The 115,343-nt window shown below is 63.0% G+C and carries 100 protein-coding genes and 1 pseudogene (1 of these 101 running past the window's edge); 44 read left to right on the forward strand and 57 right to left on the reverse strand.

All coding sequences use genetic code 11. The features are described from left to right. From AB7F49_RS04455 to tcuA, 8 genes are all read right to left on the reverse strand, one after another. Nucleotides 1–567 (reverse strand): ABC transporter substrate-binding protein (locus tag AB7F49_RS04455; RefSeq protein ID WP_428520618.1); only part of this gene is annotated, 567 nt, incomplete at its 3' end. A 23-nt stretch (nucleotides 568–590) separates the two neighbouring features. Beyond that, nucleotides 591–2,411, reverse strand: a complete 1,821-nt coding sequence (locus AB7F49_RS04460) for a hydantoinase B/oxoprolinase family protein (RefSeq protein ID WP_428520619.1) — start codon at nucleotides 2,409–2,411, stop codon at nucleotides 591–593. Next, entirely contained in the window at nucleotides 2,408–4,486 is a 2,079-nt protein-coding gene (locus AB7F49_RS04465) for a hydantoinase/oxoprolinase family protein (protein ID WP_428520620.1), read from the reverse strand. The genes AB7F49_RS04460 and AB7F49_RS04465 overlap by 4 nt, the downstream gene beginning before the upstream one ends. Nucleotides 4,487–4,597: 111 nt before the next feature. Beyond that, nucleotides 4,598–5,572 (reverse strand): branched-chain amino acid ABC transporter permease, encoded by a 975-nt coding sequence (locus tag AB7F49_RS04470; RefSeq protein ID WP_428520621.1) that lies wholly within the window; start codon nucleotides 5,570–5,572, stop codon nucleotides 4,598–4,600. Then, complete coding sequence (locus tag AB7F49_RS04475) at nucleotides 5,569–6,456, reverse strand: branched-chain amino acid ABC transporter permease (protein ID WP_428520622.1); 888 nt, start codon at nucleotides 6,454–6,456, stop codon at nucleotides 5,569–5,571. The genes AB7F49_RS04470 and AB7F49_RS04475 overlap by 4 nt, the downstream gene beginning before the upstream one ends. 46 nt (nucleotides 6,457–6,502) lie before the next feature. Further along, the gene (locus AB7F49_RS04480) at nucleotides 6,503–7,228 is read right to left on the reverse strand and encodes an ABC transporter ATP-binding protein (RefSeq protein WP_428520727.1); all 726 of its coding nucleotides are present in this window, start codon (nucleotides 7,226–7,228) and stop codon (nucleotides 6,503–6,505) included. A gap of 16 nt (nucleotides 7,229–7,244) precedes the next feature. Beyond that, nucleotides 7,245–8,000 carry an ABC transporter ATP-binding protein gene (locus AB7F49_RS04485; protein WP_428520623.1) on the reverse strand — a complete coding sequence of 252 codons (756 nt, stop codon included), beginning with the start codon at nucleotides 7,998–8,000 and terminating at the stop codon, nucleotides 7,245–7,247. Further along, on the reverse strand, nucleotides 7,997–9,526 hold the full coding sequence (tcuA, locus tag AB7F49_RS04490) for an FAD-dependent tricarballylate dehydrogenase TcuA (RefSeq protein WP_428520624.1): 1,530 nt from the start codon (nucleotides 9,524–9,526) through the stop codon (nucleotides 7,997–7,999). Before tcuA ends, AB7F49_RS04485 begins: the two co-directional genes overlap by 4 nt. A 188-nt stretch (nucleotides 9,527–9,714) precedes the next feature. On the opposite strand from tcuA, the gene AB7F49_RS04495 reads away from it, so the two are divergent. Further along, on the forward strand, nucleotides 9,715–10,515 hold the full coding sequence (locus AB7F49_RS04495; RefSeq protein WP_428520625.1) for an IclR family transcriptional regulator domain-containing protein: 801 nt from the start codon (nucleotides 9,715–9,717) through the stop codon (nucleotides 10,513–10,515). Nucleotides 10,516–10,714: 199 nt separating this feature from the next. Then, nucleotides 10,715–12,145, forward strand: coding sequence for an NAD-dependent succinate-semialdehyde dehydrogenase (locus AB7F49_RS04500; RefSeq protein WP_428520626.1), 1,431 nt, complete (start codon nucleotides 10,715–10,717; stop codon nucleotides 12,143–12,145). 211 nt (nucleotides 12,146–12,356) lie between these two features. On the opposite strand, the gene AB7F49_RS04505 is transcribed toward AB7F49_RS04500, so the two are convergent. The 7 genes from AB7F49_RS04505 to AB7F49_RS04535 all read right to left on the reverse strand — a co-directional run bounded on the left by AB7F49_RS04505 (nucleotide 12,357) and on the right by AB7F49_RS04535 (nucleotide 18,333). After that, nucleotides 12,357–13,139 (reverse strand): ABC transporter permease, encoded by a 783-nt coding sequence (locus tag AB7F49_RS04505; protein WP_428520627.1) that lies wholly within the window; start codon nucleotides 13,137–13,139, stop codon nucleotides 12,357–12,359. Beyond that, nucleotides 13,136–13,912, reverse strand: a complete 777-nt coding sequence (locus tag AB7F49_RS04510) for an ABC transporter permease (RefSeq protein WP_428520628.1) — start codon at nucleotides 13,910–13,912, stop codon at nucleotides 13,136–13,138. The genes AB7F49_RS04505 and AB7F49_RS04510 overlap by 4 nt, the downstream gene beginning before the upstream one ends. After that, nucleotides 13,909–14,724 (reverse strand): ABC transporter ATP-binding protein, encoded by an 816-nt coding sequence (locus AB7F49_RS04515; RefSeq protein WP_428520629.1) that lies wholly within the window; start codon nucleotides 14,722–14,724, stop codon nucleotides 13,909–13,911. Before AB7F49_RS04515 ends, AB7F49_RS04510 begins: the two co-directional genes overlap by 4 nt. After that, a complete protein-coding gene (locus tag AB7F49_RS04520; protein ID WP_428520630.1) occupies nucleotides 14,696–15,748 on the reverse strand; it encodes a hypothetical protein in 1,053 nt (350 codons plus the stop codon). The genes AB7F49_RS04515 and AB7F49_RS04520 overlap by 29 nt, the downstream gene beginning before the upstream one ends. 23 nt (nucleotides 15,749–15,771) lie before the next feature. After that, nucleotides 15,772–16,581 (reverse strand): glutathione S-transferase family protein, encoded by an 810-nt coding sequence (locus AB7F49_RS04525; RefSeq protein WP_428520631.1) that lies wholly within the window; start codon nucleotides 16,579–16,581, stop codon nucleotides 15,772–15,774. Nucleotides 16,582–16,687: 106 nt separating this feature from the next. Beyond that, nucleotides 16,688–17,617 (reverse strand): ABC transporter substrate-binding protein, encoded by a 930-nt coding sequence (locus AB7F49_RS04530; protein ID WP_428520632.1) that lies wholly within the window; start codon nucleotides 17,615–17,617, stop codon nucleotides 16,688–16,690. 71 nt (nucleotides 17,618–17,688) lie between these two features. Continuing rightward, the gene (locus tag AB7F49_RS04535; RefSeq protein ID WP_428520633.1) at nucleotides 17,689–18,333 is read right to left on the reverse strand and encodes a TetR/AcrR family transcriptional regulator; all 645 of its coding nucleotides are present in this window, start codon (nucleotides 18,331–18,333) and stop codon (nucleotides 17,689–17,691) included. Nucleotides 18,334–18,503: 170 nt separating this feature from the next. Here AB7F49_RS04535 and AB7F49_RS04540 point away from each other — a divergent pair, with 170 nt between their 5' ends. The 3 genes from AB7F49_RS04540 to AB7F49_RS04550 are packed head-to-tail and all read left to right on the forward strand — an operon-like array spanning nucleotide 18,504 to nucleotide 24,543. Beyond that, on the forward strand, nucleotides 18,504–20,594 hold the full coding sequence (locus tag AB7F49_RS04540) for a hydantoinase/oxoprolinase family protein (RefSeq protein WP_428520634.1): 2,091 nt from the start codon (nucleotides 18,504–18,506) through the stop codon (nucleotides 20,592–20,594). After that, on the forward strand, nucleotides 20,591–22,726 hold the full coding sequence (locus AB7F49_RS04545) for a hydantoinase B/oxoprolinase family protein (RefSeq protein ID WP_428520635.1): 2,136 nt from the start codon (nucleotides 20,591–20,593) through the stop codon (nucleotides 22,724–22,726). Before AB7F49_RS04540 ends, AB7F49_RS04545 begins: the two co-directional genes overlap by 4 nt. Further along, entirely contained in the window at nucleotides 22,723–24,543 is a 1,821-nt protein-coding gene (locus AB7F49_RS04550; RefSeq protein ID WP_428520636.1) for a CocE/NonD family hydrolase, read from the forward strand. The genes AB7F49_RS04545 and AB7F49_RS04550 overlap by 4 nt, the downstream gene beginning before the upstream one ends. 89 nt (nucleotides 24,544–24,632) lie before the next feature. Here AB7F49_RS04550 and AB7F49_RS04555 read toward each other — a convergent pair whose 3' ends face one another. Genes AB7F49_RS04555 through AB7F49_RS04605 form a run of 11 tightly spaced genes read right to left on the reverse strand, consistent with a single transcriptional unit; the run spans nucleotide 24,633 to nucleotide 35,135 of the window. Further along, nucleotides 24,633–25,349: an ABC transporter ATP-binding protein gene (locus tag AB7F49_RS04555; protein ID WP_428520637.1), complete on the reverse strand. Its 717-nt coding sequence runs from the start codon at nucleotides 25,347–25,349 to the stop codon at nucleotides 24,633–24,635. Then, on the reverse strand, nucleotides 25,346–26,074 hold the full coding sequence (locus tag AB7F49_RS04560) for an ABC transporter ATP-binding protein (RefSeq protein WP_428520638.1): 729 nt from the start codon (nucleotides 26,072–26,074) through the stop codon (nucleotides 25,346–25,348). The genes AB7F49_RS04555 and AB7F49_RS04560 overlap by 4 nt, the downstream gene beginning before the upstream one ends. Then, entirely contained in the window at nucleotides 26,071–26,967 is an 897-nt protein-coding gene (locus tag AB7F49_RS04565) for a branched-chain amino acid ABC transporter permease (protein WP_428520639.1), read from the reverse strand. The genes AB7F49_RS04560 and AB7F49_RS04565 overlap by 4 nt, the downstream gene beginning before the upstream one ends. A 2-nt stretch (nucleotides 26,968–26,969) precedes the next feature. Next, complete coding sequence (locus AB7F49_RS04570) at nucleotides 26,970–27,872, reverse strand: branched-chain amino acid ABC transporter permease (RefSeq protein WP_428520640.1); 903 nt, start codon at nucleotides 27,870–27,872, stop codon at nucleotides 26,970–26,972. Nucleotides 27,873–27,904: 32 nt separating this feature from the next. Next, nucleotides 27,905–29,101 (reverse strand): amino acid ABC transporter substrate-binding protein, encoded by a 1,197-nt coding sequence (locus tag AB7F49_RS04575; protein ID WP_428520641.1) that lies wholly within the window; start codon nucleotides 29,099–29,101, stop codon nucleotides 27,905–27,907. Nucleotides 29,102–29,121: 20 nt separating this feature from the next. Beyond that, nucleotides 29,122–29,958: an alpha/beta hydrolase gene (locus AB7F49_RS04580; RefSeq protein ID WP_428520642.1), complete on the reverse strand. Its 837-nt coding sequence runs from the start codon at nucleotides 29,956–29,958 to the stop codon at nucleotides 29,122–29,124. Continuing rightward, nucleotides 29,948–32,269, reverse strand: coding sequence for a xanthine dehydrogenase family protein molybdopterin-binding subunit (locus AB7F49_RS04585; RefSeq protein WP_428520643.1), 2,322 nt, complete (start codon nucleotides 32,267–32,269; stop codon nucleotides 29,948–29,950). Before AB7F49_RS04585 ends, AB7F49_RS04580 begins: the two co-directional genes overlap by 11 nt. Next, the gene (locus AB7F49_RS04590; RefSeq protein ID WP_428520644.1) at nucleotides 32,266–32,736 is read right to left on the reverse strand and encodes a (2Fe-2S)-binding protein; all 471 of its coding nucleotides are present in this window, start codon (nucleotides 32,734–32,736) and stop codon (nucleotides 32,266–32,268) included. The genes AB7F49_RS04585 and AB7F49_RS04590 overlap by 4 nt, the downstream gene beginning before the upstream one ends. Next, nucleotides 32,733–33,581, reverse strand: coding sequence for an FAD binding domain-containing protein (locus AB7F49_RS04595; RefSeq protein ID WP_428520645.1), 849 nt, complete (start codon nucleotides 33,579–33,581; stop codon nucleotides 32,733–32,735). The genes AB7F49_RS04590 and AB7F49_RS04595 overlap by 4 nt, the downstream gene beginning before the upstream one ends. Next, complete coding sequence (locus AB7F49_RS04600) at nucleotides 33,578–34,036, reverse strand: CoxG family protein (RefSeq protein WP_428520646.1); 459 nt, start codon at nucleotides 34,034–34,036, stop codon at nucleotides 33,578–33,580. The genes AB7F49_RS04595 and AB7F49_RS04600 overlap by 4 nt, the downstream gene beginning before the upstream one ends. Before the next feature lie 13 nt (nucleotides 34,037–34,049). Next, entirely contained in the window at nucleotides 34,050–35,135 is a 1,086-nt protein-coding gene (locus AB7F49_RS04605; protein WP_428520647.1) for a leucyl aminopeptidase, read from the reverse strand. Between the two features lie 134 nt (nucleotides 35,136–35,269). Here AB7F49_RS04605 and AB7F49_RS04610 point away from each other — a divergent pair, with 134 nt between their 5' ends. The 7 genes from AB7F49_RS04610 to AB7F49_RS04640 all read left to right on the forward strand — a co-directional run bounded on the left by AB7F49_RS04610 (nucleotide 35,270) and on the right by AB7F49_RS04640 (nucleotide 43,690). Further along, nucleotides 35,270–35,935, forward strand: a complete 666-nt coding sequence (locus AB7F49_RS04610) for a TetR/AcrR family transcriptional regulator (protein WP_428520648.1) — start codon at nucleotides 35,270–35,272, stop codon at nucleotides 35,933–35,935. Between the two features lie 54 nt (nucleotides 35,936–35,989). After that, the gene (locus AB7F49_RS04615) at nucleotides 35,990–36,961 is read left to right on the forward strand and encodes a Bug family tripartite tricarboxylate transporter substrate binding protein (protein WP_428520649.1); all 972 of its coding nucleotides are present in this window, start codon (nucleotides 35,990–35,992) and stop codon (nucleotides 36,959–36,961) included. A 135-nt stretch (nucleotides 36,962–37,096) separates the two neighbouring features. After that, complete coding sequence (locus tag AB7F49_RS04620) at nucleotides 37,097–38,623, forward strand: UbiD family decarboxylase (RefSeq protein WP_428520650.1); 1,527 nt, start codon at nucleotides 37,097–37,099, stop codon at nucleotides 38,621–38,623. A 235-nt stretch (nucleotides 38,624–38,858) separates the two neighbouring features. Continuing rightward, nucleotides 38,859–39,902, forward strand: a complete 1,044-nt coding sequence (locus AB7F49_RS04625) for a TRAP transporter substrate-binding protein (protein ID WP_428520651.1) — start codon at nucleotides 38,859–38,861, stop codon at nucleotides 39,900–39,902. A gap of 51 nt (nucleotides 39,903–39,953) precedes the next feature. After that, a complete protein-coding gene (locus AB7F49_RS04630; RefSeq protein ID WP_428520652.1) occupies nucleotides 39,954–40,496 on the forward strand; it encodes a TRAP transporter small permease in 543 nt (180 codons plus the stop codon). Then, nucleotides 40,493–41,797, forward strand: a complete 1,305-nt coding sequence (locus tag AB7F49_RS04635) for a TRAP transporter large permease (RefSeq protein WP_428520653.1) — start codon at nucleotides 40,493–40,495, stop codon at nucleotides 41,795–41,797. Before AB7F49_RS04630 ends, AB7F49_RS04635 begins: the two co-directional genes overlap by 4 nt. Nucleotides 41,798–41,848: 51 nt before the next feature. Next, the gene (locus AB7F49_RS04640) at nucleotides 41,849–43,690 is read left to right on the forward strand and encodes a LysR family transcriptional regulator (protein ID WP_428520654.1); all 1,842 of its coding nucleotides are present in this window, start codon (nucleotides 41,849–41,851) and stop codon (nucleotides 43,688–43,690) included. Between the two features lie 5 nt (nucleotides 43,691–43,695). Here the strand turns inward: AB7F49_RS04640 and AB7F49_RS04645 are convergent, their stop codons facing one another. From AB7F49_RS04645 to AB7F49_RS04670, 6 genes and pseudogenes are all read right to left on the reverse strand, one after another. Continuing rightward, a complete protein-coding gene (locus tag AB7F49_RS04645; protein WP_428520655.1) occupies nucleotides 43,696–45,060 on the reverse strand; it encodes a UbiD family decarboxylase in 1,365 nt (454 codons plus the stop codon). A 14-nt stretch (nucleotides 45,061–45,074) separates the two neighbouring features. Beyond that, a pseudogene (locus AB7F49_RS04650) lies at nucleotides 45,075–46,724 on the reverse strand (urocanate hydratase). Next, nucleotides 46,721–47,863, reverse strand: coding sequence for a DUF917 domain-containing protein (locus AB7F49_RS04655; protein WP_428520656.1), 1,143 nt, complete (start codon nucleotides 47,861–47,863; stop codon nucleotides 46,721–46,723). Before AB7F49_RS04655 ends, AB7F49_RS04650 begins: the two are co-directional and overlap by 4 nt. 11 nt (nucleotides 47,864–47,874) lie before the next feature. After that, entirely contained in the window at nucleotides 47,875–49,143 is a 1,269-nt protein-coding gene (locus tag AB7F49_RS04660) for a Zn-dependent hydrolase (protein WP_428520657.1), read from the reverse strand. Continuing rightward, a complete protein-coding gene (locus AB7F49_RS04665; RefSeq protein ID WP_428520658.1) occupies nucleotides 49,143–50,507 on the reverse strand; it encodes a dihydroorotase in 1,365 nt (454 codons plus the stop codon). The genes AB7F49_RS04660 and AB7F49_RS04665 overlap by 1 nt, the downstream gene beginning before the upstream one ends. An 87-nt stretch (nucleotides 50,508–50,594) precedes the next feature. Beyond that, nucleotides 50,595–52,040 carry a UbiD family decarboxylase gene (locus AB7F49_RS04670; RefSeq protein ID WP_428520659.1) on the reverse strand — a complete coding sequence of 482 codons (1,446 nt, stop codon included), beginning with the start codon at nucleotides 52,038–52,040 and terminating at the stop codon, nucleotides 50,595–50,597. Between the two features lie 259 nt (nucleotides 52,041–52,299). On the opposite strand from AB7F49_RS04670, the gene AB7F49_RS04675 reads away from it, so the two are divergent. The 12 genes from AB7F49_RS04675 (at nucleotide 52,300) to AB7F49_RS04730 (ending at nucleotide 65,483) form a co-directional block, all read left to right on the forward strand. Then, nucleotides 52,300–53,160: a helix-turn-helix transcriptional regulator gene (locus AB7F49_RS04675; protein ID WP_428520660.1), complete on the forward strand. Its 861-nt coding sequence runs from the start codon at nucleotides 52,300–52,302 to the stop codon at nucleotides 53,158–53,160. 107 nt (nucleotides 53,161–53,267) lie between these two features. Next, nucleotides 53,268–56,237 (forward strand): xanthine dehydrogenase family protein molybdopterin-binding subunit, encoded by a 2,970-nt coding sequence (locus AB7F49_RS04680; protein ID WP_428520661.1) that lies wholly within the window; start codon nucleotides 53,268–53,270, stop codon nucleotides 56,235–56,237. Further along, the gene (locus AB7F49_RS04685; protein WP_428520662.1) at nucleotides 56,234–57,061 is read left to right on the forward strand and encodes an FAD binding domain-containing protein; all 828 of its coding nucleotides are present in this window, start codon (nucleotides 56,234–56,236) and stop codon (nucleotides 57,059–57,061) included. Before AB7F49_RS04680 ends, AB7F49_RS04685 begins: the two co-directional genes overlap by 4 nt. Then, on the forward strand, nucleotides 57,049–57,558 hold the full coding sequence (locus AB7F49_RS04690; protein ID WP_428520663.1) for a (2Fe-2S)-binding protein: 510 nt from the start codon (nucleotides 57,049–57,051) through the stop codon (nucleotides 57,556–57,558). Before AB7F49_RS04685 ends, AB7F49_RS04690 begins: the two co-directional genes overlap by 13 nt. Continuing rightward, entirely contained in the window at nucleotides 57,551–59,101 is a 1,551-nt protein-coding gene (locus AB7F49_RS04695; RefSeq protein WP_428520664.1) for an AMP-binding protein, read from the forward strand. The genes AB7F49_RS04690 and AB7F49_RS04695 overlap by 8 nt, the downstream gene beginning before the upstream one ends. Continuing rightward, on the forward strand, nucleotides 59,098–59,901 hold the full coding sequence (locus tag AB7F49_RS04700) for an enoyl-CoA hydratase/isomerase family protein (RefSeq protein WP_428520665.1): 804 nt from the start codon (nucleotides 59,098–59,100) through the stop codon (nucleotides 59,899–59,901). The genes AB7F49_RS04695 and AB7F49_RS04700 overlap by 4 nt, the downstream gene beginning before the upstream one ends. 32 nt (nucleotides 59,902–59,933) lie before the next feature. Further along, nucleotides 59,934–61,106 carry an ABC transporter substrate-binding protein gene (locus AB7F49_RS04705; protein WP_428520666.1) on the forward strand — a complete coding sequence of 391 codons (1,173 nt, stop codon included), beginning with the start codon at nucleotides 59,934–59,936 and terminating at the stop codon, nucleotides 61,104–61,106. A gap of 33 nt (nucleotides 61,107–61,139) precedes the next feature. Then, entirely contained in the window at nucleotides 61,140–62,033 is an 894-nt protein-coding gene (locus AB7F49_RS04710; RefSeq protein WP_428520667.1) for a branched-chain amino acid ABC transporter permease, read from the forward strand. Continuing rightward, nucleotides 62,026–63,015 carry a branched-chain amino acid ABC transporter permease gene (locus AB7F49_RS04715; RefSeq protein WP_428520668.1) on the forward strand — a complete coding sequence of 330 codons (990 nt, stop codon included), beginning with the start codon at nucleotides 62,026–62,028 and terminating at the stop codon, nucleotides 63,013–63,015. The genes AB7F49_RS04710 and AB7F49_RS04715 overlap by 8 nt, the downstream gene beginning before the upstream one ends. Next, the gene (locus AB7F49_RS04720; protein WP_428520669.1) at nucleotides 63,012–63,755 is read left to right on the forward strand and encodes an ABC transporter ATP-binding protein; all 744 of its coding nucleotides are present in this window, start codon (nucleotides 63,012–63,014) and stop codon (nucleotides 63,753–63,755) included. The genes AB7F49_RS04715 and AB7F49_RS04720 overlap by 4 nt, the downstream gene beginning before the upstream one ends. A gap of 2 nt (nucleotides 63,756–63,757) precedes the next feature. Continuing rightward, complete coding sequence (locus AB7F49_RS04725; RefSeq protein WP_428520670.1) at nucleotides 63,758–64,465, forward strand: ABC transporter ATP-binding protein; 708 nt, start codon at nucleotides 63,758–63,760, stop codon at nucleotides 64,463–64,465. A 37-nt stretch (nucleotides 64,466–64,502) separates the two neighbouring features. Continuing rightward, a complete protein-coding gene (locus tag AB7F49_RS04730) occupies nucleotides 64,503–65,483 on the forward strand; it encodes a Bug family tripartite tricarboxylate transporter substrate binding protein (protein ID WP_428520671.1) in 981 nt (326 codons plus the stop codon). Nucleotides 65,484–65,608: 125 nt separating this feature from the next. Here the strand turns inward: AB7F49_RS04730 and AB7F49_RS04735 are convergent, their stop codons facing one another. Then, on the reverse strand, nucleotides 65,609–66,631 hold the full coding sequence (locus AB7F49_RS04735) for a YeiH family protein (RefSeq protein WP_428520672.1): 1,023 nt from the start codon (nucleotides 66,629–66,631) through the stop codon (nucleotides 65,609–65,611). A 115-nt stretch (nucleotides 66,632–66,746) separates the two neighbouring features. Here AB7F49_RS04735 and AB7F49_RS04740 point away from each other — a divergent pair, with 115 nt between their 5' ends. Next, nucleotides 66,747–67,625 (forward strand): LysR substrate-binding domain-containing protein, encoded by an 879-nt coding sequence (locus tag AB7F49_RS04740; RefSeq protein WP_428520673.1) that lies wholly within the window; start codon nucleotides 66,747–66,749, stop codon nucleotides 67,623–67,625. A gap of 34 nt (nucleotides 67,626–67,659) precedes the next feature. Here AB7F49_RS04740 and AB7F49_RS04745 read toward each other — a convergent pair whose 3' ends face one another. The 6 genes from AB7F49_RS04745 to AB7F49_RS04770 all read right to left on the reverse strand — a co-directional run bounded on the left by AB7F49_RS04745 (nucleotide 67,660) and on the right by AB7F49_RS04770 (nucleotide 72,809). After that, a complete protein-coding gene (locus tag AB7F49_RS04745; RefSeq protein ID WP_428520674.1) occupies nucleotides 67,660–69,123 on the reverse strand; it encodes an AMP-binding protein in 1,464 nt (487 codons plus the stop codon). Next, nucleotides 69,120–69,449 (reverse strand): YciI family protein, encoded by a 330-nt coding sequence (locus AB7F49_RS04750; protein ID WP_428520675.1) that lies wholly within the window; start codon nucleotides 69,447–69,449, stop codon nucleotides 69,120–69,122. The genes AB7F49_RS04745 and AB7F49_RS04750 overlap by 4 nt, the downstream gene beginning before the upstream one ends. A gap of 74 nt (nucleotides 69,450–69,523) precedes the next feature. Beyond that, a complete protein-coding gene (locus AB7F49_RS04755) occupies nucleotides 69,524–70,210 on the reverse strand; it encodes a DJ-1/PfpI family protein (RefSeq protein ID WP_428520676.1) in 687 nt (228 codons plus the stop codon). Beyond that, a complete protein-coding gene (locus tag AB7F49_RS04760) occupies nucleotides 70,200–71,024 on the reverse strand; it encodes an ABC transporter ATP-binding protein (protein WP_428520677.1) in 825 nt (274 codons plus the stop codon). Before AB7F49_RS04760 ends, AB7F49_RS04755 begins: the two co-directional genes overlap by 11 nt. Further along, complete coding sequence (locus AB7F49_RS04765; RefSeq protein ID WP_428520678.1) at nucleotides 71,012–71,836, reverse strand: ABC transporter permease; 825 nt, start codon at nucleotides 71,834–71,836, stop codon at nucleotides 71,012–71,014. The genes AB7F49_RS04760 and AB7F49_RS04765 overlap by 13 nt, the downstream gene beginning before the upstream one ends. Beyond that, the gene (locus tag AB7F49_RS04770; protein ID WP_428520679.1) at nucleotides 71,805–72,809 is read right to left on the reverse strand and encodes an ABC transporter substrate-binding protein; all 1,005 of its coding nucleotides are present in this window, start codon (nucleotides 72,807–72,809) and stop codon (nucleotides 71,805–71,807) included. The genes AB7F49_RS04765 and AB7F49_RS04770 overlap by 32 nt, the downstream gene beginning before the upstream one ends. A 123-nt stretch (nucleotides 72,810–72,932) precedes the next feature. Between AB7F49_RS04770 and AB7F49_RS04775 the strand changes: the two genes are divergently transcribed. Further along, on the forward strand, nucleotides 72,933–73,901 hold the full coding sequence (locus AB7F49_RS04775) for a LysR substrate-binding domain-containing protein (protein ID WP_428520680.1): 969 nt from the start codon (nucleotides 72,933–72,935) through the stop codon (nucleotides 73,899–73,901). A 1-nt stretch (nucleotide 73,902) separates the two neighbouring features. On the opposite strand, the gene AB7F49_RS04780 is transcribed toward AB7F49_RS04775, so the two are convergent. The 3 genes from AB7F49_RS04780 to AB7F49_RS04790 all read right to left on the reverse strand — a co-directional run bounded on the left by AB7F49_RS04780 (nucleotide 73,903) and on the right by AB7F49_RS04790 (nucleotide 76,101). Next, complete coding sequence (locus tag AB7F49_RS04780) at nucleotides 73,903–74,091, reverse strand: hypothetical protein (RefSeq protein WP_428520681.1); 189 nt, start codon at nucleotides 74,089–74,091, stop codon at nucleotides 73,903–73,905. 98 nt (nucleotides 74,092–74,189) lie between these two features. Continuing rightward, the gene (locus AB7F49_RS04785) at nucleotides 74,190–75,419 is read right to left on the reverse strand and encodes a CaiB/BaiF CoA transferase family protein (RefSeq protein ID WP_428520682.1); all 1,230 of its coding nucleotides are present in this window, start codon (nucleotides 75,417–75,419) and stop codon (nucleotides 74,190–74,192) included. Beyond that, nucleotides 75,412–76,101, reverse strand: coding sequence for a glutathione S-transferase family protein (locus AB7F49_RS04790; protein ID WP_428520683.1), 690 nt, complete (start codon nucleotides 76,099–76,101; stop codon nucleotides 75,412–75,414). Before AB7F49_RS04790 ends, AB7F49_RS04785 begins: the two co-directional genes overlap by 8 nt. 302 nt (nucleotides 76,102–76,403) lie before the next feature. Between AB7F49_RS04790 and AB7F49_RS04795 the strand changes: the two genes are divergently transcribed. Next, nucleotides 76,404–77,456: a tripartite tricarboxylate transporter substrate binding protein gene (locus tag AB7F49_RS04795; protein ID WP_428520684.1), complete on the forward strand. Its 1,053-nt coding sequence runs from the start codon at nucleotides 76,404–76,406 to the stop codon at nucleotides 77,454–77,456. Between the two features lie 35 nt (nucleotides 77,457–77,491). Here the strand turns inward: AB7F49_RS04795 and AB7F49_RS04800 are convergent, their stop codons facing one another. Both AB7F49_RS04800 and AB7F49_RS04805 read right to left on the reverse strand, forming a co-directional pair. Then, nucleotides 77,492–78,007 carry a (2Fe-2S)-binding protein gene (locus AB7F49_RS04800; protein WP_428520728.1) on the reverse strand — a complete coding sequence of 172 codons (516 nt, stop codon included), beginning with the start codon at nucleotides 78,005–78,007 and terminating at the stop codon, nucleotides 77,492–77,494. A gap of 5 nt (nucleotides 78,008–78,012) precedes the next feature. Then, entirely contained in the window at nucleotides 78,013–80,856 is a 2,844-nt protein-coding gene (locus AB7F49_RS04805; protein ID WP_428520685.1) for a xanthine dehydrogenase family protein molybdopterin-binding subunit, read from the reverse strand. 455 nt (nucleotides 80,857–81,311) lie between these two features. Between AB7F49_RS04805 and dctP the strand changes: the two genes are divergently transcribed. The 13 genes from dctP (at nucleotide 81,312) to AB7F49_RS04870 (ending at nucleotide 95,906) form a co-directional block, all read left to right on the forward strand. Next, the gene (dctP, locus tag AB7F49_RS04810; RefSeq protein WP_428520686.1) at nucleotides 81,312–82,334 is read left to right on the forward strand and encodes a TRAP transporter substrate-binding protein DctP; all 1,023 of its coding nucleotides are present in this window, start codon (nucleotides 81,312–81,314) and stop codon (nucleotides 82,332–82,334) included. 15 nt (nucleotides 82,335–82,349) lie between these two features. Continuing rightward, nucleotides 82,350–82,892, forward strand: coding sequence for a TRAP transporter small permease (locus AB7F49_RS04815; protein ID WP_428520687.1), 543 nt, complete (start codon nucleotides 82,350–82,352; stop codon nucleotides 82,890–82,892). Further along, nucleotides 82,892–84,250, forward strand: a complete 1,359-nt coding sequence (locus AB7F49_RS04820; protein ID WP_428520688.1) for a TRAP transporter large permease — start codon at nucleotides 82,892–82,894, stop codon at nucleotides 84,248–84,250. The genes AB7F49_RS04815 and AB7F49_RS04820 overlap by 1 nt, the downstream gene beginning before the upstream one ends. A gap of 33 nt (nucleotides 84,251–84,283) precedes the next feature. After that, complete coding sequence (locus tag AB7F49_RS04825; RefSeq protein ID WP_428520689.1) at nucleotides 84,284–85,921, forward strand: alkaline phosphatase family protein; 1,638 nt, start codon at nucleotides 84,284–84,286, stop codon at nucleotides 85,919–85,921. Nucleotides 85,922–86,166: 245 nt separating this feature from the next. Next, complete coding sequence (locus AB7F49_RS04830) at nucleotides 86,167–87,405, forward strand: ABC transporter substrate-binding protein (RefSeq protein WP_428520690.1); 1,239 nt, start codon at nucleotides 86,167–86,169, stop codon at nucleotides 87,403–87,405. Between the two features lie 40 nt (nucleotides 87,406–87,445). Further along, complete coding sequence (locus AB7F49_RS04835; protein WP_428520691.1) at nucleotides 87,446–88,318, forward strand: branched-chain amino acid ABC transporter permease; 873 nt, start codon at nucleotides 87,446–87,448, stop codon at nucleotides 88,316–88,318. After that, nucleotides 88,315–89,277 carry a branched-chain amino acid ABC transporter permease gene (locus AB7F49_RS04840; RefSeq protein WP_428520692.1) on the forward strand — a complete coding sequence of 321 codons (963 nt, stop codon included), beginning with the start codon at nucleotides 88,315–88,317 and terminating at the stop codon, nucleotides 89,275–89,277. The genes AB7F49_RS04835 and AB7F49_RS04840 overlap by 4 nt, the downstream gene beginning before the upstream one ends. Next, nucleotides 89,270–90,022: an ABC transporter ATP-binding protein gene (locus tag AB7F49_RS04845; protein WP_428520693.1), complete on the forward strand. Its 753-nt coding sequence runs from the start codon at nucleotides 89,270–89,272 to the stop codon at nucleotides 90,020–90,022. Before AB7F49_RS04840 ends, AB7F49_RS04845 begins: the two co-directional genes overlap by 8 nt. Continuing rightward, nucleotides 90,012–90,716: an ABC transporter ATP-binding protein gene (locus AB7F49_RS04850; RefSeq protein ID WP_428520694.1), complete on the forward strand. Its 705-nt coding sequence runs from the start codon at nucleotides 90,012–90,014 to the stop codon at nucleotides 90,714–90,716. The genes AB7F49_RS04845 and AB7F49_RS04850 overlap by 11 nt, the downstream gene beginning before the upstream one ends. 4 nt (nucleotides 90,717–90,720) lie before the next feature. Further along, nucleotides 90,721–91,575 carry an isocitrate lyase/PEP mutase family protein gene (locus AB7F49_RS04855; RefSeq protein WP_428520729.1) on the forward strand — a complete coding sequence of 285 codons (855 nt, stop codon included), beginning with the start codon at nucleotides 90,721–90,723 and terminating at the stop codon, nucleotides 91,573–91,575. Then, nucleotides 91,568–93,253, forward strand: coding sequence for a hydantoinase B/oxoprolinase family protein (locus AB7F49_RS04860; protein ID WP_428520695.1), 1,686 nt, complete (start codon nucleotides 91,568–91,570; stop codon nucleotides 93,251–93,253). The genes AB7F49_RS04855 and AB7F49_RS04860 overlap by 8 nt, the downstream gene beginning before the upstream one ends. Next, nucleotides 93,250–95,298 (forward strand): hydantoinase/oxoprolinase family protein, encoded by a 2,049-nt coding sequence (locus AB7F49_RS04865; RefSeq protein ID WP_428520696.1) that lies wholly within the window; start codon nucleotides 93,250–93,252, stop codon nucleotides 95,296–95,298. Before AB7F49_RS04860 ends, AB7F49_RS04865 begins: the two co-directional genes overlap by 4 nt. Next, a complete protein-coding gene (locus AB7F49_RS04870) occupies nucleotides 95,295–95,906 on the forward strand; it encodes a cysteine hydrolase family protein (protein WP_428520697.1) in 612 nt (203 codons plus the stop codon). Before AB7F49_RS04865 ends, AB7F49_RS04870 begins: the two co-directional genes overlap by 4 nt. Here the strand turns inward: AB7F49_RS04870 and AB7F49_RS04875 are convergent, their stop codons facing one another. The 11 genes from AB7F49_RS04875 to AB7F49_RS04925 all read right to left on the reverse strand — a co-directional run bounded on the left by AB7F49_RS04875 (nucleotide 95,907) and on the right by AB7F49_RS04925 (nucleotide 107,135). Further along, nucleotides 95,907–96,395, reverse strand: coding sequence for a 3-isopropylmalate dehydratase small subunit (locus AB7F49_RS04875; protein WP_428520698.1), 489 nt, complete (start codon nucleotides 96,393–96,395; stop codon nucleotides 95,907–95,909). Further along, complete coding sequence (locus tag AB7F49_RS04880; RefSeq protein WP_428520699.1) at nucleotides 96,392–97,663, reverse strand: 3-isopropylmalate dehydratase large subunit; 1,272 nt, start codon at nucleotides 97,661–97,663, stop codon at nucleotides 96,392–96,394. The genes AB7F49_RS04875 and AB7F49_RS04880 overlap by 4 nt, the downstream gene beginning before the upstream one ends. A gap of 160 nt (nucleotides 97,664–97,823) precedes the next feature. Continuing rightward, nucleotides 97,824–99,020: an amidohydrolase family protein gene (locus AB7F49_RS04885; protein ID WP_428520700.1), complete on the reverse strand. Its 1,197-nt coding sequence runs from the start codon at nucleotides 99,018–99,020 to the stop codon at nucleotides 97,824–97,826. Between the two features lie 5 nt (nucleotides 99,021–99,025). After that, nucleotides 99,026–100,504, reverse strand: a complete 1,479-nt coding sequence (locus AB7F49_RS04890; RefSeq protein ID WP_428520701.1) for a 4-hydroxyphenylacetate 3-hydroxylase family protein — start codon at nucleotides 100,502–100,504, stop codon at nucleotides 99,026–99,028. Between the two features lie 28 nt (nucleotides 100,505–100,532). After that, complete coding sequence (locus AB7F49_RS04895; RefSeq protein ID WP_428520702.1) at nucleotides 100,533–101,105, reverse strand: amino acid synthesis family protein; 573 nt, start codon at nucleotides 101,103–101,105, stop codon at nucleotides 100,533–100,535. Nucleotides 101,106–101,217: 112 nt separating this feature from the next. Continuing rightward, entirely contained in the window at nucleotides 101,218–102,459 is a 1,242-nt protein-coding gene (locus AB7F49_RS04900) for an ABC transporter substrate-binding protein (RefSeq protein ID WP_428520703.1), read from the reverse strand. 54 nt (nucleotides 102,460–102,513) lie between these two features. Further along, entirely contained in the window at nucleotides 102,514–103,563 is a 1,050-nt protein-coding gene (locus tag AB7F49_RS04905) for a Rieske 2Fe-2S domain-containing protein (RefSeq protein ID WP_428520704.1), read from the reverse strand. Nucleotides 103,564–103,773: 210 nt separating this feature from the next. Next, nucleotides 103,774–104,793 (reverse strand): branched-chain amino acid ABC transporter permease, encoded by a 1,020-nt coding sequence (locus AB7F49_RS04910; RefSeq protein ID WP_428520705.1) that lies wholly within the window; start codon nucleotides 104,791–104,793, stop codon nucleotides 103,774–103,776. Nucleotides 104,794–104,795: 2 nt separating this feature from the next. Beyond that, the gene (locus AB7F49_RS04915) at nucleotides 104,796–105,662 is read right to left on the reverse strand and encodes a branched-chain amino acid ABC transporter permease (RefSeq protein ID WP_428520706.1); all 867 of its coding nucleotides are present in this window, start codon (nucleotides 105,660–105,662) and stop codon (nucleotides 104,796–104,798) included. A gap of 1 nt (nucleotide 105,663) precedes the next feature. After that, nucleotides 105,664–106,380 carry an ABC transporter ATP-binding protein gene (locus AB7F49_RS04920; protein ID WP_428520707.1) on the reverse strand — a complete coding sequence of 239 codons (717 nt, stop codon included), beginning with the start codon at nucleotides 106,378–106,380 and terminating at the stop codon, nucleotides 105,664–105,666. Then, entirely contained in the window at nucleotides 106,377–107,135 is a 759-nt protein-coding gene (locus tag AB7F49_RS04925; RefSeq protein WP_428520708.1) for an ABC transporter ATP-binding protein, read from the reverse strand. The genes AB7F49_RS04920 and AB7F49_RS04925 overlap by 4 nt, the downstream gene beginning before the upstream one ends. Nucleotides 107,136–107,432: 297 nt before the next feature. On the opposite strand from AB7F49_RS04925, the gene AB7F49_RS04930 reads away from it, so the two are divergent. Then, nucleotides 107,433–108,095, forward strand: a complete 663-nt coding sequence (locus AB7F49_RS04930) for a MarR family winged helix-turn-helix transcriptional regulator (RefSeq protein WP_428520709.1) — start codon at nucleotides 107,433–107,435, stop codon at nucleotides 108,093–108,095. 236 nt (nucleotides 108,096–108,331) lie between these two features. On the opposite strand, the gene AB7F49_RS04935 is transcribed toward AB7F49_RS04930, so the two are convergent. Both AB7F49_RS04935 and AB7F49_RS04940 read right to left on the reverse strand, forming a co-directional pair. Further along, nucleotides 108,332–110,254, reverse strand: coding sequence for a hydantoinase B/oxoprolinase family protein (locus tag AB7F49_RS04935; protein WP_428520710.1), 1,923 nt, complete (start codon nucleotides 110,252–110,254; stop codon nucleotides 108,332–108,334). Further along, nucleotides 110,251–112,350, reverse strand: coding sequence for a hydantoinase/oxoprolinase family protein (locus AB7F49_RS04940; protein WP_428520711.1), 2,100 nt, complete (start codon nucleotides 112,348–112,350; stop codon nucleotides 110,251–110,253). The genes AB7F49_RS04935 and AB7F49_RS04940 overlap by 4 nt, the downstream gene beginning before the upstream one ends. A gap of 119 nt (nucleotides 112,351–112,469) precedes the next feature. Here AB7F49_RS04940 and AB7F49_RS04945 point away from each other — a divergent pair, with 119 nt between their 5' ends. The 3 genes from AB7F49_RS04945 to AB7F49_RS04955 all read left to right on the forward strand — a co-directional run. Beyond that, on the forward strand, nucleotides 112,470–113,234 hold the full coding sequence (locus AB7F49_RS04945; RefSeq protein WP_428520712.1) for an IclR family transcriptional regulator: 765 nt from the start codon (nucleotides 112,470–112,472) through the stop codon (nucleotides 113,232–113,234). Nucleotides 113,235–113,359: 125 nt separating this feature from the next. After that, on the forward strand, nucleotides 113,360–114,439 hold the full coding sequence (locus AB7F49_RS04950) for a TRAP transporter substrate-binding protein (RefSeq protein ID WP_428520713.1): 1,080 nt from the start codon (nucleotides 113,360–113,362) through the stop codon (nucleotides 114,437–114,439). A 21-nt stretch (nucleotides 114,440–114,460) separates the two neighbouring features. Next, nucleotides 114,461–115,343 carry the 5' portion of a TRAP transporter large permease subunit gene (locus tag AB7F49_RS04955; protein ID WP_428520714.1) on the forward strand. It continues 1,067 nt past the right edge of the window, so 883 of the gene's 1,950 nt are visible here — the first part of the coding sequence; the start codon lies at nucleotides 114,461–114,463; the stop codon falls past the right edge of the window.

A 115,343-nucleotide genomic window follows, 5' to 3' on the forward strand; every position in this document is an offset into this window, starting at 1 on the left:
GGTCTGCTCGACCACCTTGCGCGCGTCGGATTCGAGCGCATGACCGAACGCATAATCCGCCGTCACGAAATACCAGGTATCGCCACCCGACTTGGTCAGCGCGCGCGCGATGCTGTTGGCGAGATTGTAGGTGTTGTGCACCCAGTGAAAGCCATTGGGCGAACACTGCTTTCCTGTGATGCTCGAGGCGCTTGCGGCAATCGGAATGCTGATCTTGTCCTTTTCCCGGGCAAGCTGCTGAACCGCGAGCGCGACGGCGGAATTGCCGAGCCCCATGATCACGTCGACATCTTCCACGTCGAACCAGCGGCGCGCCACCAGTGTTCCGACGTCGGTCTTGTTCTGATGGTCGGCAAAGACAACTTCGATGTCCTGGCCAAGCACCTGCTTGCCAAAATCCTCCAGCGCGAGCCGCACGGCAACGACGTCGCCCGGCCCCTGGTTCTGGCTGTAGGGTCCGGATGCGTCGTGAAGAATTCCGATCTTGACGCGTCCGTTCTTGGCGTCCGCCGGAGCGGCCCAGGCCATCGCAGCTATCGTCAAGACGGCAATTGCCAATCGCTTCATTGTGTTCCTCCCGAGGGTTATCGTTACGACTCTGCCGTTTCTGGTTCCGCCATCGCTCTTTGCCTGGTCGATGGCGGGATATTCGTCGCCGGCTGCGACGCCACGCGCGAAGCGCGCAGCTTGCGGGTGCCGGCCTCATCGCATTGCCAGGCCGCGCCCGATCCGACCGCCGCGACGCCGTAGATGCGCGACGCCATGTCCTGACTGATCAGCCCGAGCGAAAGATCGCGGATCACCGCGGCCGGATCGCGTTGCCAGGGCTCGCCCCAGCCGCCGCCGCCGGGCGTCTCGATGCTGACGCTGTCACCGGCCAGCATCGCGACGCCCTCGTCCTTCGTGACATGTTGTGGCCGATACGCCTGCCCGCCCAGAGTGTAGCGAACCTCCGCCAGCGCGCCGGCCCCGCCACCCTGCACACCGAAGGGGGGATAAATGCCGCGATCGCCGATCACGCTCGACACCGCCTCGCCGCGCAGCAGACTGATTTCGAAACTGACGCCAAAGCCACCGCGAAACTGCCCTGCCCCGCCGGAGCCTTCGCGCAGCCGGTAATGGTTGAAAGCGATCGGATAAAGCGCCTCGAGAACTTCGATCGGCGAAGTCCGAGCGGCCGAGATCGGCGCGGACCCGTTCGACAACCCGTCGATGCCGGGCTGGCCGCCATAGCCGCCGCCGCTGAACCGGAACATGATGTAGGATTTGCGGCTCTCCGGATCATAGCCACTGATGGTGAAATTCTCGACCGAACCAAAACAGGCCGCCGGCACCTGCTCCGGAATCGCCTGCGAAAGCGCGCCAAACACCGCATCCACGACACGCAGAGACACCTCGGCCGACGAACCGGACACCGCCTTGGGGAATTGCGCGTTCAGAAACGTCGTCTCCGGCGCATTCACGCGCACCGGACGAAAAGCCCCGGCATTGATCGGCACCTCGGGGAAAATATGCTTCAGCGCGACATAGACCGACGACACGGTGGCCGAAAGGCTGCCATTCATCGCGCCTTTCACCGGCGCACTGGAGCGAGAGAAGTCGAGTTCGATATCGCTGCCTCGCACCTTGAGATCAAGCGCGACGGTGATCGGTTCCAGAATGAGCCCGTCGGAATCGACATTGGTCTCGAAGGAATAGTCGCCATCCGGAATCTTCGCGACATAGGCACGCATCAGCTGCTCGGCACGTTCGGTCAGTTCGCGCATATAGCGGCGGACTTCCGCGGCGCCGTATTTGTCGAGCAAAGCCGTCAGCCGGCCATGCCCGACATTGATGGCGGCGATCTGCGCCTTCAGGTCGCCGAGCCGCTCTTCCGGCACGCGGGTATTGGCAAACAGCAGCTTGAGCAGGTCTTCCTGGATCACGCCGTTGCGCATCAGCATGACGGGCGGGATGCGCACGCCTTCCTGGTAGATTTCGGTCGCCCGCACTCCGAAGCCGCCGGGTACGGCGCCGCCGATATCGGTCCAGTGCCCGCAATTGGCCAACACCGCGAAGCGCTCGCCCCGATAGAAGAAGGGACGGACCAGCTTGACGTCCATCAGATGGGTGCCGCCACGATAGGGATCGTTCAGCATCACCACGTCGTCGGGACCGAGATCGGGGTAATCGGCGAGTGCGGATTGCACGGCAAACTGCATGACGCCGACGAAAATCGGCATGCCGGTGTCGCCCTGCGTGATCACCTCTCCGGTCAATGCGTCGTAGAGTCCATTGGCGCGATCGCGCGCTTCCGACATGATCGGCGTGAACGCCGCCCTTTCCAGGGCCAGGTCCATCTCGTTGACGATCTGCCGCAGCGCGTTTTGCATCACGGCGAGCGTCGCGGGATCGATGCGGCCGGAGGTCATGCGTTCACCTGAACCATCAGATTGCCGACGTCGTCCACGGTCACGCGGTCGCCGGGTTCGATGACAGTCGTCGAATCCATCTGATTGATGATCGCGGGACCGGCAATCTCGGCACCGATCGGAATCCACTCGCGCTGATAGACCTCGGTCGTCACGAAACCATCTCCGAACCAGACGTCGCGGCGACCGATGCGTGCGTCGGCTGCGGTCTTTCGCGGCCGGTGCGTCGCCGCAACCACGCGCCGCAGATCGATCAGGGGGCGCACGCCGATCACTGCGGTGCGCAGATTGGCGATCTTTGGACGAAAGTTCGAGAGATCGATCCCGAAGGCGTCGAAACAGGCATCCTTGAGCTGCTCGCGCAGCGAATCGACGCTCAGCTGGTCCATGTCGACCCGCACCCGGAGCGTGTAACGCTGCCCCTCATAATGCATGTCGGCTTCATGCCAGACGGTTATGGATTCCACCGGGACATTGTCGTGGCGCAGCAAACCGAGGCCGCTTTCGCGCTGACGCAACAGCACATCGCGAAGCTCGCTTTCGCGCACCTCCGACAGCGGCCTGCCGATGGTCTGCACGAAGTCATGCCGCGCGTCGGCGACGATGCAGCCGAGGGCACAGGTCAGCCCCGGAACATAGGGCACGATCACGGCCGGCACCTGCAGGTCGCGTGCGAGCGCGGCCCCATGCAGGGGACCGGCGCCGCCGAACACGAACAGCGCAAACTCGCGCGGATCGCGTCCCCGCTGCAGCGTCACGAAACGGATCGCGCCGGCCATCGTGTCATTGACGATGCGCAGCACGCTGGCAGCCGTCTGCTCGGCGCCGAGACCAAGCGGCTTGCCGAGCGAACCGAAGGCTTCGCGAATGGCGGGAAGATCGATCGTGGCCTTGACCGCGAGCAACTGTTCCGCCGACAGCCGCCCCAGCAGCACATTGGCATCGGTCACCGTAGGCTCGCGGCCGCCGCGTCCATAGGCGATCGGACCGGGCGAGGCGCCGGCGCTGCGCGGCCCGACTTCGATCATCCCGGCTTCGGTCACGCGTGCGATGCTGCCGCCGCCGGCGCCGATAGTGTGGATATCGATGATCGGAATGCGCATCGGCAGGTTAAAGTCGAGGTCGCGATCACTCGTGGTGAGGGGAACGCCGTCCACGATGATGCCGGCATCGAAGCTTGTGCCGCCCATGTCGCAGGTTACCACCTGCCGGTGGCCGGACTGACGGGTGATGAACCCGGCCGCGATGACGCCGGCCGCGGGGCCCGACAGCACCGTATTCACGGATTTCTCGCAGGCGGTCTGCGCGGACATGATGCCGCCATTGGCCTGCATGATCGCAAGCTCGTTCGCAACGCCGCCGCGTTTCAGCTCCGCGGCAAGCCCGCTCACATAACGGTCGATCAGCGGACGGATATAGGCATTCACCGCCGCCGTGCCGAACCGCTCGACCTCGCGGAATTCGGCGAGAATGTCGACGCTCTTGGTGATGTGGCGGGTCGGCCAGATTTTGGCGGCAATGCTCGCCGCCTCCTCCTCATGAGCCGGATTGGCGTAGGAATTCAGAAAGCAGATCAGGAGCGAGGTGACGTCGCGCGCCTTGAGTGCCTCTATGGCGGCGACGAGTTCATCTGCATCGAGCGGCTTGACGACATTGCCCTTGGCATCGATGCGCTCGGTCACTTCCAGCCGGAGGTCGCGGGGAACGATCGGACGGTATTGTCCGGACAGGCCGAACAGCTGCGGCCGTTCGCGCCGGCCGAGTTCGAGGACGTCACGAAAGCCGCGGGTCGTGATCAAACCGCAGCGCGCGCCGTTGCGCTCCAGTGTTGCATTGGTGCCGACCGTGGTGCCATGCACGAGCCAGACGATGCCCGGCAGATCGATACCCGCGCCCGCCAGGCCATCGAGGAAGCCGCGCGACTGGTCGGCGGGCGTGGTCGGCACCTTGCTCATCAGCACGGCGCCATCGGGACGGATCGCAATCGTGTCGGTGAACGTACCGCCGATGTCGACGCCGACCTGAAGCCCCTCGGGCCCCTTTTCGCGCACCATTTCAGCGATACCCGAATTCATCGGCTTCCTTCAGTTTTTTCGCTCTGCGTACATTCTTCCGCAATGCGGAAATTCTAGGTTGGTTTGGCGGGGTGTCAAGCGAAAGCCTCTCGTTCGCGCTTCCCGCCTGCGTCAGAGATCGCGTCGCAGCATCCGCGACACCACGCCGACGACGCCCTCACGGAACAGCATCACGACGAGGATGAAGATGACGCCCTGAATGACCACGATCCAGGCTCCGAGATGCGCCAGATAGCTCTGCATCAGCACCATGATCAGGGCGCCCGCAATCGGACCGAAGATCGTGCCCATGCCGCCGACCAGCGTCATCAGCACCACCTCGCCGGACATCGACCAATGCACGTCGGTGAGCGAAGCAAGCTGAAGCACGATCACCTTGGTCGCACCGGCGAGTCCGGCAAGACCGGCCGAGATCACAAAGACCAAGAGCTTGTAGCGGTCCGTGTCATAGCCGAGCGAGATCGCACGTGCTTCGTTCTCGCGGATGGATTTCAGAACCTGTCCGAACGGCGAATGCACCACGCGATAGAAGAACAGCAGCCCGCACATGAAGATGACGACGACCATGCAATAAAGGGTGATATCGGACCGCAGGTCGATGACACCGAACAGCCAGCCTCGCGGCACCGCCTGTATGCCATCCTCGGCACCGGTAAAGGGCGACTGCAACGCGACGAAATAGACCATCTGCGCGAGCGCCAGTGTAATCATCGCAAAGTAGATGCCCTGCCGCCGAATCGCGATCCAGCCGAATACGCCGCCGAGGAGCGTCGCCGTTACGGTTCCGAGCAGGATCGCCACTTCCGGCGTGAGGCCCCATATCTTGGCGCTGTGGGCACAGACGTAGCCGGCAGCTCCGAAAAAGGCCGCATGCCCGAACGACAGCAATCCGCCGAAGCCGAGCAGCAGATTGAAGGCGAGCGCGAACAGGGCGAAGCAGAGAAATTTAAGAATGAAGATCGGGTAGAAGAACAGTGGCGCGATCACCAGCAGCACCGCAAGCCCGGCCATGATCCAGCCGTGCAGCCTGCGGTCCGATCTGCCGCCGCCACGCGTCGATGTCGCGAGAGATGCAAGGGACATCATGCACTCCTGCCGAACAGTCCGGCGGGCCGCACCAGCAATACGATCGCCATTACAACGAAGATGACGGTTGAGGACGCTTCCGGATAGAACACCTTGGTCAGCCCCTCGATCAGGCCGAGCGAGAAGCCCGTGATGACCGAGCCGATGATCGAGCCCATGCCGCCGATCACGACGACCGCGAACACCACGATCATCAGGTCGATGCCCATGTTCGGATTGACCGCATACATGGGTGCGGCCAGCACGCCTGCAAAGGCCGCGAGCCAGACGCCGAAGCCGTAGGTGAATGTGATCAGCCTCGGCACGTTGATGCCGAAGGCCTCCACCAGCGCCGGATTTTCCGTGGTCGCACGCAGATAAGCGCCGAGCTTGGTCTTCTCGATCAGCGCCCAGGTGGCGAGGCAGACCACGAGCGAAATACAGATGACCCAGACCCGGTAACTCGGCAGGAACATGATTCCGAGATCGGTTCCGCCCGAAAGCGCCGACGGCACCGGATAGGGCAATCCGGCCGACCCGTAATAATTGCGGAACAATCCGGTTATGACGAGGCCGATGCCGAAAGTCAGCAGCAGACCATACAGGTGATCGAGGTGATACAACCGCGAAATCAGTACCCGCTCGAGTGCGACGCCGATCAGCGCCACGATCACAGGCCCGATCGCCAGCGCCCACCAGTAATTCAGACCGAGATAGTTCAGCAACATCCATGCGGCGAAGGCGCCCATCATGTACTGGGCGCCATGCGTGAAGTTGATGATGTTCAGAAGTCCGAAGATGATCGCCAGGCCAAGACTCAGAATCGCATAAAAAGAGCCGTTGATCAGCCCGATCAGCAACTGGCCAAACAATGCATAGGCAGAAATGCCGAGCCATTCAAACATATGGGACGATCCGAATTTCGCCGCGGTGATCCAAGGGGTGCCTCGCTCAGGCGCTCAGATAGGCTTGCAGTTTTTCGGTCTTCGACTCGACCTCGCTTCTGGTGATCATGTCGACGATGCGTCCCTGATCCATCACGTAATGCCGGTCGGCGAAATTCCGCGCAAACACGAAGTTTTGCTCGACGAGCAGCATGGTGAAGCCCTGTTCCTTCAATCGCGAGATCAGATTGCCGATCTGGTCCACAATCACCGGCGCGAGACCTTCGGTCGGCTCGTCCAGCAGAAGAAACCGCGCGCCGGTGCGCAGAATGCGCGCCACCGCGAGCATTTGCTGCTCACCGCCCGAGAGCTTGGTGCCCTGGCTGCCCCGCCTCGCGTGAAGATTGGGAAACAGTTCGTAGATCTGATCGACCGTCATGCCGCCGGGCTGGACCGCCGGCGGCAGCATCAGGTTTTCCTCCACACTGAGGCTCGCGAAGATGCCGCGCTCCTCCGGCACGTAGCCGACGCCTTTCCAGGCGATGGCGCGCGAAGGCAATTCGATCAGTTCCTCGCCCTGCAGGCGGATCGAACCGCTGCGGGCCCGGACGATGCCGATGATGGATTTCAGCGTGGTGGTCTTGCCTGCGCCGTTGCGCCCGAGCAGGGTGACGACTTCGCCCTTGCGAACATCGAAATCGATGCCGTGCAAGATATGCGACTCGCCGTACCAGGCATTGAGCTGCTCGACCCGCAGCAGCGTATCGCCGTCCGCCGCTCGCGGCGGCTTCATGTCCTGGACGGTCCGGCTAGTCACGTTTCGCCCCGATATAGGCCGCGATCACCTGCGGATTTTTCGCAATCGACTCGTAGTCGCCCTCGGCCAATACCGAGCCCGCAGACAGGACGGTGACAACATTGGCAAGGGCGGACACGACGCCGAGATTGTGCTCCACCATGACGATCGTCCGTCGCTCCGATACGCGACGAATGAGCGCTACCATGCGCTCGATATCGGCACTGGCCATTCCCGCGGTCGGCTCGTCGAGAAGCATCAAGCGCGGATCGAGAGCAAGCGTGGTGGCAAGCTCCAGCGCACGCTTTTGTCCGTAAGGCAATTGTGCAGCCATGATCTCGGCACGGTCGGCAAGTCCGACGGCATCCAGCAAGGCACGGGCTTCGCCATCGAGACGATCGAGAACCCGGTCCGAGCGCCAGAAATCGAATGAGTCTCCGCTCTTCCGCTGCAAGGCGACGCGGACATTTTCAAGCGCGGTCAAGTGCGGGAAAACGGCGGAGATTTGGAAGGACCGGACGACGCCACGCCGCGAAATTTCGGCCGGGCGCAGGCCGGTGATGTTGTCGCCGTTGTAGAAGATCGAGCCAGAGGTCGGCACCAGAAACTTGGTAAGCAAATTGAAGAAGGTGGTCTTGCCGGCGCCGTTCGGACCGATCAGGGCATGGATCGTCCCTTCCCGCACCTGCAGGCTCACATCCTTGACCGCCACAAAGCCCTTGAATTCCTTCGTCAGACCTTGCGTGCTCAGCAGGTATCGTGCGGTCATCGACTGATCGCCGAAACCCGGTGCGGCTTCGCCTTGCCGCGACCCTGTGCAAATTCTGCGGCCGCCGCGCCTGCAATCTTGCCCATCACCGACCCGGATGTCAGCCCGGTACCGCTCGGGTAGTTGAAGTAGAACATTCCGCCGACCAGTTCTCCCGCAGCAAACAGACCGGGAATCGGAGCCAGGTCGGTATCGATCACCTGAGCGGTCTCGTGCGACGTGCGCAGCCCGCCGAAAGTGAAGGTGATCCCGCACCCGACCTGATAGGCCTCGTATGGCGGCTCGTCGATCGTGTTTGCCCAGTTCGATTTCGGCAGCGCCAGGCCCTCGGTGCACCTGCCATCCTTCACCGTGGTCTGGAACGGAATATCGGTCCGGACCGCAGCGTTAAATTTCTTCACCTCGTCCAGGAAATTCGCCTTGTTGACGCCCTCGAGCTTGTCCGCGAGTTCCTCGAGCGTGTTCGCGGACACCTTGCTTACGCGCTTGATGCGATATTCATCGCGAAGCAGATGCAGAACTTTCGAATCGAACACCTGCCAGGCGAACTGGTCCGGCTGGTTGAGAATCACGCGACCATATTTCGCGTAAGTGTAGTTGCGGATATCGGCGCCCTCGTCGACGAACCGCCGGCCGTCGGCATTGATCATGATGCTGAAGGGATACGAATGCTTCTGGAAGCTGTCGCCGACGGTAAGGTCGCCGAATTCCGGCGCGTTGAAGTCCCAGCCCACCGCGTGACAGCCCGACCAGTTGCCATGGGGCGAGGCTCCGATATCAAGCGCCATGCGGATTCCGTCGCCGGTATTGAACCGCGTGCCACGAACCTTGGCCAGTTCCCAGCCCGGTCCCAGATAGCGTGTGCGCCATTCCGCATTCGACTCGAAGCCGCCGCAGGCCAGGATTACCGCATGTGCGCGCAATTCCTCGATGGTATCGCCCATTTTGACGCGCACGCCGGTGACGGAATGCCCATCATAAAGCAGTTCGACGACGCGCGCGTTGTAACGGATATCGATCCCGAGCTTGCGGGCGATCGCAGTTTCCTGATCGACCAGCCCCGGGCCGCCGCCCCAGGATTCGACCGTGACACCCCCCCAGAATTTCATCTTGTCGCCGACCTTGAACGATTGCCGGCCGTAGATCGGGACGAAGCGGACGCCCTTCGCCTGCATCCACAGCGCAGTCTCCAGCGATTTCGTCACGAGCTGCTCGCAAAGTCCGGGATCGGTGCGGTAGCGCGTCACCCGGAACATGTCGTCGAAAAACTGGTCTGCCGTGTAGGCACCGAAATCGGTCGAGTTGATTTCGGACTCGGTCAGGTCCGGCATGAGATTCTTCAGGTCATCGACGCCGTTGTAGACAATCCGCATCCCGCCTGCGGTGAAGCGCGAATTGCCGCCGTTTTCCTCCAGCGGAGCGCGTTCGAGGACGACGACGTCGGCTCCGGCTTCCGCCGCGGCCATTGCGGCGCAGAACGCCGCATTCCCTGCGCCAACGACAACGACGTCCGTTTGGCCCGCCATGAAAACAACCTCCCGATCCCAGGCTTCCGCCGGCCGCCCTTTTTTGCACAGCGAAGTTTTTTTTGCATATCGAATATTTCTTGTTTATGGATGGGCGTCAAGATGGCGGGCGCTTTACGTTGTCGCATCGCGCCCTCGCGTGCCGGATGATCACCCCACGGGTATTCATTGCTGTTGTCGAGGACCACATGAAAGAGGATCGGGAATTTGTCACGTCGCTGGCACGCGGCCTCTCGGTCATTCAGGCCTTCGATCGCGACAACGCCGAACTGACTCTCACCGAAATCGCAAACCGCACGCGGCTTAGCCCGGCCACCGCGCGTCGGTTTCTGTGGACGCTCCAGAAGCTCGGCTATGTGGGCGCAAACGGCCGCGTCTTCTTCCTTCAGCCGAAGGTCGTCTCGCTCGGCTCCGCCTTTCTGGCGTCTGCGCGCGTTGACGAAATCATTCAGCCGATCCTGCGCGAGATCGTCGAACACGCCGGCACCAGCGCCTCGCTTGCGGTGGCGGACGGTGACAATGTTCTGATCGTGGCGAACTTCTCGCTGAAGCGGATGACGCGGCTTACCGCTGGCGCCGGCACCCGCTATCCGATCCACATATCGTCCATGGGGCGTGTGATACTGGCCGACCTGCCCGACCAGCAGCTCGACAAGATCGTCAGGCAAACGACTTTCAAGGCATTCACCAAGTGGACGGTGACCGACGCCGATGAACTCTGGAAGCGGCTCAGGGAGGTTCGTCGCGACGGATTTTGCGTAACGCAGGATGAACTGGAGGAAGGCCTCGATGCGGTTGCGGTGCCCGTGCGCATCGGCGGTGGCCGTGCGATCGCAGCCTTGAACTGCACCGCCTATTCGCGCCAGCAGGACAAACGCAAGCTGGTCAAGTCCGGATTGCAGCCGCTGCTGAACGCTGCCGAAAAGGTCAAGGAGGCTGTGCAGCAATTTCCGACACTGGCACACATCTTCGCGCAGCCGACGCCCTAGTGGAGCGGATCTTACATTCGCTGCGCACCAAACCGCGGGTTCGCAAAGCGAATGTCAAATCCAAAGCTCCCAGCGTCACCGCGGGGGTACTGCGGCGCGAAGCGGCGCTTTGCACTTGAACCGGGGGCGCAGTCCGATTTAGATATTTCGTATAGCGATCTATTTTTCGCACAGCGAAGTTACTGTCTGGGAGGTCGCCGTGGATTATCCGAGCATTCGCCTGTTCATCGACGGCAAGTGGATCGAGCAGGCCGGCGATCCGGTCGTGGACCCGGCGACCGAAGAGGTCATCGGCGAGGTGCCGCGCGCGACCTTGCCACAGCTCGATGAAGCAGTTGCGGCCGCCGAACGCGGCTTCAGGATCTGGCGCACAATGTCTCCCGCGAAACGCGGCGATATCATCCGCAATGCGGCCAACCTGCTGCGCCAGCGCGCCAGGGAGATCGCGCAGGTCATCACGCTGGAACAGGGCAAGCCGCTCGCCGACGCCGAGAACGAAGTATTGCGCGGGTCCGAACTCATCGCCTGGGATGCCGAAGAAGGCCGCCGCACCTTCGGCCGGGTGATCCCGAGCGAGCCGGCGTTTCATCAAATGGTGGTGCGTGAGCCGATCGGCCCCGTCGCCGCCTTCACTCCCTGGAGCGCGCCGACCAGTTCCGCCGGCCGCAAGCTCGGCGGAGCACTCGCGGCCGGTTGCTCGGTGGTGTTGAAGGCATCCGAGGAAACGCCGGCCGGGGCCTGCGCGCTGGTGAAGTGCTTCGAAGATGCGGGTCTGCCGGCCGGCGTCGTCAATCTGGTGTTCGGAAATCCGGACGAAATCTCGCGCCATCTGATCGCCGCACCTGCGATACGGCTTCTGACCTTTACCGGCTCGGTGCCGGTCGGCATCCACCTTGCAAAGCTCGCCGCCGCGGTCATGAAGCCGACGGTCATGGAACTCGGAGGACATTCGCCTGCCATCGTGTGCAAGGATGCCGACCCCAAGGCCGCCGCCAAGCTCTCCGCCAGCGCAAAATTCCGCAACGCAGGCCAGGTCTGTATTTCCCCAACACGCTTTCTGGTGCACGATTCGCTGTTCGATGACTTTGCCGACGAATTCGTGGCGCGCACATCGGCGATCAAGGTCGGAAACGGTTTCGACCCCGCAACGCAGATGGGACCGCTGGCCAATGGCCGCCGGCTCGCCGCGATGGAGGAATTTGTCGGCGATGCGGTCCGAAATGGTGGCAAGGTCCGCGTCGGCGGCGAGAGGATCGGCAATCGCGGATATTTCTTCCAGCCGACGGTGCTGACCGATGTTCCGAAGCATTGCTCGGTCATGAACGTCGAGCCGTTCGGGCCGCTCGCCTTGCTGATGCGCTTCCACGATCTGCCTGAGGCCGTCGAGGAAGCCAACCGCCTCTCCTACGGCCTTGCGGCCTATGCGCTGACCAACGATTCAAGTGCGGCGGCGCAATTGTCCTCGCAGATCGGGGTCGGCCATTTCGCCGTCAACCATTTCGGCGGCGGCATTCCCGAAAGCCCCTTCGGCGGTGTCAAGCAGAGCGGGCTTGGCCGTGAGGGCGGCAGCGAGGGTCTGGAGGGCTACCAAACCGTGAAATACATCAGTCAGCATATCGCCCGTCCGTAATTTTCATCCGGTTTCGCCGCCTGCGACGTGCGGCACAGGTGCCGTCCCGGATCTATCGCTTCCTCATTTTGGCCGCCGCCTGATGGGGCGTTGCAGACGCGAGAAAAATCAAGGGCGCATCCGACCGAAGACGAAACGGCGCGCCGCCCGTTGCGGCACCAGCAAGACAAGCGGTCGCAAGCGCCATGAAGTGGAAGTCGGACAGTCAGCCTTAAGGACGGGGCTGGTCCCGCCATTTCAAGAGTCGTGATTCAGCCGCGGAGAGCAACTGATTGCTGACGTAGCCAATCAGGCCCAGCAGAACGACCCCGGCGTATAGATCCGCGGACTGGAATGACCGCGCCGCGAGCAGGATCGCCTGGCCGAGACCCGGCCGGCTTGCCAGCATTTCTCCAACCACAGCAAGGATCAGCGCAATCGTCAGTCCTACCCGCATGCCGGCGAGGATATCAGGCATCGCGCTCGGCAGAGCGATTTTCCAGATCACGTCGCGGCGCGGCAGCCCGAGCGCACGGCTGACCTGATAGAGACGCGGCTCGACCGCCGCGAATCCATGCACAGTCGCCAGCAGCATCGGCCACAGCGCTCCGAAGGCGATCACGGCAAGCACCATTGCATTGGTCAGGCCGAACAGCGCGATCGCAACCGGCATCATGGCAGACGCCGGCAAGGGACGCAGAAATTCGAGCGTCGGCTCCACATAGACGCGCGCCGCCTGCGACACGCCGACCGCGGCGCCGAGCACGATCCCGACCAGGGACGCCAGCAGCCAGCCATAGATCATGCGTTCGATGGTGGCGGCGGTCTTCGCCAGCAGATCGCCCTCTGTCAGCCCGTAGACCAGCGCGTCCCAGGTGCGTTCCGGTCCGGGAAGAAACACGGGTGATACGAGGCGCGCGCGCGCGACAACATACCAGAGCAGAATAAACAGCAGACTGACTCCGAAGCTCGCCAGCAGCCAGCCGATACGGTTGAGTTGCGGCAGTGCGGTCATGCCTCGATCCGCACCATCGCCGCCGGGCCGAACAGGCGCCGCTGCGACCACCCCCGCACATGATTCATCGCCCAGCCCCCGATCCCGAGCCAGACCAGCAAGGCGAGCATCAGTTCGGGACGAAGCGTCTGCTGCGCCAGCATCATGTTGTAGCCGAGGCCGAGCGGATTGGCGGCGATCTCGACCGTCACGGCAACGATCAGCGCGATCCCGGCGGCGAGCCGGAAGGCCACGAATATGCGCGGCAACGCCGCCGGCAATATGATTTTTCCGACGCGTGCCGGCAGGCCGAAGCCGAGCGCCCGCGCAACCTGGATCAGACGGGGCTCAACCCCGGCCACGGCTGCCCGCGTCAGAATCAGCACCGGCCAGAATGCCGCGAAGGCGACGATCGCGATCTCCATGCGATATCCGAAACCGAAAATCAGAAGTGCGATCGGAATCAAGGCCACCGCCGGAACCGGGCGAAGCGCCTCGATGGACAATTCCAGGAGCCGGTCCGCGGTTCGTACGAGCCCGAGCAGGATGCCGGCCAGCAACCCGAGAGCGCCGCCGATGCCAAGCCCCGAAAGCGACGTCGCGAGCGTCTGGTATGTTGCGGTCACGAGCGTGCCGTCGGTCAGCGCGGTCCAGAACGCCGCAGCGATCACCGAAGGCGCAGCCAGCATCGAGCTTTCCCATCCCGTCGCACGCACTGCGACCTCGGCGGCAACGACAAGCCCGATGGGGATGACGAGCCCCCGCCAGTCGAAGCGCGGTGCGTTTCCGCTCAATGCTCGACCTCCCTGATGACGTCGAACAGTTCGCGCCTCAGCTTGAGAAAGTCCGGACGCTCCCGCGTCGTGAGCTGATCGCGCGGCCGCGGCAAATCGACTGCGAAGGACACCTCGAAGCGACCCGGATTTGGCCGCATCGCGATCACCCGGTCGCCGAGATAGATCGCCTCTTCCAGATCATGCGTGATGAAAAGCACCGTCGCGCCGGTGCGCGCCACGATCGCGAGCACCTCATCCTGCAGCGCCTGACGAGTCATGGCATCGAGCGCACCGAATGGTTCGTCCATCAGGAGAACCTTGGGATCCTGCGCAAGACAGCGAGCGATCTGCAAACGCTGCTGCATGCCGCCGGAGAGCTGGTTTGGAAATTTCTCCGCATGAGCCGACAGCCCGATCAGATCGAGCAATTCGGCGATCCGGGTTTCCCGCATATCTCTCGTGTAGTTGATCGCTTCGAGCGCAAGCGAGATATTGCCCGCTGCGGTGCGCCACGGCAGCAGCGCCTTGCCATAATCCTGGAAGACGATCGCTATGTCCTGACGCGGTCCGGTAACCGGCTTGCCGGCATAGCTCACACGACCCGCGCTCGGCATCAGCAAACCGGCGGCAAGATTGAGCAGCGAGGTCTTCCCGCAGCCGGACGGTCCGACCACCGAAAGAAACTCACCCTCGCGCACGGCGACATCGATGCCGGTCAGAATCAGCCTGCCGCCGAGCGACAGGTCGACGTTTTCGAACGCGATCAGCGCGTCGGCAGGCTGCGCGTCCTGCACGAAATCCTCACGATGGGTTGCAAGAGGCGCCGGCATAGGTCTCCAGAATCCGCTGGACAAGATCGGGCTTGCGGGAGCGTGCAATGCCGCATTCGGTAGCGATACCGAATTTCGGGACAAATTCACGCGCTATCTCGATCCGTGCAATCACGCCATCGACGCCCGCGGAAACGTGCACGACGCCGAGATAGATTTCCGTCCGCGGGTCGACCTTCAGCTTCGCGAACGGGGCGAAATAATCCCGATCGGTCCGGTCCACCGGCACGGGAAAGTGCATGTAATTGATGAGACGATCGACCGCCTTTGCCATGTCGTTTGCGACATCGACCATGCGGCTTGCGTCTTTCGGTTCGATGAAATGCTTGGCGCCGAAATCGCCATAGCAGAAATGGATGCCGAGTTCGACATCCGCCGGTACCGGCGCGCAGATGCGCTGCATGCGCGCCATGATTTCGGGCTGCGATGCGCCGGCGGCCGGGAACCAGTCCTGCGGCTGACCGTCGAGGGCAATCATCTCGTGGCAGAAATCCCACTGAATGCAGAGATGCTCGTGCGGGATCGCATCGCACAGCCGCCTCACCTCCTCGATCATGGCCTTCTCGTAGGCGGCCTCGACCGCAAGCACATCCCGCGGCGCGGCGAAGGCATAAACGATACCGAATGGCGTCGGCATGCAGACCTGCAGACGGACATGTTCCGGGAAATCGCCGCGTTTCTTCGCGGCCTGCAGATCGAGATAGGAAGCGCGCGCCTCCCGCGCATAGCCCAGTTCACCGAAGGTAATCTCCTTCGGATCGACGCCCTCGGCGAGTGCGAGCAGCGGAAATTTCGATGTCGCACGCACCGCACCCGACGGGTCGGGGCGCAGGAACGGGCTTGAACGCAAGAGCGGATACTGAAAGCTCGCCCACAGCCGCCGCGGTCCGACCTCGCCATCGGGCACGCGCTTGAGCCGCTGACCGATCGCTTTTCCGACCGTGCGGAAAATCTCGTCGACCGAGTCGAGACCGATGCTGCCGACCAGATAGGCATTGTCGGGACGATAGACAGTTGAGACCATGGACGGCTCCTCAAAACCAGTTTCTAGTTCGGCAGGCGACACCCGGAAAAATACGCCACATCGAAGGATGGACGGGCCTTGCAGCGCGCGTACCAATTCGCAACGTTCGGCAAGTCGTGCCACAATCCATCGATCTTCAGATCTTCCATGCGCACGACGGTCGGCAGCAGCAGAATGTCCGCCATACTGAACGCGCCGATGAGATACGGCGACCCGTCAAGCGCACGTTCGGCGCGCTCCAGCGTCGAACGCAAGCTGTCAAGCGACGCCTCGACCATCGCCGCGCGAAATCCGTCCGGACCCATCTCGCGATAGAAGTGTTTTCGCAACGGCATCTTGCCGGTGCGCTCGGCGAAAGCGTCGCCGCCGGGCCGCGCATCCGAAAAAAGGCGACCATTCGACAGCAGTTTGTTGAGCGATGGAGCGCGAATCGCAACGGTTGGAACTTCTTCCAGGTAGCGCATCCACGCGCGCATCCGCGCACGTTCGATTGACGACGCAGGGCCAAGCGGCGGATTCGGAAATACGTCATCGAGATATTCACAGATCACCGATGAATCGACAACGACATGGCCATCGTGAACCAGTGTCGGGACGACGCCATTCGGATTCACCGCGAGATAGGCTTCGCTGGTTTGCTCCCCCGCGAGCAGGTCAACGATGCGGCTTTCGTAACCGAGTTTCTTTTCGGCAAGCGCCAGACGCACCTTCTGCGAGCAGGTCGAAATCGGAAAATGGTAGAGAATGATATCACGGTCGGGCCGGTCGAGCTGTTCGCTCCGCGAACCGTCCTGTGGACCGGTTCGCGGAGCTTGGGTGTCTTGCTTGCTCATCTGAGTCCCTTCCCCGCTTGTCAACCGGGCGCAAGGTCCCGTGGCGATGGCCGGACATCCTGAATGACGCCCGGCACCTGACGCAGCGCAATTGCCCGGCAACAAGTCACGGGACGATGATATTCTTGACGCTGAGATCGCCCCGCAGCATTCCCTGCGACTTCATTATCTTCACCCATGACGCGAGATTGTTCTCGGTGAGCTTGGTATTAAATTTCGGAATGCTGACCGCAGCGACGGCGGGTGGAGGCAGCTTCAGAAACTTCGCAACAGTGGCGCGCGCTTCGTCGGGATGGGCATGCGCATAGGCCGCTCCCTCCTCGAAGGCCGCACGATAGGCCTTGATCACATCCTGATTCTTGTCGGCCCAGGCCTTTTTGCTCGCAAATACCGTAATGCTCATCCCCTCCGGCATGTCTCGGATGAAGTTCGACAGGAGTTCGCCGGTCTTGCTTCCGATGATGCGCGCCATGAAGGGCTGGATTGCGATCACGGCATCGACGGATCCCGCTTTCAGGATGCCCTCCATCTGGGGGAATACCGTCTCGACGAACTCGACCTTCTTCCAGTCGACGCCCTTCATCGTGAGCCATTCACGGAACATCACATGCAGGAAGGCGTTCAGGCCGGGCACACCGACTTTCTTGCCGACAAAGTCGGCGGGAGCCTTGATGCCGGAATCCGGCCGCACGACGATTCCAAAATTGCTGTCGGTCTTGATCGTCTCGCTGTATCCGGCCACCGCCACGATATCGAGCCCCCCATTCACCGCCTGCAGCAGGACCGATGCCGTCGGCATGGCGATGTCAACTTCGCCGCTTTCAAGTGCGGCCGGGTTCTGCGAATTGATCGGGATCGGCTTCAACACCACTTCCAGTCCGTGCTTGGCAAAGAAGCCCTTTTCCTGCGCGAGCAGGACAGGCGCGAGGTCGAATACCTGCTGATGGCCGAAGGTGATTTTCTTTTGTGCATGGACAGGTCCGGCGGCGAAAGACGCCAGCAATCCGGCCATGGCGAGTACGGCATATCTCTTCATGCGATCCTCCTGTTTGGTGTTGGTGCGGGTTTGCTTCCCGCATCCGGCTTGTCGTTCCTAAGTCCGTTACCTCATGCGACCACCTGACCGCGATCCGCATCGCGGGCGCAAGACGTCGCCAGCGCCTCAAAGGCGCCGGCCAGAAAGGGAAGTGCAAAATCGTAGGCGCGTTCCAGATCGCGGCTGGAATAGGCGCGCCGCGAAATCACGCCGAGCAGGTCGTTGGCGGCAAAGATGCCGAACATCACCGAGACCATGTGCACATAGCCGCGCGCCACTGCCTCTTTCGATAGACGTGGTTCGGCGCTCTCCAGCGCTCCCAGGATCAGGTCCTGGGTCTCCTTGAAATGCCGTGTGATCAGCCGCGTCCAGCGCTGCTGCTGACCGGTCTGCGCGAGAAGGCGGCCGTAAGCGCGCCAGCCCGGCCCGCCTTGCAGCATCAATTCAAGATAGGGCCGCAGGAACACATCGATGACCTGCCGGACGTCGGGACGCCCCGTCAGACCTGCAAAAGCCGTGCGCCGCCGCGCGTTCAGTTCATCCGACCGACGCGCGATGATGGCCTCGAACAGCTTTTCCTTGCTTTCGAAATGGTAGTTGATCAACCCGAGCGGCACCCGCGCCTTCGCAGCGACGTCGCGCATGCTCACAATATCGAAGCTTGCAGCCGCGAACAGATTTTCCGCCGCGTCGAGTATGGCTGTGCTGGTGTTCACGCTGTTTCGCAAGATGCTGATCCTGTCGACCCGTTGACAAACGATTTGTACAGTTGTTCAACTCGAATGCAAGAGTGATCATGGTCGCAGATGCGGTTTGCAGCCGGGCCGTGATCGCAAGACCAAAACAGTTCGGCACCGCAGCAAAAATGCGGGTTAGGGAGCAGACATTGGGTTTCTTCATCGGAACGGACGTTGGAGGCACCTTCACCGATCTTTGGATATCGGCCGACGACGGCGAGACCCGGGTGTTCAAATCGCCGACGACGAACGACATTCTGGGTGGCGTCATCGACGCGATCGGGCTTGCCGCCGAGGCATATGGACTGAGCTTCGAGCAATTCTGCGCGAAGATCGAACGGTTCGGCCACGGCACCACCGTCGGGCTGAATGCGCTTCTCACCGGAAATGCAGCCCGAACGGCGATCGTGACCACACGGGGCTTCGGCGACACGCTGGTGATCGGCCGCCTCAAGCGCCAGACCTCCGGCATGAACGAGTTGGAGCGCACCGACGCCTATCTGCGCAACCGCGTACCGCCGCTGGTCCCTCGCGATCTCGTATTCGAGATCGACGAACGCATCGATGTGAAAGGCAATGTGATCAAGCCACTCGACGAGGCGCAGGCGCGCACCGAGATCCGCAAGCTGAAGGATCGTGGCATCGAGGCGGTCGCGATCTGCACATTGTGGGCAACCCACAATCCGGTGCATGAGAAGCGGCTGCGCGAGATGGTCGTCGAGGAATTGCCAGGCGTGTTCATCAGCGTGTCGCACGAGATTTCGCCCGGCGTGGGCGAATATGCGCGCATGTCGACAACGGCCGGCAATGCCGCACTTGGTCCCCTTGCCGGACGCTATCTGTCGAGTCTGGAAGCGAAATTGCACGACGCCGGCATGAAGGTGCCCGTGCTGATGATGACCTGTGCCGGCGGCGTGCTGCCAACTGCGGTGCTGAACGACCGCCCGGCCTTCGCGCTGTTTTCCGGTCCGGCCGGCGGCGTGATGGGCTCGCGCGCGACCGGCGCACAGGCCGGCTTCGACAATATCGTCACCATGGATATCGGCGGTACCAGCTTCGATGTCGGCGTGATCGTGTCGGGCAAACCGATCATGCGCTCGGAAATCTCGGTCGCCGGCGCCGACATCCGCGTGCATTCGATCGATGTGGAATCGATCGGCGCCGGCGGCGGCTCGATCGCCTATGTCGAGTTCGGCGAGTTGCGGGTCGGGCCGCGCAGCGCCGGCGCAAATCCCGGCCCCGCTTGTTATGGCCGCGGCGGCACGCGGCCGACCGCGACGGACGCCGATCTCGTGCTCGGCGTCCTCGATCCGGACAATTTCATCGGCGGCCGCATGACGCTCGATGTCGATGCCGCGAGGCGCGCCATCGAGGAGCATGTCGCAAAGCCGCTCGGCATAAGCGTGACGGAAGCGGCGTGGGCGATCCGCCAGATACTCGACAGCCGCATGGCCGATCTCCTGCGCCGCATGACCATCGAGCGCGGCTACGATCCGCGCGACTTCACCTTGCTCGCCAATGGCGGCGCGGGACCCTCGCACGCGTGGGTTCTGGGCGAGGAACTCGGGCTCGAGGGCTTTATCGTCCCGGCTGCGGCGACCGCCGAATCGGCCTATGGCACAGGCAATTCCGATCTCGGCTTCACCGCCGAGCGTCCGTCCTACGCGCGCATTTCGCCGGGAGCCGTGCCGGTCGACGCGCAGCTTGCGCATGTGACCGCGGCACTGAATTCGGCCGTCGACGAGGTGAGGACCAATCTCGCGCTGGCAGGACCGAAAGGCGACATCGGCATCGAGACCTTCATCGCGATCAAGTTCCGCGGGCAAACGAATCATCTCGACATACCGTTCACCGGTGAGAGGTTCACCATGGAAACCTTCTATGGCGTCACCGCCACCTTCGAGAAGCAATACGAGGCGCTGTTCGGCCGCGGCGCCGCGTTCTCGAATGCCGGCTACGAGTTGATCTCCGTGCGCGCGATGGGCACCGGGTCCCTGCCCCCGCCCGCGCTCGCCACCAAAGGCGAACGCTTCGAGCCGCGCGGCACGCGCCCTGTCGTCTTCCGTGACGCCAAGCAAGCGGTCGATACCGCGATCTATCGCACCTCGTTCCCGAACGAGGGAGAGAGCGCCGAAGGACCCGCCATCATCGAATTTCCCGGCCAGAGCGTGGTGGTGCCGCCCGGCGCCACCGCCCGGGCCGACCGCTTCGGCAACATCCATGTGAGGCTCGCATCATGAGCGAGATGAACGCCGTCACCTTCGAGGTGATCCGCAACCGGCTGGTCGCAATTTCCGACGAAATGCGGATCGCGCTGCAGGCTGTCTCGGGCTCGCCGACCGTGACTGAAGCATCCGATTTCTTCACCGGCATCTTCCTTCCCGACGGCGCCGTAGTATCGATGGGCTTCCAGGTCTCCTTCCAGGCGCCGGTTTGCGGCCAGGTGATCCGCCACATCATTGGCAGACCGCGGCTCAAGGTGGCAGACGGCGACATCTTCATCGGCAACGACCCCTATATCGGTGCGCTGCACCAGAACGACGTGCAGATGATCGGCCCGATCTATGCCGGCGACGAGATCATCGCCTGGGCCGGCGTCGAGGCGCACGAGACCGATGTCGGCGGCATGGATTTCGCGAGCTGGTGTCCGAAGGCCAAAGAAGTCTGGCAGGAGGGCATCCGCATTCCCTGCGTGAAGCTCGTCGACCGGGGCGAGATGCGCGAGGACGTGCTGGAGATGATCGTCACCGCGTCGCGCCTGCCCGATCAGCTCGGGCTCGACATCCGTGCCTTCATCGCGACCGTGAATGTCGCGAACCGCCGCGTCAGCGAACTGGTCGAGCGCTACGGCGCGAAGACCGTAACCGAAGTGATGCGCCGGATGATCGCCTCGTCTGAATCGCGGCTGCGTGCCCGGTTGCGCGAATTGCCGGACGGCGTCGTGCATGCGGCCGACTTCATCGAGCATGACGGTCATCAGAACGTTCTCTACAAGATCGACTGCAAGGCGACCAAGAACGGCGACAGGCTGACGCTCGATTTTTCGGGCTCCAGCAAGCAGGCGCCGGGCTTCATCAACGCGACCCGCTCGGGGCTGGTCGGCGGCTGCGCCGGCGGCGTTCTCACCACGCTGGGCTTCGATATCCAGTGGAACCAGGGCCTGCTCGATCCGGTGGAAATCGTTGCGCCGGACGGGCTGATCTGCACCGCTCAGTTTCCGGCTCCCGTGGGTTCAGCCACGGTTGAAACCATCTGGTCGGTCAGCAATGCGGTGATGGCCGCGCTCAACAAGCTGCTCGCGACCTCGCCGAAATATCGCCATCGCGCGCAATGCATCAGCGATGGCTGCATGGCGACCTTCAATCTCGGCGGCGTCAATCAATACGGCGAGCCGTTCGGGCTGCATCTGATGGATCCGCTGGCGGCGGGCTCCGGCGCCTTCGCCACGAAGGACGGCGTCGAGGCCGGCGGGCCGATCACTTCGCCGGTCTCCTGCATCGCCGATGTGGAGCGCAACGAGCAGGCGGTGCCGCTGTTCTACCTGCATCGGCGGCTGGTGTCGGATACCGGGGGCGCAGGCAAGCACAGAGGTGGATTGAGCGCGGAAGTGGCGCTGACGCTCGGCGGGATCGAGAAGGCGATGGCGCTGGTGATGACGCATGGCGCGGAGTCGCCGAATACCGCGGGCCTTGCCGGCGGCTGGCCGGGATCGACCGTGGTGCAGTCGATGGGCTGGGGCGCGATCGACGGCGGCCTGCCGAACGACAGCGGCAAATGGGAGCGCTTCGGACCGAAACCCGGCCTGATGCCGGTGACCAATCGCGACGTGTTTTCGGTGATCTGGCAGGGCGGCGGCGGCTGGGGCGATCCGCTGGAGCGCGAGGCCGAGGCAGTCGCACGCGACGTGATCTCCGGGGCGGTTTCGGCAGACACGGCTCGGGAAATCTATGGCGTTGTCGTGAGCGACGGCATTGTCGATAACGGAGCGACCGAACGCCAGCGTGAATCCATACGCAAAAGCCGCGTCGGTCATTTCGACACCGACCCCGCAAAGAAAAGCGCGGCCAAGCCGATCGCATCGCTGAGCGAAAATCTTTTCGTCGTTCAGGACGAGCGCGGCGCCCATGTCACGAGCCGCGCGGGCTATATCCTGGCGACCGACAGCACCGCCTGGCGCGAGGGCGCAACGTCGGTCACCTTCGACACGCTGCCGGAGCGCTACCGCATCGACCTGCACGAAGACCTGTGCTGCACCGTGCATTATTGTCCGGCGAGCGGCGCACAGCTCGCCGTCGACTTCCATCGCAAGGGCGAAAAGCCGGTCGACGACCTGCTGCTCGACCTCGCCTCGTTGCCGAGGCTTGCGGCATGAGCAAGGTGGCGAACCCGTTCCTGACCGCGGCCGGCGACGAATTGCCGACGCAATACGACCGGCCGCCGCAATTCGAGGGGTTCGTCGAGGAGCGCGACATCAAGGTGAAGATGCGCGACGGCGTGCATCTGTCAATCGATGTCTACCGTCCCGACACCAAGGAGAAGCTGCCCGCCCTGCTCGCCTTCGCGATCTACAACAAGGATCTGCAGGGGCCGGACATCGCCGATGCGCTGACGCCGCAACCGTCATGGTCGGCGCTGTGGACCGGCTGGCTCGAGGCCGGCGACACGCGTTTCCTCACCTCGCGCGGCTATGTCCATGTCATCGGTGCGCCGCGCGGCATCGGCAAGTCGGAAGGCGGGGGATCGCGCGAATTCGACAGCTACGACCTGATCGAATGGATCGCGAAGCAGCCGTGGTGTGACGGCAATGTCGGCATGATCGGCATTTCCGGTTTCGGCGCCGAACAATTCAATGTCGCCAAGCAGCAGCCGCCGGCGCTGAAGGCGATCTTTCCGTTCGACCCGCGCGGCGCCTATGGCACGCTTGGCAGCTTCCGCGAGGAATATCACGGCGGCGTCTTGCATCTCTTCCGCTACCTGCTGTCGATCAATCTGGTCGCACATCAGAACAAGGGCCAGCCCGGCGATCTGCCGCCGGAGCGCGAGGCGCTGTGGCGCGAGGCCATGGCCAATCCGGATTTCAAGATTTATCCGCATGTCTACAACATCCTGACCCAGAAGGGTCAGCATTTGCCGGCGATCTTCGACTTCCTGATCCATCCCTACGACAAGGAGGAGATCGTCGAGAAGGCCGAGGCGGATTTCAAGAAGATCAACATCCCCGCCTATACCGGTTCCGGCTGGTACGCCTATGGCTACAAGACGCATCTCAACGGCGCGCAGAACTGGTTCCGAAATATCGACGTGCCGAAGAAGATCGCGTTCGGCGGGCCTTCGCATCTCGAGCGGCCCTTCCGGTCCCTCCATCAGGAAATTCTTCGGTGGTACGACCACTGGCTGAAGGGCATCGACACCGGCATCATGGACGAGCCGCCGGTCAAATACTGGGTGATGGGCGAGAATGCCTGGCGCTCAGGCCAGGATTGGCCGCTCCCGGAAACGCAATGGACCAAACTTTATCTGTCGAGCTGGGGACGGCTGCGGCCGGAACCCTTCCTGCCGTCGAGCAGTGACGGACGCTCGGCACCCGACGCCTTCGTGCAGATGCCGATCACGCAGACGAACGAGGTGCAACGCCTGCGCTACATGAGCGAGCCGCTGCCGCAGGACACGCTGATTGCCGGGCCGATCGTGCTGAACCTGTTCGCTGCAATCGATCAGGACGACACCAACTGGATCGTCGTGCTAAGCGATGTCGGGCCGGATGTCTCGGTGCGAACCGCCCGCGAGGGTGAGCGCGGCATCCCGCGAGACCTGCCGGAGCGGGAAATCACGCGTGGCTGGCTGAAGGCATCGATGCGCGAACTCGATCCGAAGCGTTCCAAGCCCTGGAAGCCCTGGCACAAGCTGACGCGCGCGGCGAAAAAGCCTGTCGTCCCAGGCGAAGTAACGGAATATGCGATCGAATTGATGGCGACCGCCAACCTGTTCAAGGCAGGCCATCGCATCTGTCTCGATATCACGAGCCTCGACGTACCGACCGGCGTCGGCGGAGCCACCAATGTCGAATATATCCCCTACCACATCTGTTCGAGCCGCACCGTACTGCACAAAATTCATCACGACGAGGCGCGCCCATCGCACCTCATCCTGCCTGTGATCACCACGGACGGGCATCCGCGGACGCCGTGACTCCATCGCAACGGTGGAAGCGGCGCTGGCCGAAGAGAGCTCGTCTTCAGCGGCCATTGAGAACCGGCGACGACGCCCGCCTCGTTGCGTCAGGAGATACCCAGATACGCCTCGCGCACGCGCGGATCGTCCAGCAGTTCCGCACCTGTGCCGTCAAACGCGACTCTGCCGTTCTCGATCACATACGCGGCCTCAGCGAGCGCGAGCGTGCGCGCCGTATCCTGCTCGGCGATCAGAATGGTCACGCCCGCCTCCTGCAGCTTCGCAATCGACGCGAACAGGGTTTCCGCCATCATGGGAGCAAGCCCAAGCGTCGGCTCATCGAGCAGCAGCAGATCCGGCATCGACATCAATCCGCGGCCGAGCGCCAGCATCTGCTGTTCCCCGCCGGACAGAGTACCGCCGTTCTGCGTGCGCCGTTCCCGCAGGCGCGGAAACAGGCCGTAAATGTCCTCGCGCCGCTGCTGGCTGCGGTGCCGCGCCCGGGGAACGATGGCGCCGATCCGCAGATTTTCCTCGACGGTCATGTGCGAGAAAATCATCCGCCCTTCGGGCACCAGTGCAAGTCCACGATCCACACGATCATGCGGCGCCAGATCGCTGATGTCCTGCGACTTGAAGGTCACGGTCCCGGCATTTTGCCTGAGACTGCCGGCCAGCGCCTTCATGATGGTGGTCTTGCCGGCACCGTTTCCGCCGATCAGCGCGGTCACCGATCCCTTTTCGACGCGAAAGGATACGTCGTGCACCACCTGAACGGCGCCATAGCCGGCCTGCAGATGCGACACTTCCAGAATTGCGCTCATGACTGCGAACCCAGATAGCAGTCGAGGACGCGCTGGTCCTTGGCGATCTCCGCGGGGACATTCAACGCGATCCGCTCTCCATGGTGCAGGACGAGAATGCGATCCGAAATGCGCATCAGAGCCCGCATGACATGCTCGATGATCAGCACCGTCAGGGCATTCTCCTGCTTCAGGGTCTGCACCACGTCCAGCATCTGAGAGACCTCGGCCGGCGTCAGTCCGGCCATCACCTCATCCAACAGAAGCAGCCGCGCGCCGGTCGCAACCGCCCGCGCCACTTCCAGACGCTTCTGACCGGACAGCGTCAGATCGCCGGCCAGCTGGTCGCCTCGCGCACCAAGCCCGACAATCTCGAGGAGTTGCGAAGCGCGCTGCGATGCGGCCCGGGCTTCGAGCCGCCGGGTGCCGAAACGTGCGGCGGTGATGACGTTCTCGCTGACCGTCAAATCGGAAAACGGCCGCGCGGTCTGGAAGGTGCGGCCAACGCCGCGGCGGCATATCCTGTCAGGCGAAAGACCGACAATGGAGCTGCCATCGAGCCGGATTTCGCCGGCGCTCGGCTGCAGGTTGCCGGCAATCAACGCGAACAAGGTGGTCTTGCCGGCACCATTCGCACCCATGATACCGACCACTTCGCCGGGACTGACGATGAGGTCGACGTCATGCAACGCCCGCACCCCGCCGAAATTCCGTCCGAGATTGGAGACCTCCAGAAGTCCGCTCATGGCTGCACGGTCCTTCTCCGGAACAGACCGTAGATGCCGTTCGGCAGGATCACGACGAAGGTGACCAGCAGCAGCCCGAGCAGGATGAGATAAAGCTGCGGTGCCTTGGCCCATAGCAACTCGGACAGCAGCGTCAGGAAGGCGGCGCCGAGAATCGGTCCGCGGGCATTGTCGCTGCCGCCGATGATGCACATGGTCAGGATGGTGAAGGAAACAACCGGGTCGAAGACCTGCTGCGGCTCGAAATAGCTGGTCCGCAACGCCATCAGACCGCCGATCGCACCGGGAATGGCGGCGGACAGCCCATAGGCCAGCGTCTTGTAGCGCGTTACCGGTATCCCGATCGCCTGCGCGGCCTCTTCGTCCTCGCGAATGGCGATCAATCCCTGCCCGAAGCGGCTGTCGCGAATGAAAAACGTCAGCAGCGTCGCGGTCGCGGCCAGAAACAGCGTCAGCCAGTAGAGGCTCGTGAGATCCGGGACCCCGAGCAGCAGCCGTCCGAACTGGCCGAGATGAGCCTCGACCGCCATCACGACATATTTGACAAACTCCGCAAGGCCGAAGGTCAGGATCACGAAATACGGACCGCGCACACGCAAGACCGGGACACTGATGACAACCGCGAAGGAGAAGGTGATCAGGCTCGCCAGCGGCAGCGACAGCCAGATCGGCAGCGTCTCCCAGGTCAGGACGACGAAATAACCGCCGATGCCGAAGAACACCACATGGCCAAGCGAGATGTAGCCGGCGAACCCCGACAGGATGGTCCAGCTCTGCGTGAGCGCAATCCAGGTCAGCAGGGTAAAGCCGATCCCGATCAGATAGTCCTGCCCCGTCATCGGCACCAAACCGAAACCGATCAGTCCAAGGACAAATAGGAATGGCGTTGTCATGTTCAGCGCGCCGCCTGCCGCGCAGTGAGAATCCCTTCCGGCCGCACGATCAGCGCCAGCAGGAAGACGCCATACAGCAGGATTGATGACCAGGAAGCGGAGGTCAATGCGACGCCGTAGGTCTCGATGAAGCCCAGCAGCAGCCCGGCAAAAATGCCCCCGGTAAGATTGCCAAGCCCGCCCATGATGATGACGATGAAAGCCGCGATGGTGAACGGAAAGCCCATGAACGGGGTGATCTGATCGGTCATGCTGACCAGCGCGCCGACGATGCCTGCGGTCGCAAAGCCGGCGCATAGACTGAAAAATTCCAGTCGCGTCACGTTGACCCCGACAATCGCCGCAGCTTCCTTTCGCTGGATCAGCGCCTTGACCGCGAGGCCGGCGATCGAGAGGCGCAGAAACACCAGCGTTGCGATGCAGATTGCGACGCAGAAAACGAATGCACCGAGCCGGTTCGCACTGATCGAGATATTGCCGAAGCTCAGGACACCGCTGAGATATTGGTAGCCGCGGGGCGTCCCGGTGAAAGCGAGTGCCGCAACATTCTGCAGGATCACGGAAACTCCGACAAAGATCAGCAATGAGTTCGGCTCAATCCGCTTGCGCATGCGCGGGTTCTGCAGACACCATCTCAGCAGAACGAAATACAAGGCGACCGCCATCAGCGCCGTCAATATTCCCGCGACGATCGCGGACAGGAACGGCGAGATGCCCCATAGCGTGAAAGCCCAGAACGCGACATAGGCACCAAGCATGAGGAATTCACCATGCGCCACGTTGAGCAGACGCATGGTGCCGTAAACGAGATTCAAGCCAAGTCCGACCGTCGCATAGATGGTTCCCGTGATCAGAGCGGCCAGAAGAAGCTGCCCGGACGTCAGGACTTCGAGAAAGCTCGCCATGATGCGTCAGCCGATCCAGTAGCGCATGTTATCTACCAGCCCGTCTTGGGCTCGATCTTCGCCGTTGCGATCGAAGCCGGCCACACGATCTGGAATTTCTGATCCTGGATCTGCAGAAACGCGACCGGCGTGGTCGTGTTTTCGACGCCGTTGAATTTCACCGGACCGTTGATGGTGTCAAAGGTCTTGCTGTTGACGACGTCGCGCAATTTTGTCTTGTCGAGACCCGCTTCGGCCACGGCCTGTTCGAGCACTTCGACGCTCATATAGGCGAGCACGGTGTCGAGATAGTCCGGCTCCTCCTTGAAGCGAGCCACATAGGCATCATAGAACGGCTTGGCACGCGGCCACTTCGCCTGCGCGGGCGACCAATGCCCCATGCTCAGGATGCCATTCGCGGACGAGCCAAAGATCTTGCGATAGGCCGGGATGGTCGGGCCGATTGCAAGCCACTGAAACGGAGCCGCGATTCCCATCTCCTTTGCCTGCCTGGTGTAGAGAATCGAATCGGAGGGATACGACAGCACAAATACGCCTTCCGGCTTGGCCGCCTTGACGCGGCTGAGCAGGGCCGTCATGTCCTTGATGTCCGGCGGATATTCCTCGCTCACCACGATCTTGATGCCAGCCGCTTCGAGCGCCGGCACGAGGAACCGTTTGATCTCCTTGCCCTGCGGCAGGATGCTGCCGATGATCGCGGCATTCTTTACATTCTGGCTTTTCGCCATCTCGGTGAGCTGCAACGCAAGCTTGTCGTGGACCGATGGCGACACGAACCACATATTCTTGACCTTGAGTTCGCGAATATGCACCGACGACGCCGTGCTCCCGATCACCGGAAAGCCATAGCGCTCCAGCACCGGTACGATCGCGAAATGGCTCGGTGTGCCCCACGGCGACAGCAGCAGATCAACCTTGTCGTCGGTAATCAGCTTCTCGTAGATCTTGACCGAGTTCGCGGTATTGGACTGGTCGTCGTATTCGACGAACTCGATCTTGCGCTTGACGCCTCCGACATTCAGGCCGCCCTTCTCGTTCACCTGATCGCGCCAGAAGTGATAGGCGTTGAGCTGTGCCGGCGTCGCCGCCGCGAACAGGCCGGTTTTCGCGATCGCAAAGCCGATCCGCACAGGCGGCGGCTCCTGCGCGACGGCGCCGCCTCCCGCGATCGACAGGGCGCCCGTGATTCCCATAGCCAAGGCCAGCGTCACTCTTCGTCTGTGCAACATGAATCCCTCCTGCTACCCAACTACGATCGTGTCGAAAAACGTGTGATGAACCGCAGCGCGTCGCGCACCCAGGGTCCGTCCGCTTCACCGCCAGCGAGGCTTGCCGTGAAGTGATCCCGCTCCGGCATCAGAATGGTCTCGACTTCGCCGCCGGCCGCGGCGAGCGCGGCCGCCATCTCTTGCGCCTGAACCCGCAGATGCGGAAAATCCTTGTCGCCATAAGCGATCAGAAAGGGCGGGGTGCGCCGGATGTGCAGGATCGGGCTAGCGGCCTGATCGGTCCCCGAACCTTCATTGCCGAGAAACCGCGGACGCGCCGAGAGGCCCGAGCCCTCTCCGAAACGGTAGACTCCCGAAATCGGAAGGCAGCCCTTGATGACGTCGACCGGCAATCCGCGTGCGCCCTGCCAGTCATCGCGCACCGCGAGCAAAGCTGCATAATGTCCGCCGGCGGAATGTCCGCCGGCAAAAATACGGTCCCTGTCGTAGCCGAATTCGTCGGCCGCGTCGGACAGAAACTTCAGCGCATCGGCACAATCCTCGACGCCGGCGGGGAAGAGGAATTGCGGCGCAAGCCGGTACCCAAGGCTAGCAAAGGTGATCCCGGCCTTGCAGAATTCCGGCGCCATGAACGCCATCGTCTCCTTGTAGCCGGCGGTCCAGCCGCCGCCATGCACGAAGGCGAAAAGCGGACCGCCCTTTTTCGCGGCGGGATAGATTGCAATGCTCTGATGGGGATCGGGACCGAAGCTCCGTTCCACAAAGGGCACGCCGAACGAGCGCTCGATGCAGGCGCTGCGATAGGCGGCCGCGGCGGGTGCGCTCGGCTCCTGGGGTGGGTAGTCTTCAAATCGCATGGGCGGACTCCGCTGGCAGCGTCGCGCGCAGCACACGCTCGGGCGTCAATGGCAGCTGGCTGATGCGGCAACCGGTCGCTGCGGCGACGGCGTTTGCGATGGCGGCGGCGACGCCATTCATTCCGATCTCGCCGGCCCCCTTTGCGCCAAAGGGCCCGCCGGGCTCCTCGGCCTCGACGATCAAGGCGTGGATATCGAAGGGTGTGTCGGCACTGGTCGGCACCTTGTAATCCATCATCGATGGATTGCTCACGCGGCCACCGTCCCAGACCACCTCTTCCACCAGCGCGAAGCCCATGCCCTGAACGAAGGCCCCCTCGATCTGGCCTTCACACGCGGCAGGGTTGATCGCGCGTCCGACATCGACCGCCGACCAGGCACGCAGGACCTCGATTTTGCCGGAGGCTTCATCGACTTCGACATCGACCGCGATCGCGCCGAAGCTGAACACACCGGATCGTGCGGCGTTGCCGGTCGCGATGGCGCGCTTGGGATCGACGGTCACCTGATTGAACACCCAGCTATGGCTGCCGATGATCGGCCCGCCCGTTCCCCAATGGGAGCGCAGTCCGATCTGCCGGAACGTGACTTCCATGCCCGGCGCGCCCTTCACCCCGATACGGCCGCCCTTGCGCAGTTCGAGATCGTCGATCGCGCATTCCAGTATCTGGCTGGCATGTTCCTTGGCTTGCCGGATCACTTCATCGGCCGCACCGACCACGGATCGTCCGGTCGTGTAGGTCACCCGGCTCGCCGTGGTGCCCCAGTTGTAGGGCGAGCCATCGGTATCCGGCGACGCCACGACGATATTCTGCGGATCAACCTTCAGCGCCTCCGCGCAAATCTGCGCAAGCACGGTGTCCGATCCCTGCCCGATATCGGTCGCACCGGTGTTGAGCACGATCGATCCATCTTCCAGCATGCGCACAATTGCTCCGGTCGAGAGCAGCGCCGAGATATGGGCGGACGCGGCAAGCCCGAGACCGCGCCGCTTGCCAGGACGGGCCTTGAGACCGGCACGCTCCCGCCAGCCGCTGGCTTCCTCGACCCTCGCGAAACATTCGGACAAGCCGTTCGAGGCGACTTCCTGACCGCCGAACCAGCATTCCCCCGGCTGGAGTGCGTTTCGTCTGCGGAACTCCAAAGGATCAATCCCGAGCCGGCCCGCAATCTCGTCGATTTGCTGCTCCCCGCCGAACTGCATCTGCGGCTGTCCAAATCCACGAAACGCACCGGAGCGGAGCTTGTTGGTGTACGCGACCACGCCGGACGCCCTGGCTGCGAGGTAGCGATAGGGGCCGGTCGAGGTGCGCAAGCTGAAGGCCAGGACACCCGGACTGTCGTCGGCGAAGGCGCCGCCATCGAGCGTGGCTTCGACCTCGCGGGCAATCAGTTGCCCGTCGCGGCTCGCACCGGTCTTCATGCGAAATGAGAAGGGATGGCCGACCCGCACCATCTCGAAGTCTTCGGCACGCGTCAGAATCAGGCGTACCGGCCGCCTCGCCTTCTGCGCGAGCATCACCACGATCGGCTGAATATGCGCTTCCATCTTGTTGCCGAAGCCACCACCGACGCGTGGCGTCAGGCAGCGCAGTTTCGACATCGGCAACAGCAAGCTTTCGCAGACATTCGCCTGCACGCGAAACACGGACTGATTGGCCGACCAGAGTGTAATTCGCCCCGAGGGATCAATGTCGGCGAGCGCGCCGCACGGCTCGATCGAGAGATGCGCTTGCGCCTGGGTCTGAAATGTCTCCTCGACGATCACGTCGCATAGCGACCAGGCTGCCTCGACATCGCCTTCCTGATAGGAACTGCGGGAGCAAACATTGCCATGGCTTCCGGCATCGAAAACCTTGACATATGCCGCGACGTTCTCGTGGACCAGTGGCGCTCCCGGTGCAAGCGCCTCCTCAGGGCTCAGCACCGCCGGCAGTTCGTCGTATTCGACGTCGATGAGAAGCGCGGCTGCACGCGCCTGCTCCTCCGTATCGGCCGCCACCGCGGCGACCGGCTCTCCGACATAGCGGACCTTGGCCTTTGCGATGGCGTGCTCATCCTTGATGAGCGCCCCCATCAGCCCGTCGGGACAATCATCACCGGTTACGATGGCGTGCACGCCGGGCGCCGAAAGCGCCGCGGTCACATCGTAGCGGCGCACAATCGCGTGTGCATGCGGACTTTGCAGGACGGCTGCATGCAGCATGCCCGGCACCGAGATGTCGGCGATGTAATGGGCGCGACCGGCGGCCTTCTCCATCGCCTCGAACCGCGGCAGCCTGCGTCCGACCGACCACGCCTGCGCGTTCATGACGCAAGCTCCGCACCGGCCCTTGCAATGGCCTCGATGATCTTGCGATAGCCCGAGCAGCGGCAGATATTGCCCGACATGGCCCTGCGGATATCGTCGATGCCCGCATGCGGATCCCGCTTCAGCACCGCACGCGCGCTGATCAGGGTTCCAGGAATGCAGAAGCCGCACTGGATCGCGCCAGCTTCGACAAAGGCGCTCTGCAAGGCTTGTCCGATCCTGTCCTGCGACAGCCCCTCGATCGTCGTCACCGCCTGTCCCGCACAATTTGCCGCGAGCAGCAGGCACGACCGCATCGGCTGCTCATCGACCAGAACGGTGCAGGCGCCGCAGACCCCCTGATTGCAGCCGCGCTTTGCACCGGTCAGGTTGAGCCGATCGCGCAGCACCGAAAGCACCGTGTCGGCGAGTTCGACGGTCAACCGGTGAGTTGAATCATTGACGCGCAGCTCGCAGGTCGCGCTCATTGCAGCGCCTCCCGCCCCGACCGCAATTCGCGCATGGCCTGGACAAGAAGGCGCGGAATTACCATGCGCCGGTATTCCGCGGTCGCTCGCATGTCATCGACCGGATCAGCGAGCTCCGCGAGGCGTTCTCCCGCGGCGGCTACCGCACCGTCGTGCGCAAAGCCGCCGGACAGGGCGGCATCGACATCCTCGCTGAACACCGGTCCCGGCCCGGCGCCGCCGATCGCAACCGATACGGCGCCCGCCTCGCTGATGCAGACCGCAACCGACACGATCGCGAAATCTCCGGAAACGCGGGCCAGCTTGCGATAAAGCCCTGCGCCGGCATGCGGCGCCGGCAGCAATATGCCGGTGACAAGCTCATCCGGTTCACGGGCGGTCGCATACCAGTCGGTGAAGAATGCGCGGGCAGGAACGGTGCGAGTCCGTCCGACACGGCGCAGTTCGATTTCCGCCCGCAGCGCGGCCAACGCCGCGGGATAATCCGCGCCCGGATCGGAGAGCGAAACCGAGCCACCGATCGTGCCCATGTTACGCACCGGCATGTTGCCGATGGAGCCGGCGGCGTCGCGCAGGCACGCTCTCGTGCCGCCGAGATGTTCGGACTCCGCGCTCTGATAATGCCGCGTCATCGCACCGATGCGCAGTCCGCCATCGGCCAGCACCTGGAACCCCGCCTCCGGAATCGCTTTCAGGCTGATCAGCGCCGGGGCGCTGACGAGGCCAGCATTCATCATCGCGACCAGCGACGCTCCGCCGGCGATCGGCATCGCCTCGGGCTCCGCTGCCAGCAACGCCAGCGCCTCCTCGATGCGCTGCGGATGATGGATGACGCCCCCCCTCACGATGCCTCCGCCGTCTGCAGGGAGTCCGCAAACCGCTTGCTGAAATCGTTTGCCAGCTGATCGGCTTTCTTCCGGAACACCCCCAGTCCGAACTTTCCGAAGCGGCCGGTCAGCGAGACATTCGATGTGTAGTGCACTTCGGTCCGGGCATTGCCGGCCTCTTGCAGCGTCACGACACTGACCGCGCTGAGCATGCTGGCACGGCCACCTTCCGCGCCTCGCGTCCGCATGGAAATCTTTTCCGGCGGCGTTTCGTCCATGATATCGATGGCGAGATCGAAGGTTGCGGAGATGGGCCCGAGAGAGACCGCAATCGTCGCGCGATAGGCGTTCGGCGAAACCACCTCGACACCGCTGCAGCCGGGCACGCAGGCCGCGACGATCGCGGGATCGCGCAGCGATCTCCAGACTCTTTCGCGGGGCGCGGCCACGGCGAAGGTGCCATCGAGCGTCATCGCGTGCTCCGGCTCATCGCTTTTCCCGGGCGACCTGCATTTTCCTGTCGATGATCTTGCCGCGATCGATGACCATTTCATTGTCCAGGTAGACGCTGCATTTTCGCATCGGGACATCGTAGTGCCCCTTGGTGCGGCGATTGCCTCCACCCTCACTGTTCGGGCCGGTCGAGAACAAGAAGTTCCCCGGGAAGACGCGCGTCGCCGCCCGCGAGCGCTCCGGCGTATCCCCGTTCAGCGCCGTCCAGTACCAGCGCGCCTGCGGATTCAGTCCCCAGCCCAGATGCGATATCGCAAACGGATCACGGTCGTCGTCTCCGTCCTTGCAGTCTTCGAGCCAGTCGCGCATCAGCGCGGCATCCAGACCGCCGTCAATCCGGGTGATGAAGCCGTCTCGTATCTCCAGATGGACCGGGTCCACCACGTAACGGCAATAGGGCAGGATGACGATGTCGCCCGGCTGGATCACGACCTTGCCGTTCGCCGTGCCTTCGTTCGGAAAGGTGTGGACGTGGCCGCCACCCCAATGATCGAACCGGCCTGGCTCATCGGCATAGCCGTATTGACTCATGACGGGGTATTCCCCGCAGCTATAGGTGAAATCGGTGCCGGCCTCCGACGTCACGCGCACCTCGCGCGTCTTGGCCAGAATTTCGTCGGCATGCAGAACCGCCTCCTTCAGACCTGCCGGGGCCTGAAGCTGTTCCAGGTCATCGGGACCATCGAGCACCATGAGAATGCGGGTTCCGGCGGCGCGCACGGTCTTGACCCAGGCCGAAAATACCGGCGGGTGGAATATCATCACCAGATCGGCCGCCTTGAGGGCCTCCAGCGAGCCTTTTCCCTGCCCGATCGAAGGAATGCCCACCTTCGTGTAGGTCGGCAGATGGTTGACGCGAATTTCGTAAATGTCGGCACCCAGTGCCTGCGCCGCAGCGAAGGCGGACCGCGCATACAATTCGCGCGTACCGAGATCGGTTACCAGTACCACCGTCTCTCCGCGCTTGACCTTGCACAGCTCGAGTTGCGAGCGAAACAGCTCCGTCACCCGGCCAGGATTTATCTGTAGCGGTCGATAGACGGCCTGCATCTCGTCCACGGATCACTCTCCCGAAACCGCACGCCAAATTTTCGGCTTGCATAAAGGAACATCGTTTCGGATTGTGTGGCTGACATCGGGCAATGTCAATACGGTACAGCGTTCTGGATTGGGGATGACCCAAAGGCACTCGGATGGCTCAGATCAAGAAGGACGACCGCCGCGCAGCAATCCTGAGCGCGTCCTACCAGCTGTTCATGAAGCACGGCTATCACCGCACGACGCTGCGGCAGATCGCTGAAACGGCGGGCGTTTCACTGGCGAATGTCTATATCTATTTCCCGTCGAAATATCAGATCGTGTTCGAACTCTACGATCCCTGGATGGCGGCGCGCCTTGAGCAGCTCATGTCCGAGGCGTCGGCAATTTCCGACAAGCGCCAGCGACTGCGACACATTGTCCTGACATTGTGGCGCGACATTCCCGCCGCGCAGAATGGTTTCGCGCGCAACATCATGCAGGCGCTGTCCACGCAATCCGTCGATGACGGCTACGACCCGACGATGATTGCCTGGATCGAGAAGCAGATTACGGATCTGATCGCAGGCTGCCTGCCGTCGAGGCGCAGGCCGCTCCTGGAAGACGGGCGAATTGGCCACGTGATGATGATGGCGTTCGACGGCTTCGTCATCAATCAGGGCCTGAATCCCAACGCCGCCTGCACGGAGGATATCGCGGACTCGCTTTGCGCGTTCTTGCTCGGCCGCCCGGCCGATCAACGACCGGGGATCAAAGTGCGTACCATCAAGACTGCAGGCCGCTCACAGATTGCAAAGGTCAACCTACCGCGCAGGCCTTGACACCTGCAGACCGACATCACGGCCGGACCGAAGACGCAACAGAGGACGACGCTCATGATGAAAACGACCGCCGCGTTGCTGATCGCCGCGACAGCATCGTTCACGATGCCTGTCGCAGCGCAGGATATTTCGAGCTATCCCTCACGGACCGTCACGGTCGTCGTCCCCTTTCCCGCAGGAGGAGCGGCCGACCTGCTGGCGCGAATGGCGGGCGACGAGATAAAGGCATCGCTTGGACAATCCGTCGTGGTGGAGAACCGTTCGGGCGCCTCGGGCATGACCGGCACAGAATATGTCTCGCGAGCGGAACCTGACGGCTATACGCTGATCAGCGCGCCGATGTTCAACCTCTCGATCAGCGATCTGATCGTGCGAAACTCCAAATTCGATCCACGCAGAATGGAACCGGTCAGCGTGCTGGCGGTCTACCCAACCGTATTGTACGCGCGCGCAAATCTCCCGGTAAACACGCTGCCGGAGCTGATCGCCTATGCGAAAGCCAATCCGAACAAGCTCACCTATGCGTCGCAAGGTCTCGGCCAGATCGGACACCTGACGGTCGAGGAGCTGAAGGTGAGCGCCGATATCCAGATGGTGCATGTGCCGTATCGCGGAAGCGCACCCGCGATAACCGATCTGCTGGCGGGACAAGTCGACATTCTCGCGGACTCGGTTTCTGCCGGCCTTCAGCATGTGAAGAGCGGAAAGTTCAAGGTGCTGGCGGTCGGCAGCAAGGAACCGTTGAGCACGTTCCCGGGGGTCGCCACCATCGGTGAAACCATTCCCGGTGCGTATTCAGAGACCTGGATGGCCGTCGCTGCGCCTCCCGGCACCCCGAAGGCGATCACTGCAAAGCTTTCTTCGGCGATAACGAAGGGGTTCGCAAAGCCGGAAGTGAGAGCACGGGTCGAAGCACTGCAGCTCAATATTCAGGGCAGCACGCCGGAGCAGATGGCCGGTCTCGTCAGCACGACGCGCCAGCGCTGGCAACCGGTCATTGCGAAAGCAAAAATCGTCATCGAATAAGGTGCGGGGACGCCCCGAACGCCGGTGCGAAGGCATCGGGCTCGTCAGCCGAGCTTCGGTGCAGCGCATGACACCGGGGCGAGTCCTGCCAGGACACGCAACAAGGAGACGCTTGTGGACGCCGAAACACGTTCCATGTCCAGGTCCGGACCCGAGCAGGATGTCAGCCGCCGCGATCCCGTCGGCTGGAGAGACCTGCGGCAATGGCTTGGCGAGGTCGAGGCGGTCGGCGAACTGAAGCGAATTGCGGCACCCGTCGACCCGATTGAGGAGATCGGGGCAATCACGCTGCTTGCAAGCCGGGACGAAGACTCGCCGGCACTCCTCTTCGAGAACATGCAGGGCGATGCGACGGGCTCGCGCATTCTCACCAACATGCTGGGCTCGAGCAAGGAGCGTTACGCCCTCGCAGTGGGTCTCGATCCGTCTCTCTCGATGCGCGAGATGATCGAGGCCACACGCTCGATCATGGCCGATCCGATCAAACCGGTAACAATCGCAAAGGAAGCGGCACCGGTGAACGAGGTCGTGCTCACCGGAGACGCTATCGATGTCACGCGGTTTCCAGTGCCGCAATTCTGGCCGGGAGACGGGGGACGGTTCATCGGCACGGGCGACATCACTTTCACGGCCTCCCCCGATACGGGCCGCATCAATGTCGGCTGTTACCGCCAGATGCTGCACGGTCCGAACCGCATCGGCCTATATTGTTCGCCCGGCAAACACGGTCTGCTCGATCGCGAGGCATGGTGGGCGCGCGGTGAGCCGTGCGAGGTGGTCGCCGCCTACGGCATTGACCCTGTCCAGTTCATGCTGGCGGCGCAGACATTCGGCATCGACCAGTCGGAACTTGACGTCGCGGGCGGCATTATGGGCCGGCCGATCGAACTCACGACCGGGGAATTCGTAAAGCTGCCGATCCCGGCTCACGCGGAATTCGTGGTCGAGGGCATCCTGCACAAGGGCGACGTCCTGCCGGAAGGTCCACTCGGCGAATTTACCGGCTATTACGGGCGTGAGCGATCGCCGCAGCCGGTGATGGAAATCAAGGCGATCCATCATCGGAAATCGCCGATCTTTACCCACGCCTTGATGGCGCGGTATCCATCCTGCGAGATCGGGGCTTATTACGCGATCATGCGCTCGGCGCGCATCCTCGATGACCTTGAGCGCATCGGCGTACCGGGGGTGGTGGGCGCCTATTCGCATCCCGCGGCGGCGTCCGGCTGGGGCATGGTCGTGGTGTCCCTGCAGCAGAAATATGCCGGTCACTCGGCCCAGGTGCTGGCGCTCGCGGCGCAATGCCCGGCGGCAGCCTATTACACGAAATGGGTGATTGTGGTGGACGATGACGTCGATCCAACCGATCTCAACGATGTGCTCTGGGCCTTGTCGACGCGCTGCCACCCGTCGGAGGATATCGATATCCTTCGAAACACCTGGTCTACCGGGCTCGATCCCAGCCAGTTTCCGCCGGAAGCCCGTCCCTACGGTTCCAAGGTGCTGATCAATGCCTGCAAGCCGCATCGTCATCTGGCGCAATTCCCGCAATCGACGATGTTGCGGAAATCGGTGCATGATCGGGTGGTGACACGCTGGAACGAGCTTGGGTTTTCCGGATCGCCGCGCAGGATGACTGCATTCCATCCCGAATCGGAATGATCCGTCGACCGGCGTATTGGAGAGAGCCGTCGGTCAGGCTCCCCGATCAGGAGTGACACCGGCTCTCCGGATGGCCGGCCGCCTGTTCCCGCCACGGCTTGCTCGAAGCGGTCGGTTAACGAGCGTCCGAACCAGACCCAAATCCTGAGAGACGCATATTCGATACTTTCTATCCCGTGCTTCAGCTAAATTTATTTTAGGGCACCCCGCGCAACACGGAAGATGTAAGCTGTCTGTGCCGGAACAGAAGGAGCAGATCGCCGTGACCCGCATGTTCGCACTGTTGCTTGGATTATTCCTCATTCTGTCCCCGAACCAGCTGCTGGCGCAAGGCGCCCCGGTGGTCCTGAAACTAGGCAGTTTCGTCTCGCCGAAAAGCATCACCAATGCCGTATCGGTGCCTGCCTTCATCAAGGAAGTAGAGGCGGCATCCGAGGGTACGCTCAAGATCGAACACTACCCCGGCGGCACGCTCGGTTCCAATCCTGCGACGCAACTGAAGCTCGTCGAAGACGGCGTGCTCGACATTGCCGAAGTCGTCGCGTCGTACACGCCCGGCCGCTTCAAGGAACTCGACATGTTCGAGCTTCCCTTCCTCTTCAACAGCACGGAAGAGGCAGCGCTGACCGCCTGGGCCTTGTATCAGAAAAAGCTCCTGAGCGGCTTCGACAATCTGGTCCTGATCGGAATCGCCGAGGTGGGACCCTATACCCTCCATTCGCGCAAGGATGTGCCGACCCTTGCCAGCGTCAGCGGGCTCAAAATCCGCGCGGGCGGCCCTATCTTCGGCGAAACCATCAAGGCCATGGGTGCTGTGCCGATCGGCGGCATGCCCGCGCCGGCGATCGCCGAAAACATCACGCGCGGTGTGCTCGACGCCACGCTGATGGACGGCGGCAACCTGTTCAATTTCCGGATTGCCGATGCCGCACATTCGCATGTCACCAATGTGCAGCTGGGCAACATCGCGGTCATGTTCCCAATGAACAAGGCCAAGTACGACTCGCTGCCTCCGAAGGCCAAGGCCGCACTCGACAAGTTCGGCGGCGTCTGGTTCACCAAGGTTCTGAGCAGCAATCTCGACAAGCAGGTGCGCGGCACGTTTGAGAAGCTTGCCTCGGACCCGAAGCACAAACTCATCAAGTGGAGCGACGCCGATATCGCCACGCTCAAGCAAAAGACGGCAGCAATCAAGGACCCCTGGGACAAGACCGTCAACGGCGTGAACCTGTATCAGGAGCTTGTCCAGGCGCTGGCCAGTGTGCGCAAGGGTTCCTGAACCAGCAGCCGGGGCGTCGCCTTTCGCGACAGCCCCGGTACCGCGTCCGAGATGAGCACTCGACTGACGCAGCTGAGCGCGATGATCGCCGCCATCGGCCTATTTGCGCTGACGGCGCTCGCGATCGTGACGATGCTCGATATTGCCGGTCGGGAAATATTCGGCGCACCGATCAGCGGCTTCAGCGACATCGCGGACATGATCGTGGTGTTCGCAGCGGCCTCATGCTTCCCGATCTCGCTGGTCGAGCGCCATCACGTCTCCGTTCGATTTCTCGGCAAGCTGAACTGGCGGCTGCGGGAATCGCTCGATCTTCTCGGCCACAGCCTGATGCTCGCCGTATTCGCAGTGATGTGCTGGCAGGTCGCGCTTTACGCACTCGATGTATACCGTAGCGGTCAGACGACCTGGCTGATCCGCATTCCGGTCTGGCCGCTTTGGTTCGCGACCACATTCATGATTGCGGCATGCGTGCCCGTGCAAGCGCTGATCGTCGCGGAACAATGCAGGCGCGCATTTTCGGCGACACCATTGCGTGATCCGCAATCCGCAGAAACGGCGCTGCCGGATGCAGAAGCTGAGGGGCGGCCGTGAGTCCCATCGACGCCGGCCTGATCGGCTTTGCCTGCCTCATCATCGTGATCTTCCTTCAGGTGCCGATTGCCATCGCGATGGCCGTCACCGGAGCGGCCGGCTATCTGATCCTCACCGGCAACCTGAAGGGCATGGTCTCGCTGTTCGGCACCGAAACGGTGAACGTCCTGATCAACAAGGACTTCGCCGTCATCATGTTCTTTCTTCTCATGGGTGGATTCGCGGGTGCGGCCAACCTTTCCGCGGACATCTACCGCTTTGCCAATGCCTGGATGGGCCATATGCGCGGCGGGCTCGCGATGGCCACGATTATCGGTTGCGGTGGCTTTGGCGCGATCAGCGGGTCCTCCATTGCCACTACTGCGACAATGGCGCGCATCGCGATGCCGGAGATGGAGCGGCGCGGCTATAGCCTCGCGCTCTGCACCGGCACGCTTGCCGCCGGCGGCACGCTCGGTTCGCTGGTGCCTCCGTCGGTCATCATGGTGATCTATGCCGTGCAGGTGGAGCAGTTCATCATCGATCTGTTTATCGGCGCGATCCTTCCGAGCATCCTGTCGATTGTTCTGTTTCTGGTTGCCATACGTGTTCAGCTCTACTTCAATCCGACAATGGCCCCTCCGTCGCCGCGCGTGGCCATGAGCGAACGGCTTGCGGCCACTCGGCAGGCCTGGGGTGCGATTTCCGTCATCGTCATTGTCATGGGCGGCATCTATAGCGGCGTGTTCACCGTAAACGAAGGCGCCGTGGTCGGCCTGGTGCTGACCCTTGCCTTTGCGCTCAGCCGCAGGCTGCTTGCGGGAGAGACGTTCTGGAAAACCCTGCGCGAGCAAGCGAGTTCGATCGCACTTCTCTATCTCATACTCATCGGCGCCAATATCTTCGGCTATTTCATCACGCTTTCGCATATGCCCGAAGCGACCGTCGCCTGGATCAAGGAACTCGGCATACCGCCGATTACGGTCATTTTCGTTCTGATCCTGATGTATATCGCGCTCGGATGCGTGTTCGACGCGCTCTCCGGCATGGTGCTTACATTGCCTTTCGTCGCTCCACTGGTCGCGGGACTTGGCTACGATCTGGTCTGGTGGGGCATCGTCAATGTGATGCTGATCGAAATCGGCATGATCACCCCGCCGGTCGGGATCAACGTGTTTGTCATGCACGGACTTCGGAAAGACATCCCGCTCGTCACCATTTTCCGCGGCATCACACCATTTCTCATTGCAAATATCGTGGCGCTCGCTTTGGTGGTTGCGATTCCTGATCTCGTAACCTGGCTCCCGAAAGCGCTGAAATGAGCGATCTCTTGCGCCCTTGAGACGGCGGCGCTCCGCACCCTATAACGAGGCATGGAAACCCGACAAATCGCCTATTTCCTTGCCGCCTGCCAACAGCAGAACCACGCTCTTGCCGCCAAGGAACCTGGGATTGCACCATCGACACTCTCGCAGAATATTGCCGACCTTGAGCAGGAGCTTGGTCTTGAACTGTTTCGCCTGGGTCACGCCGGGTTCTATCCGACACTGGAAGCACGCGCGCTTTATCAGGATTTCGAGCACGCGCTCCGAGCCGCCGAGAGCGCGGTGGCTTACGCCAGATCGCCGCGTGAAGGCGGGCTGAAGGAGATCCGGGTCTCTTCGACACTGAAATTTGCGCTCGGTCGGGTCTCGAAGTCTGCGGGTCTCGCCGCACGCGCGCTCATCAGGAAATTCCCCGACACTGTCTTCGACATCGCGTTTGCCCTGCATGATCCAAGCCCGGCCATTCAACAGACGCGGCAAGGCGCCAAGCGAACCGACGACATCGTCATCGAATATGCCGGATCGCCTGAAAGCAAGAAGAGCATTCGGATCGCCACCGATTCCTGGTTTGCCGTCACCGGGCTGGCTGTGCCCAAATTCGCGAAGCCCGAGGATGCACTCGATATTCTGCGCCGCCTGCCACTGGCGCTGCCGCAATTGCCGGACCGGGTCGTTGCCGCAGCCACGTCATTCTGCCGAGATCATGGCCTGCCCGCACCGCATCACCTGAATGAAGACATCGGCGGATTGCCAAGGCTTGCGCGCAACGGCGATCCCTTCTGCCTGCTTGTGCCCCAGAGCATCCTGTCGTCACGGCTGAAACAATTACGGATTTCGGTCATACCGCTGCCCAAGGCCCTTTCGAGCCCCATCACCGCCCGCATCTATACTTCGCATCCCGCTGCACGTGAATTCGTGGATCACATGCGTGCCGCGCTGACCCGTGTGGAGGCCAACAACATCTATCGGCCGGTCATGTCGCTGAAACAGATTCGCTATTTTCAGTCCTTGCACGAGCATCGCAACATGACGCGCGCGGCAAAAGCTTTGAGCGTCGCGCAACCGGCTTTATCCTTCCTGCTGAAGAAGCTCGAAACAACTGTTGGCGCCCGACTTTTTGAGCGGCACCGAGACGGCCTTACCAGCAGCGCTGCCGCCAATCGGCTCGCCACGGTGCTGCACAGGGTCCACGGCCGGATTGACCTCGCGATCCGAAAGGCGAGCGGATTGACTGCCAGTCAGCGTCATCGTGTCACGCTCGGCATCGTGCCGCTCGCAGAGCGGCGCGGCGTTCTGGTCGAGTCGCTCACCGCCGCAGTATCCGAGTGGCAGGCCACGCACGAGGGGATCGATCTGCGGATACGGGAGGCCCCCACCGAAGCGCTGCACAAACTGATCAATTCGGGCGTCATAAACCTCGCCTTGGTTGAAACGGTCATGCCGCATTCTTCCAGGATCGACCTGCGCAGCCGCGACCCCCTCGGCCTTGTCACTTCCAGCGAAGCGCCGTTTCTGCCGAGCGGCGATGTTGCGTTCGCCAGCATTGCGGAAATTCCGTTGCTGCTGCCATCCCGCGAGTTTGGCATTCGCCGGCTGCTCGACGAGGCAGCCGGCAAGGCGGGCGTGCGACTGAGAATCCAAGCCGAAGTCAATTCGCTGATGATGGCACTGGCCATGATCGGCGATGGCCGTTGCGCGACAGTGATGCCATACGCCACGGTGAGAAAGGCCGTCTCGGAAGGTGAGATGCAGTTCCGCAAGCTCGTGGAACCCGAGGTCTGGCGCAAGCTTTCGGTGATCTACTCCGCTGAGCGGTCGCTGACGGAGATCGAGCGCAGTCTGGTACGCCTGTTCCGACGACACCTCACGCTTCATGCACAGGAGCGTTGACAGCTTCAATATTCTCCGAGGGCGCTGCGGACCTTTGCCATCACCGCCTCCGGCGGCAACGCGAATTCCGAGCGCGACCCAAACCCGCCATCGCCGGGCCGAGTGGCGGCGACCATGCCGATTTTTGTCACCAGCAGGTCCTCATGCACCGGGTCGCAGCGGTCAGCTTTCATTCCCGGGAGCACGACGAGATCGTCATGTCCGCGGAACCGCGCGGCAAGCGACCACTCGACCGCGCGCGGGTCTTCGATGTCGATATCATCCTCGACCACGAGCACCAGCTTGAAAAGGTTGACTTGTCCCATTGCCAGCAGGATGGCCCGCTTTCCCTCGCCGGGTCGCGGACGGTGCATGGAAATGATCGCGTGCAGGCGGCCCATGCCGCCGTCGGTGACGAGGACACGGCGGACGGCGGGGATCACGCGCTGCAGAGCATCGCAGACCACCGCCTCGATCGCGACCGCGCCGAGCAGGCAATGCTCCGGCGTAAATGCCGGCAATATCGACTGAAACACCGGATCGCGGCGATGGGTGACGCAACCGATCGTGCCGCCGATCCCCGGCCCGTAATCCACGTAGAAGCCGTGAAACTCGGATACCGGACCCTCCGGAACAAGATCGTCGGCGCGAAGCTCGCCCTCGAGCACGATCTCCGCTTCGGCCGGCACCTCCAGATCGACGCTCCGGCACCTGACAAGCCGCAGCGGCTCGCCCAGCAGGCCGCCAGCCACATCATATTCATCGTCGCCCAGCCCGAGATACATTTGCGACCCGAGCAATACCTGCGCGCAATTGCCGATCGCGACCGCGATCGGCAGCGAACGTCCCATCGCGCTCGCCTTTTCGGCAAGGACATTGAGGTGATGGTTTTTCGCGATCCCGGCCATGATCTTGCCGCCGCCGTCGAGCCGCAGCCGCGCGATCGAGATGTTGCGGCGACCGGTTTCGGGGTCCTTCGCGACAATGACACCGGCGGTGATATACGGCCCGCTCTCGCGCTCGAACCAGGTCGGCACCGGCAGGAGCCTGGCGAGGTCGATCGAGCCGTCATGGACGACGTCCTGAACCGGCGCCGCGCCCTCCTGCATGACCGGCGCGATCGGCCTGCGCACGGCATCCAGAATGAAGGAATGCAGCGCGGCCCGCTCCACGCCAAGCGCCCGCGCCAGCCGGTCGCGCGAATTGAAGACATTGCCGACCACTGGCATTGTGTGTTCGCTGACCGCCTCGAAAAACTGCGCAGCGCCGGCCATGCGCTCCATCAGCACCGCGGCGATTTCGAAGCGCGGATCGACTTTGCGGCGGACCCGGTGCAGACCGCCTTCCGCTTCGAGGGTGTCGAGAAAATCGCGAAGAGCCTGTGACGCCATGGCGCGATGTCCGGTCAGACCGGCATCAGGCGGAAATGCCGGACATGCTTTGCCGCGGCCTCTTCATAAGACTCGTCGTAGCCGGCATCGGCATAGCGCATGATCCCGAGTGAGGTGTCGTTGTCGAGCGAAAGCTTCAGCCGTTCGGCGGCGGCGCTGCTCCCGTCCGCGATCAGAGTCACGCCGGCACTCGTCATGTAGCCGGAATAGCCCCCGCCGCCCGAATGGATCGCGACCAGATCGGCTTTGGACGCGCAATGCGCCATCGCGTTGAGCAGCGGCCAGTCGGCGATGGCGTCGGAACCGTCCTTCAGATTCTCGGTCATGATATTGGGATGCGCCATGGCGCCCGCATCGAGATGATCGCGCGTGAAGGCCACGGGGCCGTCGAGCACGCCTTCCCGCACCATGGTATTGACGGCGAGCGCGAGCGCGGTGCGATCGCCATGCCCGAGCCAGGCGATGCGTGCCGGCAGCCCCTCGAACGGCACATACTGGCTGGCGAGCCTGATCCAGTTCGTCACGATCCTGTTGTCGGCGAAGCGCTCCACCGCGAATTCGTCGATCTTCGCGATGTCCGATGTCGAGTTGGACAGTGCGATCCAGCGGAACGGCCCGATCGCGCGCGCGAATAGCGGCCGCAGAAACGCCTCCGTGAAAATCGGGATGTCGAAGGCGTTGGCGATCCCGCCATTCTTCGCCTGGGTGCGAATGAGATTGCCGTTGTCGAACACCACCGATCCGGCCTTCTGGAAGCCCAGCATGGCTGTGACATGCTTTGCGATCGAACGCGTCGATTCCTGCATCAGCCGCTTCGGGTCGGTCTTGCGCAATTCGCGCGCCTCCTCCAGCGTCATGCTGTCGGGGACGTAGCCGTAGACGAGGTCGTGCGCGGAGGTCTGGTCCGTCACGATGTCGGGCACGATGCCGCGCGCCAGAATCTCCGGGTAGAGCGTCGCGGCGTTGCCGAGGAGCCCGACCGAGATCGGCTTTTTCTCGCGCCGCGCCTCGTCGATCATCGCCATCGCTTCGTCAAGCGAGCTGGCACGCTTGTCGAGATATCCGATCTCCAGACGCCGCGCGATCCGCTTCTCGTCCACATCGATGCACAGGATCGCGGCCTCGGCCATGCGGCCGGCAAGCGGCTGCGCACCGCCCATGCCGCCGAGGCCCGCCGTCAGGATGAAACGTCCTTTCAGATCGCCGTCGAAATGGCGCTCGGCGATCCGCATGAAGATTTCATAGGTGCCCTGAATCACTCCCTGCGAGCCGATTTATTGCCAGTCGCCGGCGGTGAGCCCGCCCCAGCAGATCAGCCCCTTCTTCTCCAGTTCGTAGAAGTTCTCCGCCTTCGCCCATTGCCCGACCATGTTGCAATTGGCCATGATCACGATCGGCGCGTCGGCGTGCGTGCGGATCAGCCCGATCGGCTTGCCGGACTGCACGATCAGGGTGTCTTCCTCGTCCATCGTACGCAGCGTTTCGACGATCTTGTCGTGCGAAGGCCAGTCGCGTGCGGCGCGGCCCAGTGCTGCATAGACGATGAGGTTTCCGGGGTCTTCACCGACCGCGAGCACGTTCTCCAGCAGGCGCAGCAGGCCCTCCTGCCGCCATCCCTTGCAACGCAGATTGCTGCCGGCGGTGACGGTGAATTCGCGCTTCATTTCCTGCCTTTTTTCGTCTTCTGTTTCTTGCCCGGTTTCTTGCGCCGCCTGTTGCCAAGCGCATAGTCCGCGATCGAGATTCCGAGTGCCTTCTCGCAGATCGGATAGACGCTCGGATCGGTCACGCTGGATGACAGCGGGATATGCTCCCTCGCCACGCGCAGGATCACCAGTTCCTGCCCTTCATGGATTTCGCCGACGCTCATCGGCACGCCGTCCGGATTGAAGGTGGTGATGACATCCGGATAGGTGGCGAGCCGCTTTCCGCCGGAATCCTCGACCGCCATGTATTCGTTCATGACATGCAGCGTGCAGGCCGATGCGCCCTTCCCGAGTGTCAGGGTGCCGACGTCGATGGATTCCTTTGTGTAAACCACCGCCTTCTTGGTCACGCGGCCGCTGCCGATGATCTCACCGGGGTTCTGCCGGCAGACCGCGTCGATGACGGCTTTGCCGCCCTTGGATTCGGCCTTGATGATCGCGGCGCCAAGGTCGAGCGCCATGGTGATGCCGCCGAGCGCGGCATGCTTCCTGACATAGGACGCCGGCACCGGGTTCCGGCAGGAGGCGATGAAGCCGCCCGACATGTCGGCGGCGGTGCGCAGGATCGGCGAAATCTTCGCCGTGGCGCCTCGCACCACAAGCTCGATATACGCGTTGTTGGCACGGTTGCCGCCGACCGCCGACTGGATCATCGGCATCGGCGAATTGGCGAGCCCGATCGAGCCCATGTCGCCGGTCGGATGCGCGCGCAGGTCGCCGACCGCATCCACCACCTTGGTGCCCAGCATCGCCGACGGCAGCCAGGCATTGAGCGTCGATGACTTGCCGTTCTGCCCGATGATGAGACCGGCAATCGGTGCGCCAAGCTCGGCTTCCACCAGACGTACGGCATTGACATAGTCCACGCCCAGCATCTGCCAGGGCGTGGTCGAGGCCGGCGCGCCGATGGCGGCCGCGGTCGCGACGAAATCGTCGGGATCGAGTTCGTCGATCGAAACAAGCTCCGGCTGGCCGGCATTGACCGCAGCGGTGCCGAGCATGCGGCCATGATCGGCCCATCCGCCACCGCCGCAGGCAAAGACCGCGCCGCCCCTGATTGCCGCCTCGATGTCCTTCTCGACCAGAATACGTCCCATAGGAAGTCCCCTTACGCCGGCGGCGCCGCCGGCTTGCGGTCGAAGCGCAGCACCGCGTCCGCAATCACCGCCGTGCCAGCGGCCAGCGCCTCCGGCTCCGCCCATTCTTCCGGTGCGTGGCTCTTCCCGTCCCGGCAGGGGATGAACAGCATGGCAGCCGGCGCAATCCGGGCGACGAAAGCCGCATCGTGGCCGGCGCCCGAGGCGATATCCGTGCTGCTGAAGCCGAGCGCGTTGGCGCTGTCGCGCAGCAATTCACGCAGAACGGGATCGCAGGCGGTCGGATTGGTGTCGGACAGGCGCGCGAAGACCGCGCGCTCGGTCCGGCTCTGCTCGGCGAATTTCGCGGTCTCGGCATCCAGTGCCGCAAGAAACTCGTCCATCAGGACGCGGTTCTCCGAACGCGCATCGATCACGATGCGGGATTCCTGCGGCACCACATTGGATGCGCCCGGCGATACCGACACGATCCCGATGGTGGCAACGAACAGCCCCTGCCTGCGCGCGACCAGTTCGCGCGCAAGGCGATCGACGAACATTGCGGTCTTGGCGGCGGGCGTGAAAGCGTCGCGGCGCAGATGCATGGGGGTCGTGCCGGCATGGTCGGCGGAGCCCCTGAAGACGACTTCGACACGAGTGATGCCCACGATCGCGGTCACGATTCCGACGTCGATCCTGCCTTCCTGGAGGACAAGGCCCTGTTCGATATGCAGTTCGAAAAAGGCGGCAATATCGCTGCGCCGCGCGCTCGCGAGAGCGGACACGTTCCCGCCGACGCGGTCGATGGCATGGGAGAGCACTTCACCCGACGGATCGGTATAGCCCAGCATCTTCTGGTCGAGCACGCCGGCCATGCCGCGACTGCCAATGCAGGACAATCCGAACTCGCTCGGCTCCTCGGCGAGGAAATCGACCACCTCGATGGCGTGCCGAAGCGCAACACCCGATTCCGCAATCGATCGCACGATCTCAAGCGCCGCGATCACCCCGCCGGCACCATCGAAGCGCCCGCCGGACGGGACGGTGTCGGAATGCGACCCGATCAGGATGGTGCCGAGCGCCGGATCGGAGCCGGCGCGGCGGCCGATAAGGTTTCCGGCTGTGTCCATGCTGGTGTCCAGCCCGGCATCCGCGAACCGGTTTCGCAGCCAGACCCGGCCCTTGTCGAACAGCGGCGAGAACGACCGGCGTGTATACGGCCTTGCGGGATCGGTGATCTCGGCAAGCCGCATCAGATCGTCCCAGAGCCGGCGACCGTCGATCGGCAAATTGCCGGCCATCACGCCTTGCCCGCGGGTGCGGGCCGCACGAATTGCCCGGCGCCCGGCGCGCCGGCATCCTTGCCGTCGAACACCATGATGCCGCGCAGAAAGGTCGCCACCGGCCGATAGGTCAGGTCCATGCCCTGATACGGGCTCCACTGCACGATGTTGTGTCCGCTCTGCGCCGCATCGTAGCGGCCCGGCCTGTGTGCCATTACCACAATGTCGGCATCCCGGCCCAGTTCCAGCGCGCCCTTGCGATGCCCGAGCCGGAACAGCCGCGCGGGATTGGCCGCCAGCAGCCGCGCCGCGAAGCTCGGACTGAGGTCGCGATCCAGCAACCCCTTCAGCAGCAACGCATAGAGCACTTCGAGGCCCGGCACGCCGGACGCATTCTTCAGCATGTCCGGGTCGGTCTTGCGCTCCTCCGACCAGCTCACATGGTCGGTCGAGACCACGGTGATGTTGCCGGCTGCGAGATGGTGCCAAAGCCTGTCGCGCTCGGCGCGGCCACGTACCGGCGGGTTGATTTTCGCCTTGCCGCCCAGCCTCCCGACGTCGTCCTCTTCGCTGAGGATCAGATAATGGATGCAGGCCTCGATCGTGGTGTCGAAACCCTGCGCCCGGTATGCCGCGCACATGTCGTAGCCACGTCCGATCGAGCAATGCACGATATGGCCGGAGCAGCCGGTGGCTGCCGCGAGTTCGTAGACCTCCGCGGTCGCCAGCGCTTCGGTGTAGGCGGGGCGCGACAGACCATGCGCGCGATAATCCGTGCGGCCCGATGCCTGCACCGCCGCGATCGCCGCGCGGACCGTTTCGTCATTCTCGTTATGAACGCCGGCGATCAGGCCTTCGCGCGCCACCGCGGCGAAGCAGTCATGCAGCAACGGCGTCGGAATCCGCGGAAATCGGTCCGGATGGGTTTCGAAGGTGGAGAACTTGAATCCGGCCGCGCCGGCGACCGCAAGCGACGGGATTGCCGATGCGCCGACCTTGGGATCGACGGTCGCGTAAAGCGCGAAATCGACGCGCGCCTGCTGCGATGCTTCGGCGGCTTTTTGCGCAAGCCGCTCCGGCGTGCAGATCAGCACCCCGTCGTCATAGGGCATGTCGACGATGGTGGTGACGCCGCCCGCAGCCGCAGCCCGGGTCGACCAGACGAAATCCTCCTGCCCCTTCTGCGAGCGCGAATGCACCTGCGCGTCGATGGCGCCGGGCATGACGTATGCCTGTCCGAAGTCATGCCGTTCGGCAGCCGCCGGCGGTTCGCCCGCGCCGATGCGCTCGATCAGACCATTGCGGATGGCGACATAACCTGCGTCGATCACAGCATCCGTAAGTACCACCCGCCCGGTCAGGACGAGGTCGAAATCCGCCATCACGTGAACTCCCGCGCGGAAGCTTCGGGACAGAAGCGCAAAACCAGAAATGCATTTTGCAGAATGGATTTATCGTATTTTTCGAATTTATGGCGCGCCGGTTCGAAGTATCCCGCGCCAGTCCTCCCCTGGCACCAGAACCTTGCCCAGATCGACCGCGTCCTCGCCGGGCACGCGAATACGCTTGAACTTCATGTCCGGCGCATCGAGCGGCTTGGTGGCATCCAGCCCCATCTTCGCACCGACGCCGTTGCGGGCCGAAGGATCGAGTCTCGAGCCCTGGCTTTCGGAGACCACCATCAGGTCGCGATCGGCCTGGAAGCGTGTCGCCACCGCCCACTCGACCTCGGCCGGATTGTGGATGTCGACATCTTCGTCCACCACGATCACCTGCTTGATATCGTAATGACCGGCAAACGCGCCCATCATGATATTCTTCGCCTCGCCTTCCTGGCGCTTGGCGATCTGCACATGGAGATGGTAGCGGCAGACGCCGCCGAGGGCGAGATGAACGTCGCGCACATTGGGGAAGCTGCGCAGCAGATGCGACAGCAAGGTCGCCTCGCGCGGAATCCCGCCCAGCAGCAGATGTTCGAGCCCGCCTCCGACGATGGTGTGAAACAGCGGATTCGTCCGGTGCGTCACGGCCGCAATCTCGATCACATGGCGCCTGGCCCGCTCGCCGTAATATTGCGGGAATTCGCCGAACGGACCTTCCGGTTCGCGCAGATGCGGCAGCAGGCGGCCTTCCAGCACGATTTCCGCATCGGCCGGCACGCGCAGCTCGCTGGTGACGCATTTCACCACGGCGAGCGGCGCTCCGTGCAACGCGCCCGCGATCGTCAGCTCGTCGAAATCGATCGGGGCGATGGCCTGCGAGGACAAGAGCGTGAGCGGATCGACGCCGACAACGATCGCGACATCGAGCGGCTGGCCGGCGGCCTCCGCGACCTCGAAGAACGTGTTGGTGTGACGCGGCAACAGCAGGGCGCCCAAGCGGTCCGGCCCGCTCACCTGCAGGCGATGGATCGAGACATTCTGGACGCCGGTCGCAGGATTGCGGGCGATCAGCAGGCCCGCGGTGATATAGGCGCCGTTGTCGTGCTCGTTGTGGACCGGGACCGGCAATTGCCGGGTCAGGTCGACGTCGCGATGCACCACCTCCTGCGCGGCCGCGTTCCCGACTTCCCTGCACGGCAGCGGATGGAGCACGGCCTCCTGAAACCGCGCCAGCACCTCATGGGGTTCCACGCCCATCGCCTCGGCGATCCATTGCCGGTCGGAGACCAGCCCGGAAACCACCGCGATCGGATGGCCGCCGGGGCGCGGAAACAAGGTCGCCTTGCGCCCGTCCAGGCGCTTGGCGACGGCAGCAATCTCAAACGACAAGGCCAGGTCCGGCCGCGCGACGGCGAGGCGTCCGCTGGCCGCGAGGTGATCGAGCCAGCCGCGCAATGTCGTGACCGGCTTTGGACGATTGCTGCCGCCGGCCTCGAACGATTGTGCATCCCGGCGATCGGTTGCTTCGGCCATCCCATCCAGTCCCATGCTTGCGGCGCCATTCGAACGTGCGCCGTTATGGGACGTTTCGCGGCACCCCGCGCGACCGCGCGTTACCGGGTCGTCTCATTTTTTCATCTTGCAGCGCAACATCAGGGTTCCGGCGCTTGCAGCGATACGGAAATTTGCGATATCCGCCGGCCTTGCACGATGCGACAATTCGGCAAGAATGGGAAAACGCGTTCGCCGTGCTAAGACGGCGCTGAAATCAAGACTGAGCATCAGGCGAGGAATGTCGAACGCGTTGCGCATCGCTCATGGTGAGTTCGGCCGGGTCGCTCTTCTCGACATGGACCGGTCGCTGGTGCGCCATGCGCACCCGCATTGCCATGTTCTGATCAAGGCCAGCGGCGCCGACACGCAATTCGCGGTCGGCGACAATCTGGTTCCCCTCACCGACACGCAGGCGGTGCTGATCAATACCTGGGAGCCGCATGCCTATGTGCATTATCAGGAGCGGCCCCGCACCATCATTCTCGCGCTTTACATCGAGCCAGACTGGCTGAAGACCTTTCGTCCGAACTGGGCGGCGAGTGGCGCTCATGGCTTTTTCGAGAAGCCCGCGGGCGAAGTGTCGCCGCGGATTCGACATCTGTCGATGGATCTGGCCGACTCGATGCTTGCCGATCCGGGCGCCGGCGTGACGCAGGAGCAATTGCTGTCCGACCTGATGATCTCGATCATCGAGCGGTTCACCCCCTGGCGTACATTGTCGCACGCTGCCCCCGACTTCCGCGCCCATCGCAATCCGATCGACTGGCGCATCCGGCGTGCCATCAACCTGATCCGGGCGAACCCGAAAGCGGTGCAGGACGTCGATTCGATGGCGAAGGAAGTGGGCCTGTCGCGCGCCCATTTCTACCGCCTGTTCGAACGCTCCACCCGCATGACACCGCATCTCTACGTCAACCTGCTGCGCATGGAGCTTGCGGTCAAAACCGTGGTCCATAGCGACGACAGCCTGGCCGTGGTCAGCGACTCCCTCGGCTTTGCCGCGCCCAGCCACTTCACGCGGTTTTTCCGCGACCATGCCGGCGTCAATCCCAGCGAATTTCGTCAGGTCGCCCGCATGGGATCGGCCCTGGGCGCCTGACCGATCCGGCAAATCTCCGAAATGAGACTTCTCGGTAAGTGATGAGACGGAACGGCATGGCCGACCGTTGAACCCTCATGACAGCGTGCCCCCGAATGCGCCGGCAAATGAGCGCGTCGGGGAACGTCGAAGCGATGGCAGGTCAGGCCACCACATGGTGCGGGCAGTCGGTCGAGCGTGTGGAAGACGCCGCGCTGCTGACCGGGCGCGGGCGCTTTATCGACGACCTCGGAGTGAGGCCCGGCACCCTGCATGCCGCCATCCTGCGTTCCCCGCATGCGCACGCCCGCATCAGGGCGATCCACACCGATGCTGCGCGGCGCGCGGAAGGCGTTGCCGCCATCCTCACCGGTGCGGAGATCACCGCCAATTCGGCGAGTCTTGTCGTCGGCGTGAAGGCCCCGATCGACTGCTGGCCGATCGCGGTCGATCGGGTGCGCTATGTCGGCGAGCCGGTTGCGGTCGCGATCGCTGAAAGCCGCTATCTCGCCGAGGACGCGCTCGATCTCGTCGAGGTCGATTACGACCCGCTGCCATGCGTGGTCGATCCGGTCGCAGCACTCGATCCGGCGCAACCGGTGCTTCATGAGGCCTTGCATACCAACCTCGTCAGCGAGCGCCGCTTCCGCTACGGCGATCCCGAGCAAGCCTTTGCGGACGCCGCGAACAAGGTTTCCGTCACCATCCGCTACCCGCGGAATTCGTGCACGCCGATCGAAACCTACGGCGTCGTCGCCGAATACGATCCCGGCGAGGACGCGTATGACGTGACCGCCAATTTCATGGGCCCGTTCAGCCTGCACGCGGTGATGGCGCGCGCGCTGAAAGTCCCGGGCAACCGCTTCCGCCTGCGCACGCCGCCGGATTCCGGCGGCAGCTTCGGCGTCAAGCAGGGCGTGTTTCCCTATGTGGTCCTCATGGCGGTCGCGGCACGGCTCTGCGCACAACCGGTGAAGTGGGTCGAAGACCGGCTGGAGCACCTCACCGCATCGGTTTCTGCGACCAACCGCGTCACGACGCTGGACGCCGCGGTCGATGCCGACGGCCGGATCCGCGCGCTGGCATTCGATCAGATCGAGGATGTCGGGGCGCATATCCGGGCGCCAGAGCCTGCCACGCTTTACCGCATGCACGGCAACCTCACCGGTGCCTACGACATCCGCCACGTGTCGGTCCGCAATCGCGTGGTCGTGACCAACAAGACACCGACCGGGCTCAATCGCGGGTTCGGCGGCCCGCAGGTCTATTTCGCGCTCGAGCGGCTGATGCAGCGCATTGCGATCGAGCTTGGCCTCGACCCCATTGACGTGATCCGCAGAAATCTGATCCCGTCGGGCGCCTTTCCCTATCGCACCGCCAGCGGCGCCCTGCTCGATTCCGGCGATTATGTGCGGGCTTTCGAACAGGCTCTCGCCGAAGGCGGCTTCGCAGACTTGCGCCAGCGTCAGAAGGAGATGCGTGCGCAGGGCCGCATCTATGGCATCGGGCTGACGGCCGCTGTGGAGCCCAGCGTCTCCAACATGGGCTACATCACCACGGTCCTGACGCCCGAGGAGCGCCGCAAGGCCGGTCCCAAGAACGGTGCGCAAGCGACCGCGACGGTCTCGCTCGATCCACTCGGCGGCGTTTCGGTCCATGTCGCATCTGTGCCCCAAGGCCAGGGGCACCGGACCGTATTGTCGCAGATCGTCGCCGATTCGCTCGGTCTCAAGCCGTCCGATGTCCGCGTGGTCACCGACTTCGACAGTGCGCGGGATGCATGGTCGATCGCATCCGGCAACTACGCGAGCCGCTTCGCCGCGGCGGTCGGCGGCGCCACGCATCTTGCGGCGGAACAGATCAAGGTCAAGCTCGCACGAAGCGCCGCCGCCCAGTTGAACGTGCCGGCCGGCGAGATCGAGTTCGCGCTGGGACGTGCACGCGCGCGCGGCAACCCGGATAACGCAATCGCCTTTTCGCGCCTCGCCGCAGCAAGTCACTGGTCACCCGGTCTGATCCCGGAGGCTGACCAGGCGTTACGCGAAACCGCGTTCTGGACTCCGCCGGAACTGACCCCGCCGAACGAGGCCGACGAAATCAACTCGTCGCTGTGCCACGGCTTCATCTTTGATTTCTGTGGTGTCGAGATCGATCCGGTCACCGGCGCGGTGCGGATCGACAAATACGTCACGATGCACGACTGCGGACGCATTCTTCATCCGGGGATGGTCGCAGGCCAGGTGACGGGGGGCTTCGCGCATGCGGTCGGCGCGGCGCTCTACGAGGAATTTTCCTACGGACCGGACGGCGCCTTCCTGACCGGCACCTTCGCCGACTACCTCGTGCCGACCGCGATGGAAGTGCCGGCGCCCGTCATTCTGCATGTGGAGACGCCCTCCCCGTTCACGCCGCTCGGTACCAAGGGCGTCGGCGAAGGCAATTGCATGAGTACGCCGGTCTGCCTTGCCAATGCGGTGGCTGACGCCCTCCGGGTCGCACAGATCGACCTGCCGATGACACCAGTGAAGATCGCGGGCTATCTTCATGGTGCCGAAACGTCCACGCGGCGCGCGCGCCCCCGCGACAACGCGCCCGCGGGCGCAGGCCGTGCGCTGCATGGTTCGGGCGAAGCAAGGATCGCCGTCGCACCCGAGGCCGCCTGGGACATGTTGCTCGACCCAAATACGCTCGCCACAATCATTCCCGGCTGTCACGGCGTCGAGCGGCTTTCCGACACGCATTTCCGTGCCGATGTGACGCTGGGCGTCGGCCCCGTCACCGGCCGCTACAAGGCCGATATCCGGCTCAGCGATCTGGTGCGTCCGCAATCGGTGACGCTCTCCGGTATCGTCGTTGGTGCACTCGGCGATGCGCGCGGAACCGGCCGCATCCGTCTCGCGCCGACGCCGGATGACGGCACGATGCTGACCTACGATTATGACGCGGAAATCGGCGGCAAGGTCGCGTCCATAGGGGGCCGCCTGCTCGATGGCGCTGCGAGGATCGTGATCCAGAAATTCTTCGCAGCACTCGCCCGCAAATGCGGCGGCGGCGAAAAGCGCAGCCTGCTCGCACGCCTGTTCGGAGGCCGCGCATGAAGCCGGCCCGCTTCGACTATCTGCGCGCGCAGTCGCTGTCCGAAGTGCATGCGGCGCTGGCGCAAGACGGCAACGATGCGCGCGTCATGGCCGGCGGTCAGACTCTCCTGCCGATGCTGTCGATGCGACTGGCCAGACCGAAAGTGCTGATCGACATCATGCATCTGCCCGAATTGCGGCAGGTTGCGGACCACGGCGATGCCATCCGGGTCGGAGCGGCGGTGCGTCAGGCCGAACTGCTTGAACGGCCGGACCTCGCACGCACGGCGCCGCTGCTCGCAGCCGCGCTCCCCTTCGTCGGGCACGCCCAGACCCGCAGCCGCGGAACCGTCTGCGGATCGGTCGCGCATGCCGATCCGAGCGCCGAAATTCCGCTGATCCTCGTCGCGCTGGACGGAAGCATCGAACTCTCCACGCGCCGCAAGCGGCGCCATGTGAAGGCTGCGGATTTCTTTACCGGCATGATGTCGACCGGGCGCGACGACGACGAACTGATTGAAGCCGTATCGTTTCCGAAAGCGCAGGGCAGCCACGGCTACGCTTTCGGCGAATTCGGGCGCCGTCATGGTGACTTTGCCATCGTCGCCTGTGCCACGGTCGCCTCCGCCAGCGGGACCCGGCTTGCCGTCGGCGGCGTCGCCGATCGCCCGACCGCGCGGGATTTCGGCACGCTCGAGGGTGGCGCACTCGACGATGCGCTGGACGACTTCGCCTTTGATCTTGACGCGCGAGACGATCTGCACGGGACCGCGCGCTATCGCCGCGAACTGGTGCGACGCATGGGACGCCAATCCATCGAGGAGGCTCGCCGATGCCTCGCCTGAGCGCCGACAGGCGCCATCGCATTCGCCTCCGCGTCAATGGACGCCCGCGCGAGGCCGAGGCAGAGCCGCGAATGCTGCTGACCGATCTGTTGCGTCACGAACTCGGCCTTACCGGCACCCATGTCGGTTGCGAGCATGGCGTCTGCGGCGCCTGCACCATCCAGATCGACGGTGTACCGGCGCGCGCCTGCCTGACCCTCGCGGTGCAGGCCGACGGCGCAGACATCCGCACCGTGGAATCGCTCGAGCCCGCGCCCGGCCGCCTGTCCGTGCTGCAGGACGCATTCCGCCGGCACCACGCGTTGCAATGCGGCTTCTGTACTGCGGGCATCCTGATGTCGCTTGACCACCTGTTGCGCCGTGATCCCGATCCGTCGGAAGACGACCTGCGCGAATTTCTTGGCGGCCATCTCTGTCGCTGCACCGGCTATGTCCCGATCATTGCCGCTGCATTGGATGCGGCAAAGGGACTGCGGGAGGAACAACCCGATGCTTGACCTCGGAACCAGCTTTCTCGCGAGCGTCGAACGCAAGCCCGATGCGCTTGCGCTGGTCGATGGCCCGGTCCGCCTGACCTACGCGCAGACCTACGAGCGGATATCGGCGATCGTGGACGGCTTCGACGAACTCGGCCTGATGCCGGGCGATCATCTCGTGACCGTGCTGCAGAACCGGGTCGAGGCGGCACTGATCCATTGGGCCTGCCAGTTCGCGGGCATCGTCATCACGCCGCTGAACTGGCGCGCGAAGGCCGACGAGATCGATTACGGGGTCGAGAATTCCGAGGCCAAGGCCATCGTTTTCGAGGATGTTTCGGCGGCCGAAACCCGTTCGTCGCACCAGGCACAGTTGCGCCGGCGGATCGCGATCGACACGGCGCGGCAGGGCGAGGTCGCCTTCGACTCGCTTGCGAACCGCAAGGCCAAGGCCGCCGATCCCCGGGTGTCGGCGGATGCCTGGTCGGTCATGCTCTATACGTCGGGCACCACCGCGCGACCGAAAGGCGTGCCCCGCCGTCAGCGCGCCGAACGAGCCGCCGCCATCGCCCATGTCGCTCAGAATCTTTACGCCTCCGGAGAATGCACGCTCGGCGTGATGCCGCTCTATCACACCATGGGGGTTCGCTCCCTGCTCGCCATGTCGATGATCAACGGCGCATTCGTGTGCCTGCCGAGATTTGACGTTGCACAGGCCTTGCGGCTGATCGAGGCCGAGAAGGTGACCAATCTCTATCTGGTTCCGACGCTCTATCATGATCTCATCCACAATGAGGGATTTGCCCGCGCCGACGTTTCCTCGGTGCGCAAGCTTGGTTTTGCCGGCGCACCGATGACCGATGGCCTCCTGAAGGAACTGAGTGCGGCGTTCAAGCCTGACCTGTTCGTCAACCATTACGGATCGTCGGAGGTCTACACCTTCACCATCGATCAGAATGCGCCGGCCAAGCCGGGCTCCGCCGGGCGCGCCGGCATCAACCAGCGCATCCGCGTCGTGAAGCTCGGTGCCGGCTCGCCCGAACATCTCGCCGAGCCCCATGAGGAAGGCGAGATCATCGCGCATCTGCTGGGCGATGAATCGTTCGAGGGTTATTGGCGGCGGCCGGACGCGGACATCAAGGCGCTGCGAAAGGGCTGGTATTTCACCGGCGACACCGGGTTTTTCGATCACGAGGGCGACCTGTTCGTCACCGGCCGCGTCGACGACATGATCATCACCGGTGGCGAGAATGTCTCGCCGGTCGAGATCGAGAGCTGCCTGTCGCTGCACCCGGCGGTATCCGAAGTCGCGGTCGCGGGCCTTCCCGACGAACGCTGGGGGCAGATCGTCGCGGCCTTCATCAAGCGCCGCTCCGCCGTGCAGGACGCAGAACTCGATCAGCTCTGCCGGACCTCCGGACTTGCCAATTTCAAGCGCCCGCGCCGCTACATCTTCGTCAACGAGATTCCAAAATCGCCGGTCGGAAAGCTCCTGCGCCGCAAGCTGATCGCGGGCGAGTTCGAGACCGAAGGCGGAACTCCGGCAAAAGGCAATGCAGCATGACGGTCCTGACGTTTTCCGACCCGCGTCTTTCGGCGCTGAACGGCTTCCGGGTTGAATTGACGCCCGAGAAGCAGCGCGCCGACGTGATCCTGCACCGGCCGCCGCTCAACGTCATCGAAATGCCGCAGCGCGACCAGTTGCGGCTGGTTTTCGAGGCGCTCGATGAGGACGAGCGGGTGCGGGTGATCGTGCTGCGCGCGATCGGCGAACACTTTTCCAGCGGCGGCAACATCAAGGGCTTCATGGAAGCCTCACCCGAGCATGTCTCGAAGCTCGCCTGGAATATCGCCGCGCCCGCGCGCTGCTCGAAACCGGTGATCGTGGCCAATCGCGGCTATTGCTTCGGGGTCGGGTTCGAAATCTCGCTGGCCTGCGATTTCCGCCTGGTGTCGGAGACCTGTCTCTACGCGCTCCCGGAACAGAAGCTCGGTCAGATTCCCGGCTCCGGCGGCTCGGCACGGCTGCAGAAGATCGTCGGCATCACGCGCACCAAGGACATCGTGATGCGTTCGAAGCGCATCCCCGGCCGTCAGGCACTCGACTGGGGAATCGCAACCGAATGCGTGCCGGACGACAGGCTCGAAGCGGCCACGGACGCGCTGGTCGACGAACTTCTTTCGTTCTCGCCGATCGCCCAGCGGACGGCCAAGAAACTGCTCAACGATACCGAAGACTCGACGCTGTCCATCGCGATCGAGCTGGAAGGCCATTGCTACAGCCGCCTGCGGCAATCCGACGACTTCAAGGAGGGCGTCGAGGCGTTTCACGGCAAGCGCGCTGCGCAATTCAGGGGAAACTGACGCGGGCAAACCGCCAACCAAGGAGGAATGAAATGACCAGATTAATGACGCTGAGCATCGCGGCCCTGTTGTCCACCACCGCGCTATGTGCCGCGCAGGGCAAGGACCCGATCAAGATCGGGGTGGTAACGCCGCTGAGCGGCACCTATGCCGGCATCGGTCAGCAGGTGAAATGGGGTCTCGAGCTTGCAACCCAGGAGGTCAACGCCGGCGGCGGCATCATGGGCCGGCCGATCGAACTGATCTTCGAGGACGAGGAGGCCAACCCGGCCGTCGCGGTCCAGAAGGCGGACAAGCTGTTCCAGGTCAACAAGGTCGACTTTCTCACCGGCACCGTGAATTCCGGCTCGACGCTGGCGGTCGGCCAGGTTGCCGAACGCGCCGGCAAGCTGATGGCCACCACCGTCTCCTTCGCCGACTCGATCACCGGTGATCGCTGCTCACCCAACGTCTATCGCGTCAACGCCCGCGCCGGTCAGCAATCGGCAGCGCTCGCGGTGTGGCTGTCGAAGGACAAGCCGAAGGCGAAGGTGTTCTATCTCGGACCCGACTACGAGATGGGCCGCTCAACCGTCGCAGCCTTCAAGTCCAGCGCGGAGAAGGTCGGCGCCGAGACCGGCGGCGAGGTATTCGCGCCGCTCGACTCCAAGGACTACACCCAGTATTTCGGCCAGCTCCGGGCCGCCCGCCCGCAGGTGCTCTATACCTCGGTCGCAGGCAACGACACCGTTCGCCTGTTCACCCAGCTCGCCGAATTCGGCCTGCTCAACAACCTGACCGTGGTCGGCGCGTCCGGGACGGTCACGGCACAGAATATCGGCGCGATCGGAAAGGCCGCCGAAGGCTTCGTCACCGGCGTCGGCTACTCGGCCGAGATCGACACTCCGGAAAACAAGAAATTCGTGGCCGCGTTCCGTGCCGCCAACAAGACCGACCCCGACCTCTACGGTGCCGATTCCTACGGGCTGATCTATGCCTACAAGGCCGCGGTCGAGAAAGCCAAGTCCACCGACACCGACAAGGTGCGCGCGGCCTTCAGCGACCTGAAATGGTCGACGCCGCAAGGCGAGAAGACCTTGCGCGCCGGCGATCATCAGGCGGTGCAGACGATGTATGTCGTGCGCGTCACGAACGGCAAATTCCAGATCACCGGTCAGGTGAAGGGTGAAGATGCCGTCGGCCCCGACAATTGCAAGCGCTTCTGAACGATACAGGACACGCACGCGCGAGGACCGGTGATGGCTGGGGTGATGGACTATTTTCAGTTCGTTCTGGCTCCCCAGATCGTCATCGGCCTCGTGCTCGGCGTCGCCGTGATCCTGGTTGCGCTCGGCCTGACGATTATTTTCGGGCTGCTCGATGTGATCAACATGTCGCACGGCGAGTTCTATGCGCTCGGTGCGTTTATCGGTGTTTCGCTGGCATCGCTCGGGGTGCCGTTCTGGCTGCTCCTGATTCTGGTGCCGGCCCTGATGCTGCCCATCGGCTATCTGGTCGAACGTGTGCTGATACAGCGCGTGTTTCACAGTCCGGACCGCCATGTCGCGACGTTGCTCCTGACGTTCGGCTTTGCGCTGGTGCTCGAAGACGTATTCCGGCTGATCTGGGGTCCCAATCCGCTGCGTCCCGAAACGCCGATCCGCGGCGCGATCGAACTGGGCGGAATTTTTCTGCCGCTCTATCGCGTATTCATGATCGTGGTCGGCGCCTTGATCATCATCGGTACGGCGCTCGTGGTCTATCGTACGCGCATCGGTGCGATGGTGCGGGCGGCGGCCTTCGATCGCGACATGGCGGCTTCGCTCGGGGTGCCGGTGCAGTGGGTCTATGCCGGCGCCTTCGCGTTCGGCGTTTCGCTCGCAGCCCTCGCCGGTGTGCTGCTGGCGCCGATCTATTCGGTCTTCCCGACCATGGGGCGCGATTTCATTCTCATGGCCTTCACCGTGGTGATCGTCGGAGGCATGGGCTCGATCGCCGGCGCGGTCGTCGCCGGCCTGTTCCTGACACAGGTCCAGGCCATCGCCTCGCTCTATATCTCGCCGGTCTGGACCGATCCGATCGTGTTCGGGATCATGGTCATCATGCTGATGGTGCGGCCGCAGGGTCTGTTTGGGCGGCTCGGGCATGCGTGATGCGCTCACCACCTCGATGCGCGCGAGCCACCTGCTCGCGTTCGCGCTGGTTGTCTTCGCACTGGTCGCCGCCGCGATCGGGGTTGCGATGGACGACACGTTCTATCTGCGCCTTGGCACCGAAGCGCTGATCTTTGCCGGCCTCGCGCTCTCCGTCGACATCCTGCTCGGCTATACGGGACTTCTCTCGCTGGGGCAGGCACTCTATTTCGGCCTTGGCGCGTATATCTCGGCGCTGGTCCTGATGCAGATGCCCTCGTTCTGGGCCGCGATCGGTGTCGCGATCACGGCCGGCGCGTTTCTCGGCCTGCTAGGCGGCCTTATCGCCATTCGCGTGCGCGGCGTCTATTTCGCGCTCATCACCTTTGGCATGGCTCAGGTCATTGCCAAGGTGATCTACAATACCCGCGCCATCGGGGCCTCCGACGGCATGACCGGCGTGCCGGTGATCGAGATCAATCTCGGCATCGCCTCGGTTTCGAGTGCCTCGCCCGCCGGCTTTTTCCTGGTCGTGCTCACGGTCACGATGCTGCTCTATGCCGCCGCGGCCTATCTGCTCGATACGCCGTTCGGCCGCCTGCTGATCGCCATCAAGACCAATGACCGCCGCGTACCGTTCCTCGGCTTTCGGACCGCTTCGCTGCGGCTCAGCTCGTATGTGCTCGCCGCTACGATCGCGACCGTATCCGGGGCGCTGTATCCGATGCTGCGCGGCTTCGTGTCCCCGGAATTGCTGTTCTTTTCGACCTCGGGCAATGCCGTCATCACCGTCATCCTTGGCGGCGTCGGCACCCTGGTCGGCGCGCTCTATGGCAGCGTTCTGCTGACCGTGCTGAAATCCGTGATCGGAAGCTGGACCGAGCACCACCTGATCGTGATCGGCATCCTGTTCATGTGTGCGGTGATCTTCCTGCCGCAGGGCCTGATGGGGGTAATTCGGCCCTTCATCGCGAAGCGGCTCGGACGCGGCGGCCCGCCATGACGACGCCGATCCTCGAGACACGAAACCTGTCGATCGCGTTTGGTGGACTGCGCGCGGTCGACGACGTGAGCTTTTCGGTCGAGCGCAACCGGATCACCACGATCATCGGACCCAACGGCGCCGGCAAGTCAACGCTGTTCAACCTGATATCGGGCGCGTTGCGGCCGCGCTCGGGACATGTGCTGATCGAAGGCGTGGACCATACGGCGGAGCCGCCCTACCGGATGCAGGCCGCCGGCCTCGCGCGCTCGTTCCAGATCACCAACCTGTTTTTCGACCTTCCGGTCGCAGAAAACCTGCGGCTCGCGGCGCAGGTGCTGGAGCCGTGGTCGCTCGCCCTTCGTCCGGTTTCGGCCAGCCGGAAGGCATTGCAGCGGGTGGATGAATTGCTGGAGCGCTTTGCACTCGCGGAAAAGGCCGACTACAAGGCCGGCGCTCTGTCACATGGCGAGCAGCGCCGTCTTGAAGTCGCGGTCGCGCTCGCCTGCAAACCCAAGGTGCTGCTGCTGGACGAGCCGACCCAGGGCATGAGCCACGGCGACACCCAGGATACCGCCGCGCTGATCAAGTCCCTGACCCGCGACGCGACCGTGCTGCTGATCGAGCACGATATCGGACTGGTGATGAATCTGTCGGACCACGTCATCGTCCTGCATCAGGGCCAGAAGCTCGCGGAGGGGCCGCCCGCTGAAATCCGCAACAATCCGGCCGTGCAGGCCGCCTATCTCGGGCATGTCTGACCATGCTCGCGATCCGCAACCTGCATACGCATTACGGGCCCAGCCACATTATCCAGGGCATCGACCTATCGGTGCGGGCCGGCGAGGTCCTCGGCATATTCGGACGCAATGGCGTCGGCAAGACCACCCTGCTCAAGACCATCGCCGGCTGGATCAAGCCGACACAGGGCGAGATCGAGTTTGACGGCGCCCGCATCGACGGCGTCAGCGCCGACCGCATCGCCCATCGCGGCGTCGGATTCGTGCCGGAAGACCGGCGCATCTTTCCGGGGCTGACGGTGGAGGAAAATCTGACGCTTGGCTTCCTGCAGGTGCCGGGCCGGTCCAGGGCCGACAACGCTGCCGCGCTTGACCGCATCTATCAGCGCTTTCCCCGGCTGCTGGAGCGTCGCTACCAGCACGGCACGACGTTGTCCGGCGGAGAACAGCAAATGCTGGCAATGGCGCGCGTGATGGTCGGCAAGCCGCGCCTTCTGCTGGTCGATGAGCCGAGCGAAGGACTGGCGCCAATGATCGTCGCGGAACTGTATGCGATCATTGGCGAGATGAAAGCGGCGGGATGCGCCGTGCTGCTGGTCGAACAAAACGTGCATCAGGCACTCACCCTGTCCGATCGCTTTATCGCCATAGAGCGCGGACAGGTCACCTTCAGCGGCGATGCTGCAAGCAAGACCGATTGCGAGCGGCTGCTGGAGGTCATCGCGGTCTAAGATCGGTCAACGACAAGGAAGCAGGAGGAAATACGGAATGCCCGGAATTTTCAAGAAGGTCGTGCTGGCATTGCTGGCCGGCGCCATGACAGGCGCACCGGCGGCGGCACAAACCGATAACTATCCGAACCGCCCGATTCAGGTTATCATTCCGTTTGCCGGTGGCAGCGCGAGCGACGTGATCAGCCGCATCATGCTCAACCGCATGAGCGAGACTCTGGGCCAGCAATTCATCGTCGAGAACCGGCCCGGCGCCGGCGGCAATACCGGCACGGCGGCAGCCGCGAAACTCACGCCGGACGGCTACAATCTCGTCATCACGGCATCCGGGCCGCTGGCTGCGAACCGGACGCTGTTCAAATCGCTTGGCTACGATCCGGAGAAGGATTTCGATCCGATCTCGCTGTTCGCCGTTCTTCCGAACGTGATCGTGGTGAATTCCAAATTGCCCCCGAAGACACTCAAGGAATTCATCGCCTATGCCAAGGAGCGGCCCAAGCAGCTGAACTACGGCACCGTCGGCGTCGGCTCGTCACAGCATATCGCAGGCGCCTTTTTCGACCAGGTAGCCGGCGTTGAACTCGTGCATGTGCCGTACCGCAATATCGCGCAATATCCGCCGGATTTCATCGCCGGGCAGGTGCCGGTCGGCTTCCAGCTGCTGCCGAACATTCTGGCGCTGGTGCAGAAGGGCGACGCGCGGCCGCTCGCGGTGACGGCCGAAAAGCGGATGGCGGCGCTGCCGGACGTTCCCACCACCGCAGAGGCCGGCATGCCGGGATATGTCACCGGTGCCTGGTTTGCGATGCTGGCGCCGGCGGGTACGCCCAAGCCTGCGATCGACAAGCTCTACGCGGCGCTTGCGGAAGCGATCAAGGACCCGAAAGTGCGGCAACGCTTCACCGAGCAGGGCGCCGAGCCGGTCGCACCCGGCCCTGAGGAACTGCGCAAGTTCATCGGCTCTGAAACCAGGAAGATCGGAGACATCATTCGCAAGGCCGGCGTTCAGCCGATGTAGCGCTTTCGCCCGGCGCCGGAAGGGAGATCGCGGCTCTTCGCGAGAGCAGCTTCGCCTGATCTGGCGCCGGGCCTGTCAGCAGAACCGGTCGGTCAGATCAGCCTCCAGTCAGGGCCAGCCTCCAGTCACGCCAGCCAATGCGCGAGGCGGATCAGGCCAAGGCTGAGACCGACGATCAGAATTGTCGAGACGGCTCCCAGCGCCAGCGGCCGCAATCCCTTCGCGGTGAGCTTTCGGAAGCTCGTCTGCAAGCCGAGCGCAGCCAGCGCCACCGACATCAGGAATGAGGTCACCACCATCAGGTTCGCCCGCATGTCGGCCGGCAACGGCATCAAGCTGTTCAGGACAACCGCGCCAACAAATCCGAGGACAAAAATCGGGAATGCCGGCGGCGTCGTGCCGTCCGCCGCGGCGCGCCTTCGACGCAACCACAGGCCGCAGATCGCGATCAACGGCGCGAGCATGAGAACGCGCGTCAGCTTGACGACGACCGCGCTCTCCCCGGCTTCGGGACTGAACTGAAAGGCAGCGCCCGTCACCTGCGCGATCTCGTGGATCGACGCGCCGGCCCAGACGCCAAAATCCAGGGCGCCAAGCCCAAGCCCATACGCCAGCACCGGCAGCAGAAACATCAGCAGGGTTCCGAACAGCGTCACCGAACCGACCGCATAGATCACATCCTCCTCCGTGCTCTCGGTCACGCTGTTCATCGCGACCACCGCCGAGGCCCCGCAGACAGAGGTTCCCGCGGCAATCAACTGGGAGAGCTTGGCGTCCACGCCGAGAAGCGATCCGAGCCAGCCGGTGGCGATGAAGACGATCGCAACCACCGCGATGACAATGATGGCCCCGTCCATGCCGAAGGCTGCGATCTGCGTGGCGCTAAGCTGGAAACCAAGCAGCACGATCGCAAATCGCAGCACATGGCGCGCTGCAAAACCGACACCCGGGTTCATCCGGGCCGGCAAGACCAGACCGTTGCCGATGGCCATTCCGATCAGCACGGCGACGGACAGCGGGGTGAGGACCGACAGGCTGGGGAGCTGACGCACCGAGAATGCCGCGATCGCGATCACGACCGCGAGCGAAACGCCGGGCCACAATTGCCGCAAGCCATCCCGGATCGCGAGTCCCTGCGCTGCAGCCATGGCTTGCATTCCCGTCCTTCATCGGGAAATAGCGACTGGTCTTCGAACGGTCCAACCGATAAATATGCTAATAATGATCTGTTTTATCGATCAAAAACGATTGGAGCGAAAAGGCATGACGCTGGACCAGTTGCGCATCTTCGTGAGCGTTGCCGAATGCGAGCACATGACCCGGGCAGCCGCCTCGCTCCGCCTGACACAGTCCGCGGTCAGCGGCGCCATCCGTTCTCTTGAGACCCGGCACGGCGTCATGCTGTTCCACAGGGTCGGCCGCCAGATCGAGCTTACGCATGACGGCCGATCGTTCCTGGAAGACGCGCGCGCCGTGCTGCTTTCGGCCGCATCGGCAGCCCAGGCCCTGCGCGAATTGCAGGGCGTGAGGCGCGGCATCATCCACATCCATGCGAGCCAGACCACGGCGAGCTACTGGCTGCCGGAGCGGCTCGCGCGCTTCAAGGCGAAATATCCGGCCATCGCGCTCCATGTGACGATCGGAAACACCACGCAGGTCGCCTCGGCCGTCGTCAGCGGCGAAGCCGAGATCGGTTTCGTCGAGGACACGGTCATGGAGCCGAAGCTCAACGCCCAGCTCATCCACACCGACCATCTGACCGTCGTGGTTCATCCCAAACACCCCTTTGCAAGGCTGCGGCGCCTGACGCCACAGCACATCGGCGAGGCACAATGGGTCTTGCGCGAGCGAGGTTCAGGAACCCGTGCGGTATTCGAACAGGCAATCCGCCGGCATCGCATCCGGCCCGAGCAGCTTTCCGTGTGCCTCGAGCTTCCTTCAAACGAGGCCGTGCGGGCCGCGGTCGAAGCCGGCGCCGGGGCCACTGCCATTTCGCATGCGGTCGTCAAATCGGCGCTGACGTCGAAACAGTTGCGAGCCGTGCCGTTCGAAAGGATGGAACGCCCCTTCCTGGCGCTCACGCACAGCGAGCGCCGTCCGAACCGGGCTTTGAAGGCATTCATCGAGGAGTTCGATCAGTAATGCGATCCGGACGCATTTCCCGCGTCCAGGTGCGTCACCGGCTCGCAACGTGATCTGTTGCTGTCACGGAAAACCGGTCGCGAAGCAGCTGCTTGCTGACCTTTCCGGTGCCGGTACGCGGCAATTGGTCCAGAAACCGAACGCATTGCGGCAGCTTTTTCGCATCGAGTTGCGCCGCCAGAGCGCCCAGAATCTCCTGCTCGGTGATGGTCTGGCCCGGCCTTCTGACCACGATCGCCAGAACCGCGGCGCTGGTCTGCGATTTTCGCACATTGATCACCGCGGCCTCGAGAACCCCCGGATGGTTGTCGATCACCCGCTCGATCTCGCGCGGATCGACCAGTTCGCCGCCGCAGACCACGAGATCGCCCGCGCGCGCGACGATTTCGAGATAGCCATCTTCATGCAGCCGGCCGATGTCGCCAGTGATGAAATAACCATCGGAGCGAAACACGCGAGCGGTTGCGGTGTCGTCATCCAGATAGCCGGCAAACACATTCGGGCCCCTGATCTCGACCGAACCCAGGCGGCCGCGCGGCAATGCCTCGCCGGAAGCGGGATCGACGATGCGCAGATCGATACCGGGCAGCGCAAGCCCGACCGTCCCCGCGCGACGCTCGCCATGCAGCGGATTGGAGACCGATACGCTCGCCTCGGTCATGCCGTGCCGTTCGAGTATGTCGTGTCCGTAACGCCGCTTGAACTCCTGCAGCAAGGTCAGGCCAAGCGGCGAGCCGCCGGAAATGAAAAGTCGGACGCCGGCGGCCATGTGCCGCGTCAGCAGATCTGACCCGGCGAGGTCTGCATAAAGCCTCGGCGTACCCATGATCACCGTGGATTTTGCAATCCCCTCGATCACGGGTGTGGCCGCGTCTGTCGTCAGAAAGCGGATCGCCGAACCTGCGGCAAGCGCGGCATTCGTCGAAATCGCGAGGCCATGGGTGTGATAGATCGGAAGCGCGTGGAATACCACGTCGCGCTCCGTCATGCCCCATGCTCCGGCAAGAGCTTGCGCATTGCTCACGAGGTTGCCGTGCGTGAGGATGCAGGCCTTGGGCTTGCCGGTGGTGCCGGAGGTCAGCAAGACGACGGCGGTGTCGCCGGGACCGCGTATGCAATCGTCAAAATTTCCATCCTGCCGCGTGGCAAGTTCGGCAAGCGATGCAACATTCCGCGCGTCCAGGATGCGTATCGCTCCGCAGCTTCGCGCCAGCGCAATAAGCTCGGTCTCGGCGAGCGCCGGGCTCGCCGGAACGAGGACCATGCCGGACCGAATGCATGCAAAATGCAGCGCAAGGTTGAGCGGGGACTTCGAAAAACGCGCGAGCAAGCGATCGCCCGCGCCCATGCCTTGTACCTTGAGCGCCTGCGCGAGCCTTCCGGTCAGTTCGATGAATTCTGCGTAGGTTACGGTCCGTCGATCATCCAGCAGCAGGAACGGGGTGTTCCGGTTGCGATGGGGAGCGAGCAGCACGTCCGCAAAGTGATTTCCGGTCATGTCGTATCGGTCGCAAATGCAAGAAGCTCCCGCAAATGCTCGCCATAGCGCTCGCGTGCCAGTTTCCACTCCAGAATGCGGCAGGACCGATGGCCGCTCTGGAAGTAAGGATCCTGCCCGATCAGCGTTTCCACCGCTTCCCTGCTGTCCGCTTCCACGATCCAGAGTGCGGCACTTGGCTGGGATTCATCTTCTCCCAACAATGCGCCGGCCAAGAGGATCATCTCGCGGTGCCGGTCGAGAAAGGCATGATGATCGGCGCGCCGTTCCCGCCGCGCAGCGAGCATTTTTTCGGTATCGTGGAACAGGCAAGCCCAGACCGCCATGGCGCTATCCTGCATCCTGACGTCCGGTGCCGGCGAACAAAGTCGACGCCGGCACGATGCGCTGCCGCAATCCGCTACATCGCGGCATGCGCGACCGTCAGCGCAGGGCGGACTTCCACGTCTTGTTTGTAGGCCGCGTAGCCTTTCTCGTATTCCATGACGTAGGCCACCTCCTCGATCTCCTCGTCGCTGAAGCCCGCCTTGCCAAGCAAATAGAAACCAAGCTCCATGCCCGACGCGATACCGCCAGCGGTAATGAAGCGTCCGCTGTCGACGATGCGCGCTCTGCTGATCCGGCACGTCGGCGCGATCTCCGCCAGGCGATCAATCGGGAGCTTTCCAATTCCCCGCTTTTCCAGCCGGTCGGGATTCTTGCGATTGGTGGCGGCTTCGCCGTCGAGCAGGCCCATCTGGCCGTAGACCCAGGAGCCGGTGCAGACGCTGGTCAAGTAGCATTCCGTGGGCAATTCGCGGATGAAGCGATGCAGCCGCTTGTTGTGCTGCTCGGGACGCAGTCCGGGCCCACCGGGAATCAGGAACGCGTCGAGTTCGGGTTCATCGGCAAAAGCCGCATTGGGCAGCACGGTGAATCCGGACATGGTCTGCACCGGCCGCATGGTCTCGGCGACCAGAATTACGTCGATCTCCGGATTGAGGCGGCGCGCGACCGAGAAGACGCCGTAAGGGGATGCAAAATCGACCACCTCGGCCTCCTTGCAGACATACACTCCCAGCCTGAATCCCTGCTTGTTAATTGTCACTGCTGACATCCTTTCGCTTGGTGTTCGTACCGTCCTTGAAGAAGCGATGCAGTTCGGCCTCCAGAGAGGCATCGGCCGCCTCGGAAGCCTGCACGCGACGCTGGCGCGGATGCGCCGTGTCGATCCGGATCTGCCTGACGATGCTGGCGGGCTGTCCGCCGAGCAACAAGATGCGGTCGGCGAGATAGGTGGCCTCGTCCATGTCATGGGTGACGAAGACGATAGCGGTCCTGGACTTGGCCTTGATCGCCAGCAATTCGTCCTGCAACCCGTGACGGGTAGCCGGGTCGAGCGCCGAAAACGGCTCGTCCATCAAGAGCAGTGCCGGATGCAGCGCCAGCGCCCGGGCGAGTCCGATCCGTTGCTTCTGCCCGCCCGACAACTGATAGGGCCAATTACGGGCCTTGTCCCGAAGCCCGACCAGTTCAAGCGCCTGCATGGCGCGTTCGCGCCGCTCGGCCTTCGAGCGGAGCAACCCTTCGAGGCCGTATTCGACATTGGCGACGACGCGCCGCCAGGGCAGCAAGCGCGGATCCTGGAACACGAAGCCGAAATCGCGCGCGCCGTCCTGCGGAAATGTCTCCAGCACGACATTGCCGCGATCCGGTCTGGCGAGACCGGCAATGGCCCGCAAGGCCGTGGATTTCCCGACGCCGGACGGGCCGACGAGGCACAACAGTTCGCCGGGATAAACATCGAAGCTGACGCCATCGAGCACGAGCGTACTGATGCCTTCGCGGCGGAAGCTGAAACTCAGATCCTCGACACGCAGGATCGCCCGCGGCCGTGTGTTGACCCGCTTTACTCCTGCCATTGCAGGACACTTTTGCTGATGAATGTGATGGTGATATCGCAAAGCGAGTAGAGCGCGGCAATGGTCACCATATACAGCACGACCACATCGGTCGCGAGCAAGCCTCCCGCTTCCATCATGCGCTGACCGATGCCGGGGATACCGAAAAGCTCGGCGGCCAGCACAGTGACCCAGCCCATTCCGAGGCCGGCGCGAAGGCCCGAAAAGATGCCGGGTGCCGCGCCCGGAAGGATGATCTTGGTGAGGCGGTTGAAGAATCCGCCCTGCGAGAACGCGTTGGCCAGTTCGATATAGGATTTGTCGACGCCTTTGACCGCGGTATACGAAGCGAAATAGTTGAACCAGAAGACGCCGATGCCGATGATGAAGGCGGCCGCCGCCTCGGTAACGCCAAACCAGATGATCGCGAACGGAATCCAGGCGATCGGGGGAATCGGACGCAGCAGCCGCGCGACGCCCTCCTGCGACTTCTGAACGATCGGCCAAAATCCGCTCGCGACGCCAAGCGATATGCCGAGCACGCTGCCGATCATGACGCCCAGCGCATAATGCCGCAGACTCGCGATGACATTCTGCGACCACATTCCGTGCGACTGCTCGCGCAGGAAGGTCGGAACAACGCTGCTTGGCGGCGGCACGAGGACCTGAGGGAGCAGCCCGGTGCGGACCGCTGCCTCCCAGATGCCGAGAAATACGATCAGCGAAATCAGGGAGCCGAACTGACCGACATTCAAGCCCGTGAACAGCCCGCGCAGCCGCTCGCCGGCAGGCCGTCCGACATTACTTGACGAAGCGGAAATCGAATAGCTCATCTGCCGAAACCTTTCGTGCCTGCACTCCAAGCTTGAGCTGGAAGTCCTGCATCGCATCCGTTCCCTTCACCAGAATGCGAGGGTCCGAATTCACCGGGTTGTAGGGAGACGACAATGCTGCAACCATGAGATTCTGATCGAGCAGTCCGCGCCCGATATAGTTCAGCACACTCTTTGAGGCGCGCGTCGCATCCTTCTTGATCAGATCGGTCGCGCGAACATTCATCTCGACGATTTTTCGGACCGCCTCCGGGTTCTTCGCAATGAACTTCTCGCGCACCGCAATCACGAATCCGGGGTGGCCAGGCATGAGGGTCGCGCCGGAGGCCAGCACCTTGGTGCCGCTGATTTTCGTCTTGATGATTTCCATCAACGGCTCGGCGAGCGACACGGCATCAACCGCACCCGCCAGCATCGATTGCAGAACCTGCTCGTCGCCCTGGCTCAGGATCTGGAAATGCTCGGGCGCCACCTTGTGATGCGCGAGATAGAAGCGGATCGCGGTGTCCGGCAGCGTACCCTTGGGGAGAGCTGCGATCTTGACCGGACGTCCATTGTCCTTGACGAACTGCGCGAAGGCCGCAGCAGGCGTCCCCGCCTTCGCATAGGCGCCCGCCAGTTGTGGCGTCCCGATAAAGGCATGCGAATCGATGTCGTGCATCGCCGCGACTACCTTGAGATCGATACCGGCCGCGCGCGCGACGATCACCGGCGACATCGCCATGATGGCAATGTCGAACTTCCCGGACGCAAGGGCCTGGACGATCGCAGTCCCGGAATTGAAGCGGGTCATCTTGAAATCGAGACCGGCATCCTTTGCCCAGCCTTCGCTTTCCATCACGAAGACCTGCGACGATCCGAGCAGCGGGAGATAGGCAAGTTCGACGGTGACGGGCTGGGCGTGCGATTCAACCGATGAAGCAAGCACCGAGAACGCAATCGCCGCTCCGCCGAGCAAGGCACGGAAACGCATCTGATGTCCCTCTCTGCGTTAGCGCAACTATCGCTTTTTGGCCCGGCCTGTGAATAAGGCCCTGTAAATCCTCATTTCGCTAGTGCAATATTCTTTTCCTGAGGGTTAGAGGAACTGGCTCTGATGTGGAACCGTCGCAACACGCCGCTGGACTCGCTCCCGGTGTTCGAGGCTGCCATGCGCCACATGAGCTTCGCGGCCGCAGCCAATGAGCTGAATGTCACGGCATCCGCCGTCAGCCAGAGGATCAAGTCGCTCGAGGACATGCTCGGGGTCATGCTGTTCGAGCGCCTGCCGCATGGGCTTCGGTCGACGGAAGCGGCACGGCTCTATCTTCTGGAGATCCGGCCTGCCCTGGAGCGGCTGCATGCGGCATCGGCACGCATCTCAGCGCAAACCGCGCGTCGGCCGGACGGCCGCGGCCGACGGTTGTCGGTCGACATGCTGCCGGCTCTGGCCTCCACCCGCTTCGCTCCGATTTTCCGGCGGTTTCGCAATCAGTTTCCGGACGTCGATCTGCAGCTCACGACATCCCCTGCGGTCGCCGATCCCGGTCGGGACGGGTTCGATTGCTGTATCCGGTACGGACCCGGCGGCTGGAACGGCGTGCAGTCGACTAGGCTGGCAGGCGAACATGTCTTTCCGGTCGCCTCCCCGAGCTTTGCCGCGGATGCCGCTTCCATCACCGAATTGGCGCATCTGCTGGATGTTCCATTGATCGACGATCTGATGCCGCTCGGCTGGGTCGAATGGCTCTCGGCTTTCGGCGTCGAACTCAATCGCCTGAAGTCCGAGCTTGTCTTTTCCGACTCTTCGCTGGCGCAACAGGCTGCGGCTCAGGGTCTGGGCGTCTATCTCGGCCGATCGGTGCTGGTTTCAAACGATCTTCACAACGGGCGGCTGGTAAGAATTCTCGACAAGGAATTGCTGTCTCCGTTTTCCTATTGGCTGGTACGTCCCCTGGGGAAGCACGACGCACTGGTCGACCTGTTCGCCGAGTGGCTGGTCGAGGAAGCCTTGACCCAGATCGATCTCGGCGCCAGCACCGGCAAGATTTCCAGACTGCCGACGGTGCGAGGTTCTCTCGGCTGAATCAGCTCGTACCAACCGCGGTGAAACCGTGCGCTGCGAGGCCGAACGTCGCAAGGATCAGATAGGCGAAGCCGATGATGGCGCCGCCGACGAGGTAACCGGCAAGAATGAAAGCCCCCAGGGCACGCCAGGTCGCAAGATACGGAAACTCGCAGAGATCGTCGAAGCACTTCCGCAGATAGGATTGCATCGGTCGTTCGCCTCATCAAGCCGGCAGGGAGCACCGTTCGGACAAAAGCAAGAACCACTCCAGAACCGCGCGGCGCGCGAGAATGCCTGGATACAAGGCTAAATCACCTCGCGATCACTCAGCTCGCGAAGCTCGGCCGGCGAAAGCCCGAGGCGTCCGCACAAGATTTCCTCATTGTGTGCACCGAGATTGGGCCCAAGCGTATCCACGTGACCGGGCGTATCGCTCAGCCTGATCACAACGTTCGGCACGGTGACCGGCCCGAGCCGGTCGTCATCAACCCGCGCCAGCGTACCGCGTGCAGCATATTGCGGGTCCTCAAAAATCTCATCGATCCCGAAGATCGGCCCGCACGGTACGTCAGCCTTCACGCATGCCGCGAGCACCTCGTCGCGGGTGTGACGGGCGACCCATTCCGATACGATCTGTTCCAGGGTTTCCCTCCTGTCCAGTCGCGTGGCATACGTCGCATATCCAGGATCGCGGGCGAGGTCGGCTCGGTCCATCGCCTGCGCAAACCGGGTCCAGAGCTTGTCGCTTGTGCATGCGACGCCGATCCAGCGGTCGTCTTTCGTACGGTAATGATTGTGCGGAATGGCATGCGGCGCAGCCGCACCGTGCCGCATGCGCACCTTTCCGGTCTGCTCATAGACCGCTGCCATTTCATCGGTAAGCCGGAATATGGTCTCGTACATTCCGATATCGACCACCTGCCCGCGGCCGGTCGCCTCGCGCGCGCGCAGTGCGAACATGATGCCGAGCGCCGCATTGATGCCGGAGGTGTAGTCGGCGAGCATGGGCGAACCCGGATTTGCCGGGCTCCGGTCGGGTTCGCCGGTCAGAAAACTGATGCCGCCGAAGCCGTTGGCGATACGGCCGATGCTGGCGCGGTGGCGATACGGTCCGTCCTGCCCGAAGCCGGATATCCGCGCCAGGATGGCCCTCGGATTCCTGCGCTGGATTGCGTCCCAGCCGACTCCCCATTTTTCCAGGGTGCCAACCTGAAAATTCTCGATCACGACATCCGCCTGCTCGACCAGAGCGAGAAACAGCGCGGCCCCTTTTGGCTTGCGCAGATCGAGGGTGACGGACTTCTTGTTGCGCTGCTCGCTGAGAAAGGCGAACGAGACCCCCAGGCTGGAAAGGTGGCCGACACGCCGGAACGGATCGCCGGTTTTCGGCAGCTCGATCTTGATGACATCGGCACCCTGCTCCGCCAGCAGCGAGCCGCAAAACGGCCCCGCAACGAATGTCGACACTTCCACGACGGTAATTCCGTCAAGGGCACGCGCGGGCCGGGAGCTTTTGGTGCCGGATGTGTCAGCCATGTGCGCGTCTTTGCGACAATTCGGCGAGCGGAGTAGCGGCCGGCCCCGCCTTGATCTGCGCGGCCGGCAGGGTCCGCTTCAGCGTGTCGTAGCGGGTCGCAGCCATGGACGGACGCTTCTCGAAATCGGCATGCCAGGCTGCAAGACGCGGATGGTTCTTGCGCCAGGGGTCCTCGGGAAAGGCGATCAGCGACCACCCGAGCGCGCACCCGATGGCAACCTGCCCGATCGTGAGCGGGGCCAGCCCGATTTCCGTGATCCTCGCATCGAGCCAGGCATAGCCTGCGTCCACGCCGCGCCTCCGATGCTCGACAAGATCTTGCCTCTGCTCCGCTGTCGGACGTGCGAGTTCGTCGCGCCGCGCGATGTTGGTATCGACGATGCCGTCGCCAAGCGCCTGCAGCCGTAACGCGAACCAGCGCTCGACGCCGGTCGGCGGAAACAGCTTCGGGCCCGAATGGAGACTGTCGAGATATTCGCAAATAACCGGCGAATCGAACAACACGTCGCCGTCATCCAGCACCAGCGTTGGAATGCGGCAGAGCGGATTGTCTTCACGCAGATACTCGTCGATGTGTGGATTGGTCGCGATGCGCTCGATGCGCCCGCTCAGTCCGGTCTCGTGCGCGACAACCCACACCTTGCGTGCGAAAGCCGACGTTATCGTCGAATGCAGCTTCATGTTTCAGCGCGCATCCGCTCCATCAAACTTCCTGCCAGATTTACGCGTGCTGCGCATCGGACAGATCATGCGTCAAACGGTCTGCGCCGCCAGTGTTTTGTAATTAGCCTGAGACACAGCGCGCCTTGCCCTTGTCGACGCCTGCCCACTTCAGCAGCAGCGCGTCAGAGTTCTCAACCACCAAGCAGAAAATCTCATTCTCAGGAAAAGAATTAGTCGTGCTGTCCAGCGACCGGCCCGAGCCGTGCGGCATATCGCTTGCATTTTCGGCTGTGACACGTGGCATCTTGTGGAGAACGATAATGCGACCCTCCGATGAAATTCCCTGTGAAAAAGCGGTACCGGCATTCGCGACGCCGATCAAACCCGGTGTGAATGTCGAAGCAAGGCAGTATCGCGCATCGTCACTCACTTCGCTGTTCGCTGCGCTTGCAATCGCGGCTGCATCGATTCCGGTCGGGGCAGAGCCCGCCAAGCCGATCCGAATCATCGTGCCGCAGGCGCCGGGCGGAGCCGCGGATACGGTGGCGCGGCTGTTCGGCGATCAGTTGAGCGCAAGCCAGAAATGGTCGGTCGTCGTCGAGAACCGCACCGGCGCCGGTGGCATGATAGCGACCGAGGCGGTGGCGCGGGGAGAAGCCGACAGCAACCTGCTCCTGATCAACGCGCCGGATATGCTGGTCAGTTCGCACGCGCGAAAGGCAAGCTTCGATGCCATCGCGGGCCTGGAACCGGTCTGCTATCTGGTCAGTTCCCCGGGTATCCTCGTGGTGAACAGCGCCTCGCCTTATAAGACGCTGAGCGATCTGCTCAATGACGCGCGCGCCAATCCCGGTCGCGTGACAGTCGGAGGCGCAGGCGCCGCAACCGCCAAGCATGTCGGCGTCGAAATGCTGGCGCAGGCTTCCGATGCAAAATTGACTTATGTGCCCTTCAATGGCGGTGCGCCGGCGCTCAATTCCCTGCTCGGCTCGCACATCTCGTCAGTCTATACAGAATTTGCGGCAGTCGCCGGGCATCTGAAGCAGGGAACGCTCCGCGCGCTCGCCACCACATCCAGATCGCGCATCGCCCAGGCCCCGGATGTACCCACGGCGGCGGAAGCGGGACTTCCCAATTTCGAAGTCGATCTCTGGTGGGGAGCCTTCATGCCGATCAAATCCCCGAAACCGCTGGTGGCCGAAGTCGGGACGTCATTCATCGCTGCGATGCAAACGCCGGCTCTCAAGGATAAGCTTGCCGCTCTCGGCTTTTCTCCCGTGGGATTGTGTGGCTCGAAATTCGGCACACTCCTGCAGGAGCAGCACGGCAATTACGGCCGCATCGTGCGAGACACCAAGATTGGCGCCAAATAGCTTGATTTCGCGGCGGATGCGACGTCGGAGATCGCCTAGGCTTTCGTCAAGCGGGTGTCCGCGAGGATCAGATCACGCAAGGCCGCGTAATAGCGCACATAGCCGGTGCAGCGGCAGAGGTGTCCGTCGAGCGCGCTTGCCACCGCCGCCTCGACGCCGGATCGTGCGACCGGCGCCCTCGCCAGCGTTTCCAGCAGCACCTGCGCTGCGGCAACGAAGCCAGGCGTGCAGTAACCGCACTGAAACGCGAAGGCATCGAGAAACGCCGACTGCAGCTTTGTCGGAACGCCATTTTGCGCGTGACCCTCGATGGTGCGCACCGACTGGCCGTCGAACGACTGCGCGGCGTTGATGCAGGTATGCGCGGTCACGGACGTGCCATCCGCCCTGTCATGGATGATCACGCAGGCGCTGCACAGGCCGATGCCACAGCCGAACTTGGTGCCCGTGAGATTGAGATATTCACGCAGAAAATCGTTCATCGACAGACCAGCGGGGATTTTGTGCGGTCCTGTCGGCTTGCCGTTCACCGTAACCGATATCGTGGTCATCTGCATCAGAGCGCTGCCTTGATCGTATCGGCGGTCACTGGAAGTGTCGCGAAGCGCTTGCCGGTCGCATCGCTGATCGCGTTGAGGATCGCGGCCGGCACCGGACACATCACCAGTTCGGCGATCCCCTTGGGCGCATCGGCCGGTGCAAGCGGCGGCAGCACCTCCGTCGTGTAGGACCACACCGGCAGATCCGAGGCGCGGGCGATGGTGTATTGATCGAGATTCCACTGGCCGTTGCCGGGGCCGTCCTCGTAGAGCGGGAGATTTTCAAGAAGCGCGTAGCCGACGCCCATCGCGAAGCCGCCCTCCGCCTGCCCCTCCACGAGTTCGGGGACGATGGCCCGGCCGCATTCCAGAACGGTGACGCCGTCGAGGATGGTGACGGCCCCGCTCGCCTTATCGATCTCGAGCGCGACGATGGTGCCCGCGGCGCCGGCATAGCCGACATCGATCCGCTCCAGCGCGACCGGCGGGAAGCTGACCGACGTCCGGTCGAGACGGTGGAAGCCGTCCGTTGACATCAGCGCCTTGCGGTCGGCGCCGGCACCTTTCCCGTATTTCACCGCGAGCGCGTCGATAGCGCCCTCGTAGCGCCCGCCCGGCAGATCGAATACGGCCGTCGCCCAGGACCACCGATTGTAGCTGTGAACCATGGCCGCGGTGACAAGCCCCAGTTCATGCGCTTTCGCCGCGAGGTCGGGCAGCGCGAGCGGCGCGCGGCCGGGCGCAACGAGCTTTCCATCGGCAAAGCGGATATCCTCCAAGCGCACGTCGACACTGCTTGCCCCGGCGCCGCGCGCCGACCACAGCGCCAAAGCAGCCGGAAACAGTCCGTAGCGCAGAATGATATTCGCGGCTTCGGACGCAGCTTCGGTGTGAACATGCGCGCCGTTACAGGCGGTTGTGTCCTGTCCGACATCGAGCACCCAGCGTGGATTCTTCGCACCCTCCTCCTGGTGTTCGGCGGTGATCGAGAACGGATCGTCGGGCGCAACCAGGCCCAGCACATCCCAGCGATCGAGATCGCCGAGCTTGACACTGTCGGCTGCCCTGCCGAGCTTGTCGGCGACGCGGACCGCGAGCGCTGTGGCGATGCCGTTGCCGATCTCCACCGCCTGCGAGGCGAGGCTGATCCGGCCCGACGCGTCCAGTTCGACCAGCGCATAGGCGGGGTCGGAGCCGCTGCCATATTCCATCATCAGGCAGGACAGGCCGACGCCATAGAGTTTGTCCGGCGAGGCTGCGGCGCGACGCGCCTTTTCGGCGGCGCGGTTGGCCCAGAGCGGTTTGGCAGCAAGCCGATCCAGCACCTCGGCGCAGCGGACATGGCCGGTCACGGCGTTCCCGAGCATGGTCTTGCGACCGTCTTGAAGGATATTGCGCCGGCGGAATTCGACCGGGTCGAGCGCCAGCGTGGCGGCGGTCTCGTCGATCAGAACCTCCAGCGCCGTCATGGTCTGGAAGGCGCCGAAGCCGCGCATCGATCCCGCGGTGACCGCGCGGCTATGCCGCGCAACCGACATCACGTCGACCTTGGGCACGTCGTACATGCCGATGGTCGCCGCCGCGCCGACCAGCGCGACGGCTGCGGAAAGATTGGCAAGGCCGCCGCCATCAAGTTCCTGATCGGAGGCGAAGGCGGTCATTCGCCCGCTCGCCTTGTCGACCGCAATCCGGCTGCGAATGTTGAAGGCGTGGCGCTTCAGCCCGAACTGAAACTGATCGTAGCGGTTGTTGGCCAGCCGAACCGGCCGGCCCGGCGAAAACAACGCAGCGATTGCCGCATAGAGCGGGAATATCGAATAGTCACGTCCGCCGAAGCCGCCGCCGACATAGGCGCAATGCGCGACGATATCCTTCACCGCCAGGTCGTGCTCATTATTCGCGACCAGCGATGCGACGTTGGTCGCGATCCAGTGCGGGCTCTGCACGCCGACGACGAATTCCAGATTGCGCCGGCTTGCGTCGTACCAGGCCAGCGCGCTTTCCGGCTCGAGGAAGACCGGATCGATCGACTGCGTCCGGAACGTGCGATCGAGGACGAGCGTGTCGGTGCCTGCCGCCTTGAACCCGGCCCTGATCCGGTCACCATAGAATGTCGCCTCGGCATCGGCCGAGCCGGACTGCGCGGGAGCCGCCCATTGCGGCTCATCCTCGATGTAGCGGGTCGGCCGCGCCCATCCGGCCTTGAGCGCGGAATAGACGTCGTCGCTCTCCGGTGTCGGACCGGCGACGCGCACGAAGTGATAGGAGCCGTAGGGCTCCTGCGCGACCGGTCCGGTTCTGGCGCCGGTCTTCACGAACCCGGTCAGGGCGGCAATGGCACTCCGCGCCGCGAAAAAACGGGCAAAGTCGTTCCAGATCAGCAGCGCCAGCGGCTGGCCGAGATAGAGCGGCGTCTGGCCGAACGGGCACAGCAGGTCGCCCTTATAGAAGCCCGGCACCGTGATCTTCGCCGCAGCCAGATCGGCCGCCATCACCACGCGGTCGGGCCGCAGAGCGACCGAAAGCAGATCGGTGTCGAGGCCCTCGAACACGTGGCTCGCATCGGTCGCCTTGACGAGAAGCGCGTGCGCGGTCTCGTTTGGCCATCCCGGCATGTCGCGCGCGCGGAAATCAGCCGCATAGATTTTGGCGCCGCTGACCTTGGCAAAGCCCTCGATCCGCTGTCGGGCCATTCCCGGCGCGCCCTGCCAGACCGGACCCGCGACCGGCTGCGATCCGGCGTCTCCGGAGAAGGCCTGCGCGAGCGCATGAAAGGGCCGGATGGCAATCGCAACGCCGCCCACGGCTGCCAGGCGCAGGAATGCTCGCCGGTCGATCCCGCGCTGTGCCGATCCAGGCAATGTCCCGACTCTCCTTCAGGACCAGGCTGTATAATGCCGAAGTCTTTCGTGATCCTCAAATTCGTCCACCAAATTGAATTGGCCGCGGCCGAACCCCGCACCGAAAATGACCTTGGCGTTCGGACTGAAGCAGCGAAGCGCAGCATGCCGAATGCCGCCCCGCCTGTTTCGTATCGATCGTTGTGATGAAGCCTGCAACGACGAGTTGCAATATGACCGGTGCCACCGATCGCCGCGCTCGCAGCTTCCGCCATTTTCAAGTGCTGGCGAACGACCGCGGCTCGTCCCGAGCGAAGGCAGTCCTGTCATGGCGGCGGGTGGAGCCGAAACGGCTCGGTTGACACGCCCTGACCATGCGGGGAGACTTTCCCGCCGGTCGTCAATGCGGCCGCCGGAAGCGGGCTCGATCTCGCTTTTGAACAAGCGCGCCAGAACGCTGTTTGGGGAGGATTGACATGAACAAGCTTCTGCTTGTTGCCGCCTTCGTGTTCTCGATCGGATCGGGTGCTGCCAATGCGCAGACCACGACGGTGCTGTTCAATGTCTTCACGCCGCTTGGGTCGCCCACCTATACCAAGGTGCTCGGCCCGTGGTTCGAGGATATCGAAAAGGCCACACAGGGCCGTGTGAAGATCAATCGTCCGCCCCAGAGTCTCGCTCCGCCGCCCGAGCAACTGAACATGGTTGTGTCAGGGGTTGCGGACGGAGCCTTTCAGTTCAATGCATTCCTGCAGAAATCGCACCCGCTCCTGCAGATCGGCTTCCTTCCGGGCACGATGACGTCCGGCAAGGCCGATGCCATCGCGCTGTGGCGCACGTATCAGAAGTATTTCGCGGAAAAGAACCCGTTCAAGGACGTGGTCCTGCTCGGTTTCTTCGCCTCACCGCCAGGCCACATCTACAACATCGACAAGAAGCCGATCCAGTCGCTCGCCGAATTGCAAGGCAAGAAGTCGTGGTCGCTGCCCGGCATGACTGCACAAGCCATGGGCCGCACCGGGGTATCGGTCGTACCCGGACCGGCGGTGCGCATGCATGAGATCGTGTCGAAGGGCGTCGTCGACGTATTCTGCTGCATCGAATACGGCGATCTCAATGCCTTCAAGGTTCTGCAATATCTCGGTGCGGTAACGGAAGTCGATGGCGCGGTGTTCTCGCCGAAATTCTCGGTCTTTATCTCCGCCGCCAAGTGGAAACAGATTTCGCCCCAGGATCAGGAGGCGATCCTGAAGCTTTCCGGAGAAGCGCTGGCGCGTCGTTCGGCGCTGATCGATGAGCAGAATGCCGAATTGAAGAAGAAATACCTTGCCGGCGGCGGCGTCATCGCTGCTGCCACGCCGGCGTTCAATGCCGAACTGAAGAAGGCCTGGGAGCCGCTGATCGAAGAATGGATCGCGTCAGCCAAGGCACTCGGCGTGGACGGACGCGAGGCGCTGAACTTCTATCTGGCCGAAGCCAAGAAGGCGGCGAAGGAATAGCGCGGGCTAGAGGCCGTGGCCGCGCCCAAAGACATGCAAGCGCCGCTCGTCCCCATCGCGCGCCATGTCGAACATGCGATGAACGCCATCATGGCAATCCTGCTTTTTGCCATGATGGCCGTCACGGCGATCGACGTGGTCGGGCGCTATCTTCTCAACACACCGGTGCCCGGCGGTTTTGAAATTGTGCAATATCTCATGGCGGTCGTGATATTCGCCTCGCTGCCACTCACGACCGGCGCCGAACGCCACCTTTCCGTTTCCATTCTGGAGAACCGTCTGCGGGGTACGACGCGGCGCGTCTATCGCGCCGTCATCTTGCTGGTCTCCCTTGCGGCGCTTGCCGTCATCGCCTGGCGCATGGGCGTGCAGGCGAGCGTGCTCGGCCGGTCCCAGCAGGTCTCCGGATTTCTGCAATTGCCGCTGGCGCCAATTGCCTGGATCATGACCGCGCTCGCGACGCTCGCCGCGCTGGTGGCTTTGGTCAAGCTTCTGGCCGATCTCTGCGGCCGCGATGCCTTCGGGCATCCACCGTCGGCGCAAACCGGAATCGATTGATGTTTCCGGCCATCATCGGTTTCGCAATCGTCCTCGCACTCGCGCTTGCTGGCATTCCACTTGGCTTTGCGTTGATCCTCGTTGGCATCGTGGGTTTCGCCGCCATGCGTTCGGGCATGGTGGGCAATTCTCTGGTCCAGTTCGACGGTGCCGGTCTTTCCATCGACTGGACCTCCCTGTCGGCCGGCATGGCAATGGCCGGCCAGCAGATGTTCGACATCTCGACAAATTACGGCCTGACCGTCATTCCGCTATTCGTGCTGATGGGCGCCTTCATTCATCGGGCCGACCTGTCCACCGAGCTTTACGACAGCGCCAACGCATTCCTCGGCCATCGCCGCGGCGGACTCGCGATGAGCACGATTGCCGCCTGCGGGGGATTTGCCGCCGTATGCGGCTCCTCCATCGCGACCGCGGCGACGATGGCGCGAGTGGCCATGCCTTCGATGCGTCGCTACGGTTACGCTGACAGCCTCTCGACAGGCTCAATCGCCGCGGGCGGAACGCTCGGGATTCTGATCCCTCCCAGCGTGCCGATGGTGATTTACGGGATTCTGGCAGAAGCCGACATCGGCAAGCTGTTCATCGCGGGCATCGTTCCGGGCCTGCTGCTGGCCGGCCTGTTCATGGCGGCGATTGCAGCGCAGACCGCAATCGACCCCGCGATCGGACCGGCGGGCGCACGGGTGGCATGGGCCGCTCGCCTGCACGCGCTGTCGCGCATCTGGGGGATCGTGCTGCTCTTCGTCATCATCATCGGCGGCATCTACCTTGGCGTCTTCACGCCGACGGAAGCCGCCGGAGTGGGCGCGGCAGGCGCGTTCTTCTTTGCGCTGGTGCGAGGCAGTCTGGGATGGCGCGGGACCTACGACGCATTGGTGGAGACCGGGATCACAACAGGCATGATCTTCGTCGTCACATTCGGCGCGCTGGTCTTCTCCAATTTCATCACCGTGGCCGGAATGACCGCGGAGATTTCAGCCTGGATCGAGGGCTTGAACGCCTCTCCAACCGGAGTGGTGCTCGCGATGTGTCTGGTCTATGTCGTTCTCGGCTGCGTGTTCGACAGTCTTGCGATGCTGATCCTGACGGTTCCGGTGTTCGCCGCCATCATCGGCCCGATGGGCGTCGACCTGATCTGGTTCGGCATTGTCGTCATCATCGTCGTTGAACTCGGTCTGATCACCCCGCCGATCGGGATGAATGTCTTTGTGGTGAACTCCATGATCCCGGACGTATCGATCTGGACCATATTCAGAGGCGTATGGCCATTTGTCGTCGCGATGATTTTGGGCCTCGCGCTCATCATCGCCGTTCCTTCGGTCGCAACCTTCCTACCGGGCTATATGAGCCGCTGAAATCGCCGAATGGTCGTCAGGGAGAATCCAGGCATGAGCCACACGGAATCAAAGCCGGTCCGCAACGTGTTGTGGATCATGGCGGACCAGCTTCGCTGGGACTACCTTTCGTGTTACGGCCACCCGACCCTGAAGACGCCCCATATCGACGCCCTTGCCGCCAGGGGCGTGCGCTTCAATCGCGCGTATGTGCAGTCCCCGATCTGCGGCGCCTCCCGCATGAGCTATTATACTGGGCGCTATTGCCGCTCGCACGGGGCAACCTGGAATGGAATCCCGTTGCGCGTCGGCGAGCCCACGCTGGGGGACCATTTGCGACCACTCGGCGTGCGACCGGTCATCGTCGGGAAAACCCATATGATCCCGGACCGCGAGGGCATGGAATGGCTTGCCATCGACCCGCATTCGTGGATCGGCGTGACCATCGCAGAATGCGGCTTCGAACCGTATGAACGCGACGACGGCCTGCACCCCTATGGACCCTTCGATCCCGATCCGCGTTACGACACCTATTTGCGCCAGCACGGGTTCGACGCACGCAACCCATGGGAGGACTGGGCGAATTCGGGCGAAGGCGACGACGGCGAATTGCTGTCGGGATGGTTGCTTCGCTACAGCAACCTGGCCGCACGCGTGCCGAATGAGCACGCGGAAACTCCCTACATCACATCCCGGGCGATGGACTTCATCCAGGAGGCCGGTGACAGGCCGTGGCTGTGCCACCTGTCCTACATCAAGCCGCACTGGCCCTATATCGTGTCGGAGCCGTATCATAATATGTATGGCGCCGAAGACCTTGTTCCGGTGGTCCGATCCGACGCGGAACGCGAGACCGATCATCCGGTGTTCTGCGCCTATCAGAACACGCGCATCTGCAGGGCGTTCTCGCGGGAGGGCGTGCGCGAACGCGTGATCCCGGCCTATATGGGTCTCGTCAAGCAGATCGACGATCAGATGGGCCGGCTGTTCGCATGGCTGGAGGAACGCGGCCTGTTCGAGAACACCATGATCGTTTTCAGTTCCGACCATGGCGACTATCTCGGCGACCACTGGATGGGCGAGAAGGACCTGTTCCATGATGCATCCGTCCGCGTTCCGCTGATCATCTACGATCCGCGCAGACAGGCGGACGCGACCCGCGGGACCGTGTCCGAGGATCTGGTCGAAGGCATCGATCTGGCGCCGACTTTTGTCGAATATTTCGGTGGAGTGCCGAAGCCGCATATTCTGGAAGGCCGGTCGCTTTCACCGCTTCTGCACAGGACCGGCACCACGCCCTGGCGCCAATATGCGATTTCCGAATACGATTACGGCACGCGCTATGCGCGCGTCGCAATCGGCATCCCTGAGGAAAACGCGCGACTGATCATGATCTGCGACAAGCGCTGGAAGTATTGGCATGCGGAAGGCTTCCGGCCGATGCTTTTCGACCTGCAGAACGATCCGCAGGAACTGAACGACCTCGGCGCCGATCCGGATTACGAGGGGGTGCGAAGCCGGATGCACGAAGCGATCTTCGAATGGGCGCGGCGGCATCACAACCGGATCACCCGTTCACCCGAGCAGATCGAAAAAATGTCCAACCGGGAGCCGCCTGGCATCCTGATCGGCGTCTGGGACGAAGGGGATTACGAACAGCATTTCGGCAAGAAATTCAGCGACCGACCCTGATGAACGGCCTTGATCTTCCCCGCGGTCACGGCGCGCGATCACCTGGAAGGCAAGGCAGCGCTATCGCGTCCGGAGCAGGAAAAGCGCGCAATTTCCGGGAACGCTTCCGGAAGTCCGCAGGGCGGGCATGGCTTTAGCCCCGAAGTTCAGTTCATAATTGGGCGGAGGCGGAGTGTTGGGAATGCCCGGCTGCGGGTTCAAGTCTCAAGGTGTCCTGGAAGCTTTACTCAAATGGAGTTCTTCAGATGAGCAAGAAAGACAAATCCGGCGCGTATCGGCAGGGTATGACCCGCCGCGGTGTGATGGCCACCGCAAGTTTCGCGGCGATGAGCCTTGCAATGCCCGCCGTGCTGCGGGCACAGGGCCAGCCGGTGAAAATCGGCGTGCTGCATCCCGTCACCGGCCCGCTGGCCTATGAGGGCGAGCAATGCCGCAGGGGCGCGCTGCTCGCGATCGAGGAAATCAATGCCGCGGGCGGCATCAAGTCGATGGGCGGCGCCAAGATCGACGCCATGCTCGCGGATGCCCAATCCAAGCCCGAAGTCGGCGCCGCCGAGATCGACCGGCTGGCGGAAGCGGGCGTCGTTGCAGTCCAGGGACCCTATGCGTCCGGTATCGCGCTTGCAACCACACAGGCCGCGGCCAAGCACAACCTTCCGCATCTGGTCGATGTCGGCGTGGTCGATGCCATCGTTACGCGCGGACTGCCGACCACGTTCCGCTTTGCGCCAGGCTTCGGCAAGGTCACTTCGTTCGCGCTCGATGCGCTGCAGAAGATCAATTCAGCCGCCGGCAATCCGGCGAAGACGGTTGTGATCGTGCACGAGGATGGCGCGTTCGGATCGGGAATGGCGAAGCTTCTCGGCGCGAAGCTGCCCGAACTCGGGCTTCAGGTCCTGCAGGCTCTCAGCCACCCGACCCCGCAGCGCGACTTCACCAATATCGCCCTGCAGATCCGGCAGGCCAATCCCGACCTGATCATCCCATCGAACTACAAGAACGACTTCATCCTGATGTCACGCACCCTGCAGCAGCAGCGCGTCAAGCCAAAGGTCGCGGTCTACGCGATGCTCGGCGGGGCAGCCTCCAATATCGGCTTTGCAAAGCAATATCCGGAAGCGGCGGAATACATCATGGACTGCAATCACTGGTACAACCCGACCAAGCCGCTTTCGCAGGCTTTCGCCAAGAAGGTCGCAGCGAAGGGCTGGGATCTGACCTACGAGGTCATGCTCAATTATTCCTGCATGCGTGTTCTGGCAGACGCGCTGGAGCGCGCCGGCGCGCCTGATCGCGCCAAGATCAACGAGGCGCTCGCCTCCTCCACCTACAATGATCACATCATGCCTTACGGGCCGACCAGGTTCGTGAAAGGACAGAACGAGGGGGCGCAACCCGCCAATACGCAGATCCTCAAAAGCAATGTCGAGGTGATCTATCCGCAGGAATTCGCTTCCGCCAAAGCGGTGTTCCCGATCCCTTGAACTCCGCGCGCATACTGAAAACAGCAGCGTCGCCACTGACATGCTCAATTTCGGGCTGCTGCTTCCCGCGGTGCTGAACGGTGTGACGATGGGGGCGGTCTACGCCCTCATCGCGCTCGGACTGACGCTGATCTACGGGGTGCTCCACATCATCAATTTCGCGCATGGCAGCCTGCTGATGCTGGCGCTGTATGCCGCCTTCTTTCTTTATGCGCTTGGCGGCATCGACCCCTATATTGCCATTTTCATCCTGATGCCCGCCTTCTTCGCGCTTGGCTATGCGCTGCAGCGTTTTGTCATTCAGCCGGCGAGCCATGGACGCGACGAGAATATCCTGCTCGTCACGCTTGGACTTGCCATCATCATCGACAATCTGGCGCTGTGGTTGTGGACATCAACCACCCGTACGATCGACACGAAATATTCCTTCGAAGTCGTGGACCTCGGTGTGGCGCTGATCCCCCTGCCCAAGGTCATCGCCTTTTTCGCCGCGATGGTTCTTGCCGCGATCCTGTGGTGGCTGATCGCATGGACCGATCTCGGCAAAGCGATCCGTGCGGTGGCGCGAGAGCGTGAGGGCGCGCGCCTTGTCGGCATCCGGGTCGGGCACATCTACGCAATGACCTTCGGCCTCGGTACCGCGGCGGTCGCGGCGGCGGCCTGCCTGCTCCTTCCCGCCTTCTATGTCACGCCGCAAGTCGGCTACGCGTTCGTGCTTGTGGCCTTCACCACGGTGGTGCTGGGCGGCATGGGAAGCTTCGCCGGTGCGCTCGTGGCCGGCTTGCTGCTTGGCGTCGTCGAAGCGGTATGCGGATTGTATCTCGGCGAGAGCCTCGGCCAGATCGGAATTTTTGTCATCTTCATCCTGGTTCTGCTGTTCCGCCCCACCGGCCTGTTCGGTGCCCGCGCATGAGCGCCCGCACGGCCGGAATCATCCTGCTCGCGCTTCTGCTTTGCGTGCCTTTCACGGTACGCTCCGAGTTCTGGCTGTCGTTCTGGCTGCTGGTCCTCATGTTCACGTTTCTTGGCCAGTCCTGGAACGTGCTCGGCGGCTATGGCGGGCAGTTCTCGTTCGGCCACGCGCTGTTTTTCGGCATCGGTGCATACGGCACTGCCGTGCTTCAGGTGCGGCATGGCGTAAACGCGTATGTCGCGGGTGCGAGTGCAATCGCGCTCGGCGCGCTGGTCGGCGGCGCCATCGGCCTCCTGGTGTTCCGCTATCGCCTGCGCGGCGCCTATTTCGCGCTGGTGACGCTCGCTTTCGCCGAGGTCGCGCGGGTTCTGGTCTCCTCGTTTCACTATACCGGCAGCGGCTTCGGCATGCTGATCCCGCTGTCGCGCAGCATCGAGAATTTCCAGTTTGCGGACCGACGCGTGTTCTACCTGATCGCCTGGGTGCTGGTCGTGATCGGATGCCTGATCGCGGTGTGGCTGGAAAATTCCCGGTTCGGCGCGCAGCTCATGGCCGTACGCGAGAACGAGGATGCGGCACAGGCCCTCGGTATCGACCTCGTTCGTACCAAGGTGCTTGCGATCACGCTGTCCGGCGGAATGGCGGCGACGGTCGGCGTGTTCTACGTGCAGAATTATCTTTTTGTCGACAGCCACATCGCGTTCGGACCCGCCATGTCGATCGAGGCGCTGCTGGTCTGCATCGTAGGCGGACTTGGCACTGTCTTCGGCCCTCTGTTCGGCGCCGTGATCCTCCACGCAATGGGAGAGGCGGCGAAGCAGACCACCGGCAATGCGCCGGGACTCAATCTTGTGCTTTATGGCATCGTCCTGATCGTTGCGCTGCGATTCCTGCCCTATGGCGTGGCCGGGCTGTTCGCTCGCAAGGTCCGCCGCAAGCCGGACGTCGCCGATGCTTGAAGTCCGCGACCTCAACAAGCGCTTCGGCGGCATCAAGGCGGTGGATGGCGCTTCCCTCGATGTCGCACAGGGCGAGATCGTCGCACTGATCGGACCGAACGGGGCCGGCAAGACGACGCTCTTCGCGGCCATTACCGGCTTCACACCGCCCGACACAGGCCGTATCCGATTTCTGGGAGAGACGATCACCGGCCTGCCCCCGCACCTCATTTGCGCGCGCGGCATGGTGCGTACCTTTCAGATCGTTCAGCCTTTCGGGGCATTGACCGTGCGCGAAAATATCGCGGTTGGCGCGCATCTGCATCGGCGCCACCGCCGCGATGCGCTCGCAAAGGCTGACGACGTTGCTGCGCGCGTCGGCCTCGACCGGCGCCTCGACCAGCCAGCCGCGACGTTGACGGTCGCCGGCCGCAAGCGCCTCGAACTGGCGCGCGCGCTGGCAACCGATCCAAAGCTGCTTCTGCTCGACGAGGTCATGGCCGGGCTGAACCCGGCGGAGATTGCCGAGATCGTGCCGATCATACGCTCGATCCGCGACGGCGGCGTCACCGTCATGCTCATAGAACATGTGATGCAGGCGGTGGTCAGCCTCTCCGAGCGCGCCTACGTCCTCAATAATGGGCGCATTATCGCGTCCGGCAGCACCGCGCAGGTGGCGAACGATCCGCAGGTGATCGAGGCCTATCTCGGGCACGGCGCTGCCGAGCGGGTGAAAAGTCAGTTGCAGGCACCCCATGCTTCTTGACGTGAAGAGCCTGGATGCGGGCTACGGCGTGGTTCCTGTCCTGCGCAGCGTCGACATGCATGTGCGCGAAGGCGAGGTTATCGCGGTGCTCGGCTCGAACGGCGCCGGCAAGTCGACCCTGAATCGCGTCTTGAGCGGATTGATGCCGCCCTGGTCGGGGACCGTGCATTTCCAGGAGACTGACATGACCGGCCGGGATGCCGCTGCGATGGTCGCCGCCGGGCTCATCCTTGTGCCGGAGGGGCGCCGCGTATTCCCCAATCTCAGCGTACGGGAGAATCTCGAACTGGGCAGCTACCGGAGGGGACGGGGGAACCGTGCCCGCAATCTTGACCGTGCCGTGGAAATCTTTCCGCGCCTCGGGGAGCGCCTGGCCCAGACCGCCGGGACGCTTTCGGGCGGCGAGCAGCAGATTCTCGCGATCGGGCGTGGGCTGATGGCGGAACCGAAGCTGCTCATTCTCGACGAGCCGTCACTCGGACTGTCGCCGCTGCTGGTCGAGGAAATGTTCGGCCTGATCGAGCGCATCCGTGCAGACGGACCTGGCATTCTGCTGGTGGAGCAAAATGTCATACAGTCTCTCGCCATCGCCTCCCGCGCCTATATGCTGGAAAATGGCAGCGTAACCCTTCAAGGGCCTGCCGCCGCCCTGCGCGACGATCCGCAACTGAAAAAGGCGTATCTCGGATTGTAACATGATCAGCCTGCGCGCGCGCCTGAACACACCCGGCCTGGTCATCGCACCCGGCTGCTACGATGCCTTGTCGGCGCTGTTGATCGAGCGCGCCGGTTTCGAGGCTGCTTATGTGTCGGGGGCCTCGATCGCCTACACCCGTCTCGGGCGGCCGGATATCGGGCTCGTCTCGCTCAGCGAACTTGTCGATATCGTCACGGCAATCCACCAGCGGGTCACGATCCCGCTGATCGTCGACATCGACACCGGATTCGGCAACGCACTGAATGTGCAGCGAAGCGTGAAGCTGCTGGCTCAGGCCGGCGCCGCGGCGCTGCAGCTGGAAGACCAGGTGACGCCGAAGCGCTGCGGCCATCTGGCGGGCAAGGAGCTTGTCCCGCAATCCGAGATGGTCGGAAAGATCAGCGCCGCGCTCGATGCGAGGCCGGATGATAATGTGCTTCTGATTGCGCGCACCGATGCCATCGCGGTCGAGGGCTTCGACGCCGCGCTCGAACGCGCCGAAGCCTATCGATCCGCCGGAGCGGACGTTCTGTTCATCGAAGCGCCGCAATCGGCCGAACAGCTTGCGGCAATCGGCAAGCGCTTCGGTGGTGTAGTGCCGATTCTCGCGAACATGGTGGAAGGCGGCCAGACGCCGCTCAGCGATGCCGGTGAACTTGAGCGGCTGGGATTTTCGATCGCGATCTTTCCGGGCGGCACGGTGCGGGCGCTGGCCCATCACCTCAATGACTATTTCTCAAGCCTGAAGGCGCACGGCGCCACCGCGCCCTTCCGCGACCGCATGCTCGACTTCAAGGGCATCAACGATATCGTCGGTACGGATGACATGCTCAAGCTCGGTCGACGCTATGAGTAGCCTCGACCCGGTCACGCTGGCGGTCCTGAAAGGTCGCCTCGAACAGATCGCCGATGAAATGGACGCGACCCTGTTCCGCGCCGCCTTCAATCCGATCATCGCGGAGGCGCGCGACGCCAGCCACGGGCTCTATCATGCGCAGACCGGCGAAACCCTCGTTCAGGGCAAGGCCGGCTTGCCGATCTTCGTCGGCGCCATGGCCTTTGCGGTCAAGGCGGTGATCGAGAAGTCGGGCCGTCAGCCCGACCTCGCCGATGGCGATGTCTATATCTTCAACGATCCCTATGACGGCGGCACGCACCTGTCCGACTTCAAGCTGGTGCGGCCATTCTTCCGAGAGGGCCGCGTGTTCTGCTGGCTGGCATCGGTCGGCCACTGGCACGATGTCGGCGGCAATGTGCCCGGCAATTACAATCCGGTGGCGACCGAATGCTTCCAGGAAGGGATGCTGATCCCGCCGGTCAAACTGTTCGAAAAGGGCAAGTTGCGGACCGACGTGGTGGATATCGTGACAGCGAATTCACGCCTGCCCAACAGCGTCTACGGCGACCTCAACGGTCAGATCAACGCGCTCGATCTCGGCGCGCGCCGCCTTACCGCACTGCTTGACGAGTTCGGCGACGAAACGGTCTCTGCAGCGATGGCTGAATTGCGCGACCGGGCCGCCCGGTTGATGCGCATGAACATCGCCGAGCTGAAAGACGGCACCTATTCCGCCGAGGATCATCTCGATAACGACGGCATCCGCGACGAGCCGCTGACGATCGCCCTCGACCTGCATGTCGACGGCGATGCGATGACGCTCGATTTCTCGCGTTGTTCGAAGGCCTGCGCGGGTCCGGTCAATATCTCGCGCTCGACCGCTCTTGCAGCCTGCTATGTCGCGCTCAAGCATATCTTTCACGATGTGCCCGCCAATGCGGGGGTGCTCGACCCGATCCGTTTCGTGATCCCTGAAGGCTCAATTCTGGCGGCGAAATGGCCGAAGCCGGTCGGAGGCTATACCGAAACCATCCTGCGCATGATCGATACGGTGTTCGTCGCGCTGTCGCGAGCATGTCCGGATCGCGTCAATGGCTGCGCCTACGGCACGATCAACGCATTATCGCTGGCGGGTCACCGCAGGGACGGACGGCGCTGGGTGATGTTCTCGTTCTTCGGCGGCGGCCATGGCGGACACCCCGAAGGGGACGGGCTCAATCACGGCAATGCGCCGATCTCGACCGCGACCATTCCCCCGGTGGAAATCCTGGAAGCCGCCTATCCGGTGATGTTCACGCGCTGGGCCCTGCGTCCCGATAGCGGTGGCCCTGGCCGGCATCGTGGCGGTCTCGGTGCGGTCTATGAAATTGAGCTGCTCGAAGAGCAGGCCGATGTCTTCCTGTTCGGGGAGCGTGGACGCTTCTCTCCGCCTGGGGTGCTCGGTGGCGGTCCCGGCGCGCTCAACGCCTTCAGTGTGATCCGAAGCAATGGAGTCAGGGAAACGCCGCCGATGGCGTCGAAATGGGTTGGCATCAAGCTCGCGAAGGGTGAGCGGGTACGGCTCGAAACCCCGGGTGGTGGAGGTTACGGCCCCGTTGGCGACCGCACCAAGGCTTCCATAGCCAATGACATCCGCAACGGCTACGTGAGCAGCGAGGCAGCGGCGCGCGTCTACGGCAAGACGGGAACGGCATGAGCGGTGTTGTCATCGGCGTGGATGTCGGCGGAACATTTACCGACCTGTTCTGTCTTGACGAGAAGACCGGAACGTCCTGGATTGCCAAGGTGCCGTCCACGCGCGGACGCGAAGCTGCGGGTTTTCTCGCCGGCATCCGGCAGGGCACGGACGACATTTCGGCGGTCACCACCATCGTGCACGGTACAACCGTCGGCACCAACGCACTGCTTGAGCGCAAGGGCGGCACGGCCGGCGTGATCGCAACCGAAGGCTTCAGCGATGTGCTGGAGATGCGCCGCCGCGACCGGCCGCAGACCTGGGGCCTGTGGGGCCGGTTCGAGCCTGTCGTACCACGCGAGCGCCGCGTTGAGGTGCGCGAGCGCGTGCTGGCGGACGGAACCCTGCGCGCCGCGGTCGATCCCGCCGAAGTGCGGGAACGAGCGCGCGAATTGCTCGCCCGAGGTGCGGAGGCCGTGGCGATAACCTTCATCAATTCCTACGCCAATGCCGAAAACGAACAGGTCGCAGCCGAGGCGATCCGCTCCGTCTGGCCGAATGCCTATGTGAATATCTCGAGCGAAATACTTCCCGAAATCCGCGAGTTCGAGCGCAGCTCGACCACCGTGCTCAATGCCTATCTTCAGCCGGTCGTGGCCGATTATCTGGACCGGATCGAGTCCGAACTCCGCGCACAGGCATTCGCAGGGCAACTGCTGATCGTGCAGTCGAACGGCGGCGTCATGACGGTCGACACCGCGAAGGCGATGCCGGTGCGAACCGCCCTTTCCGGCCCCGCGGCCGGCGTCATCGCCGCGGCGCATATCGCACAAACCGCGGGCTTCCCGAATGTCGTAACCGGTGACGTCGGCGGAACCAGCTTCGACGTCTCGCTGATCGCGCACGGCGAGACTGCACTCGCGGCGCAGACCGCGATCGATTTCGGTCTGGTCATCCGCACGCCGATGATCGAGATCACCACCATCGGCGCGGGCGGAGGCTCGATCGCCCATGTCGATCGCGGCGGCCTTCTGCAGGTCGGCCCGGAATCCGCGGGCGCAGTGCCCGGGCCGGTCTGCTATGGCCACGGCAACGAACGCCCCACGCTGACGGACGCCAATCTGGTGCTCGGGCGCATCAATCCGGACCGCCCTATCGGCGGCGGTCTGACCCGGCTCGATGTGGCAGCAGCGAAGGCGGCCATCCGGAAGCAGGTCGGCGATCCGCTCGGCCTCGATCCGACCGCAGCCGCCGACGCCATCGTGCGGATCGCAAACAGCCGCATGGCCGGCGCCATTCGCCTGGTCTCCATCGAGCGCGGGCACAATCCGCGCGACTTTGTGCTGATGCCGTTCGGCGGCGGCGGCGCGTTGCATGCCGGCGCGCTGATGAAGGAAGTCGGGCTCAAGGCCGCGCTGGTGCCGCCCTATCCGGGCGTGACCTCGGCGCTCGGCTGCGTGATCGCCGACATGCGTCATGACTTCGTGCATACCGTGAACCGCACCACCGACGAGATGCATTTCGACACCTTCAATGCCGAGATTGCCGACAGGGCCGAGCGCGGCAAGCGTTTGCTTGATCGATCCGGAGTTGCCTTCGAGCGGCGAGAGGTGCTGGTCTCGTGCGACATGCTCTATGTCGGTCAGACCCATACCGTTGCCGTACCGCTCGACTGGAGCGCCGACCGCGGGTTTGACCGAACGTTGCTGCAGGACGCCTTCGAGCGGCGTTACCGGCAGGTCTATGGCCGGCTGCTGGAGGGGATTGCGGCGAGAGTACTGAACCTGCATGTTGCGGCGGTCGGCCGCCGCCCCAAGCTCGACCTCGCCAGGCTTGCCCCGACCGGTGGCAGTCTGGCCGACGCCAGGCAGGCCGAGAGGCCAGTCTATGTCGACGGGCGCTGGCAATCCGCCGCGGTCTATGCCCGTCGCGCGCTGCCTGTCGATGCCGTGATTGCAGGTCCTGCCGTCCTCGAACAGGACGACGCCACCATTTTCATCGAACCTGATCTTCGGGGCCGCGTTGATCGCTTCGGCAATGTCATCATCGAACGGCTTTCGTCATGACCGGTCTTTCCGCGCCTGAAACCGTCGGTCTCCTGATCGTGGATATGCAGAACGACTTCCTGCATCCGCAGGGCGCTTACGCCCGCGGCGGGGCGACCTCTGCCGCCATTGCTGCGCTGCCATCGCGTGTGCGGCCGGTCGCGGATGCGGTTCGCGCGGCCGGCGGCTGGATCATCTCGACCCACTTCACCCTGGTTCCCGGCAGACAAGGCGAGCCCTTCATCTCGCCGCATCTGAAGGCATTGCGCCCGTTCCTGCGCAAGGGCGATTTCGCTCCCGGGAGTTTCGGGCACGCGCTCGTGGACATGTTGCAGCCGGCCGATCTTTCGGTGGAGAAGGTCGCCTATTCGGCCTTCTACATGAGCCGGCTGGAATGGGTTCTCCGCAGGGCGGGCATCGAAACGCTCGCATTCTGCGGCATCGTCACCAATGGCGGCGTGGCGTCGACGCTGCGCGATGCGCATGTGCGCGACCTGCACTGTATTCTGCTGGAGGACGGATGCGCCGCGTTCTCGGACGAAGTGCACGAAGCCAATGTGACCGCGCTGCGTTCGGTCGCCGAGGTGATGACATGCGCGGATTTCATGGCGGCGATGAAGAGGCAATGATCAGGCCCGCCGCGTAAACCGCTTTTCAAGATGCGCAACGAGGCCGCCATCCGCCAGCATCTCGAGGAGGAAGGCCGGCAAAGGCTCGCTTTGCAGCGTACGGCCGGAGGTCTCGTTGATGACGTGGCCGCGTGCGAGGTCGATGCCGAGCCGGTCTCCCGGATTTATCGCATCACTACCGGCACAAACGACAACCGGCAAACCGAGATTGAGCGCGTTGCGATAGAAGATGCCGCCGAACGACTTGGCGACAACCGCCGACACGCCCAGCACCTTCAGCGCCTGCGCCGCCTGTTCGCGCGACGAGCCCATCCCGAAATTGCGGCCCGCGACAACGAAATCGCCCGGCCGGACGTTCCTGGCGAAGTCCGGGTCGACGGCTTCCAGGCAATGTTGCGCAAGCCCTTCAATCGGACCTTTCATGTAGCGGCCGGGCGCCAGCACGTCCGTGTCGATATCGTCGCCGAAGACGAAAGCGCGGCCGCTCACGCCCGCCCCGCTTGCAGATAAGGCCGAGGATCGGCGATCTGACCCTCGATCGCGGACGCCGCCGTCGTGTATGGCGAGCCGAGATAGACCTTCGAGCTCGCAGCCCCCATCCGGCCCTTGAAATTCCGGGCCGTCGACGACATCGCCACGATATTCTCGCCGAGGCGGTCGTCGCCATATCCCGCGCAGATGCCGCAGGCATTCGGCAGGAGGCGCGCGCCAGCGTCGAGAATGGCGGCGAGCGTTCCCTCGCCGCGCGCGATCTCCTGATCCCGCAACGAGGCCGGCGCGCAGACCAGATCGACATGCTTCGCGGCCTTGCGGCCGCGCAGCACCTCGGCTGCCATCCGCAGGTCTGCCAGCTTGGCCCCCGTACAGGCGCCGATATAGGCGACGTCGATTTTCGTGCCGGCGTGTTCCACAACCGGCGCCGCGTTGGCTGGACTATGCGGAGCGGCGACCTGCGGCGCAAGCGCGCTCGCGTCAAACACATGATGTTCGGAGACCTTGCTGCCGGTATCGCTGCGCCATTGTGAAATCTGTTCGGCAGCAACACCGGCCGCACCGAGACAGGCCGCTGTCGTCTCGTCCGCCTCGATCAGGCCCGCCTGGGCGCCGAGCTCGGCCGCCATGTTGGACAAGGTCATGCGTTCCTGCATCGGCAGCGCACGGACGCCCTCGCCGGTATATTCCACCGCCTGGTAGCGGCCCCCATCCATTCCAAGCCGTGCACAAAGGTGCAGCATCATGTCCTTTGCCGAAACGCCGCGTCCGATCCGGCCCGTCCATTCGATGCGGATTGTTTCCGGCACCCGAAGCCAGATTTCGCCGGTGGCGAGAACGCCGGCCATCTCGGTTGCGCCGACCCCGAACATGTAGGCGGCAAACGCACCGCCGGTCGGAGAATGGCTGTCGCCGCCAACCACGAACATGCCTGGCCTGAGATGCCCTCGCTCGGGCAGCACCACATGGCATATGCCTTGCCGATCGTAGAAGTTCACGATGCGCTGATCGGCCGCGAATTGCCGCGTGATCTCCTGGATGCGCCGGCTTTCGTCATCCGTCGCCGGCACATAGTGATCGGTGATCAGCACGACCTTGGCGGGATCCCACACACCGCTGCCGAGGCGCCGCAAAATCGGCTCGACCCGGCGCGGCCCGCCGGAATCGTGGATCATTGCAAGATCGACCGCACAGGTCACGATTTCACCAGGAGAGACGAAACTGCGACCGGCCGCTCTGGCGACAATCTTTTCTGAAAGCGTCATCCCCATGGCGCGGGAACCGTCCTTTGATTGTCTCAATGTAGCGACTGGACCCTCCGCATCCAAGATCGGCCGCAAGCGCCGGATTTTGCATATCCGCTCTCGAGGAGTTGCGCGGCACAGCCGATCTGACGGCAGCGAGAGCGCGCAGGGCGGGGTCTGCTCAGTGCCTGGCCCCCGAAAAATCGCGTGGCAAGGTGCATTTCGCAACACGAACCTTGCGAGTCGTCGCGGGCGTGTTCCGGCTTCGGCCGACGAAGCGCGGCTCGCCGCCGGCGACGACTGCGCCAATCGCTGCGATATCGCCATGGCGAATGGCAGAGAGCGCGTCGGCCTGCGTGCCGCCATCCGGCGCGTCGATCAGAACGATATCGGCGAGACCGCCCTCGGACAGCAGGCCCGATTCCAGGCGATATACCCGTGCATTGCTCCCGGTCGCGGCGGCAATCGCCACTTCCGGCGCGATCCCGGCAAGGCTCGACAGATGCGCGATCGTGTAGAGCATGCCGAGCGGCATGACACCGCTTCCGGTCGGGGTATCGGTGGCGATGATGAGGCGCGCGAACGCATCCGCTTCCCAGGCGAGCCTTGCACACAGCAGGGTCGTGCGGAGATTGCCGGCGGTACAGATCTGCAGGGCGACGTCGCTTTCGTGAATCAGCCGTGCGAAATCCTTGTCCGGCATCGCCGTTGGCCCGCCGTTGACGTGGAACGACACATGCGGCTTCAGCGCCAGCAGGTGATCGCCCGTGATCGCCCCCGAGCCGGGAATGGACGAGCCGCCGGTATGGACGGTTGTAATCATGTTGTGGGCGCGGGCGGCCGCGATCAGCGGTGCATAATCATAGGCGCTGGCAAAGGCGCCAAAGCCGGCCTTTGCGAGCCACACGCCCTTGCCGGCGATCTCGCCGAGATCATCGTCGCTCAGTCCGGGCTCCAGGATGACGGAGCCGGCATGCACGGTCATGCCTTCGGGACGATAGCTTTCGAAGCACTTGTGCGCGGCAACTGCGAGTGCCTTGACGCCTTCCGGATCGCGCGGACGGCCCGGCACATGGACTTCGGAGGCACTGATCGCCGTGGTCACGCCGCCATGCACATAGCTTTCGAGATAGCCGACGGTCTGCTGCCGTGGCGTGTAGTCGCCGAACGTGATGTGAACGTGGGAATCGATCAGGCCCGGAATCGCGGTCGCACCGCCGGCATCGATGACGATATCGCAGGATTCGACCTCCTCCGCCGCAGCGGTACCGACGCGCGAAATCCGCCCGTCTTCCGTCAAGATCGTGTCTCCCCGCAGGATCGGACGGGCCCAGTCTCCGGACACGATCGTGCCGATATTGACGATGGCTGTCCGCATCGACGTCAATGCTTGGCACTGTTCAGGGAGTCGGCTAGGTCGAAGCTCGACATCAATTGCTCGAGCAGCTTGGTGGACCCATCCCAGCCAAAGGTGCGGAAGGAATGACCGGCCGTCACGAATTGTGCGCCGGCATAGAACATCTCATATTGCGTGTGCCGCGATCCGAATTCCGATCCCACCGCATCCCACGCAGCCTTGAGGAACTTCACCTTCGCTTCGGGCGCGAGTGCCGCCGAGCGCTGGGTCTTGCGGATGATGGGCTCAATCTCGGGATTGGCAAAATCCAGCACCGATGACGGCAGCATGATGAAGGCACCACCCGCAAGCTCGCGGATGGTGTTGATCATCTTCGGATAGAGGTCCTGCGTCACGACCTGCGCGGAATAGACCTGGTGCTTGTTCGGCACCCAGTAATCGCCCTGCTGGCTACCCGCGGCCTCGATGCCCCACATCATCGATTCCACCATGCCGGCTTGCGCCGCGAGGCGTCCGAGTTGCTCGCGAACGGGAGGCATGTTGACCGTGCCGATGCTCTCCGTCAGCCGCCGTGCCAGCGCGACCAGGAATTTCAGTTTGACCACCAGACGAATCTGCGACTGATAATTCTGATAGATATGTCCAGGAGTATCGTGGAATTGCGCGCGGCACATGTCCACGTCGCGATACACGAATACCCGGTCCCACGGCACCTTGACGTCGTCGAAATGGATAATGGCGTCGTTCTCGTCAAAGCGCGACGAGATCGGATTATCATAGACCGAGATCGCGTGTGCCTCGTAGGATTTGCGCGAAAGCACGCGCAGGCCCCTTGCGTTCATCGGCAGCGCGCACGAGAAGGCGAGATCCTCCTCGCCCGGCCTGAGCGGCTGGAGATTTGCGACCAGCACTTCGTTCGCCATGATCGAGCTGGTGCCCAGCATCTTGGCGCCGCGGATGGTGATGCCGCCGGAATCCTCGTCGACCACGCGCGCCACCAGGTCCTCGTCCTGTTCGCCCCAATCCTTGGAGCGGTCGGCTTGCGGATTGATGATGACGTAGGTGAGGAACAGGTCGCTGCGCGTTGCGAAATCGAAATAGTCCTCAAAGGCCCTGGCGCGTGCCGGATTGCTCCGCTCGAAAGCATGAAGGCCCATCCGCTGTCCAACCAGGGCCGATGCGAGATGGTCCGGCGACCGGCCCATGAAGCCGTAGCTCAATTCCGCCCAGGCGGTCAGCGCCTTGCGCCGTTCGACGGTCTCTGCATAGGACCGCGGCATCTGCCAGCCGCGATTGGCGCGCCGGTTGGCGCCATCGAACGCGAAAGTCATCAATTCGATATTTTCCGCCGCCGCCTGAAAATCGTAGAGCGATGCGGCGGATGCCACCGAATTGCGGAAGGCATGATGCGTCGTGACATCCGCTACGCCCTGCCCGTCGATGAATACCTTGCGCCCGTCCTGCAAAGACTTGATATGCTCGGCTCCGGTCTTGCAAACAGCCATTCGGCGCTCTCCCGTTCATTCATTCCGGTCAGATCAGGCCGTCCAGGCCCTGGATCCGGTCCTTCGAAAGGCCGCCGACCCGCGCGTTCAGCCGTCCGCGATTGACATAGACGCAGATTACGGCGATCTCGTCCGGCAGCGGCGCGTCCGGCAGCGTGATGGTGATGCCGTCATAGTGCGAGCGGACATAGAGCGCGTCCTTGTGCGCGACCGGCACGTCGATCGTGGCCCCCGGAGACGCGCGCTTGGTCATCGAGGAAATCCAGGCCTTGCCGCCGCCAGCGGTGTCGCGGATCACATTGCCGAACACGGTGGTAAGCAGCGCCACCCCGTGCTCCTGCTCGCCGGCAAGGCCAATCACGGCGCCCTTGCCATAGCTCTCTACCGGGAATGGTTTGAGCAGATTCAGCGCGATCTCCGAAAGCTCCCTGCCAATCGCGGCACTGGCGTCCACCAGCGAGGACAGGTCCTCCTGATACTTGCCGGCAAAGGGATTCTGCACCACCGCGACACTCGCAACCTTGCGGAGCGGCGGCTCCGCCCCGTGACCGGCCTCGCTGCGGGCCTCATCGACGAAAGTCAGGATCTTCCTGATTTGCATGGCGCTTCCGGAGCTGAAGACTGCTCCGCTATTACCTTACTACAAAAGCTTTTTCAAGAAGCTTATTGGCAGCCATGCGCCTTCCTGCGCATGGCTGCCGGGCGTTTTCGGGCTAGGAGCCGCTCAGAACATTGCCGAATCGAACCCAGCTCTTGCCGTCGAACTTGATCATTTGCTGCTGGGTGATCGGGAAGTAGTTCTGCGGCCCGGTATTGAGCCTGATGCCGGGCAGCAGCAGCGGCAGCTCGAGATCCTTCAGACTCGCCGCCTGCTTGCGGATGTTCTCGCGGGTCAGGTTGTCGCCGGCCTGCTTCAGCATCTGCACCGTGGTCTGCGCGATCGACACGCCGATCTGATTTTGCGGGTCGTTAACATCGCCATCGGGATAGTACTTTTTCATGAAGTCGCGGTACCACTTGATGCCCTCGTCATTGGCAAATTGCGGATCGTTCGGGTCCTTCAGATAGGCGGTGGAGATGATGCCGGTCGACTTGTCGAGGCCGGCCGGCGTGAGCACCGTCGCGATCGAGGACGCGTTGTTGACGAGGAACTGGATCGGCTTCCAGTCGATGTCGTAGGCCTTGCGGATCGCCTGTGCCGCGAACTTGTTGGTGGTGGCACTGAAGAACACGTTCGCGCCAGAGCCCTTCAGCGTCACGATTTGCGAGTCGACTGTCGGATCGGAGGTCTCGTAGGTCACCTCCTTGACGATCATGGTCTTCGCCTTGTCGCCCAGACCGGCTTTCAGGCCGTTGACGAAATCCTTTCCGTAATCATCGTTCTGATAGAGAACTCCGATCTTCGCATCCTTGATGTTCTCCAGAATGTATTTGCCATAGATGATGCCCTCCGTGCGGTAGGTCGGATACCATCCCATGGTCCACGGATTTTCCGCCGGATTGCCCCATTTCGACGCGCCGGTCGCGAGGAAGATGTGCGGCACCTTCTTGGCATTCATGTATTTGACGATTGCCGAATTGGTCGGCGTTCCCATGGTGCCGATGATGGCCAGCACCTTGTCGTCCTCCACCATCTTGCGGTGCTGTTCGACCGTGCGCGGCGGCGAATAGCCGTCATCAAGGGTGATCAGCTTGATCTTGCGGCCATTCACCCCGCCCTGCTCGTTGATCATCCTGTAATAGGCGTCCTGCACGCGGCCCTGTGTCGCGTAGGAAGAAAGCGCCCCGCTATAGGGATTGGTCTGGCCGATCAGAATTTCGGTATCGGACGCGCCGGGATCGTACTTCTTCTGCGCCAAGGCAGGCGCGGCGGCGAGCGACAAGGCAAGCAACGAGCTGGCAAGCAACGTGCTGGCAACCAACACTCCGGCCGAGCCGGCAGAGATCGACTTCATGATAACACTCCCCTGTTTGAGTTGCAGAGAGAACGACCCCGACAAGCCTTCTGCCTACACCGACGTCACGACCTGATCCCTCGGAATGCCCCGCTCGGCGGCGATCTTGCGTTCGAGCGCGAGCCGCGCGTGAACCCGGGCAACGTCCGAAGCGATATTGATCAGCGGCCGTCCGCCGAGCCGCTTCAGCATGGCGTGCTGCGCTTCAAGGACGATCTCATCTTCCTTGAAGGCGTCCTCCATCATGGCGAACAGCGTCTCGGTAGCTTCCGGCTCGTTCTGCCGATAGCCGTTCGCCGCCGACCAGAAAAACCAGCAGGTATCCTCGGTCTCCGGCGTGATGCCGTAGAAAATTCGGAGACCAAAGCCGCCGTCGCGCACGCCCTTGTCATAGGCGCCCTTGCCGATATCGAGAGCCCCGGTGAATTGCAGGATGCAGGACGGCGCCACGTATTCGAATTCCTGCCAGCGGTCGACGCGCCCCTCGAACTTCACCGCGCTCGCATAGATGCCCGGTGGAATCGAATTCAGCATCCAGCGCGTGAACCTCACTCCGTCCGGGGTGGGATCGGTCTGCATCTCCGCACGCGCATAGTCATCCGGCGCGGCGGCGAGCGTGGACTTGTGGACATAGGCGCCGTGCGTCTGATCGAGCAGGTTGTCGGAGGCAAGCAGATAGTTGCATTTCAGCACCTCGCTTTTCGCCTTGTATGGCCAGCGTCCATGCCACGGCCATGGCGTGATAAGCGCGGGGTCGGCCTTCGTCGGGTCACCCATCCAGATCCAGACCAGATCGTCGCGCTCCTCGATCGGGAAGCTGCGGACCCTTGCGCTTTGCGGAATGATCTCCTGCCCGGGGATGTTCACGCAGCGGCCGGAGCCTTCGAACATCATGCCGTGATATTCGCATCGGATGTTGTTGTCGAAGACCTCGCCGTGCGAGAGCGGCATCCCGCGATGACAGCATCGATCTTCCAGCGCGACCAGCCCGCCGTCTTTGCCGCGATACATGACGACCGGCTCATCCAGAAGCGTGCGTCCAATCGGCTTTGACGTCATTTCGTTGGACCAACCGGCCACATACCAGGCGTTCAGCAGATACATCGAGGCTCTCCGAAACCGTCACACCAGCAGGCTGCTTCCTCTTTCCCCACAAGGGTACAACACATTTGTCTAATTACAATAGCTTTCTTCGAAAGCTAGTATCGGAATCGACAATGCGGGACAGCATCACAGGCCACTTCCGCTTCTGTGCGCGAAAGCGTTCCTTGCCGCATCGGGCTGCGGCTGGCTGGCGCCGGCTGTGACGGCGGCCTATTGGTGGCGCTTGAATCGCGCCGAAACCCTCTCGGCGATGCCTCGGATCGCGCCCGCCACCCCGGACGGCATCGCGTACATGAACGCAAGCAGGAAAAATCCGTAAATCGCCCACGGCGCGGACTTGGAAATATTGTCCGCGACATTGGGAACGAACTGGATGAACAGCGCGCCGTAAATCGCGCCCGAGATCGAGGCCAGACCGCCGACAACCAGACCTACGAGGAAGGAGATCGAAAGAAAGAATCCGAAGCTGTCAGGCGCCACGAACTGGACCGCGATCGCACCCAGCGCGCCGCCGACGCCCGTATAGAGTGCGCTGACGCCGAACGTGACCGATTTGTAGAGCGAGATGTTGATGCCCATGGCGGAAGCCGCGGTCGGATGATCGCGGATCGCAATCAGGGCGCGGCCGATGCGCCCGCGAATGAGGCGCACACCGGCGATGAACATGACGACCGTGATTGCCAGCGTGAACAGATAGAGCCATCGATCGGCGCTGAGCGGCAGACCAAACGGCGCATCCGGCTTGATGATGACGATGCCCTGCACGCCACCGGTCCATTCCTCGATGCCCTTGTATTTGAGTATCTGCGGGGTCACGACCGCGAGTGCGAACGTCGCCAGCGCCAAATACAACCCCTCCAGCCGCAGCGCCGGCAGCCCGAACAGAAAGCCCGCGGCCAGGCAGACCACGCCCGCGACCGGGATTGTCGACCAGTAAGGCAACCCCCAGCGGTCCATCATGATCGCGGCGACATAGGCGCCGATGGCAAAGAATGCGCCATGGCCGAGCGAGATCTGCCCGCTATAGCCGGTAAGGATATTCAGGCCCAGCAAGGCGATCGCATAAGCGAGGGTGAGCGTGAGCTGGAACGTCCGATAGTCGCTCAGAAAAAACGGCAATGCGGCGGCGCCCGCGATCAACAGCGTCAGAGCGAGCCTGCGCCAGACCGGCGCGGTCAGATCGATCTGCGATCTCGTGGCAAGATAGGCGTCTTGAGTCTCAGACGACATGATCAGACCCGCGTAACGATGGATTTTCCGAACAGGCCCGACGGCCGCACCGTCAGCACTGCGACAATCACCACCAGGGCAACGGTCAGCTTCAGGTCGGTCCCGATCACATAGGCGCCAAGGATGTTTTCCATGACGCCGACGATAAAGCCGCCGATGACGGCGCCGACCGGATTGTCGATGCCACCGAGCAGGGCGCCGGCAAAGCCGTAGAGCAAAATGCCCATCATCATGTTGGGATCGAGATAGACCACATGCGCGATCATCATGCCGGCAACGGCGCCGATCGCAGCCGCAAAGCCCCAGCCGAGCGCCAGCATCAGATCGACCCGGACGCCGAGGAGGCGACTGGATTCCGGATTATACGCAGCCGCCCGCATGGCGAGGCCAAGCGACGTATGGCGAAAGAAGACATAGAGCAGCGCCAGCTCCGTCAGGGTGATGATCGCTGCGCCAATTTCGTGACTCGTGAGGTATTTGCTGCCGGGCAACCCGTCGAACGGAGACGGAAACGTCTTGAGGGTATGCGTCCACATCCAGCCGGCGAGGCTGTTGAAGATCAGCAGCAGCCCGATGAAGACCACCACAACCACCAGATCGGACTTTCCGGCGGCAGGCCGGATGACGACGCGCTCCAGAAGAACGCCCGCTGCAAACGAGATCGCCAGCACCAGGAAGAACGCCGACCAATAGGGAAATCCCATCTCGATCAGCGTCCAGGCGACGTAGGTCGAGAACATCGCCATCTCGCCTTGAGCGAAATTCACCAGGTGCGTCGCCTGATAGATCATCACCAGGCTGAGCGCGACACTCGCATAGATTCCGCCGGTGGCAAGTCCGGACAAAAGCTGGTGTACGAACGCTTCCATTCTAATATCCGAGATAGGACCGTCGCACGGACGGATTTTGCTGAATGTCACGCGAGGTGCCGGACACGACCACGTTCCCCGTTTCGAGGAGATAGGCGTGGTCAGCGAGATCGAGGGCCAGACTCGCATTCTGCTCGACCAGAAGCATGCTGACGCCCTGCTGCTTGTTGATCGAGCGCATGATGGAGAAGATTTCCTGGACGACGAGAGGCGCCAGCCCGAAGCTTGGCTCGTCCAGCAGCAGCAGTTTCGGGCGCATCATCAGCGCGCGGCTGATGGCGAGCATCTGCTGCTCGCCGCCCGACAGCGTTCCCGCCTGCTGTCCCTGGCGCTCCTTCAGACGCGGAAAATAGCCAAAGACCAGTTCGAAGTCCTGCGCAACGCCCCTCTTGTCGCTTCGGGTATACGCACCGAGCTTCAGGTTCTCGTGGACGGTGAGCTGCATGATCGTGCCGCGCCCATTCGGCACATGGGCGATGCCGCGCCGCGCGACGTCCTCGGTCTTGCGGCCATCGATGCGCGCCCCTTCAAACCGGATCGCGCCTTCGGTGCGGACCATGCCGGAGATTGCGCGCAACGCGGTTGTCTTGCCGGCTCCGTTGGCGCCGAGAATGGTGGTGATGCCGCCCGGCTGAAGCACAAAATCGATGCCGTGCAGAACGCGGGTGTTGCCGTAGAATGCCCGCAGGTTCTGCGTCTGCATGAGCGCGGCCGTCATTGCGCGGTCCCGAGATAGGCGCGAATGACCTCCGGATCGCGCTGCACTTCTGCCGGCGTTCCCTCGGCGATCTTGCGACCGAAATTCAGCGCGACGACGCTGTCCGATACCGTCATCACGAGGTTCATATGATGTTCGACGAGCAGCACGGTGATGCCGAGTTGATCGCGCACCCGGAAGATGAGATCGCGCAGCGATCCCATCTCCTCGTGGTTCAGACCGGCGGCCGGCTCGTCGAGCAGCAGCAGCTTGGGCTTGCTCGCAAGCGCGCGGGCAAGTTCGACGCGCTTTTGAAAGCCGAACGGCAAGTCAGCGACGGCGCGGGCCGCGACCGATTGCAGACTGACGAACTCAACGAATTCCTTTGCACGGCCGCGCAACTCTTCCTCTTCGCGCCGCACCACGGGAAGGCCGACGGCATTCGCGGCGAACCCGTTGTTCGCGGTGCTGTGGCCGCCGATCATCACATTTTCCAGGACGCTGAGCGAACGAAACAAGGCCAGATTCTGAAACGTCCGCCCGACCCCGAGCGAGGCCATGAGGTGCACGGGCGCACGGCTGATGTCGTTGCCGTCAAAGACGATCCGGCCACGATCGAAAGGATAGAGCCGCGACAGGCAGTTGAACAAGGTGGTCTTTCCGGCCCCGTTCGGTCCGATCAGCCCGCAGATATCGCCCCTTCGCACGTCGAACGTCACCGCATCCAGCGCAACGACACCACCGAACCGGACGGTTACATCATCGATTGCAAGCATCGCCCCGTCTGAAGGACGCGCGCGCAACTGCGTGTCACCGGCGTGCCGCGGCACGGTTCTCGCGGCAGGGCCGGAGCTGTTCGTGACAGAGGGCATAACCCCACTCCGTTCGGGAATGCGACACCCGGATGCGCAACATAAGCTGATAACGATAGCTAATTTTGTAAGCTATTCAAGCAAAAATTTGTTGCAACGCCCCGCCGCGGCTGGCTGCGGTCCTCGCAGAGGAAAGCCTTCGCAAATCAGCATTGCCTGCAAGCAATTTTGAGAATCGGAGCAAATGCGCTAGGCAAAGAAATGAGCACGATTGCCGAAAAGCGCGGCGCGCGAAGCCGGATGATGCGTCGTTCCGCCGCGTTGCCGGCCAAGGCACCGCTGACGATTTCACGGCCCGAAATGCTGGTCGATGGGTCGGACCGTCAATTCAGGCAATTGGTGCATAATCTCTTCGGATTGCTGGCCCGCCACGAATCGGTGCGCGCCGGGCACGGTGCGCGCATCGGTCTGGTCGGTATCGAATACACGGTATTGATTTCGATCCGGCATCTGTCGGCCGAAGAAGGCGACGTCAGCGTCAACCGCGTTGCCGACCACCTGCATCTCAGCGGCGCTTTCGTCACGACCATCACCAACAGGCTTCTCAAGCGCGGGCTCATTCACAAGACCACCGACCCGGCCGACCGGCGACGTGTGCGTCTTGAGGTGTCGGCAAAGGGCAGCGAATTGCTCGCCCGGCTCGCGCCGGTGCAGCGCCGCGTCAACGATCTGCAATTCGGCTGCCTGACCGCAAAGGAGTTCCGGTTTCTTCTTGATATCACAGAGCGCCTGATCGAGAGCAGCGAGCGGGCGGTCAAGCTGCAGGCCTTTCTCTCCGACCAGCCCGATTCCGCCGCCGAGAATGTTGCCTTCTATGATCAGGCATCCGGCGCGGAAAAGCCGGCCCGGGTGAAATCGCGCTGACTGGAGCGATATCTGACTTGGGCGAGAGCTGACTGGGGCGAGATTTGCGCGTCTGACTGCCGGGCCTGCCAGACATTCGACAGCGGACAGTTGCGGGCGGATCGGAAGGGCGCTGCCGTCTCCCCGATCCTCGATCGGCCAGCCTCCCGGTCAGTCCCTCATGCGCGCCATCTCTGCCGCGCGGGCTTGAACGGTTCAGACCGCCTGCGTGATTGCAGCCGCGTCCGCAATTCCCGCTAAACCTGAGGCGCGATCTCCACGGCCTCGAAGCCGCGTGGCATATGCCAGCGGCCGCAGCAGGACGGCAGCAGACAGCGGATGGCGAGATGGCCGGCCGGCAGCGACTCCAGCGTCCTGCGCGCAATGCGCTGCGGGACATCGCCCTGTCGTGATACGCGATCGCGATGCACGCTGGTGAGGTCACGACGTTGCCGCTCGGTGGCCACAGCGTCAATCTCAAGCGTATCGGGATCCAGCACGACGCCGTAATAATCCTTCGCCGCGTCGAGCGATACATAGCCCTGCCGCACATCATGCTGAACCTGTCCGGCCGGCCGCTCCAGCGGCGATCCAAAGCCGCCGCCGCCGCCGGATCGCAGAATGAAGGCATCACCTGCCTTGACCCTGGCGCGGAACAGCTTGGCATTCGGCACGTCATCCTCCACGATGCCGTCACGCCGCATCAGCATGTCGTTGCCGGTGCCTTCGAGACCGCCTTCAAGGCCCCATGGCAGACACACCGCACGCTCGATCTGGGCATTGACGTTGAAGTCGGAGATCGCCTGCACGACGGTCTCGACGCCCAATCCGCCGCGGTAAAGTCCGGGTCCGCCGGAATCCTGGATCAGCGAAAGGCTCTCAACCATCACCGGATACTTGGCTTCGAACTGCTCGTTCGGGCTGTTATGGGTGTCGCCGTCATTGATGCAGACGGTGGCAGAGACGCCGTCCTCGCCACGTTTGGCGCCCCAGCCGCCGCCGAGCGGACCGAAACTCGTAATGAACAGCTTGCCGGTATCGGCATCGTTGCCGTCCAGCAAGGCGACGCAGAGATCGGCATGGTGACCGGCAATCACCTGATCCGGTATCGCCTTGGACAGCGCCTTGAAGATGGTATCCACCACCGTCATGGGAAAACTCATCCACCAGCGCATCGGCGCCGGGCGCACGGCACTCACGATGCGACCTGGAGGCAAAATCACTTTCAGATTTCGAAAAGAGCCATCGTTGACGGGATAGTCGGTCGGCGACGTGACGCATTTGAACGCCACCTGCGCGCAGGCAATGCCGGTCGTGGGGCCGGAATTGTAGAAGCCCCTCACCTGCTTTGCGACATCGGTCAGATCCACGGTCACCTCGTCGCCCGCGACGATGACCTTGACACGGATCGGAACACGTTGCGCGACATCCACCGCGTCGTCGTCCATGAAGCTCTCGGCTTCGTAGACGCCATCCGGAATGGCACGGGTGCGCTCGCGCGCCGCGATTTCAGACTGGTCCATCAGCACCGCAATGCAATCCAGAACCGGCTGCTGACCGTAGCGGTCCAGCAATTCGAGAAACCGGCGTTCGCCGGTCTTGATCGCGGTCACCTGCGCGCGAAGATCGCCCATCGCGCGTTCGGGCAGGCGGACGTTGATACGGATGATGTCGTGGATGTCCTGATTGACCACGCCCGCGCGGGCATATTTGACGATCGGAATCTGCAGGCCCTCGGAAAAGATGTCGGTCGTGACGCCGCCAAGCGTGCCGCCAACATCCGGCCAATGCGCCATGCAGCAGGAAAATCCGATCAGTTCGCCCTGGTGGAAGACCGGCATCGTGAAGGTGAGATGGTTGAGATGACTTCCGGTGATATAGGCGTCGTTGGTGAGCAGGATGTCGCCCGGCTGGACGCCTTCCTTCTCGAAATGCCGGATTTTCGCCTTCACCGTTTCCGACATGCCGCGGATGAACATCGGCAGCCCGAGGCCGATGGATACGGTATCGCCGGTCTTCGTGAAGATGCCGACGGTGAAATCCAGCGCCTCGTAGATGATCATGTTGTAGGCAGTGCGCATGAGATTGGTCTTCATCTCCTCCGTCACCGCCATCACGCCGTTGCGGACGATCTCGACCAGGATCGGATCGGCAGCCAGCTTGCGTTCCGTCCCCATCATTGCCGCCCTCCCGAAATGCTGATCACCAGATTCCCGATCGTATCGACCTCGATCTCATCGCCCGGCAACGCCACGGTCGTCGATGCATGTTCTTCGATCAATGCCGGCCCCTGAATGCGATTGCCGGCGAGCAGTTTTTCGCGCGCGAATGTTGGCGTGTCCGCAAATCCGGTCTCCTGGAAGTAAGCCTTGCGGTTGCCGGTATGGGCATCCGCAGGCGGCGTTGCGTCGCCTCGTGCGATTTGCTCGATCCCGGGTTTCTCGACGATCCCTGTCACCGTGGTGCGCAGGCTCGCGATTTCGGCAGGTTCCGCGGGGGCCGAGGTGCCATAACGCTGCGCATGCACGGCATCGAACAGCGATTTGATCGCCTTGCGGTCACGGCGGTCAAAATGCTCCTGTGGGATTTCCACCGTGACCGTGTGCTCCTGACCGACATAGCGCATGTCGAGCGCGCGCTGCACGGCGATCTGGTTGGGCGCGATCGCGGACGCGGCAATGGCCTCGCGACCCTCGGTTTCCAGTTCCCGGTACACGGTCTCGAAGCGGTCGAAGTCAAGCGCCTCCAGCGCCACGAACCAGGTGCGGACAAAATCGTAGCGAAGATCCGAGAACAGCATGCCGAAGGCCGAGAAGTGGCCGGGCGCACGGGGAATGATCACTTTCCGGATACCGATCTCCCGCGCCACGGCCGTCGCATGCAAGGGACCCGCGCCGCCATAGGCAACGAGCGCGAAGCTGCCTGCATCGAGGCCGCGCTCCGTTGTCACGCCCTTGACCGCATAGGACATCTTCGTGGCGGCAATCCGCAGAATGCCGCTCGCTGCTTCCGTGGTCGTAAGGCCGAGCGGCTGCGCGACCTTGTCACGCATCGCTCGTTCGGCGGCATCCGCGTTGAGATGCATTTCTCCACCGAGAAAACGATCGGCGCCCAGCCGGCCAAGGATGAGATTGGCGTCGGTGATCGTCGGCTCCGTGCCGCCGCGATCATAGCAGGCGGGGCCGGGCTCGGCGCCGGCACTACGCGGGCCGACATGCAGCGCGCCGCCATGTTCGACGCGGGCGATCGAGCCGCCGCCGGTTCCGACCTCGAAAATGTCGATGGTAGGAACCTGAATCGGAAGCGCGCGGTCATAGCTTCCAATCAGCGCATGGCCGGTCGTCAGCGCACGTCCGTTCTGGATCACGCCGGCCTTGGCGGTTGTACCGCCCATGTCGAAGGCGATGGCATTGTCCATGCCTAGCGCATGACAAAGCGCCTGCGTTCCGATTACGCCCGAGGCCGGCCCGGATTCCAGGATGCGGATGCATTCGCGGCGCGCCTTGTCGAGCTCGAACAGGCCGCCGGTCGATTGCACGACGAGAAAGGTGCCACGGAAGCCTTCGGTGGTAATGCGCTCCCCGATCTCGGTCAGATAATGCTGCACGCGCGGACCGACGAAGGCGTTGGCGACGACGGTCGAGCAGCGCTCGAATTCCCGATATTCCTGCGACAGCTCATGCGATGCCGAGACAAACGCCTTCGGGAGACGTTGCTGCAACAGTTCCTTGGCGCGCAATTCATGCGCGGGATTGCGATAGCAATGCAGGAACAGGATTGCGACCGCCTCGATCCCCTCGCGCTCCAGCTGATCGGCGACTGACAGCAATTCGGACTCATCCAGCGGCTTGTGAACGCGACCGTCTGCATAGAGCCGTTCCGTCACTTCATAGCAATGCGCGCGCGGAACCAGCGGGACATGCTTCTGAAAAAACAGATTGTAGGCATCGGGCCGGTTGATCCGGCCAATCTCGTAGACGTCGCGAAAGCCGCGGGTCGTGACCAGCGCGGTCTTTGCACCCGTCCGCTCCAGCATCGTGTTGATGACGACCGTCGAACCGTGAAGGAACAGTCCCGCTTCAGAGAACGCCGTTCCGGCCTTGGCCACACCCGACTCGATGCCCTCCACCATCGCGCGCGGCGTGGACAGGCTCTTGCCGAGCAGCAGCCTGCGCGAGCTTTCGTCGAAGGCTGCGACATCGGTGAATGTGCCGCCGATATCGGCAGCCAGACGCAGACGTTGCGGGCGAGATGGGGCAGTCGTTGCAGGCGGCATCTGCGGCATTGGCTCCCGGACATTCGCAGCCTGTTGAGACCGGCCGCTTCGCTGCTGGGCCGTCGAGACGGCTCGTTTCTCATTGACAAATTCCTTGCCTAATAGCAAATGGCGCCTGCATGGCCGCTCAGCGAAAGGGCATTCAGTCCGTCGAGCAGGGAGTGAAACTCCTGGAAATCCTGATTGCCGCGCGTCAGGCCTTGCCGCTGCGAACGCTGGCTCAGTCGTCCGGCATGTCGCCAAGCATGGCGCACCGGTATCTGGCGAGCTTCATCCGCGCTGACCTCGTATGCCAGGATGCGGCCAGTGGATATTACGATCTCGGCACGCTTGCGTTGCGGCTCGGAATGGCGGCGCTGAACCGCGCCGACCTTGTCCAGATCGCCGACGACGAATTTCGACAATTGGTGGCGCGCGTGAATGTCGATGGCCACCTCTCGGTGTGGGGCGATTACGGCGTCACGATTGTCCGCATTCATGACAGCCACGTCCCGATCCTTTCGAACCTGCGGCTCGGAGCCGTTCTGCCGCTCTACGACTCAGCGGCAGGACGGATCTTTCTTGCGTTCCAGTCGCAACCGACCATCAAGTCGGTCCTGCGCTCGGAACTGGCGCAGCGTGAAGAAAGGCGGCCCTCATCGAAGGAGGTCGCCGCCGCAGCGCATCAAGTCCGCTGCGAAGGTTTTGCCTGGATCGACGGTCAGGTGTTTCACGGCATTCGCGCCATCGCCGCTCCGATCTTCGATCCGCAGGGCAGTCTGCGCGCTGCCATGTCGCTGGTGAGCAACCAACCCAGTCTCGTCGACTTTCCGAACCCGATCATGGACGACCTGCGCGACACGGCAAAACGCGTTTCTCACAGGCTCGGATGGCAGGGCGCATGATGGAGCGAATATCGCCCAATGACGAGAGCGGCGACACTCGGCGATAACGGGCCGACATCAAAGACAATCCGGCGCCGTTATGCTCAAATGCCGGAAATCACAAAAGTCCGACTGGAGGAAAAATGATGACGATCAACCAAGGCTTTGAACCCCGCCGCGCAGGCCGGCCGACCGGTGGACGCTTCGTCGGCGCCTCGCTTCTGGCGGGGGCGCTCGCGGTTGCGCTTCCGATCCTGACCGCGCAAGCGCTCAGGGCGGAAACCGTGCTCAAATTTGCCGCGACGGTTCCGCTCGAGAACGCAACCGCGACGCGAGTCTTCAAGCCATGGGCTGACAAGATCAATGAAGAGGCCAAAGGCGAGTTCAGGATCCAGGTTTACGGGCTCGAACTCGCCAACAGCCGGAATGTCTGGGAAAGAACCCTCAGCGGCGTAGTGGATATCGGATGGGCGCTGCATGGGACGGTCGGCCTTCCTTTTCCCAAGACATCGGTGATTACGCTGCCGTCGCTGGTTGAGGACAAGCAGGCCGGCGCGGCGTCCGTCGCGCTTTGGAAACTCTATGAGAGCGGACTGCTCGCCGACGAGTACAAGGGCGTAAAGGTCATGGGCCTGGTGGCGCTGCCCGTTCAGGGCCTGGCGTCCAAGTCCAAGGTCGCCAAGTTCGAGGACATCAAGGGTCAGAAAATCAGATCTGCCGACAAGCTCTCCGGCGATATCGCGACAGCCCTGGGTGGCTCGCCGATCTCCCTGTCTGCCACCGAGGTCTACCAGGCGCTCAGCCGCGGCGTTGTCGATTCGGCAATCGCAAACTGGATCATGATGGGCGCCTTCCGCCTTACCGAAGTGACCAACGATTACGTCACCGGCGTCTCGCTCGGATCCCCTTCCGGATTCATCATCATGAATCCGAAGGCTTATGAGAAGCTGTCGGACAAGGGCAGGAAGATACTGGAAAAGCATGTCGGCGCCGGCACGTCGCGTGAAATCGGCTCCGGCCTCGAGAAGCTGTCTCATGGCCTGCGCGACTCCATCATCAAGGGTAATGCGAAATACAATGTCGTCGAGCTGAGCGCCGACGAGAAGGAGCGCTGGAACAAGGCCCTCAAGGCGACCCAGGACCGCTGGATTGCGGAGACCCCGGATGGCAAGAAGGTTCTGGATCAGTTCAAGGCCGAGTTCGACAAGGCGAAGACCGCGAACTAGCAAGCGCAAGACCTGCGTCTGATGCAAGGCCGTTTGCTGGCTCGCATTGAAGCCAAGACCAATGCGATAAGCCGCATTGCCGCGTTTGTCGGGGTGGTGGGGATGCTCATTATCGGCATCCTCACCGCCTTTGACGTTATCGTACTGCGTTCAATATTCAATGCACCGATCGCCGGTTCGAATGAGTTCCTGAGCACGATTTTCGCCGTTGCGATCGCGGCAGTGCTGGTAAGCGGTCTCGCGCAACGCGCAAGTCTGGAGATCGATTTTCTCAAGGCCTTCGTCAACGACCGGGTGGCCGCATGGATGCGCGTGTTCGGTCACACCCTGTTTCTGGCGATCCTCTGCCTGACGAGCTGGCAGGTGGTGGTCTACAGCCTCAATGCGATCGAAATCGGAAAAATCACCATTGTCCTCCAGTGGCCGCTGTGGCCGTTCCTGCTGGGCGTTTCGTTGTTTTTCTCGCTGTGCGTGCCGGTTCAGCTGGTTGTCGTCCTGTCGATGATCGCGGAGGAACTGTCGCCGCAGCCTGCCGAAGGCGGCGACCGCCCGGGCTACAGCGGCGCTCGGGTCGCCACCATCTTCGCGATCATGTTTGCCGGCGCGGTGCTGTTGTCGGCGGCCGTCTATGCCGGCAGCAATGCCCTGCGGCCCGTGCTGACGGATGCGAGCACGGCATTCTCGATATCGGTATTCTTTCTGCTGTGGCTGCTGATCCTGCTTTTCGTTCCCATCGCGGCAGCGCTGATCATTTGCGCGGTGATCGGAACCGGCGTTCTGATGGGCTATCCAACCGCCCTGAACATTCTGGGCTCCGAGACGGTCGGGCTGATCACCAACGAGGAACTGGCCGTTCTTCCGCTGTTCATGATCATGGGCGCATTCGCGGGCGTGGCCGGCCTGT

Source organism: Pseudorhodoplanes sp. (assembly GCF_050250235.1).
GTDB lineage: Bacteria > Pseudomonadota > Alphaproteobacteria > Rhizobiales > Xanthobacteraceae > Pseudorhodoplanes.

Bases quoted from the DNA above. Each gene is read 5' to 3' on its own strand.
- AB7F49_RS04610 (WP_428520648.1), top strand. From the start codon at position 35,270: ATGGCTCAGATCAAGAAGGACGACCGCCGCGCAGCAATCCTGAGCGCG.
- AB7F49_RS04730 (WP_428520671.1), top strand. From the start codon at position 64,503: ATGCCCGGAATTTTCAAGAAGGTCGTGCTGGCATTGCTGGCCGGCGCC.
- AB7F49_RS04830 (WP_428520690.1), top strand. From the start codon at position 86,167: ATGAGCAAGAAAGACAAATCCGGCGCGTATCGGCAGGGTATGACCCGC.
- AB7F49_RS04485 (WP_428520623.1), bottom strand. From the start codon at position 8,000: ATGACCGCACGATACCTGCTGAGCACGCAAGGTCTGACGAAGGAATTC.
- AB7F49_RS04860 (WP_428520695.1), top strand. From the start codon at position 91,568: ATGAGTAGCCTCGACCCGGTCACGCTGGCGGTCCTGAAAGGTCGCCTC.
- AB7F49_RS04660 (WP_428520657.1), bottom strand. From the start codon at position 49,143: ATGGCCGGCAATTTGCCGATCGACGGTCGCCGGCTCTGGGACGATCTG.
- AB7F49_RS04495 (WP_428520625.1), top strand. From the start codon at position 9,715: ATGAAAGAGGATCGGGAATTTGTCACGTCGCTGGCACGCGGCCTCTCG.
- AB7F49_RS04545 (WP_428520635.1), top strand. From the start codon at position 20,591: ATGAGCGAGATGAACGCCGTCACCTTCGAGGTGATCCGCAACCGGCTG.
- AB7F49_RS04585 (WP_428520643.1), bottom strand. From the start codon at position 32,269: ATGAACGCGCAGGCGTGGTCGGTCGGACGCAGGCTGCCGCGGTTCGAG.
- AB7F49_RS04775 (WP_428520680.1), top strand. From the start codon at position 72,933: ATGTGGAACCGTCGCAACACGCCGCTGGACTCGCTCCCGGTGTTCGAG.
- AB7F49_RS04760 (WP_428520677.1), bottom strand. From the start codon at position 71,024: ATGGCAGGAGTAAAGCGGGTCAACACACGGCCGCGGGCGATCCTGCGT.
- AB7F49_RS04840 (WP_428520692.1), top strand. From the start codon at position 88,315: ATGAGCGCCCGCACGGCCGGAATCATCCTGCTCGCGCTTCTGCTTTGC.
- AB7F49_RS04480 (WP_428520727.1), bottom strand. From the start codon at position 7,228: ATGAAGCCGCCGCGAGCGGCGGACGGCGATACGCTGCTGCGGGTCGAG.
- AB7F49_RS04740 (WP_428520673.1), top strand. From the start codon at position 66,747: ATGACGCTGGACCAGTTGCGCATCTTCGTGAGCGTTGCCGAATGCGAG.
- AB7F49_RS04555 (WP_428520637.1), bottom strand. From the start codon at position 25,349: ATGAGCGCAATTCTGGAAGTGTCGCATCTGCAGGCCGGCTATGGCGCC.
- AB7F49_RS04470 (WP_428520621.1), bottom strand. From the start codon at position 5,572: ATGATGTCCCTTGCATCTCTCGCGACATCGACGCGTGGCGGCGGCAGA.
- AB7F49_RS04705 (WP_428520666.1), top strand. From the start codon at position 59,934: ATGACCAGATTAATGACGCTGAGCATCGCGGCCCTGTTGTCCACCACC.
- AB7F49_RS04920 (WP_428520707.1), bottom strand. From the start codon at position 106,380: ATGACGGCCGCGCTCATGCAGACGCAGAACCTGCGGGCATTCTACGGC.
- AB7F49_RS04795 (WP_428520684.1), top strand. From the start codon at position 76,404: ATGCGACCCTCCGATGAAATTCCCTGTGAAAAAGCGGTACCGGCATTC.
- AB7F49_RS04835 (WP_428520691.1), top strand. From the start codon at position 87,446: ATGCTCAATTTCGGGCTGCTGCTTCCCGCGGTGCTGAACGGTGTGACG.
- AB7F49_RS04950 (WP_428520713.1), top strand. From the start codon at position 113,360: ATGACGATCAACCAAGGCTTTGAACCCCGCCGCGCAGGCCGGCCGACC.
- AB7F49_RS04580 (WP_428520642.1), bottom strand. From the start codon at position 29,958: ATGCGATTTGAAGACTACCCACCCCAGGAGCCGAGCGCACCCGCCGCG.
- AB7F49_RS04565 (WP_428520639.1), bottom strand. From the start codon at position 26,967: ATGACAACGCCATTCCTATTTGTCCTTGGACTGATCGGTTTCGGTTTG.
- AB7F49_RS04850 (WP_428520694.1), top strand. From the start codon at position 90,012: ATGCTTCTTGACGTGAAGAGCCTGGATGCGGGCTACGGCGTGGTTCCT.
- AB7F49_RS04515 (WP_428520629.1), bottom strand. From the start codon at position 14,724: ATGCCGGCGCCTCTTGCAACCCATCGTGAGGATTTCGTGCAGGACGCG.
- AB7F49_RS04680 (WP_428520661.1), top strand. From the start codon at position 53,268: ATGAGCGCGTCGGGGAACGTCGAAGCGATGGCAGGTCAGGCCACCACA.
- AB7F49_RS04885 (WP_428520700.1), bottom strand. From the start codon at position 99,020: ATGCGGACAGCCATCGTCAATATCGGCACGATCGTGTCCGGAGACTGG.
- AB7F49_RS04820 (WP_428520688.1), top strand. From the start codon at position 82,892: ATGTTTCCGGCCATCATCGGTTTCGCAATCGTCCTCGCACTCGCGCTT.
- AB7F49_RS04870 (WP_428520697.1), top strand. From the start codon at position 95,295: ATGACCGGTCTTTCCGCGCCTGAAACCGTCGGTCTCCTGATCGTGGAT.
- AB7F49_RS04525 (WP_428520631.1), bottom strand. From the start codon at position 16,581: ATGAGCAAGCAAGACACCCAAGCTCCGCGAACCGGTCCACAGGACGGT.
- AB7F49_RS04620 (WP_428520650.1), top strand. From the start codon at position 37,097: ATGTCCAGGTCCGGACCCGAGCAGGATGTCAGCCGCCGCGATCCCGTC.
- AB7F49_RS04505 (WP_428520627.1), bottom strand. From the start codon at position 13,139: ATGACCGCACTGCCGCAACTCAACCGTATCGGCTGGCTGCTGGCGAGC.
- AB7F49_RS04790 (WP_428520683.1), bottom strand. From the start codon at position 76,101: ATGAAGCTGCATTCGACGATAACGTCGGCTTTCGCACGCAAGGTGTGG.
- AB7F49_RS04945 (WP_428520712.1), top strand. From the start codon at position 112,470: ATGGCCGCTCAGCGAAAGGGCATTCAGTCCGTCGAGCAGGGAGTGAAA.
- AB7F49_RS04465 (WP_428520620.1), bottom strand. From the start codon at position 4,486: ATGAATTCGGGTATCGCTGAAATGGTGCGCGAAAAGGGGCCCGAGGGG.
- tcuA (WP_428520624.1), bottom strand. From the start codon at position 9,526: ATGGCGGGCCAAACGGACGTCGTTGTCGTTGGCGCAGGGAATGCGGCG.
- AB7F49_RS04930 (WP_428520709.1), top strand. From the start codon at position 107,433: ATGAGCACGATTGCCGAAAAGCGCGGCGCGCGAAGCCGGATGATGCGT.
- AB7F49_RS04655 (WP_428520656.1), bottom strand. From the start codon at position 47,863: ATGGGACGTATTCTGGTCGAGAAGGACATCGAGGCGGCAATCAGGGGC.
- AB7F49_RS04530 (WP_428520632.1), bottom strand. From the start codon at position 17,617: ATGAAGAGATATGCCGTACTCGCCATGGCCGGATTGCTGGCGTCTTTC.
- AB7F49_RS04880 (WP_428520699.1), bottom strand. From the start codon at position 97,663: ATGACGCTTTCAGAAAAGATTGTCGCCAGAGCGGCCGGTCGCAGTTTC.
- AB7F49_RS04575 (WP_428520641.1), bottom strand. From the start codon at position 29,101: ATGTTGCACAGACGAAGAGTGACGCTGGCCTTGGCTATGGGAATCACG.
- AB7F49_RS04700 (WP_428520665.1), top strand. From the start codon at position 59,098: ATGACGGTCCTGACGTTTTCCGACCCGCGTCTTTCGGCGCTGAACGGC.
- AB7F49_RS04925 (WP_428520708.1), bottom strand. From the start codon at position 107,135: ATGCTTGCAATCGATGATGTAACCGTCCGGTTCGGTGGTGTCGTTGCG.
- AB7F49_RS04665 (WP_428520658.1), bottom strand. From the start codon at position 50,507: ATGGCGGATTTCGACCTCGTCCTGACCGGGCGGGTGGTACTTACGGAT.
- AB7F49_RS04745 (WP_428520674.1), bottom strand. From the start codon at position 69,123: ATGACCGGAAATCACTTTGCGGACGTGCTGCTCGCTCCCCATCGCAAC.
- AB7F49_RS04560 (WP_428520638.1), bottom strand. From the start codon at position 26,074: ATGAGCGGACTTCTGGAGGTCTCCAATCTCGGACGGAATTTCGGCGGG.
- AB7F49_RS04640 (WP_428520654.1), top strand. From the start codon at position 41,849: ATGGAAACCCGACAAATCGCCTATTTCCTTGCCGCCTGCCAACAGCAG.
- AB7F49_RS04645 (WP_428520655.1), bottom strand. From the start codon at position 45,060: ATGGCGTCACAGGCTCTTCGCGATTTTCTCGACACCCTCGAAGCGGAA.
- AB7F49_RS04670 (WP_428520659.1), bottom strand. From the start codon at position 52,040: ATGGCCGAAGCAACCGATCGCCGGGATGCACAATCGTTCGAGGCCGGC.
- AB7F49_RS04910 (WP_428520705.1), bottom strand. From the start codon at position 104,793: ATGTCGTCTGAGACTCAAGACGCCTATCTTGCCACGAGATCGCAGATC.
- AB7F49_RS04550 (WP_428520636.1), top strand. From the start codon at position 22,723: ATGAGCAAGGTGGCGAACCCGTTCCTGACCGCGGCCGGCGACGAATTG.
- AB7F49_RS04800 (WP_428520728.1), bottom strand. From the start codon at position 78,007: ATGACCACGATATCGGTTACGGTGAACGGCAAGCCGACAGGACCGCAC.
- AB7F49_RS04940 (WP_428520711.1), bottom strand. From the start codon at position 112,350: ATGCCGCCTGCAACGACTGCCCCATCTCGCCCGCAACGTCTGCGTCTG.
- AB7F49_RS04765 (WP_428520678.1), bottom strand. From the start codon at position 71,836: ATGAGCTATTCGATTTCCGCTTCGTCAAGTAATGTCGGACGGCCTGCC.
- AB7F49_RS04685 (WP_428520662.1), top strand. From the start codon at position 56,234: ATGAAGCCGGCCCGCTTCGACTATCTGCGCGCGCAGTCGCTGTCCGAA.
- AB7F49_RS04715 (WP_428520668.1), top strand. From the start codon at position 62,026: ATGCGTGATGCGCTCACCACCTCGATGCGCGCGAGCCACCTGCTCGCG.
- AB7F49_RS04785 (WP_428520682.1), bottom strand. From the start codon at position 75,419: ATGGCTGACACATCCGGCACCAAAAGCTCCCGGCCCGCGCGTGCCCTT.
- AB7F49_RS04630 (WP_428520652.1), top strand. From the start codon at position 39,954: ATGAGCACTCGACTGACGCAGCTGAGCGCGATGATCGCCGCCATCGGC.
- AB7F49_RS04590 (WP_428520644.1), bottom strand. From the start codon at position 32,736: ATGAGCGCGACCTGCGAGCTGCGCGTCAATGATTCAACTCACCGGTTG.
- AB7F49_RS04725 (WP_428520670.1), top strand. From the start codon at position 63,758: ATGCTCGCGATCCGCAACCTGCATACGCATTACGGGCCCAGCCACATT.
- AB7F49_RS04710 (WP_428520667.1), top strand. From the start codon at position 61,140: ATGGCTGGGGTGATGGACTATTTTCAGTTCGTTCTGGCTCCCCAGATC.
- AB7F49_RS04600 (WP_428520646.1), bottom strand. From the start codon at position 34,036: ATGACGCTCGATGGCACCTTCGCCGTGGCCGCGCCCCGCGAAAGAGTC.
- AB7F49_RS04475 (WP_428520622.1), bottom strand. From the start codon at position 6,456: ATGTTTGAATGGCTCGGCATTTCTGCCTATGCATTGTTTGGCCAGTTG.
- AB7F49_RS04735 (WP_428520672.1), bottom strand. From the start codon at position 66,631: ATGGCTGCAGCGCAGGGACTCGCGATCCGGGATGGCTTGCGGCAATTG.
- AB7F49_RS04690 (WP_428520663.1), top strand. From the start codon at position 57,049: ATGCCTCGCCTGAGCGCCGACAGGCGCCATCGCATTCGCCTCCGCGTC.
- AB7F49_RS04780 (WP_428520681.1), bottom strand. From the start codon at position 74,091: ATGCAATCCTATCTGCGGAAGTGCTTCGACGATCTCTGCGAGTTTCCG.
- dctP (WP_428520686.1), top strand. From the start codon at position 81,312: ATGAACAAGCTTCTGCTTGTTGCCGCCTTCGTGTTCTCGATCGGATCG.
- AB7F49_RS04750 (WP_428520675.1), bottom strand. From the start codon at position 69,449: ATGGCGGTCTGGGCTTGCCTGTTCCACGATACCGAAAAAATGCTCGCT.
- AB7F49_RS04520 (WP_428520630.1), bottom strand. From the start codon at position 15,748: ATGGTCTCAACTGTCTATCGTCCCGACAATGCCTATCTGGTCGGCAGC.
- AB7F49_RS04615 (WP_428520649.1), top strand. From the start codon at position 35,990: ATGATGAAAACGACCGCCGCGTTGCTGATCGCCGCGACAGCATCGTTC.
- AB7F49_RS04825 (WP_428520689.1), top strand. From the start codon at position 84,284: ATGAGCCACACGGAATCAAAGCCGGTCCGCAACGTGTTGTGGATCATG.
- AB7F49_RS04935 (WP_428520710.1), bottom strand. From the start codon at position 110,254: ATGATGGGGACGGAACGCAAGCTGGCTGCCGATCCGATCCTGGTCGAG.
- AB7F49_RS04895 (WP_428520702.1), bottom strand. From the start codon at position 101,105: ATGCAAATCAGGAAGATCCTGACTTTCGTCGATGAGGCCCGCAGCGAG.
- AB7F49_RS04695 (WP_428520664.1), top strand. From the start codon at position 57,551: ATGCTTGACCTCGGAACCAGCTTTCTCGCGAGCGTCGAACGCAAGCCC.
- AB7F49_RS04675 (WP_428520660.1), top strand. From the start codon at position 52,300: ATGTCGAACGCGTTGCGCATCGCTCATGGTGAGTTCGGCCGGGTCGCT.
- AB7F49_RS04770 (WP_428520679.1), bottom strand. From the start codon at position 72,809: ATGCGTTTCCGTGCCTTGCTCGGCGGAGCGGCGATTGCGTTCTCGGTG.
- AB7F49_RS04900 (WP_428520703.1), bottom strand. From the start codon at position 102,459: ATGAAGTCGATCTCTGCCGGCTCGGCCGGAGTGTTGGTTGCCAGCACG.
- AB7F49_RS04460 (WP_428520619.1), bottom strand. From the start codon at position 2,411: ATGACCTCCGGCCGCATCGATCCCGCGACGCTCGCCGTGATGCAAAAC.
- AB7F49_RS04865 (WP_428520696.1), top strand. From the start codon at position 93,250: ATGAGCGGTGTTGTCATCGGCGTGGATGTCGGCGGAACATTTACCGAC.
- AB7F49_RS04720 (WP_428520669.1), top strand. From the start codon at position 63,012: ATGACGACGCCGATCCTCGAGACACGAAACCTGTCGATCGCGTTTGGT.
- AB7F49_RS04570 (WP_428520640.1), bottom strand. From the start codon at position 27,872: ATGGCGAGCTTTCTCGAAGTCCTGACGTCCGGGCAGCTTCTTCTGGCC.
- AB7F49_RS04905 (WP_428520704.1), bottom strand. From the start codon at position 103,563: ATGTATCTGCTGAACGCCTGGTATGTGGCCGGTTGGTCCAACGAAATG.
- AB7F49_RS04845 (WP_428520693.1), top strand. From the start codon at position 89,270: ATGCTTGAAGTCCGCGACCTCAACAAGCGCTTCGGCGGCATCAAGGCG.
- AB7F49_RS04890 (WP_428520701.1), bottom strand. From the start codon at position 100,504: ATGGCTGTTTGCAAGACCGGAGCCGAGCATATCAAGTCTTTGCAGGAC.
- AB7F49_RS04915 (WP_428520706.1), bottom strand. From the start codon at position 105,662: ATGGAAGCGTTCGTACACCAGCTTTTGTCCGGACTTGCCACCGGCGGA.